Below are 113,082 nucleotides of genomic sequence, written 5' to 3' on the forward strand. Positions count from 1 at the left end.
CAATAACATCAACCGTGGCGCCCACCTGGGTCTGCACATCTTTTGCGAGATATCGTACTAGCGCCCGAACCGTGACGTTTCGGCGTGCTAGAGCGGGCATTACCAGCCGTGCGAATTTTCCGGTGGCTCCTATCACCAGCACTTTGGGATTGCTTTCGGGCATTCGACTACTCCTCCGGTTTTTGCGTTTGTGCGAAGGTAGCGAATTACCAAAACTGTGATAATAGTCTGAATCAGAGATAGACTATCATAATAAATGAGATAATAAATGAAACAACTCCATGATCTCGAGGCGTACGTCGCGATCGTCGAATACCATAGCCTGACTGCAGCAGCCCGCGAGCTTGGAAAACCTCTTCAATCTATCAGCCGTTCATTGGCTGCATTGGAGCAGGAGGTGGGGGTGGTGCTAATTCATCGGTCCACGAGGCGTTTGGTACCGAGCGAAGCGGGCGATGCGTTCTATCGCAGGATCAAGCCAGCCGTTGAGGCAATAAGGGAGGGCGTGCTCGAAGCAACCGACCGCCGGCTTGAGCCGAAGGGACTGTTGCGGATAGGTGCGCCCGTCCTGTTCGGGCCGGACTTTATTGTTCCAATGATTGCGGACTATATGCGGCGGTTTCGGGATGTGGATGTAGATCTTCAGCTCTCCGACCGTTTCGTCGATCTTAGTGATGAACGCCTCGATCTCGTTGTCCGAATTGGCGATCTGCCAGATTCAAGTCTTCAGGCCAAACGACTGGGTGCTTTGCGACGTGTCGTATTCGCATCACCTGGCTATCTCTTGGCACGGGGCCGGCCAGCTTCGCCGAAAGATCTCGCGGCCCACGATTGCCTTGTGCGTACTGTTGATCGGAGTCCCGGTGAATGGGTCTTTCAGGATGACGGCAAGCGAAGGACGATAAAGGTAGGCGGATCATTCAAATCAAACTCCATGACCGCGCTTTATGCAGCCGCAGTCGCGGGTCTCGGTGTGGGTTACTCGCCCTTATGGCAGGTCAAACATCTTGTTGATGAGGGCAAACTCGAGGTCCTTCTGAAGGAATACGAGCCTGCACCGGTCCCGATTCATGCTCTTTGGCAGGAGAACAGATTGCCTCCGGCCAAGATCCGGAGCTTTTTGGACGTACTGAGCCAGAATCTACAGCTTGATAGTCTCTAGGTGTTTAGTCCCGGCATTTGATGGATCGGATCGATGATGAATCGATCCGGCTCCAAAGTCCATTGTTTGCAGATGAACTCGTAAGGCGTGAGGCCGTTAAGCGTCTTGAGTCTGCGCCCGAAATTGTAGGCGTCGATAAAATCGGCCAGATGATTTTTCAATTGCGCATGATCGTCGTAGTGGAAGCGCTTGACGTTCAGCGGGAAATCGATCCACTGGATCGATTCCTGTTCCGCTTCACCTTCCTTGATCGTTCGGTTCATCCGCTCGACCTGTCCGTTGGTCCAGGGGTGTTTCACCTTGGTCAGGCGATGCTCGATGCTGTGATCGTCGCAGACCCAGTCGAAGATGTGCTCTAAGGCATTTCGATCACAAGCTCGGTTGGTGAACTGAATGCCATTGTCGGTCAAAACGATGTGAATGGTGTAAGGCACTGCCGCGATCAGATTGCGCAAGAACTGGGCAGCATTCATCTTGCCGGCTTTGGTATAGAGTTCTGCGAACGCGAACTTGGATGTTCGGGCAATTGCTACAAAGAGATAGAGCTTGCCCTCGGCCGTCTGCACCTCGGCAATATCGATGTGGAAATAGCCGATCGGATAACTTTTGAACTTCTTCTTCGGCTCCTTGTCGCCTCCAACCTCCGGCAGACGTGAAATGCCGTGGCGCTGCAAACACCTGTGCAACGACGAACGCGTCAGATGTGAGATGGTCGGCTGAAGAGCGTAGAGGCAATCATCGAGCGGCAGCAACGTATGCCGGCGGAAGGCGACGATGACGGCCTCTTCTTCGTGCTTCCCTCCATGCCAAGGAAAATAATGCACCATCAAATGCCGGGACTAAACACCTAGTGGTCGTGGGTACTGAGAGCTGACGCGGCCGGTAGCGCGATCGCGGTCGCGGAATATTCGCACCCTAGCAGCACGGGCCAATCGATCATCCCCCAACTGCAACAGGTTTGGCGGATTTCAATCCTCCGATGTGATTCGGTCGATCGCATCCTTGCATGCAGCCTTGATCAGGAGGACAACCGCCTCTTGGGATCGTCCCACCCCCAGCATTCGAACTATTGCGAAGCTCGTAAAAGCAAAGATTAGATGCGACAGCATCGCGTTGGCTGATTGAAAACGCCTTGCCCTTTGTTATTCGCCCAACCAGCACTTCGATGGTTTGCCGCCGGCGCTCGTTTCGCTCGATCAATGCCTGCGCGAATTCGGCGTCGAGCACCATTGCATCATGCAACCGACCGACGGCCGTTCCAGAAATTGCAGAAGATTTCGATCAAATGATCGAGTCCCGCTTGGGCATTCGGCATCGCCATCGCCTGGGCGATCCGCGTAAGGCCACCCTGAAGCGCAATCTCATCGAAAACGGTTTCAAGCAGTCCTCGCCGTGATCCGAACTGATTGTAGACGGCTGACGGGGCTTCTGACCATTCCGCCCATGCTACTCCAACCTGAAGCCCGTGGTCGTCTCAACGGGGTATATGGGGATTCATGTTTCTCGGCGGATCTCTTGCGGAATGGTACTAATGCCGCCCGCGCGGCGGCCTCGTTCCGGGCTTCTTGCGGACCTGGCCCCTGTCGCGGCGGCCCGCTTTGTGGAAGGAGCGCACCGCCGTCGGCATTTCGCGCCCTTCGCTGACCATTTCGAAACGCAGCGCGCCGGCGAGCGGAATCGCTTCGGCAAGCTTCACCGTGACGCTGTCGCCAAGGCGATAGCCAAGCCCTGTCCGTTCACCGGAGAGCGCCTGATGCGCCTCATCATAGATGAAATAATCGGTTCCAAGCGTCGATATGGGGACGAAACCGTCGGCGCCATAGTCCGGCAGAACGACAAAAAGCCCCGATTTCGTCACACCCGAGACGCGGCCGGCAAACTCCTCGCCGACGCGGCCGCTGAGATGGTGGGCGATCAGCCGGTCGACCGTCTCACGCTCGGCCGCCATGGCGCGGCGCTCGAAGGTCGAGATTTCGGCGGCGATATCGTCGAGAGCCGCCTCTTCCTCGGGCGTGATGCCCCCTTCACCGAAGCCCAGCGAGCCGACGAGGGCGCGATGCACGATGAGATCGGCGTAACGGCGGATCGGTGAGGTGAAATGCGCGTATTTCATCAGGTTGAGGCCGAAGTGGCCGATATTCTCCGGGCCGTAGATCGCCTGGCTCTGCGAACGCAGCACCATCTCGCTGACCATGGTCTGGTGCGGCGTGCCGTCCGCTTTCGCCAGGATGCCGTTGAAGTTGTTGGCGCGCATGTTGCCGCCCTTGGCAAGCGGGATGCCGAGCGTCGCCAGGAACTCGCGCAGGATTTCCTGCTTGGCAAGCGTCGGGCCGTCATGGATGCGGTAGATCAGCGGCTGACGTGCCTTTTCCAGCGTCTCGGCGGCGCAGACGTTCGCCTGGATCATCATCTCTTCGATCAGCTTGTGCGCCTCAAGGCGCGGCGGCACGACGACCCGGTCGACGGTGCCGTCGGGCTTCAGCTGGATCTTGCGCTCCGGCATGTCGAGTTCCAGCGGCTGGCGCCGGTCGCGTCCGCGCTTCATAACCTCATAGGCGTGCCAGAGGGGCTTCAGGATCGGCTCGAGCATCGGTCCGGTCTGATCGTCCGGCTTGCCGTCGATCGCCGCCTGCGCCTGCTGGTAGGACAGCTTGGCCGCGCTCTTCATCATGATGCGATAGAAGGTGTGGCCGATCTTGCGGCCTTCTCCGGAAAAGCTCATGCGCACGGCAAGCGCCGGGCGGTCGACACCTTCCTTCAGCGAACACAGATCGTTGGAGATGCGCTCCGGCAGCATCGGCACCACCCGATCCGGGAAATAGACAGAGTTGCCGCGTTTCAGCGCCTCGCGGTCGAGCGCCGACTTGGAGCGGACATACCAGGAGACATCGGCAATCGCCACGGTGACGACGACGCCGCCGGGATTGTCGGGCGAGGGGTCGAGTTCGGCATAGACGGCGTCGTCATGGTCCTTGGCGTCGGCCGGGTCGATGGTGATCAGCGGCACGTCGCGCCAATCCTCGCGATGCGACATCGTGGCGGGTTTTGCTGCGTCCGCCTCGTCAACGACGGCTGGCGGGAACACATGCGGGATGCCATGCGCATGAATGGCGATCATCGAGATCGCCTTTTCCGAGCCGACGGAGCCGACGACGGAAAGCACCTTGGCGCGCGGCAGGCCGAGACGGCCGAGGCGGGCGATTTCGACTTCGACCAGGTCGCCGTCCGTGGCGCCGCCGGTGAAGTCTGGATCGATGACCATCTCCTCGCCACGCCGCTCGATCGGCAGCAGCCGGCCGCCGCCGCCAGGCGCCGTGCGGAAAACGCCCATCGAGGCGCCGCGGCGCTTGTCGATCACTTTGATGATCCGCGCCGTATAGGCCGGCCCGCCGCGATCGACGGCCGGGAAGATCTTCGCCAGGATGCGGTCGCCGAGACCGGCGACGGGCGCCTTGCCCTTGCCCTGGCGGCCAGCAGGCGATTGTTGGCGGATGGCGACGGCAGGTGCGACACCCTGGTCTTCCGGCCATTCCGCCGGCCGGCCGATCAGATCGCCATCCTTGTCGCGCGTGGTGATATCGAGGACAGTGACCGGCGGCAGCGCGCCGGGACGGATCAGCGACTTGCGGTTCTTCTGCAGCATGCCTTCCTGCTCAAGCTCCTGCAGAAGGTGCTTGAGCTCGACGCGGTTGTCGCCCTTCAGGCCGAAGGCCCTGGCGAGTTCCCGTTTGGAGGCCTTCTGCGGATGATCGGCGATGAAGCGCAGGATCACCTCGCGCGAGGGCAGCGCGCCGTGGACGATGTTCAGCGGCTCGACCGCGGAAGCATCCTTGCCGGCACGACCGATCTTGCCAGGGCGCGTTCCCGCAGGGTTCGTTCTGTCGCGCGGTATTCTGCTCACGTCAGCTCTTTTTCGATTTCGCGGGCGCCTTCGCCTTTGTTGTCTTCGGCTTGGCCGCCGTCTTGGTGGTCTTGGCTTCGGCGGCCGCCGCCTTCGGCTTGGCTTTCGCCTTGATGGTTTTGCCAGCAGGCGCCTTGCCGGCCTTCTCGGCGATCAGCACGAGCGCCTCCTCGACGGTGATCGCCTGCGGATCCTTGCCCTTCGGTAGGGTGGCATTGACCTTGCCCCAGTTGACGTAAGGGCCGTACTTGCCGTCGCGAACGGTGATCGCGCCGCCGTCGGGATGGTCGCCGAGTGTCTTCAACGCCGCCGGCGTACCGCGCGAACCCCGGCCTGGCGGCTGGTTCGCCTTTTCGGCAATGACAGTCACGGCGCGGTTGAGGCCGACTGAGAACACGTCCTCGATGGTTTCCAGGTTGGCATAGGAGCCGTCATGCAGCAGGAACGGCCCATAGCGGCCGATGCCCGACGAGATCATCTTGCCGGATTCCGGATGTTTGCCGATATCGCGCGGCAGCGAAATCAGAGCCATCGCCTTTTCATAGTCGATGTCTTCGGGCTTCCAACCCTTCGGCAGCGAAGCGCGCTTTGCTTCCTTGCCGTCGCCGCGCTGAATATAGGGGCCGAAGCGGCCGGAACGCAGCGTCAGCTCCTCGCCGGTCGTCGGATCGGTGCCGAGGTTCTTCGGCTCGTTCAATCCGGCACCATCCGCTTCCCCGCCGTTTTCAGAAGAGAGCTGGCGGGTGTAGTTGCATTCCGGATAGTTCGAGCAGCCGACGAAGGCGCCATATTTGCCGAGCTTCAGCGACAGGTTGCCGGTGCCGCAGACCTGACAGATCCTGGGATCGCTGCCGTCCTCCCTTTTCGGGAAGACCAGGGGTGCCAGCGACTCGTTCAGCGAATCCAGCACATTGGTGACGCGCAATTCCTTGGTGTCTTCGATCTGCGCGAAGAAATCCTTCCAGAAATCGCGCAGCACCTGCTTCCAGTTCAGCTCGCCGGCGGAAATCCGGTCGAGCTTTTCCTCGAGATCGGCGGTGAAGTCGTATTCGACATATTTGGTAAAGAAGCTTTCGAGGAAAGCCGTCACCAGCCGGCCCTTGGCCTGCGGGATCAGCTTGCGCTTGTCGATCGTCACATAGTCGCGATCGCGCAATGTCGCCAGCGTCGCCGCATAGGTGGACGGGCGGCCGATGCCGAGCTCTTCCATCTTCTTGATCAGCGAAGCTTCCGAGTAGCGCGGCGGCGGCTCGGTGAAATGCTGGGTCGAATTGATCTTCTGCTTGGCGAGCGTCTCGCGCGCATTGATCTCCGGCAGGCGGCCATCCTCATCGCCGTCGTCGCTCTGTTCGCCGTCTTCCTTCTGGTCGGTATAGGCGGCGATGAAACCATCGAAGCGGATGACCGAACCGACGGCGCGCAGGCCGGCCTTCTCGCCCCTGTTGTCGGCGGTGATTTCAGCCGTCGTGCGTTCGATCTCGGCCGAGGCCATCTGGCTGGCGATGCCGCGCTTCCAGATCAGGTCGTAGAGCCGGATCTGGTCGGCATCGAGGAATTGGCGCACGCGGTCGGGTGACCGGTAGAAATCGGTCGGACGGATCGCCTCATGCGCTTCCTGGGCGTTCTTGGCCTTGGTGGAATAGAAGCGCGGCTTCTCAGGCATGTAGCGCTCGCCGAACTGGTCGACGATGGCGCTGCGCGCCGCATCGATCGCTTCCGGTGCCATCTGCACGCCGTCGGTTCGCATATAGGTGATCAGACCGACCGTCTCGCCGCCGATATCGACGCCCTCATAAAGCTTCTGAGCGATCTGCATGGTGCGCGAGGCGGAGAAGCCGAGATTGGAGGAAGCGGCCTGCTGCAGCGTCGAGGTCGTAAACGGCGGTCCCGGGTTGCGCTTGACCGGCTTGGCCTCGACCGTGTCGACGACATAGCTCGCAGCGTCGAGCAACGCCTTCAGCCGGCCTGCATCCTCGCCGTTGCCGATCGCGCGCGGCTGCAGCCGTTTGCCGTTCGCCGAAACCAGCCTTGCCTCGAACTCGTCGCCGCGCGGTGTCTTCAGAAGCGCCGAGATGTTCCAGTATTCTTCCGAAATGAAGCGCTCGATCTCGGATTCGCGGTCGCAGACCAAGCGAAGTGACACAGACTGGACACGGCCGGCCGAACGTGCGCCGGGCAGCTTGCGCCACAGGACCGGCGAAAGATTGAAGCCGACGAGATAGTCGAGTGCGCGGCGCGCGAGATAGGCGTCGACCAGCGGCACGTCGATGTCGCGCGGATCGGCCATCGCGTCGAGCACCGCCTTCTTGGTGATGGCGTTGAAGACGACGCGCTTGACCGGCTTGCCGTTCAGCACGCGCTTCTTGTTCAGCATGTCGAGAACGTGCCAGGAAATCGCTTCGCCTTCGCGATCCGGGTCGGTCGCGAGAAAAAGGCCGTCGGAGGATTTCACCGCGTCGGCAATGTCCTTCATCCGCTTGGCCGAGGCGCTATCGACCTCCCAAAGCATTTCGAAATCCTGATCGGGGAGGACCGAGCCATCCTTGGCAGGCAGATCGCGCACATGGCCGAAGGAGGCGAGCACTTTGTATCCCGGACCCAGATACTTGTTGATCGTCTTGGCCTTGGCAGGCGATTCCACCACTACAACATTCATGATGATTCTCTAAAAAGGAAACGACGCCAGCATTGAAGCCAGCGCAACACACACCGCAACATGGATGCCCGGCCCTCCGACATGGACAGGGAAATCGCCGCGGTCAAGGGGTTTGGTACAATTTTACGTCTTGCGTCTGTTGCAGCCGAAAGAGGATCGTCGGAAAAATACACCTTGAGATAGGTTGCCGATCATTTTCGGCATGGTTCGCCATTCTCAGCGCCGCGCCGAGATATCGCGCGAAATTCAATCGGCAAGCGAGACGAGACCGCCCTGATGCCGATGCAGCCTGCTTGAGATGTCGAGCTCCAGAAGGATGAGATAGACCGCGGATGCTGACAGACCGGTATGGCGGATGACGTCGTCGATCTCGACCGGGGTTGGTCCGAGCGCATCGATGATGCGAGCCCGGTCTGAATCGCCGGGCGGCATCGTCATCGCCTTGCCGTCACGTGCCGGTTGCTCGGCCATCGATGACGGGAACAGCTCGAATTGCGTAAGCGGCGCCAAAGCCTCGACGACATCGGCAGGTGTGGTGACGATCGAAGCGCCGTCCTTCAGCAGGCCGTTGCTGCCGTGGCAGCGCGGATCGAGCGGTGAGCCGGGCACGGCAAACACCAGGCGGCCGAACTCGCCGGCAAGCCGTGCGGTGATCAGCGAGCCTGAGCGCGTTGCCGCTTCGACGACCACAAGGCCGAGCGCGATGCCGGCGATCAGCCGGTTTCGGCGCGGGAAATCGCGGGCGCGCGGTTCCCAGCCGAAGGGCATCTCGCTCACCGCCAGGCCGTTGCCACCGGTTATTTCCTCGAGCAGGCCGATATTCTCCGGTGGGTAAGGCTGGTCGAGACCGCCGGCAAGCGCTGCGATCGTGCCCGTGTCGAGGCTTGCCCGATGCGCTGCCGTGTCGATGCCGCGGGCCAGGCCGGAGACCACGGTATAACCGGCCCGGCCGCAGTCGCGCGCCACCATCGCCGCGAATTTCGCGCCGGCGATCGAGGCGTTGCGCGAGCCGACAATGCCGACGGCCGGTCGTTTGGCGGCGGTAAGAGCGCCCTTGACGGCAAGCAGCGGTGGCGCGCCGTCGATCTGCTTCAGGGCCTGCGGATAGTCCGGCTCGCCGATGCCGACGAAGCGGGCGCCGAAACGGCGAGCCGCCTCCAGTTCCCGATGTGCCTCAGCCTCGCTGGCGATGCGGATTGCCCGCGTCGCGCCGCCGCGCGCCGAAAGCTCCGGCAGTGCTGCGAGCGCTGCCTCGGCCGATCCGAAATGATTGATCAGGTCGCGAAAGGTGGCCGGGCCGATATTGTCGGAACGGATGAGGCGCAGCCAGGCGATGCGTTGCCGTTCGCTCAGCGCGACGCCTTTTGATCCCGCGCCCGGCGCATCCATTATCCCTTTGCTCCGATCTTGCTTTCCGTGCCGTCCATCAGGCGGGAAATATTGGCCCTGTGCTTCCAGTAGGAGATCAGCGTCATGATCGCCATGACAGCAGCAACCTTTTCGTTACCCAGTATCCATAGCGCAACCGGAATGACAAGCATGGCAACCAGCGCCGATAGCGACGAGTAGCGGCTGGTGAAGGCGACCGCCAGCCAGACGGCGGCGAAGAGCACGACCATGATCGGCGCGACGCCGAGCAGGGTGCCGATATAGGTGGCGACACCCTTGCCGCCCTTGAAGGCGATCCAGACCGGGAAGAGATGGCCGATGAAGGCGAAAAAGCCGGCGATGATCGCCGCCTCCTCGCCGAGGAAATAACCGACAACCCAGGCCGCTGCCGCCGCCTTCAGCGCATCGAGCAGCAGTGTCGCAGCCGCGAGCTTGCGGTTTCCTGTTCTCAGCACGTTGGTCGCGCCGATATTGCCGGAGCCAATGCTGCGCACGTCGCCGAGGCCGGCGGCACGCGTGAGGATCAGGCCGAAGGGAATCGAGCCGAAGAGGTAGCCGATGATGGCGGCGGCAAGCGCGATCGGCAGCGTAATCTGCCATGACATGAGATTGGATAACATATGCCGCCTCAGCCCCTCCGTGGCCTATCCCCAGTATGCCGTTTCTTAAGTCCAGCCGGTTCTTAAAGTGCGTGGACAAGCTTTCCCGAGACATAAGTCGCGACGGCCCGCCCGCTGAAGCGCGCATCTTCGAACGGCGTATTCTTCGAGCGGGAGAGAAGCATGTCTTTGGCGACAAGCCAAGGCTCATCGAGATCGATCAGCGCGATATCGGCCGCAGCACCCGGTTTCAGCGTGCCGGCGGCGAGGCCGAAGATTTGTGCGGGGCGGGTGGACATGGCGTCGATCAGGCGCATCAGGCTCACCTGACCGCCATGGTGGAGCCTGAGAGCCGCCGCCAGCATGGTTTCAAGGCCGATCGCGCCGTCCGCCGCCTCGCCGAAGGGCAGGCGCTTCGTATCGACGTCCTGCGGGTCGTGCGAGGAGACGATGATGTCGATCGCGCCGTTCGCAAGCGCCTCGACCATGGCGACCCGGTCGTCTTCCGGGCGCAGCGGCGGATAGAGCTTGAAGAAGCTGCGGTATTCGCCGATGTCGTTTTCGTTGAGCGCCAGATTGTTGATCGATATGCCTGAGGTCACCTTGGCGCCGCGGCTGCGGGCGCGTTCGATAGCCTCGACCGAGGCCGGCACCGAGATCATCGCGGCGTGATAGTGGCCGCGCGTCAGTTCTGCGATCCTGAGATCGCGTTCGAGCGGGATCAGTTCGGCTTCCCTTGGAATGCCGGAGAGCCCGAGCCAGCTGGCGAAAAGCCCTTCATGCATGACGCCGTTCGCGCCAAGATATTTGTCGCGGGTTTCGCAGGAGATGACGGCGCCGAATTCACGCGCATAGGTCATGATCCGGCGCAGCACCTGCGTGTCGTGCACGCTCGAATGGGCATCGGTGAAGGCGACGGCGCCCGCCTGCATCAACAGGCCGATCTCCGTCATCTCCGCGCCGGCAAGGCCCTTGGTGATAGCGGCTGCCGGATAGACGTTGACGGCGGCGGTATCGCGGGCCGTCTTCTTGACGAATTCGACGAGCGCAATGTCGTCGATGACAGGATCGGTGTCCGGCATCATGATGATCGAGGTGACGCCGCCGGCTGCTGCCGCCCGACTTGCCGAGGCGATGGTCTCGCGATGTTCGCCGCCGGGTTCGCCGATATGGACGCGCGCATCGACGAGACCGGGGGCCGCGACAAGGCCGGCGCAGTCGCGGATGGTCGCACCTTCCGGCGCGCCCTGGTTCTGTGCCGCGGAACCGGCAGCAATGATCACACCGTTTTCGACGATGATCGTGCCAACGTCGTCAAGATTGCGCGACGGATCGATGATGCGGACGTTTTTGAGGACGATCGGGTTGCTCATGCCATCATTCCATCGCTTCGGGGACCCTGGTTCTGCGAGACGAGCAGCGTCTCCATCACCGCCATGCGCACCGCGACCCCCATTTCCACCTGTTCGGCGATCACGCTCTGCGGCCCGTCCGCCACCTCGGAGGCGATCTCGACGCCGCGGTTCATCGGACCGGGATGCATGACCAGCGCATCCTCCTTCGCCGACTTCAGCGTTTCGGCGTCGAGCCCGTAGAAATGATAGTATTCGCGCACCGAAGGCACAAAGGCGCCGGACATGCGTTCGCGCTGCAGCCGCAGCATCATCACCACGTCGGCGTCCTTCAGCCCTTCCTTCATCGAATGGAAGACCTCGACGCCCATCTCGGCGATGCCGGCGGGCAGCAGGGTCGCGGGCGCGACGACGCGCACGCGGGCGCCCATCGCATTGAGCAGCAGGATATTGGAGCGCGCCACCCGCGAATGCAGCACGTCGCCGCAGATCGCCACGATGATGCGCGAGAGCTTGCCCTTGGCGCGGCGGATCGTCAGCGCGTCGAGCAACGCCTGGGTCGGATGTTCGTGCTGCCCGTCGCCGGCATTGACGACGGAGCAGGAGACCTTCTGGGCGAGAAGGGCGGCAGCACCGGCGCTCGAATGGCGGATAACAAGCACATCGGGGCGCATCGCATTCAGCGTCATCGCCGTGTCGATCAGCGTTTCGCCCTTCTTCACCGAGGAGTTGCCGACCGACATGTTCATGACGTCGGCGCCGAGCCGCTTGCCGGCCAGCTCGAAGGAGGCCTGCGTGCGGGTCGATGCCTCGAAGAACAGGTTGATCTGCGTCAGCCCGCGCAACGTCGACGTCTTCTTCTCTCGCTGGCGGCTGATCTTGACGGCCTCGTCGGCCTTGTCGAGCAGATAGGTGATATCCTGCTCGGTGAGGCCCTTGATGCCGATGAGGTGGCGGTGGGGAAAAAAGACCATGACCCTGCCTCTTGCTGTCTCTGGCGGGTCTATAAAGAGTGATGCCCGCCGGGGCAAGCATGCGCTGTGGGCAAAGGCTTATGTCCCCATGCATTTTCGCCAAAATTCCGATAGAGCAGAATGAACCGAATCATAACTTCCGGTTTCCCTTTGCCGGGCTCTTACACTAGAAGCGAATTATGACCTCCGCCAACCGGACTGAAGAAAAACTCGCAGAACTCAATCAGCCGAGCCTGTGGTCCGGCATCAACGCCTATCGATCCGATCCGCTGATCGTCGATCTGACGGCAGCCCTGCCGCGCGGCATCCGCGAAGACCTGGAAAACATGGGCCGCTACGTCACCTCGCCGGAGGCGCAGGAGCTGGCGCGCATGGCGAACCAGGGTCCGCCGCAGCTGCGTACCCACGGTCCGCGCGGCGAGCGCCTCGACGTCGTCGAGTTCCATCCTGCTTGGCACGCGTTGATGCGCCGCTCCATGTCGGTCGGCCTGCATTCCTCGGTCTGGGATCCGCAGGCCGATAGCGAAGCCAAGGATGAGGCCCACAAGGTTCGCGCCGCCCGCTTCTATCTGTCGTCGCAGCTGGAATCCGGCCATCTCTGCCCGCTGACGATGACCAGCGCCTCGGTCGCCGCGCTCTCGGCCTCGCCGGCAATACAGAAGGATTGGGCCCCCAAAATCCTCTCGCGCAAATATGATTCGTCGAACAAGCCCGCCATGCAGAAGTCTGCCGTGACCATCGGCATGGGCATGACGGAAAAGCAGGGCGGCACGGATGTGCGCGCCAACCGCAGCGCTGCCGAAAAGGTCAGCGAGGGCATCTACCGGCTGTCCGGCCATAAATGGTTCATGTCGGCTCCGATGAGCGATGCCTTCATCATGCTGGCGCAGACGAAGGAGGGCATGGGCTGCTTCCTCGTGCCGCGCCTGCTGGAGGACGGTTCCGCCAACGGCCTGCAGTTCCAGCGGCTGAAGGACAAGGTCGGCAACCGCTCAAACGCCTCTGCCGAAGTGGAGTTCACCGACACGTTCGGTTTCCTGCTCGGCGGCCCGGATGCCGGCATCCGCACCATTCTCGACATGGTGACACTGACGCGGCTCGACTGCGCGCTGGCCTCATCCGGCATGATGCGCGCCTCACTGGCCGAAGCCGTACACCACACCCGCGGCCGCAGCGTCTTCGGCAAGATGCTCGTCAACCAGCCGATCATGACGCGCGTACTGGCCGACATGGCGCTCGATGTCGCCGCCGCGACGGCACTGTCCTTCCGTCTTGCCGATGCCTTCGACAAGGCGCGCGGCAATGCCGAGCAAGCGGCCTATGCCCGCGTCATGACGCCGGTCGCCAAATACTGGTGCTGCAAGATCGCGCCGGCGCTGATCTACGAGGCGATGGAATGCATCGGTGGCAACGGCTATATCGAAGAACGCCCGATCGCCCGCCACTACCGCGAGGCTCCGGTCAACGCCATCTGGGAAGGCTCCGGCAACGTCATGGCGCTCGACGTGCTGCGCGTGCTCAACCGTGGCAAGGATCTGTTCGAAACGGTGTTCGCCGGCCTTGCCCGCGATCTCGGCCCGGCCGGCAAGAAGACGATCGACGTGCTACGCGCCGCTGTCGCGCTCTGTGAACAGGATGAGGGCGCCGCGCGCTTGCTCGTCGAGCAGCTGGCGCTCGCCGCCGGTGCCGCCGAACTCTATCGGCTCGGGGCAGGGCGCATTGCCGATGCCTTCATCGAGACGCGCCTTGCCGGCGGCTGGCGCTCCACCTACGGCATGCTCGATTCTCGCTTCGACGCCAGCTACATCGTCGATCTGCTCTATCCGCCGGCGGCCTGACCGTAGCGGACGATGATCGCTCTTCGCCGGCATCGAGCAGCGATATCGAAGCGATTCGCGCCGACGGCTGCCCCTCACCATAACCCTCTCCCCGTAAACGGGGCGAGGGCACGTGCCTTGCAAGAGCGAGGTGGGAACGGAGAGGGCGCGGCATGTCCCTTCGCCCCGTTTACGAGGGGCCGCAGGACGGGTCGAGACCCGTGGCTCGACCCCGGTCGGTGCCGGCAGGCGGATGAGGGGCCGGCATCGGCGATCTCCCGGACCGGGTTGGCCGCACTTATCCCGCGCAGACGCACGATCCAAGACCGAACTGTGGACGACAATCACCGTCTTCCGTTCGGCTGGTCGCAACGTATCTCTTCCATGTCGCCTTCCCAGCCTATCCCTGCGAGGTCTGTGTTCGCATTTTTCCGGCGGCGCCTCTCGATCAGGCTTCGTAAAGCCTGTTCGACGGCGGCCTCTTTTGTCGCCAATCCCGTGACGATCATTGCTGCGTCGAGCAAGCCATCATCGATATCGATCGTCGTCCGCATGACCACCTCGAGTGTGCCAATGGGTGAAGGTACACGCCCAGCCCTCAGGGTTCGACTTGCTGAAGAAGCATCGCCACAAACAAAAATCCGGCCGCGTCGCCGCGGCCGGATTGATCATTTACGTCCGAAAATCAGCGTTCAAAAGAAGCCACGGCGCTGCCACCAGCCGGCCTTCTTCGGCTTGCCGTCGTCAGCTTCGCCATTCTCGACGCGGGTGGATTTCACAGTCGGTTCGGAGGAGGTGATATTGGATTCGCGGTTGGCGCGAACCGGCTTTGCCTCTTCCTTGACCTCTTCCTGAACGGGTGTTCCGAGATCGGCGGTGGCTTCAACCAACTCCGGTTCGGCCTCGGCCGCAGGTGCCGTCTCTGCCACCGGTTCCTCGACCGGCACTGCGGCCGGTTTGCGGCGGCCGCGGCTGCGGGCGGGCTTTACATCCTCGGCTATCACAGGTGCGCTTTCGACGGCTGCCATCGCGGCCTGGCCTTCGCCGGCATCGGCAACTGCTTCGATAGTTTCGGCGACGACTTCGCTCGGAGCGCTGTCGTTCGAAACGTCGTCGCCTTCGTCCTCGCCATTGTCCTCACCAGCTTCGCTGGCCGTCAGTTCGGAGCCATCCTCGGCCCGATTGCGGCGACCGCCACGCTTGCCGCGACGGCGCCGCTTGCGGCGCTGCGATTCCTCGCTTTCAGCCAGCGTCTCGGACGTGGATTCGGCGGTTTCAACGCCTTCACCGCCCTCGTCGTCACCGTCCTCATCTTCGTCGCCGGCTTCGCCAGCGGCAGACGTCGGATGCTCGGCATTGCCGTTGCGGCCACGCCGACGCCGGCGGCGCTTGCGCTTGCGATTGCCGTCAGCTTCGCCTTCCGAGCGTGCTGCGACGGGTCGCTCGGCAGCGGCCGGCTTTTCCTCGAGCTCTTCGTCTTCGTCCTCATCCACTTCGATGACGATGTCGTCGTCGTCATCTTCAGGAATGGCTGCGAAGTTGAAGAGCGTTTCGATTTTGACCGGGTTTTCCACCGGATCGCCGCGATCGATCGCGAAATGCTGGGCGCCGACCGAACCGTCCGCATCGATGACGATAGCGACGCCGAAACGGTTTTCGTAATCGATGATCGTCTGGCGCTTGTGGTTGAGCAGGTAGAGCGCAATGTCAGGCGTGGTGCGCACGCTGATATTGTGCGTGGTATTCTTCAGCAGATATTCCTCGATACCGCGCAGGACATGCAGGGCGACGGAGGACTGCGAACGCACATGGCCGCTGCCGCCGCAATGCGAGCAGACCTGCGTGGTCGATTCGAGAACCGACGCGCGGATGCGCTGGCGCGACATTTCGAGCAGGCCGAAATGCGAGATCCGTCCGACCTGAATGCGGGCGCGGTCGTTCTTCAGGCATTCCTTCAGCTTCTTCTCGACAGCGCGGTTGTTGCGCTTCTCTTCCATGTCGATGAAGTCGATGACGATCAGGCCGGCAAGGTCGCGCAGGCGAAGCTGGCGAGCGACTTCGTCGGCAGCCTCGAGGTTCGTCTGCAGCGCGGTATCTTCGATCGAGTGTTCGCGGGTCGAGCGGCCGGAGTTGACGTCGATCGAGACCAGCGCTTCGGTCTGGTTCATGATCAGGTAGCCGCCGGACTTCAGGGTCACCTGCGGCTGCAGCATGCGGTCGAGCTGCGCTTCGATACCGGAACGCGAGAAGATCGGATGGATGTCGCGGTAGGGCTGAACCACCTTGGCATGGCTCGGCATCAGCATCTTCATGAAGTCTTTCGCTTCACGATAGCCTTCTTCGCCGGAGACGATGACTTCACTGATATCCTTGTTGTAAAGGTCGCGGATCGAGCGCTTGATCAGCGAACCTTCCTCGTAGACGAGGCAGGGAGCCGTGGACGCCAGCGTCAGTGTGCGGACGTTCTCCCAGAGGCGCATCAGATATTCGAAGTCGCGCTTGACCTCGACCTTGGTGCGGTTGGCGCCGGCGGTGCGAAGGATGACGCCCATACCCTGCGGCACTTCGAGCATGCGCGCGATTTCCTTCAGGCGCTTGCGGTCGGCAGGGTTGGTGATCTTGCGGGAAATGCCGCCGCCGCGCGCCGTGTTCGGCATCAGCACGGAATAGCGGCCGGCGAGCGAGAGATAGGTAGTAAGGGCTGCACCCTTGTTGCCGCGCTCTTCCTTGGCGACCTGCACGAGCAGGATCTGGCGGCGCTTGATGACTTCCTGGATGCGGTACTGCTTGCGCGGCTTGCGCTGCACCCGTTCCGGCACTTCTTCCATCGCGTCTTCGGCGCCGACGGATTCGATGATTTCCTCTTCGCCATGATCGTCATCGTCGTCGTCATCATCGTGGCGACGCTTGCCGCTATCGACGTCCTCGGAGATCGAGTCGGTTTCCACCATGGCCGCCATCGCGCCGCCGGTCGAACCGTCATCCTCGTTATCGACGCTCGAAGCGCCTTCGGCTTCGACGTCCGTGGGAACGGCGTCCTCGGTGGCGGTTGTCTCAGCAGCCGGTTCGGTCACCTTCTTGCGGCTGCGGCGCGGCCTGGCCTTCTTGGCCGGAGCTTCCTCGGCGGCCTCGGGCGATGCCGCGGCCTCCACCGCTGCCGGCTCGTCGGTTACGGCAGCCGTTTCCGGCGCCTCCGGCACGATGCCGACATCCGGCTGGTCCTGGGTCGAAAGATCGACCATCGGCGCGGTTTCGACATGCTCGACATCTTCGTCGCGGCGATGCTCCTCGGCTTCGGCCCGAAGCAGCGCCTGACGGTCGGCGAGCGGTATCTGATAATAGTCGGGATGGATTTCGGCGAAGGCCAGGAAGCCGTGCCGGTTGCCGCCGTAATCGACGAAGGCTGCTTGCAGCGAGGGCTCGACCCTCGTTACCTTTGCAAGATAGATGTTGCCGCGGATCTGCTTCTTGTGCTGAGACTCGAAGTCAAATTCTTCTATGCGGTTCCCGCGAACGACAACGACGCGCGTCTCTTCCTCGTGAGACGCATCGATAAGCATTTTGTCTGCCATGTAAGCTGTGCTCCTCGGCGTGGCCGCGAGAGCGCATTCCCGACTGCTGTTGAAACAGAAAGAATGCGGTCCGCAGTGGCCGCGCCGGATAATGAAAGTCGCGCCTGATGCGAGGGGGAGGGCAGCAGCCAGACCGCAGCCGGAACCATTTCGGTCCGGGGCCTGTACACTTCAGATAAAACCTGCTGCGAAACCATCAACAACCAAGCGTGATCGACAAATACGAAGACCCATTCGGGTCCGATGAGTTTGCTCCCTGAGAGCGTGGTGGCTGATCCACCAATGAATTCCGACAATGAGCCGGAAAATCAGGATCCAGTTCTAAGGATGAAGCGCATGAGACGGCGGACGATGACCGGTGTGGCGCCAGGTCCTGATCTGGCTGGCAGCCTCTGCGGCGACTCTATCCCGTCAACACTTTACCCTAAAATTCGTTGTAGGTTTTCCGTGTCACAATAGCAAGGGAAAAGCCAAATGTGCCATAATATTGATGGATTTCGTAACGCATAGAAGTTGGGGATAAAGTGATCGCGATTCGGTGGGCCGCAACGGGTGTTTCGTCTAGCGACGTTCGACGCGGCCGCGTCGGCTCCATCGCAGTACAGATAGGGTGTGGCGGTTCATTGTTTAAGAGGGCTCGGATCGCGGCGAAATCCCCAGTGCGGCGATCGATATTCGCAAGGTTGGTTCTGACGGCGCTTCTGGCGGTTGGTTTCCTGCCGGCCGTTGTTGGTTCCGTCGAGGCCAGGGATCCGCTGCTTGCCTATGGCGCGCGTATCGTCGGCGACGACGCAAGAACCCGCATCGTCATCGATTTCGATCGCGAACCGCGCTTCTCCGTCCACTATATCGCCAATCCGGAGCGCATCGTCATCGACCTGCCGGCGACCGCCTTCGGTTTTCCGGCCAAGGATCTCGCTGCCCGCGGCCTGTTCAAGGATATCCGTTACGGCAAGATGGACGAGGAGAGCGCCCGCATCGTTCTGACGACGGCAGGGCCGGTGAAGCTGGCGCTCGCCAAGGTGCAGGCCGACGAGGCCGGCAAGGGTCATCGTCTCGTGCTCGATGCCGAGATGATCGATAAGCAGGCCTTCGCCGAACTGGTGAAGACGCAATCGTGGAGCGATCGGGCCTGGAGCGATCAGGCCTCGAACGATGGGAGCGAAGCGGCGCAGACGACCAGCGCCATTCCGGCGCCTGAGAAAGCCGCGCCCGGCGATTTCGTCATCGCCGTCGACGCCGGCCATGGCGGCATCGACACCGGCGCGATCGGCGTCGACACCAAGACCGAGGAAAAGCAGGTGACGCTTGCCTTCGCCAAGGCCTTGACCGACCTCCTGAACAAGGAGCCGGGCATCAAGGCTTTCCTGACGCGCGAGGACGACGAGTTCCTGTCGCTGTCGCAGCGTGTACTGATCGCCCGCCAGAACCATGCCGGGCTGTTCATTTCGCTGCATGCCGACACGCTGAAGCAGAAGGATATCCGTGGCGCCACCGTCTACACGATCTCCGACAAGGCATCCGACAAACTCGCCGCCGACCTTGCCGAACGTGAAAACCTCTCCGACCAGATCGCCGGCAAGGAAACGGTCGCCGAGCCGCCCGAGGTCGCCGATATCCTGCTCGATCTGACACGGCGCGAAACCCAGGCCTTCTCGATCTCGCTGGCCGAAAGCGTGCTGAATTCTTTCAAGGATCAGGTCGGCACCATCAACAATCCCCACCGTCATGCCGGTTTCCGCGTGCTACAGGCCCCTGACGTGCCGTCGATCCTTCTCGAACTCGGCTTTCTCTCGAATGCCGAGGACGAGAAACTGCTGCTCGACGACACCTGGCGCGGCAAGATCGTCGGGCTTTTGACCGAGGCGGTGAAGCGATACCGCGCCGGCGTGATGGCGAATGGCGGCTAACGCTTTTTGCCCGAAATTCAGTTGCGGTTGCGGGACGGCCGTATCCATGAAAACAAAGACTTAAACTGCGTTGCATGAATCGAATTCTGAGCAGGATGGCTCAGCTTGGCGGCGGGAACGGGCGTTGCTTGGATGTGACAGTCCTAGTGAAACGCGCCCGCAGCGGCGAATGCGGCGGCGAGAGCCCTATTTTCCTCACAATCGCGCCGTTACTCCGGCTTATGTTTCGCAGCCTGAGGCGCGGAATCGGCTTGTGGCGGTAGCGCTCATGGAGTAAGCCGCGCAACGTGCAAATTGCCTTGATCCATACAATCGTTGTGTCTGCGCCGATTGACGATCGAAGAGACCGGTAGCTGAAAATATGGTTAGACTTTTTGGATATTTCTTCGGAATGGCCTGCGTCCTGTTTCTGGTCGCGGCGGCGGGTGTTGCTATCTATCTCGCCAACGTCGCGAAGGATCTCCCGGACTATGCCGTCCTGAACAGCTATGCGCCGCCGGTGACTACCCGCGTCCACGCCGGCAACGGCGCTCTGATGGCTGAATACGCCAAGGAAAAGCGTCTCTTCCTGCCGATCCAGGCCGTCCCCGACCGCGTGAAGGCCGCTTTCCTGTCGGCCGAAGACAAGAATTTCTACAATCATCCGGGCGTCGATCTCACCGGTCTCGGCCGCGCAATCCTCGTCAACCTGCAGAATTTCGGTTCCGGCCGCCGGCCGGTCGGTGCTTCCACCATCACCCAGCAGGTGGCCAAGAACTTTCTTTTGAGCTCTGACCAGACGATCGACCGCAAGATCAAGGAAGCAATCCTGTCCTTCCGTATCGAGCAGGCCTACAGCAAGGACAAGATCCTCGAGCTCTACCTGAACGAGATCTTCTTCGGTCTGAATTCCTACGGCATCGCCGGCGCCGCGCTCACCTATTTCAACAAATCCGTCACTGAACTGACCGTCGCCGAAGCCGCCTATCTGGCATCGTTGCCGAAGGGTCCGGCCAATTATCATCCTTTCCGCCATCCCGAGGCAGCGCTCGAACGCCGCAACTGGGTGATCGACCGCATGGTCGAGAACGGCTATGTCAGCCAGAGCGATGGCGAGGAAGCCAAGAAGCAGCCGCTCGGCGTCACCGCCCGCACGACCGGCCCCTCGCTCTTTGCTTCGGACTATTTTGCCGAAGCCGTGCGCCGCCAGCTGATCGACCAATATGGCGAGAAGGTTCTCTATGAGGGCGGCCTTTCGGTGCGCACCTCGCTCGATCCGCAGCTGCAGCTTGCGGCCCGCAAGGCGCTGCAGGATGGTCTGGTGACCTATGACGAGCGTCGTGGTTTCCACGGCCCGATCAAGCAGATCGATGCAAGCGGTGATTGGGGCAAGGCGCTTGCCGATATTCCCTCCCTCTCCGACGTGCCGGAATGGCGGCTCGCCGTCGTGCTCGCCGTCTCGGACAGCAACGTCGATATCGGCCTGCAGCCGGCCAAGGATGGAAGCGGCAAGGTTTCAGCCGACCGTCAACGCGGCACCATTGAAGCCAAGAACATGCAGTGGGCCTTCCGTTCGGCCGACGGCGCCCGCAAGACCGCGAAATCGCCGGTCGGCGCCGTAGCCCCCGGTGACGTCGTCTATGTTGCAAAACTCGGCGACGACGCGTCGAGCTCCTATCGCCTGCAACAGCCGCCGAAGGTGCAGGGTGGCCTGGTCGCCATGGATCCGAAGACCGGCCGCGTGCTCGCCATGGTCGGCGGCTTCTCCTACGGCCAGTCCGAATTCAACCGCGCCACTCAGGCGATGCGCCAGCCGGGTTCCTCGTTCAAGCCCTTCGTCTACGCGGCGGCGATGGACAACGGCTATACGCCGGCTTCCGTCATCATGGATGCGCCGATCGAAATCGTCTCCGGCGGCCAGGTCTGGAAGCCGGAAAACTACGGCGGCGAAGTCAGTGGCCCGTCGACGCTGCGCTCGGGCATCGAGCATTCGCGCAACCTGATGACGGTGCGCCTCGCCAACGATCTCGGCATGAACATCGTCGCCGAATATGCCGAGCGCTTCGGCATCTACGATCACATGCTGCCGGTTCTCTCCATGTCGCTCGGCGCCGGCGACACGACGGTGCTACGCATGGTCTCTGCCTATTCGGTCATCGCCAATGGTGGCAAGCAGATCAAGCCGACCTTGATCGACCGCATCCAGGACCGCTACGGCAAGACGATCTTCAAGCATGAGGAGCGTTTGTGCGAGGGCTGCAATGCCGGCGCCTGGCAGAACCAGGAAGAGCCGAATGTCGTCGACAATCGCGAAACAGTTCTCGACCCGATGACCGCCTACCAGATCACCTCGATGATGCAGGGCGTCATCCAGCGCGGCACGGCCGCCGGCAAGGTCGATCTCGGCGGTCGCGACGTCGCAGGCAAGACCGGCACCACCAATGACGAGAAGGATGCCTGGTTCGTTGGCTTCACGCCGGATCTGGTCGCCGGTCTCTATATGGGCTTCGATACACCGGCCCCGCTCGGCCGCGGCGGCACCGGCGGCGTTCTCTCCGCCCCGATCTTCAACGAATTCATGCAGGCTGCCGTCAAGGATGCGCCGGAATCGAAATTCGTCATCCCGCCGGGCATGAATCTGATTTCGATCGACCGCAAGACCGGCATGGCCGCCGTCGACGGCGATCCGAACACCATCATCGAGGCCTTCAAGCCCGGCACCGGCCCGGCCGACAGCTTCTCCGTCATCGGCATGGACAGCACCATGGCGCCGGAAGAGATCCTGAAGACCTCGCCGCAGGCAAACCAGGCCGTCCAGACCGGCACGCCCGGCCTGTTCTGACCTCCGTCCCGATTTTTGAACGCCCGCGCGGCCTTTACATCCGCGGCGGGCGTCTCTATGTCCACCAGCACCGGAAGAACCCAGACAGAGAAGCAGGAAAATGCGAGCCGAAATCGAAAACGTGGTCGATGAAACCAAGCAGGCTATCACCCTGCTGAGGAGGCATCTTTGACTGGGACCAGGCGACAAGACGGCTGGACTGGTTGAACAACAAGGCAGAGGATCCCAACCTCTGGAACGACGCTTCCGAAGCGCAGAAGCTGATGCGCGAGCGCCAGCAGCTGGATGACGGCATCAATGGCGTCAAGCAGCTGGAACAGCAGCTGAACGACAATATCGAGCTGATCGAGCTTGGCGAGGAAGAGGGCGACCAAAGTGTCGTCAAGGAAGCCGAAGACACGCTGAAAGCCCTGAAGGCCGAGGCTGCCCGCCGCCAGGTGGAGGCCATGCTCTCCGGCGAAGCCGATAGCAACGACACCTATCTCGAAGTCCATTCCGGCGCCGGCGGCACCGAAAGCCAGGACTGGGCGAACATGCTGCTGCGCATGTACACCCGTTGGGCCGAACGCCAGCGTTTCAAGGTCGAGCTTCTCGAAGTCCACGACGGCGAAGAGGCGGGCATCAAATCCGCGACCCTGCTGGTCAAGGGACACAATGCCTATGGCTGGCTGAAGACGGAATCGGGCGTGCACCGGCTGGTGCGCATCTCGCCCTACGACAGCAATGCGCGTCGCCACACTTCCTTTTCGTCGATCTGGGTCTATCCGGTTGTCGACGACTCGATCCAGATCGAGATCAACGAAGGCGACTGCCGCATCGATACCTATCGTTCGTCGGGCGCCGGCGGCCAGCACGTCAACACCACCGACTCGGCCGTGCGCATCACGCATATCCCGACCGGCATCGTCGTGCAGTGCCAGCAGGAGCGTTCGCAGCACAAGAACCGCGCCAAGGCCTGGGACATGCTGCGCGCCCGCATGTACGAAGCGGAACTGAAGAAGCGCGAGGACGCCGCCAGCGCCGAAGCCGCCTCCAAGACGGATATCGGCTGGGGCCACCAGATCCGCTCCTACGTGCTGCAGCCTTACCAGCTGGTCAAGGATATGCGCACCGGCGTTGCCAGCAGCGCGCCGGACGACGTGCTCGACGGCGATCTGAACGAGTTCATGGAAGCGGCCCTTGCCCACCGCATCAGCGGCGCGGCCGACGCGGTCGTCGACGATGTGGATTGATAGAGCCGCGCTCCGCTTTGAGCCGGCATATGCACGTGGAAAGCCCCGCTCCGGGGCTTTTTTCGTACTCAGCCCCTGGCGTCGATGGCGGTATCTCGAAACAGTGCTGCCGATAGATCGGCAATCTCGTCATGAATGGCCGCGCGCTCGATGCCCGGCGGATCGGTAAAGAGCTCTGCCGCAAAGGCAAGGCCGAGTGCGGTGCCCTCCGGCACGAAGACGTAATGCCCAAGGCCGCCAACGAAGATCTTAAGAGCGCTGCGTGAGAGCCGCGCATGCAGCCATGCCGAACATTCCTCGGCCGGCGCAGCCCTGTCGGCGTCGCCGACCAGGATAAGGGCGGGCGCATCGACAGCTTTCAGGGTTTCCGCGCTGAAACCGAGAACGGACCGGCCCGGCGCGCACAGCAGTGCGGCCTTGATTCTCTCATCCCGGTAGGACTTTGTCATGCGGGACCAGGATTGGCGAAACACCTCGCTGGTGGAAAGCAATGTCGGGATATGATCGGCAAGGTCGGGAAATTCCCTCGGTCCGCGCGCGCCACCCGGCTTCATCCTGGACGGTTCGAACTGCGAGAACTGGGTGACGGCGCCAAGAAGCAGCATCACGCTATATGCTCCGGCCGAAAATCCGGCCGCGAAGACGTGGGTCGTATCGATATGACCGGAGAGATCGCTGAGCCAGTCATCGCGGTGATCGAGCATGTAGCTGAGATCCGGCGCCCGCTCCCAAAGACAGGCAAAGCCTTCAGTGCGATAGGGCTCGTTGCCGGTATTGCCGTGATGGTTGACGCCAAGCGCTGCAAATCCGCGATCGACCAGCCGTCGCGCCAGCCATTCCAGTCCGGCCGCGGATCCGCCGGTGCCATGCGACAACAGGACGAGGGGATAAGGTTGGGCACCCGGCCGGACGGGTGCGTCGCGGGCGACTTTCGCCTTTTGGAACCAGCCTCTTTCCGTTGTGTCGCTTTCCCGCGTTTCATCGGCAGCGGGATACCACAGCGACCAGCTGATGGGTCTGGGGCCGTCTGCGTCCCAGTTCGACCTGTTCTCGTCGTAAAGGACGCCGTCGCGGAAGCCCAATTTCATCTCTCGGATGCCCCTCTGAACAGTTCCCGGCTGTTCAATTCGTCGCCTTCTCCACGGTGATGTCGCCGAATTCATCGATCAGTACGGTCCAGCCATCCGGCTCCGCAGAGGGATCGGTCTTCAGATAGATCGTGGCGAACAGCCCCGGCTCCTTGATGATGCCGTTTGAATTCTCGGGGCGTATATCGGTAATATAAGGCTTCAGGTCGCTGATCTCCTGCAACTCGACGGTAGAAGTGATCGCCGGGCCGGTCTCGGTCTGGGCAATCTGCTGCAGATAGACCTTCGAGGTCCTGTCTGCCTGGCGAACGGCAAATAGCTTGTAGTAGCCGTGGCGCTGCGTGGTCTTTCCCTCGGGGTTGGCAACGCGCTCGGCGCCTGTCGGCGCCCGCTCGACATCCGGTGCGTTGCCGTCATCCTGCCAGTAGCCGGTGCTGGTCGCGAAAATCACCGATGCCGGCAGGATGGCATCCTGCCCCGGCAAGGCTGCGGCCGACCACCCGATGAGGAACACGGTGGTCATCAATAGGCGTCGCATTGCCATCGTCTCAATCCTTGAACTGCTCGGCGAGAATACGGTCGGACCAGGAGCGGTCGGGATCGGAAAGGATGCGTGCCGTCATATGTTCCGACTGGGCGATGCGGACATGCAGCACCGATTTGACCTCGGTATTGTCGGCCACGGCGTTCACCGGCCGCTTGACCGGCTCGAGGACGTCGATATCGACGGTCACCCTGTTGGGAAGCAGTGCGCCCCTCCAACGCCGTGGCCTGAAAGCGCTGACCGGCGTCATGGCGAGCAGTGGGGCCTCGAGCGGCAGGATCGGGCCATGGGCGGAAAGATTATAGGCTGTCGACCCGGCGGGGGTCGCCACCATCAGCCCGTCGCAGATCAGCTCCTCCAGGCGGACGCGCCCATCCACCGCGACCCGTAGATTGGCGGCCTGATAGGACTGGCGGAATAGATAGACCTCGTTGATGGCGAGTGCCGTCGAATTGGTGCCGTCGGCGTTGGCCGTCGTCATCTGCAATGGCCGGAAGACGTTTTCGACGGCGACGCAGATGCGCTCCTGAAGTTGTTCGCTGCGATAGTCGTTCATCAGGAAGCCGACCGAGCCGCGATTCATGCCGTAGACCAGCTTGCCGGAGTTCATCGTGCTGTGCAGCGTCTGCAGCATGAAACCGTCGCCGCCGAGCGCGACGATAACGTCGGCATCGTCGGCCGGCACGTCACCATAAATGCGAATCAACTCCTCGCGCGCTTCAAGCGCCTCTGTCGTCGGTGAGGCGAGAAAGGAAAGAGTCTGAAATGAACGGCCCATGCAATGCCCTTTATGATGCTGTCCTAGCTAAAGGATAAAGGGCTGGCGCGACAAGGACGTTTTCTATCGCGAAGCGTTTTGAGCGGCAGTCGAGCTGTCCGCACTGACACGATTTTTCCTTTACAGAATCATAGAATCTGCTAGTTGGGCACCTATTGCCCTTGTAGCTCAGTTGGTAGAGCACCTGATTTGTAATCAGGGGGTCCCGGGTTCGAACCCTGGCGGGGGCACCAAAACTTCTTTATTTTACAGTAAGGTATCCTTCACTTCGTCGAGTTGGTTTTACCTGCGTTTCATATAATATCGAGCCTTTTTCTCCAGTCACCGGCCTTACATGTCACACGATTGGCGCACGATGCCGGGACTACTATTCCAAAAATCAACCTTCTCTTTACTGCGCCACTGAGCAGTTATCAGCTCGCCATCTCGCTCGATTTTTCAGAACCAATGCTGAAGACTTCATAGAGCACTCGGCGACCGTCGCAGCCAACGCCCGAGCGATCTTCGAGTCTCTCAGACCAAGTGCTGACAGAATTTCGATGCACTGTCGAACAGGCTACTCGCTATGGCGATCCTGCCGGTGGATATGGCGGGCTCATTCCCTCACACTATTTCTTCGGTCCGCTGCGGAGCTATTTCCTTGGTCAGGAACAGGGGGAAATTTGTGTCTTGTCGTGTGAATGTGGTGGAGGGAGGTGGGTGTTGGCCAAAGCGGACCATGGCATCAATGAACGCAAGACGAGCGTTTTCCAGTTCCGGTCGGAGGTAGTGACTTTCGACGATCTCTGTGAACGCGCTCGTTTGATCGTCGATGTTGGCGATCAATCGTCGCACGGAAACGTAGGCTAATTCCGATTTAGACCCATCTCGCGGCTCAAGAGCTTTGCCTTCCACCGCGTCTCCAGGGCTAACAGGTCGTTCAACGTTGCATCGGTTCCAACTGTTTCAAGGATCGAAACGCGATAATCACTTGGATCACGGCTCTTCAAGCCGACGTTCCCCCCATGCCCTGTCGCAAAATACTCTCGCCATCTTCCCATGAAACCCTCAGAGCCGGATGCCATACCAACATACTGTTCTCGGGTGCGAGGGCATGAAAGCAGGTAGATGCCCCTCGTCGACGATAGCGCGGGCGACCAGCTCGCCGGGATTGTCTCTATCTCCCACAGATTGAGTATCAACGCGGAAAAGCCAGGGAATGGGTCCTCCCCGAAGGTGCGTCGAAGCTCAACGATAGGTTTTGGCACGCGGTCGCCTCGCTGTATCCAAGCTCGGTACCCTTTGCCCCAGTCGATCCAAAGGCGACCGGCATATTCGGACAGCTCCGGCTTCGGATCGAGGCGATAGAGATTGCTTCTGCCCGCTGGCTCGATTTCTCCGGTTATTGGATGCTGGCGATCCTCGTGAAGGGGACCGATCAGTTCGGCAGAGTAAAGACCGACGAAAAGCGTTTCCCTTCCTGGGACCCCAACAAATGATGCCCAAATCGGTGTCTTCAGGTCTGCAGCGTCTCCGAAGTTGAATAGCTTGATAAGCTTCGAAGCGAGAACGATTATCTCGCCAAAGGACGTATGGCGACGGCTTGCCAGGATAGCGGTTGTCCTGATGGCGGAGCAAGCGGACTTTTGAGCGGTCGATCCCGACGAGATCGAGGAGCGTTGCGAAGGTTAGCATTTACTCGTCCACCCGATAGACCGCCGCGTTATCTTGGACTTCTCGCAAGCCTTTAAACGCGGGGTGGCGGAGTTTTCCATCCGAAGTCCACGCTCTGTACTCGATCTCGGCTATCAAGGTAGGTAGCACCCACACCACCTTCCGGGCTCCGTTGTACTCGACGGGCGGCCGCTTACGCGTCCATGCCAGCTTGTCCATCATTGCTCGCAGATCGGATGTCTTCGTCTGCTTGAAACCAGTGCCGACGCTGCCAACGTACTTGAGGGCGTCACCGTAATATGCGGCCAGGAGCAAGGAAGCGAAGCCACCTGAGGTACCTGTCGAAGGCTCGTATCCGACAACGAGGAATGCCTCGCTTTGCACGCACTTGCATTTGATCCAGTCGCCGGTCCTACCCGACCGGTAGACGCTATCGACCTGCTTGCCAACGATACCTTCCAATCCTAGCTCGCATGCATGATCGAGAATCGTGACTGGATCAGCGTCGATTATCTCCGAAAGCCGGATTGCGCCCTCCTTGCCTTCGAGCAGGTCTTCGAGAAGGTGACGGCGAGACGAATACTCGACGCCCCGAAGGTCGTGGCCATCGAAATAGATCAAGTCGAAGGCCATCATGACGGCAGGTGACACAAGTTTGCCTGGGGCCTTGCCACTTGCGCCAAGAGACGCCTGCAAAAGACCGAAGTCGCTGCGTCCCGCTTCGTCAAACATCACGGCTTCGCCGTCGAGGATGATGGTGGCTGGTCCCAGGTCTGTTGCAGCCTTTACGATGGCCGGGAATCTATGCGACCAGTCGTGGCCGCCCCTTGTGAGGACCCGCACCCGGCCAGGCTCAATATGAACATGAACTCGATAGCCGTCCCACTTGATCTCCCAACAAAACCCCCGTGCCGGTGGGCGCTGTTTGAGAACCGCTAGCGCCGGTTCTGTGCGATCAGGCATTGGATCGAAGGGCAGAGCAGGTTGGGAAGGATTGCGCTTCTTGCGGGGCCGCGACCTTATCGGGGCTTCGGCATCTCGGAGCAGGGGTTTCGATTTTGGCGGCTTGGTCATTCTGCTATATCTGCAGTATTTGATTAAACTAATCCTATCCTGGCGGGCCGAAGCCTCGTCGCTCGATTGTCCATTAACCTCCATCAGATTTCTACTTTGACTTTCTTAAGCAGAAATCGCTTACTCGCCGAAGGGTGGTAAGGGTTATCGTCGTGCGTATCCGCGTTTTACTGTCTGCTATCGTCGTTTTGAGCTGTGCGTTCCAAACAAGGGCGGCAGAAGTCCGAATGGATAAGCTCAAGGATGATCTCTTCGTCATTTCAGTGACCGGCGAGTTCCAAGAAGGCGATGACCTTCGCTTTAAGAACCTTGCTATCGCGACCGACAAGGCGGTTGTCTTCCTTGACAGTCCGGGTGGTCTAGCGGGCGTTGGGATGGAGATAGGCCGCACGATTTCGATCAAGGGCTTCTCGACCGCCGTGGTTGAAAACACGATATGCGCCTCATCGTGCGGGCTGGTTTGGCTCGCGGGGAAGCACCGGTTCATTGCGCCGACGTCAAAGGTCGGTTTCCACGCCGTCTTCAGTGACACATCAGGGCAGCAAACCGTCAGCAGCGCAGGGAATGCCCTCGTTGGCTCATATCTTCAGCAACTCGGCCTTAGCGCAAACGTCATCGTCTATGTTACCGACGCTGCGCCAGCTTCCATGCAATGGCTGACGGCTGCTGACGCAAAACAGATCGGATTGGACATCGATCTTTTGGCGGGTGATACGCCTGCACAAGCTTCAGCACCTGTTCCGTTTGGCGGGGATGCGACCGCGAGTTACGCGCCAACAACGGTCACCATAACGCCTCCACCTCAGCCACATGGGCCGATGTGGAGGATTTTTGAGCACACCGATTTACCCGGCTATGACCTGCCAGATATGCCGTTGAAGTTGTTTACGGTTGAAGACTGTAAGATGGAGTGTGACGGCAATGATCGGTGCCGCGCTTTCACGTTCAATGAAGCGCACAATGTATGTTTCTTGAAAGGTATGGCAAGCGAAGCTCTGCAGTTCAGCGGGGCAGTGTCTGGGTATAAAGGCAACGATAGCGACATTCGACGCGTCGGCCAGGACTTTGGTTCTGCGCTCGATTTCCGAACCAGCAAGAACGTGGAGATTATGGCCAAGCCATTCGCCAAGTTCGGCGGCTCGTCGCTCGCTGCCTGTCAGGATCAATGCATCCTTACCCCGACGTGCCAGGGATTCAACTACTATCGAAATGGCATGTGCTTCATGCTTAGTGTCCGAAAGCCAACGCGCAACAATCTGTTGTCGGTTGCCGGAGCGCGGTCGAATTGATGCGGCGAAATCCTCTAATTGGGTTGCTGGTCGCCGTTCTGGTTGCTCAGCCCGCACTGGCCGTACGCCGTGCAGCGGTCGGAAAGGCGGCATCGACCACTGCCAAGGTTCGACGTTCATGCGCGGGATCATCGGCCTTGGTCTGCTGGTCTATCGCTCGCCTTTACGGCAATTCTCTGGTTTGCTGGGTATCCTTGATCGCAGTCCTGCGACAGCGTCCTTCTCGCCACCCGGGACGTTCATCTGCGGGACGCTGATTGCGGATTTTTTCCACTAATTTGCCTTCCCCAAGTTGGGCCTCGCCTCTTCAGCCCGGCTTAGGCCGGGCTCCTTTTTTCGCAGTATCACGGCCAAACTTAGAAGGTAGCCTCTCTAGCCGCCAAAGGCTTCGCAAAGCCCGCTGGGGTATTTACTGCGAGGTCAAGCCAATGGATCACGTTGTAATAGCGGTATTGGTCGCCCCCGGTGTAGGTTTCAAGTAATCTCCGACAACGTGTCTTTGTCAGGCTAAGCACGGATTTCAACGAGGCTGCTTTTCGAACCGCATCGTCTTCATGCGCCATGAAGGCCAACATCGTCAGATCGCTAAGCTCTGCGAACTGCTTATTTGTAAGACCGGCAATCAGTCGGGCGAGCAGCGCTGCTGAGAACGATTGAGTAAAGAGGTCAGCAATACGTGATTTTGCGAGCCGGAGGATCGCGTTTGCGGCGGCATTATAGTCGTTGGACGCATCATGGAAAAACCCTGTACGCGCGTAATTTCGGCGCTCAACAAGGGCTGCAATGCGGGTGACGTCGTCCCAGGTGCCATGTTGCTCCAAAAAAGAAACCGCCTCTACTGCAAACTTTGGCTCGTCTCGATCAAGCACTCGACGCACTAGGTCAAGGGCGGAAGTGCCGCCCCGTCGGCAGACGATCTCGAAGACCTCCTTGCAAGCTTGTTCTCGAAGGTAAGCCGACAACCCCTCAATTTGAGAAACAAGTTCCTTTGAAGGTCCAACTCGGTCCGTCAGATTCTGTAATCGACGTCCGAATTCGGCAACGAACACGTCCTCTAAATTACGCTCTATTTCACCAAACTGCTCTGTGAAGTGTTTGTCGTAGAGCGCGTATGCAGCTTCATACTCGTATACTTCTGATCGCCCCACTAAGTCGCTCAGGGATTCCTTTGGAAAAGCGGAATAAGATTGCCGCAGAAATTTGCTGAAGAATTCCTCCCCCTCAGTCGTTGAGCCCATAAGGAGCCCGAATCCTTTATTTTTTTCGCGAACGAGAATTTTTCGCGCCTCGTCTGACGTAAATTTCCGCTGTTTCTTTTGAAGTGTCTGAAGGGCGAGAAACCTCACTTCAGGGTTCTGATCGTCGAGCAAGACGGAAGCCGTCACCTCAGCGAGACCATCTCTGGCGACGAGCGTTTTGATCGCCATCGCTCTCAATTCGGACGAACGATGTCCAGTTAAGGTCGATAATCTGTCGGTCCGTAAACGGGACGGGTGGGCGAAGAGAATCTTCAGCAGGCGCGGCGGGATATTGGAATTCTGATGTCGCTCAAGAAGGTCCAGAGCACGCTCGGTATCGGTCTCAGCGAGTAGCATGACTGCAACTACGACGGCGTGTTCACTGATCGTTGTGTCAGTCGAGGCCATGGTCTCGTCAAGAAGTGAAAGATCGGCCGGAGTCCCGCACTCTTCGAGATAAGCCAGTGTCGCCTTCTTAACGTCGTCGGATTCGCTTTCCAGCCATGCCTTCAGCAGGCTGTCTCGCCCGAGCGGAATGCCTTCCGAGTCGAGGCGATTGTGAGCCTTCGCGAGGCATTGTATCAGCGACACCTTCAGTGGTGGTTCGCGAATGAGCGCTTGCCAGACCAATTCGTCACCAGGGCTATCTTCAGCTTGATAGACCCAACCCCACAGTGGCGCGTTCTGGTGAGCAATGTTTGCCGCTCCAGCGACGAGCAGAGCTGAAATCTCAGCGAGCGTTAGCTTGAAAGTCTCTCGGTTTTTAAAGATTAGATTGGCGTCGTGGACGCCCAAAGTTTCGGAGTCGTTTCCGCTACGGCTCACCGCCATGCCAAGAAGACGGAAGCGAGCCAAGTCTGCGGCGGAGACGTTCTCGACAGGATCAGCTCTTGAGACTAGGTCTCTGACAAAGTCGATTGCTTCTTCACCGAACAAACGAATCTCAGGATTGCTCGGCGTTGTCTCGCGTTCGCCTTCAGCGCCTCCTTTGCCACCAGCTTCTGTCTGTTCCTCAGTTTTGCGCTCGGCGATGATACCCTTCTGAACATAATCCGTGACAAGGGCCCGAAACTTTACCTCGAAATCAGGAATTTCTTTGAATTCCTGGAACAACACCTTCTGGTCAGCGATGACTGTCTTCTTGAACTCAAGAACCTTCGTCAGCTCTTTACCAGGGTCCTGCATCCGGCTCTCTTCCGGCGCTTTGAACAGCAGCGATATTTCTGGCGTGCCGGTCTTCAGTCTCCGTTTCAGTGAGCGCTTAAACTCCTCCTCGAAGCCGGAAGTGTAAGGATGGTTCTCGTCCCCCGGGGGTGATCCCCACCGCTGCCACATGACGCCAACAAAATATTCGCATTGATCTAGGTCTTGGTTGATGACGGCTTGTGCGCGACCAAAGCGGGAGACCGTGTCCTCCCAGCCGACCAACTCTACTTGGACATTGTAGAAGTCCGCGTGATTTCGATTAATCTCCTGGGCTATGCGGGATGCAGCCTGTCGTTCAGGCCCAAGGTCGCCGGGCGAGCCAAGAAATATCTTTACGATCTTACGGTACACGCTAGAGGTCCGGTTGCTTTCGGTGCAATACCAACACAGTAGCTGAAATATTCAACTCACAGCTGATCTTGTCCACTGAAAACGTTCGGATCATCAGGCCGCGAACAGGCTTTGCTTGGGAATGCGCAAGCGTGTCGCCAGGTAGCTCACCGCCATCATCCGTCATCACCGTGATCCGTCCCGCGTAAACGACGTCAATGTAGGCTTGGACCGTCTGCAGTTCGCTTTTCGCGAGTACGATTTTGGTCCCTATCGAGGTGATGCGAAGTTCGTCAACAGTGACGCCGAAGGGGATACTCTTCAATCTCTGCAGACTCTCGTCAAATGAGACCACATTCTCCGTCATTGGCTTTTCTCCTGGACTTACACCGGCGTTGCATGAGTTGAGGAGCGGGGAGCGCAGATCGTTCCCCATAGGTATTTTTTCTTATCGATGGCATTTTTGTGCCTGTGGATTGTCTGTCGATAGGGGATTGAATCCATTCGTTCTTCGGTTCCAGCAGTATTCTGCCAGGTTGCAGTTGGGGAGGTGCTCGCCGATGCACGCACATTGACTCACATTCAAATCGGGAACAAATAGGGAACCTACTCGCTTTCGAGTGAGATGAAAACTTGATTTTGAAGAAGGCTCCGAATGGCGCAGACCGGCGCAAACCCCATCATTTCCGACCTTCGAGATCGCATACAGCACCTTGAAGGGGCCGTGGCTCGTCCTAAAACGGTCCTCCCATTCGGAGTGGCCGACATCGACGCGCACCTTCCGGGTGGTGGGCTAGCCTATGGGGCATTGCACGAATTCGCCGGGGGAGGAGCAGGCGCGATTGATGGTGCGGCCGCAGCGTTGTTCGCCGCTGGGATTGCTGCCCGAACCAAAGGCAAGGTCGTTTGGTGCCTCGCTAGACCCGACCTCTTCGCACCGGCCTTGGCCCAAGTCGGCCTCCATCCTGACCGTGTGATCTATGTCGAAGCGGTCAAAGAGGAGTTCGTCTTGGAAAGCTTCGAAGAAGCGTTGAGGTTCGGAGGGCTTGGGGCTGTGGTCGGCGAGGTGGTCCGGCTTCCCATGACGATATCACGGCGGCTCCAGCTTGCTGCCGAGGGCTCCGGCACCATCGGGTTGGTTATCCGACGATGGCGGCGGCAGGCCGAGGCTGGGGATTTTGGCCATCCGACGGCTGCGGCAACAAGATGGCGAATATCCGTCCTGCCGTCCGAGCCGCTTCCGGTGCCAGGCATCGGCCGGGCGCGGTGGCTGGCTGAACTGATCAGGGTGAAAGCAGGAGAGAGCGCAGATTTCGTCATAGGTGCATGTGATGACCAGGGTCGTATCAGTATTTCTTCCGACGCTGCCGACGGATCGGGTCAGACGCGCCGATCCCTCCATTCCGGCTGAAGCGCCGCTTGTCATTGTCGCCCGGAGTGGGTCGAAGCGGTGGCTGTCCGCCGTCGATACGAATGCCGCCAAGCTCGGTTTGCACGTTGGCATGGCCGCTGCAAAAGCGCAGGCGCTTGTTCAGGGCTTGCACAAGGTTGACGCCGATCCCGCCGCCGATCTTGCCGCACTCGAACGCCTGACGCTCTGGGCGCTGTCTCAATACTCGCCGGTTGTGGCAGCCGATCCTCCTGATGGCATCGTGATGGACACAGAAGGAGCCGATCATCTGCAAGGTGGCGAGGAACTGATGCTGTCCGGTCTCGTGAACCGGTTTCGTGCACGCGGTCTGCCAGCTTGTGCTGTCATTGCCGATACCTGGGGAGCTGCATTCGGGCTGGCGCGGTCCATGAGGGCGGAGACGAAGGTTATTCGAATAGGGAAAACGGCAGATGCCGTTGCACGGCTTCCTCTTTCGTCGCTGCGGCTGAGCGCCGAGGCGATAGTCAGCCTACGCACGCTCGGCTTCAAAACCGTCGGCGAGCTGGCTGCGACACCTCTTGCGCCGCTTGCCCTGCGCTTCGGCCCAGAGATCGGCCGTCGTCTCGACCAGATGTTCGGCCGCGTCGCTGAACCCATTGATCCGATCCGCTGTCCTGAGATCATCGAAGTCCATCGTGCCTTCGCCGAACCAATCGGCGCTGCGGAAACCATTGCGAAGTATGTTTCGCGGCTTGTGGCAGCACTCTGTCTCGAACTGCAGGCCAAGGGGCTAGGTGTCCGGCGCACCGACCTGATTGTCCATCGGGTCGACAACACGATTCAGGCACTGCGAGCAGGGACGGCGAAGCCCGTGCGAGATGTCGCCTGGCTGACGAAAATCCTCCATGATCGCATCGAGAAAATCGATCCCGGCTTTGGCATTGAGAGACTTAGTCTTGCGGCAACTATGGTGGAGCCGCTGAACGAAAGACAGATCGTTTCCAGTCTCGTGGAGGCCACTGACATCGATGTCACCTCCCTGATCGACGTGTTGGGTAACCGTGGAACACAACGCATCTATCGGCTGGCACCTGTTGCGAGCGATGTGCCGGAACGCTCGGTGCAGCGCATCTCGCCAGTTGCCGACGAAGAGGGGCACACATGGCCACTGATCTGGCCGCGTCCCGTGCGCCTGATGGATCAACCCGAACTCATCGAGGTCATGGCTCTGCTACCCGACCATCCGCCTGTCTGGTTTACCTGGCGTGGCAAGCGCAGGCGCGTCAAACGGGCGGATGGTCCGGAGCGCATTTACGGCGAGTGGTGGCGGCGAACCTCCGAATGGGTTGCCGTCCGCGACTACTTCGTCGTCGAGGATGAGGCGGGTGAGCGCTACTGGATTTACCGATCAGGTGATGGCGTCGATCTGGATACGGGCTCACATCGGTGGTTCCTGCATGGGGTATTTGCCTGATGCGCTACGCCGAACTCCAGGTCACAACGCATTTCAGCTTCCTGCGCGGAGCATCGTCTGCAGACGAATTGTTCGCTACGGCCAAGGACCTTGGCATCGAGGCAATCGGCATCGTGGATCGCAATTCGCTGGCAGGTATCGTTCGGGCACTGGAGGCATCGCGAGCAACTGGCGTCCGTTTGGTTGTTGGTTGCCGCCTTGACCTGCAGGACGGTATGTCGATCCTGGTCTATCCGACGGATCGGGCGGCCTACTCTCGGCTGACCAGGCTGCTGACGCTCGGGAAGAGCAGGGGTGGCAAAGCCAAATGCATCCTGACTCTTGAGGACGTCGCGCTCTATTCCGAGGGGTTGATTGGAGTTCTCGTGCCTGATCTTCCTGACGAGACCTTCGCATTCCAGCTTCGGAAAATGGCCGAAGTGTTCGAAGATCGGGCATATGTTTCGCTCTGTTTGCGTCGTCGACCAAACGACCAGATGCGGCTGCATGAAATCTCGAACAAGGCTGCTCGGTACCGGGTGAAAACCGTGGTCACCAATGATGTCCTGTTTCATGAGCCGAGTCGCCGTCAGCTCCAGGACGTCGTCACCTGCATCAGGACGAGAACGACTATTGATGACGTTGGCTTCGAGCGGGAGCGCCATGCGGACAGGTATCTAAAGCCGCCTGAAGAGATGGAGCGTCTATTCAAGCGTTATCCGGAAGCGCTCGCCAGGACCATGGAGATTGTCAATCGCTGTCGCTTCAGCCTGGAAGAGTTGACCTACCAGTATCCTGAAGAAGCCCTTTTACCGGGAATGGATGCCCAGCAATCGCTGGAGCACTATGTCCGCGAATGCATCCCCAATCGCTATCCGGACGGCTTGCCACCTCATGTCGAAAAAACGATCCGCCACGAACTCGCGCTCATCGAGACGATGCGATACGCCCCCTATTTTTTGACGGTTTTTTCCATCGTCCGGTTTGCTCGATCCCAGGGCATCCTCTGTCAGGGACGTGGTTCCGCTGCGAACTCTGCTGTCTGCTTCGTGTTGGGGATCACATCCATTGATCCGGAAACCAATGACCTCCTGTTCGAGCGCTTTATCAGCCAGGAACGCGATGAGCCGCCGGACATCGATGTCGATTTTGAACACGAGCGGCGAGAGGAGGTCATCCAGTGGATTTACCGCACCTACGGCAAAGAGAAGGCGGCACTTTGCGCCACGGTCACCCGCTATCGGAGCAAGCGTGCGATCCGGGATGTCGGCAAGGCATTGGGTCTGCCTGAGGACCTGATCAAGGCACTCTCGTCAGGTGTCTGGGCCTGGTCGGAGGCCGTCGGCGAAAAGCAGGTCAGAGACCTCAATCTCAACCCTGACGACCGGCGGCTCGCTCTGACGCTCCAACTGGCGCAGCAGCTCATGGGAGCACCCTGTCATCTCGGTCAACACCCTGGTGGCTTCGTGTTGACCCATGACCGGCTCGACGACCTGGTGCCTATCGAACCAGCGTCCATGGTGGATCGCCAGGTCATCGAGTGGGACAAGGATGACGTTGAGGCGCTGAAGATGATGAAGGTCGACGTGCTGGCGCTCGGCATGTTGACTTGCATGGCCAAGAGCTTTGCGTTGCTCGCCGAGAAGAAGGACATTGATCTCGATCTCGCGACGATCCCACAGGAGGACGCGGCGACCTACGCGATGATCCGACGGGCCGATACGCTCGGAACCTTCCAGATCGAGAGCCGGGCGCAGATGTCGATGCTGCCAAGGTTGAAACCTCGGACGTTTTACGATCTCGTCATCCAGGTGGCTATCGTGCGGCCAGGCCCGATCCAAGGTGATATGGTGCATCCCTATCTTCGCCGCCGAGAGGGCAAGGAGAAGGTCGAATACCCGACGCCCGAACTGGAAGCCGTCCTTCACAAAACTCTCGGCGTGCCGCTGTTTCAGGAAAGCGCAATGCGTGTCGCTATGGTCTGCGCCGGGTTCACGGGCGGAGAGGCCGACCAACTCCGGAAATCTATGGCCACCTTCAAGTTCAGTGGCGGCGTCTCGCGTTTTGAGGACAAGCTTGTTTCCGGCATGATCCGTAACGGGTATTCACCGGAGTTTGCGAAGCGCACCTTCGGCCAGCTGGAAGGTTTCGGGTCCTATGGCTTTCCGGAGAGTCATGCGGCGAGTTTCGCTCTGATCGCCTATGCGTCCAGCTACATAAAGCGCCATTTCCCCGATGTCTTCTGCGCGGCGTTGCTGAATTCGCAGCCGATGGGATTCTACGCGCCAGCCCAAATCGTCCGAGATGGCCGTGAGCACGGCGTTGAGGTTCGGCCAATTTGCGTCAACCGATCACGATGGGATTGCACACTCGAACCCATCGAAGGCTCGGATCGTCATGCGGTCCGGCTCGGCATGCGCATGGTCAGGGGCCTCGCAACGGCGGACGTTGCCCGGATTGTTGCCGCCCGCGCAGACCAGCCCTTCGACAGTGTCGACGACATGTGGCGACGGTCGGGCGTCCCGGCTGCATCGCTGGTGGAGCTGGCGGAAGCGGACGCTTTTCGACCTTCCCTGGGATTGGAGCGTCGCGATGCGCTCTGGGCGATAAAGGCACTGCGGGACGAGCCGTTACCGCTCTTTGCGGCGGCTGCGGAGAGGGAGGCCAGAACCATTGCGGAGCAACAGGAACCGACAGTCGAACTCATGCAGATGACCGAGGGCCATAACGTCGTTCTCGATTACGGACATACCGGGCTGACGTTGCGGGAGCATCCGGTCAGCTTCATGCGCCAAGAACTTGCGGAACGTCGGATCGTCACCTGCACGGAAGCGATGTCGGCCCGTGACGGCCGCTGGCTGATGGCGGCCGGGCTGGTTCTCGTGCGTCAACGGCCGGGCTCCGCGAAGGGGGTCATCTTCATGACCATAGAAGACGAGACAGGTGTTGCGAACGTCGTCATTTGGCCCAAGCTGTTCGAGCGGTCGCGGCGAGTTGCATTGGGAGCGTCGATGCTGGCGATCAACGGTCGCATTCAGAGGGAAGGCGATGTCGTCCACTTGGTGGCCCAGCAGCTGTTCGATCTTTCAGGAAGTCTTAAGGGCTTGGCGGACCGCGATCTGGAATTTCGGCTGCCGACGGGCAGGGGAGACGAATTGGCTCATGGTACGTCCGGCAGGCCGGATTCACGCGATCCGTCAGGTCAAGGAATGAAGTCGCGGGATATATTTATTCCCGATCTGCATATCGATCAGCTCAAGGTGAAGAGCCGAAACTTCCATTAAAAGGAATATTGACACTGCGGTCTACCGCACTTTCGAGCACCGCTTTTGAATGGCACTTCGCGCCAGAAGCAGACAAAGTTCGCCGCTTACGGCCATCCCCAAGATTTAGCTAATCCTGCAAACAAAACGAAAACGACCGCAAGAGCCATGAGTGGAAGTATGATTTTGGCCTGCCTTGTGTGGAACGACGGAGGCGCTTTCATGAAATCGGTTCTCTTCCCGGTCTCGGGCAGCATAACCCACAAAACCGCGCCAAACGTAAAGGTTGCTGCAATCAAAGACAAAATGCTGACCATAGTTGCAATTTAAATGGTTGCGGCGATAATGCAAAAAAATTGGAAGCACCCATGGATTTTAAGTCGAACAAAGATTTCCTTGAGTTCCATTCATTGCCGCTGGACACCATCACCGCGATTATTGAGCGGGCTGGCCAGCTTGCAAAGCATTGGACCGACCGCACCATGCCGCAAGCGCTGCGAGGGCAGCGGGTTGGTATTATCGTCGATGACACAGGATGGCGGAATACTGCCGCTTTCGATCTCGGCGTGAAGGCTATGGGAGGTATCTCCGCGCAACCGCCCATCAGCTTCAATGTTCGCGAGACCACTGCCGACCTTGCGGGTTATCTCGACAATTGGTTTGACCTTCTCGTCGTCAGGACAAAGGAACTTGCCACCTTGCAAGAGCTTGCATCCCTCCTGGATGCGTCTGTCATCAATGCACGAACAAGGACCAATCATCCATGTGAAACCCTTGGCGATCTTGCGTACGTCAAGAGCGTCAGGGGATCATTGGCAGGACTTAAAGTTGTCGGCATAGCCCCGGATGCAAACATTTTTCGATCATGGGTCGAGGCATCGAAGATCGTGCCAATCCATGTCGTTCAAGTGTATCCGGAGCGCTGGCATGTCACGGACCCCAACCTGCTAAACCCGAATTTCGAAACCAGCCGGGATATTAGGCATGTCCTCGAAGCGGATGTCATTATCACGGACTCCTGGCCGAAAGACGCCGACGAAAGCGAGTTAGTTGAATATCAAGTGACGGCAACGCTCCTCAGTAAAGTAGAGCGCGACATGATCTTTTTGCCATGCCCACCAGTTGCGAGGGGGCAAGAAGTGACGGTCGATGCAATGTTGCACCCAGCCTGTCAAAGCCGTGCTGCGAAGGGGTTTTTGCTTCACGCCCAGAATGCGCTAATGGAGTGGATTACCTCCTGATCATCGGCACGGTAGCAAAGGGCCGATAGCTGCCATGGCGGGCTGGAACGATTGACAATCTATCCCGACCTTCCTGACTACGCTGCCTTCAATCATTGGAGGCGGGGGATATATGTCTGCTCGCGAACTTCCGTCGCCTCCGCCTCAGACGTCGCTTGCGTGCAATTTAACCGAAGTTTTTCATAATACGTCTTCAGGTTGATGCGATAGGGTGATCGTATCAGCGCGGAGCACGATTACCTTATGCAGTATCTTGGGCTTTTTCTGAGTTTTGCGGGCCTACCCTACGCCATTGGCTTCATCGCCCTGTGTTTCTGGTGGCGCTGGTGGTTGCTCCTGCCCGCCGGGGTCGTGGCGGCCGTTTTGGCCAAAATCGAATACGCGAGCGTCAATGCTTCCGACGGGGCTGGCGCAGCATTTGGGATCATCCTCGTCGTCTTCATGATGATTGGTGCCGCCAGCGGTTTCGTTGCGAGTGGGCTTGTGCTGATCGGCCGCGCCACCCGGTCGCGGGCGCTGCGGGCCATATACGTGCTTCCCGTCGTCTTCATCTTAGGCTTCGGCAGCTATTTCGTGGTCAACTGGACACAGCAGAAAATCAGAGAGGCTCGCTATGCGCCGCCCGCTGCTGCATGCTTCGACAACCTGCACCCGGCCCGGGTCGCCGATGTCGACATCGAGATTCCAGTAGCGCCCGGTATTTTCCTTTGGGGCGAAGGAATGAACGACGCCCATTACATTCTTTGGAATAATCCGGATGCACGCGCCTTCTGCAGGGAGGCCGACCAAGGCAACGCGACTTTGAAGTCAGTGGTCTTCATGCTGGATGGAAGCCCGTCGCGGAGAGAGATGGAGACTAACCGACCGTTCTGCTCGCGCCCGCACCCTGAATATCCGTGGGCCGAGATGGCCTGCCACCTAATCCCCATGGAAGTCATTCCCGATAAACCTGTAGAAATCACGGTTTCGGTGAAGGCCTCGGGCTTTGATCCTTCGGCCCGCGACCGTGAGGCTATGTTGAAGAACCAAGCCGTTGTGGCGTCCGACGGTCTCAGAACCTATCGCTCTAAGAATGACCTCTACCTGCAGCGGCCGGATGGATATTTCGCCCAGTGCGATGACTATCACTCCAAAATCCAACCTTGGCTCTTCTGCACCGCCAAGGAGCAATTATCAGATCGGCTCGCCATCTCGTACAATTTCAGGAGCACAGGGGCGATTTTCATAACGCAGTCGGTTACCGTCGCAGCCAACGCCCGAGCGATCTTCAGTTCTCTAAAACCATGAAAGTACGTTCCCTCTGCGCGGCAGGCGCAGTGCTTTGAGCCCAGCAGAAAAAGTGTTCAACCATTCGCTGCTGCAATGACAAAAGGTCGGAGAAACGATTATGGTGGGGTTAAATCTATTTGGCACCATGTTCGAAACCGTCCTGCTTGAACTTATTGCTCCTGATGGGAGTGTAGTCCGAAAAAATCATCCTGAGGATCATGGAGTCGATCAAGGATGCTGATGATCACATTCTGATCTCAGCAGAGGATGCAGAAGACCCTTACTGAATATCTTCAGGGCCTTTCGTGTCTTCGGGAGCCCGTACAAGGAGCTGAGCCAAAGCGTCACTCATCTTAAGCTTAATTCTCAATTTAGTTGAAGGCGATCTGGACCGCCCGAGGTTGTTGAGATAGCAAATTAAAGTTGTTTAAGCTTCGTTAACGATCAACGCGAATGAGTGAAAATGGCTGGACGATTTGAGGCGCTAAATCGCCTGTGGGAAACGGTTCGACAGTCGAACCATGATTTTCGCGCTACGACTGACATCTTTCCAATTCTTGATCCAGAAAGTGTCAGTCGCACCCTGGAGCTGGTAGAGCGGGGCACCAGGAACGGCGCAGAAAATCTGCCAGCGACGACTGCAAAAGCACTCGATGACGTCGAGCAGCGAATCATTGCCACCGTCGAGGAGGAAAAGAAGAAGTCGCATCAAATTCTCGAAGACGAGATGGGGCGTTATTCCGAGCGCCTCCAAGGTCTCGACTTCGCCGGGCAGTTTCTGCTCATCCGCAAGTCCAACGCTGTAACGCTGTCTGACTTCACCGCCGAGGTATCGACCGGAGAAGACGAGTTGCACGGTCTGCGGCGCGATCTGATTGCGCTCGAAAATGAGGCCGCGCAGTTCAAGAAGAAACATAAGCTGGATCGCACCGCAAAAGTAACCACCGGAGCGTCGTGGTTCTTTAGAATCGCATTCCTGGTCTTCCTGGTTACAGTCGAAATGCTCTTGAATGGGAACTTTCTGGCGGAAGGAAGCGAGCAGGGATGGGTCGGAGGAACTCTCGAAGCGCTGATCTTCGCCTCGTTAAATATCGGATGGGCAGTCTTGATGGCGTTTATTACCGTGCGCTTCCTGGTGCATCGATTTTTCGTCTCAAGGGTATTCGGCGTTTGTCTGCTTGGCGCGTATGGGGCCATCGCCGGGGCCATAAACCTTGGTCTCGCCCATTTCCGTGAAACGGCGGCCGTTAATTGGGACGCTGCGCAGACGGAGGTCGTCCAGCGGATGATAAACCATACGTTCGGCCTTACCGAGATGAAATCCTGGGTTCTTCTCGGCCTTGGACTGATGTTCTCATTTGTCGCGTTTCTGGACGCTGCCTCCATGAGCGACCCCTACCACGGTTTCGCCAACTTACAGCAGCGGCTCAACGCTGCTCGGGAACGCTACATCGCGCGAAAACAGGAATTGATTGGTCTCCTGAGACACACGCGCGATGATCACAACCTGAAAATCGAGGGCATTGTCCGCGACTTGAGTGATCGGCGGCAGGAAGCGCAAGCGATCATAGCCGGTCGTACGAGACTGGCTGCCTTGTTTGCCGAACACCAGAACCTGCTTGAACGCACCGCGACTTCGTTGCTCACAACTTATCGGGAAGCAAACAGGAAGGCGCGAACGACCCCCGAACCCAAGTATTTTCTGACGCCCTATAAAATGGAGCGCCTGAACGCGGTTCACCAGTTCACCGTAGAGTTCAACGACAACGAGGTGGCGCAAAGCATCAAGGAAGCCCAGTCAAGTCTCAGTGATCAGATGGACAGGATCGGTGCTGCGTTTGGCGAGGCGGTAGCTCGCTACCACAACCTTGACAACATTATTTCGGAGGTAGGCCATGTCCCGGCACAGGCGGCGTAAGTCAGATAGCAACCTGGGGACCATTATCGGGGGCGTGGCTCTTCTTCTGGCAACGGCGTTGATTGGCGTTGGTGTGTGGGTCCTGCATAAGCAGGCGCAGGCAAAGCCAGTTTTGGACAAGGTAACACTTTGCCCGCTCGATGGGCCAAAGGAGATCACCGCTGTCCTTCTCGATGTTACCGATCCTATATCGGACCTGACCGCAACCGATCTGCGCAACCAGTTTCAGGAGATCGTGACTTTGGTTCCAGCGGGTGGATTGATCCAGGTTTACACGCTCACCGAAAATCCAAGTCAGCTCGGACTGAGCTTCAGCGCATGCAACCCGGGCGATGCTTCGACAGTTGACGACTGGACGGGCAACCCTCGACTTGTGAAGGAACGCTGGGAAGAGGGATTTCAGAAGCCGCTGAATGAGATCGCGAGCCGGATAAGTGAAGGCGTTGCTGGCAAGCAGTCGCCTATCCTGGCAGGCATCCAGAGGATCAATGTGGAGGCGTTCGGGGCCATCAAGTACAAGGATATCCCGAAGCATCTTGTTGTTGCCTCCGATTTTATCGAACACACGTCCACCTACTCGATGTACTCGGACGGCGTGGACTACTCGAAATTCCAGAAAAGCAGTGCGCCTGATCAGTTCAGGACTGCGCTGAATGGCGCGACGGTACGCCTTCTGCAATTCCAGCGGCCCGGCATGAAGTTCGACAGCCTCCAGCTCGCCGAGTTCTGGACGAAGTGGATCGTGTCGAATGACGGGAAGCTCGACAGGTTCACACGGTTGGAAGGAATCCGCTAATGGTTGAATGGCGCACGAAGTGGCGGGAAAGGCTGCCGTTATGGCTATACAGCACGCTTACCATTGGCGGAATGATCTTCATCATGACGGCCAAGACGCTGGAATGGAACACTTGGATCGTCACTCTGGTGCCAATCACATTGATGATGTCCTACTTCGCGGCTTGCGCAGGGATACTGAAGGGATTACGGCTCCACAACGAGCAGGCTGGCGACAATCTCTACTACATGGGGTTCCTGTATACCCTGACGAGCCTTGGAGCGTCTCTCTTCCGCTTTTCGGCCGGTGCTTCTGTCGATGATATCGTTCAGAATTTCGGTGTCGCCGTCAGTTCGACAATTGTCGGCGTCACCTTGCGTATCTTTTTCAACCAGATGCGTCACGACCCTTTGGACGTCGACCGGACGGTCCGGCATGAATTGACGGAAATGACTCGGCGGGTCAAAAGCGAACTGAACTCCTCGGCTCGCGAGTTTTCGAGCTACCGGCGCATCAGCGCTCAGATGTTGTCTGAGGGATTCGAGGAAATCGCCCGGCAGGCCGAGCGCAACGGCGAGGCGATCCTCAAATCCATTGAGGCTATGACGAAGGACGCGATACGCCCGATCCAGGAAGCGGCCGAGCGTCTGTCTGCCATCGTCGAAACCAGCAACCGGATCGTCGAAGAGCGGGCCAAGGCAAATGTCGACATGGCTGACGCAGCGCTTGCGAGACTTGATGCGACCGCAAGCCGCTTGGCAGAGATCGTCACAGCGTTTGGAGGCCAGGTCGAGACAACAGGCCAACGTCTTTCCGGAATGCGTCTGCCGGAAGAGGTCATCAAGTTGGAATTGCAGCCCGTATTGGCCGCTGTCTCCGAGCTTGGCCAACTGCAGACGAGACGATTGGACGAGGCAGCCAGTCAAAACGCTGTCCATACAGAGCGCCTGAAGGAGGCGCTCACGCCACTGCTTGCATTGCCGGATCGCATTGAAGGTTCGTTTCGCCCGCTGAACGATTTGGCCGCAAACCTTGAGAGGGCGTTCCGACCGTTAAACGATTTGCCGGGCCGTTTCGATACCAGCCTGAAGGCGGTGGACAGCCTCGGCAATACAATCGAGAAGGCCCTCAAGCCGCTGGCGAAGACCGCTGAAAAGATCGACCAGGGCGTGGATATTCTCCAAACGGCCATCAGACAAGTTGACGACAGTGCGAAGTCGGCCGGAAAGGTCGGTCAATACGCTGAGAAGCTTGAAGAAGTCGTCAGGCGTGTCGACGAAGGCGCGAGGGCACTGCCGATTTACGGCGGGGTGATGGCGAAGCCCCTTGCAGGGGAGCAGCAGTTTTCCACTCACAGGAGCGTAGTACCGGACACGATCCCGCAAAGGGACGAAGAGAGAATCGAAGTCGGTGGCGTCGTTACGGATCGGACAATTCCAGATATATCGTTCTCGCATCCAATTCTCAGCGAAACGGTCGCAAGGACCGTCGAGGAAGAGCATGGCAAGAACGCTGAGCAAAAATGGTGGCGGAGATGGCCGTAACCACTGAGCCATCAAATCATCTTGAACACAAGGGTTACAACCGGGGTCTCATTCTCGGCCTGACAATGGCCGAGTCCATGCTATTGCTTGTATTTTGTCTGCTTCTCGTTGCGGCCGCCATCATCAACAATGAGCGGACGAAGACTCTAAATGACCAAAAATCCCTGCAACAGCAGGTCATCGCTGCTCAGCAAGAGCTTGCAACCGCCAAGCTGGAGCGTGAGGACCTTCGCCAGAAATTGCAGACTGCCGAAGACAGGCTGAAGCAGGCTCAAGAGCAGTTGCAGACCCTGACGCTTGCCTCGGTCGACCGTGAGAAGTTCGAGAAAGAATGGCGTGACCTCCAACTTGCCAAGCAGGAGCTGCAGGAATTGAAAGACTCTGGGGTCACCCTCGAAAAGGTTGAGGAGTTCCAGAAAACTTTGGTGGTTTTGAAGGAGAACCAACTTCCTGAGAATGCGGACGCTCTTTCGGCGCGGCTGAAGGAACTGAGAGCGGCCGAAACGTCCCTCGCGGCCTCTAAACCCCATGAATGGCCACCGATCATCAATCTGAGCGAGGCTGATGGCAACTACTTCCGTTCGGGGAGCGCAGAACTTGAGGCAGCGTTCGAAGCAAAACTTCGTGGAGTGGTCTCTGACCAGATCGCTGACGCACTGCAGAAGTATCAGGTGGACGTGATTGAGGTAGTCGGTCATACCGATGAACAACCGATCTCCCGGAGGGGTTCTAACCTCGACCAAACGGTCATGGACGTGCTCAACGGAAAGAAGTCTGTTGCGGGCGTTGTAGCCGCCGACAATGCCGGGCTGGGACTTGCCCGAGCGGTTTCCGTCGCCAATGCCCTCAAATCGGAGGGTAAGCTGAAGGGGGCGACCATCCTGCCCTTGTCCGCAGCCCAGCTTATTCTGCCTGGGGACGTGATCACCACAGGGCTGGCAGGAGCAGCGGAGGAGACACGTCGCCGAATTGAGATCAGAATCCGGCGACGAAACCTGGAGAAGCAAGTTGCGGAGTGATCAGTGCCCCCAATAGGGGGCACGCCAGCCCGCGTCCACGGCTTCTCTTTCACTGCAGAACCAGCGCTCGCCGTTTTTGATGCTCACCTTGGTCTTCGCGTACCAGGGCGACCACGGCGCGTGATAAATATGACCGCTCTTGGAAATGTTGCCTTTGATGGGACAGCCTTCCGGCGCTTCCTGCTTCGCGACCTCCCATTTGTGCGAACGGTAATCCCAAGGCGCTTCAGTGTCCGCCTGCCAGACGCCAAGATGCGCTTTGTGAGCGACATCTTCGAGTCCGCCATAGTCTTCCGAGTAACGTCGGAAAGCCCAAGCATGGCCGGTCTCGATCATGATGGCGTTGAGGTCTTTGTCGCCGACCTTGCAGACGCCAATCGTGCGGCCGTAAAGGTCGAGCCCTCCTCGGCTGTCGCAAATTACATCATGTCCAAGCGCCAAGCCTTCGAGAGTGGCAATCGCTTCCTTTCCGCATTGCCATTGACCGCCATCAACACCATTGCAAGTCTGGCCAGCTTCCGGGGCGTCGATCCCGTGGAGGCGATAGACGACCCCGGCGACTTCGAGCGTGTCGCCATCGACGACACGAACTTGAGTTGATGCCAGAAGATTTGTAGCACTAAGCGCCGAAATAACCGCGCCGAATATAATCGCTCTCACTTTGCCTCCCAATTAAAACTGTCAGCAACCTTTCCGAAACAGCTAAACTGCTGATTGAATTTGCTTGCAGCAACCTGGAACGGAAATCAAGTGGGCTCGATACGGTGCCGCGCCGTCGCAGCTAGCGACCATCCGCAAATTCAACGGAAGATATTTCGACCGACCAATCTAGTTGGCTCGGGGTCAATTTTTCCGGCAAAGTCTGCAAGCCCCTGTATTGGTTCAGAGACCAGCAGTTGTCATAGGTGCCGCCAGGTTCGATAATTTTATAGCTAGTGAGGTAATCCGAATAATATTCAACGCTAAATCCGGGACGTTTTGCGACGAGCCGGAAGCGGATAACATCCACCTGCTGGCCGGAGCCGTTGAAAAGCCGGACGAAAACGGGGCTAGTGGACTCCGCGCATCCCTCTGTCCCTCTACTCGTGCCCTTGATCGAGGTAATCGAACCATCATGGCTTGCTTGTTGGAAGTAGAGGAAAATCGCAACACCGATGCCCGCGACTAGGACAGCGGCGAGGGCAAACAATGTCGGCTTTGGGAAAAAAAAGAAAAAGGCGACAACAAACACCATCCCGATTATCAGCAAAATCATGTGGCGCTACTCATTTCTTCACTGGTGTCGTGTCACCAAGCTGATGCAGCTTGAAAACGTCGCTAGGGGCCGCTTGCTGTCAGAACATGTAGGGTCTTGATGCCGGATACGCCACTCAATTGAGGGCGATCAATATCTTGCGCAAGGTGAAGGTCAGCACCGACCGTGGGTTCGTTAGGCTTCGAGAGAGGCCAAAGGCTTTAGCCGTGCTGCCAGGATAATCGGAGCAACACATGGGTCATTTAAAGAAGCGCCTCGTCACACCGCCGACGCCTCGGCCATGGTGCAAGGCATAAGGGCACAACAGGGCATCAGATGTTGAAGCAATCAGGATTTGCATAGTATTCTGCCGGTGCAACCCTGACTCATTGAGCCGACGGATGACCGAATATGCCTGTACCTATTTTGATCGGAGCGTCAGGCTCCGGTAAGACGACCATCGCCCGGGCTATAGCCGAGCAGTCCCTCGACACTGTCGAGGTCCTCTTCTTTGACGCGATAGGGGTGCCGAGCGCTGAGGAGATGATAAGAGAATACGGGTCTGGCGAAGGCTGGCAGTTTGCCAAGACGGTCGAATGGATGAAGAAGATGGCCGAAATTGCCACGGCCGGACGACGGGTCGTCTTTGAAGGTCAAACTCGGCTTTCGTTCTTGGTTGAGGGATCGGCCGCCGCAGCATGGTATGACTATATTCCGATCCTTGTCGACTGCGATGATGCCACAAGAGCAGCTCGGCTGACTTTCGACCGACGACAGCCCGAACTTGCTAACCCCGAAATGATGAACTGGGCGAATTATCTCAGGCTGGAGGCGCGAGCGCGGGGATGTGAGATTTTAGACACTTCTGTTTTATCGGTTGAGGAAGCAGCCTCGTATGTCCTGAGCCTCACAGACTCAACCGCTTTTGCGAAAACCACTCCCGAGGAGACGTAATGAGTGCCGGAAATGACGTTGCAGGAGCCGCCGCTTCCACATCCGGCGAATTCGAGAGCCTGCATGAGATCGTTGAGAATGCTCATCAAGTCCTGCCGAAGCAAGCGTGGGATTGCCTCATAGGAGGTGCTGAAACGGAAACAACGCTCAAACGCAATCGCCTGGCCATCGACACGATTGCTTTCAAACCACGCGTGTTGCGCAACGTTAGCACCATAGACCTTTCCGTTGAATATTTCGGCCGAAAGGTGCGACTGCCGGTATTTCTTGCTCCTACCGGCCCATTGGGACTGTTTGGACCTGGAGGAGGCGCAACCGTTGTAACCGCAGCTCAAGCTATCGGCATCGGTCACATGCTCAGCTCGGGCTGCACGCCACTTGAGGTCGTCGCTGAGGCCGCTCCGTCCGCGCTACGGATGGCCCAGCTCTATGTCAGAGGCGACGACAGCTTCGTGCATGAATACGTGGGGCGTGCGGTTGCATGCGGCTGCGCAGCAATCTGCCTAACCGTCGATAGTCCAGTCCTTGCTCGACGTGACCGCGACATCGCTAATCGCTATCGGACAGCTGGATTGGGAAAGTGGCCTGAACCCTATCAGGCTGGCCTCGATTGGCGAACCATCAGACTGATCAAAGACACATATGAAATACCCCTCGTGCTCAAGGGTATTGCCACCGCCGAGGATGCCCTTATTGCGGTGGATCATGGTGTAGACTGGATTTACGTTTCCAACCATGGTGGCCGTCAGCTCGATCATGGCCGGGGTACGCTAGATGTGTTGCCCGAAATCATCGACGCCGTAGAGGGGCGGGCACAGGTGATGATCGATGGAGGCTTCTGTCGCGGATCGGACATCATCAAGGCCCTCGCAATCGGGGCGGACCTGGTAGGTCTAGGCCGCATGCAATGCTACGCCCTCGCTGCAGGAGGAGAGGTCGCGATCATTCGGATGCTTGAGCTTCTGGAAGACGAAATGCTGCGTTCCATGGCGCTGCTTGGTGTCTCGGCAATCGAGGAGTTGGATCGATCATATCTTCATCCGGCACCCCCGGTGGCGACACCTAGCGTATTCAGCGCCTTCCCCCTCCTAAATTTGTCCCCACGGAGCAAACGGGTCCGGTCGCCGATTTGACCTCCGGCCGGAAACGCATAGGCTGGCCTTCACGCGGAGGGGGAGGTCGTGAATGTGCAATCTCTACCGCATGGAGGACAAGGACTGGGTCAGCAAATGGGCCCAGGACGCCGAGAGCCTGATCAACTTGATGCCCGCCTATCAGATGAACCCCGACCAGGCGGGGCCAATCGTTCGCAACACTGCCGATGGCCGAAAGCAGCTTGTTCATGCGAGATGGGGTCTCCCTTCGCCATTTTTTGCAATCAAACAGGCGGCCGACTCCCGGGCAGAGAAGTTGCGCCAGAAGGGCAAGCCCGTCGAAATGGACGTGCTCATCCGGGTGGAGCCGGACAAGGGTGTCACAAACATTCGAAATCTCAATCTTCCGCATTGGAAGAAATGGTTCGGTGTCCAAAGCCGTTGCATCGTGCCGGTGACCAGCTTTGCCGAACCCGATCCTGCCAGCAAACAGGACGGTGGAAGCACGCCAAATGCTTGGTTTGCTCGCGACGAAAGCAAGCCACTGATGTTCTTCGCGGGGGTGCATGTCCCGCAGTGGCAAAGCGTTCGGAAGGTCAAGGACGGCCTGACCACAGACGACCTTTACGCCATCCTGACGACCGATCCCAACGACGTCGTCAAACCGATCCACGGAAAGGCGATGCCAGTCTTGCTGTTGACAGAAGAAGAAACGGACATCTGGATGAGGGCACCATGGGAGGAGGCGAAGGCATTAGCTCGGCCGCTCCCGAACGACCAGATCATGGTGTCGTCACGAGAGCCCTACGGTTCGACCATCGTGACCACGACCGGGGAGCCGGTGTCGCAGCCGACCTTTCTCTGAGGCGACGGGGGCCCATTCGCCGTAAGATCGAGATCAGCACAGGTCGCGGCTCATCTGCTACCATCTCCGAAGAAATCATTCTTAGTTAGCACAAAGCCAATCGGCCTTTCACCGACAGGGCGTAGATGTCCAGGTGGGTCACTCTGGAAAACGGGCTTAGATGAATTGAGCCAAGGCAACCGCATTCTCAGCTTCGCCGTTAAGGGCTCGTCTGTGATTTCAATGTCAAGGCGCTTGAAAACGACACCAGGAAACCGCGTTCCCAGCTTTGCGGGATCGATCTCGTAAACCGTTTTGGCATCTCGTTCATCGGCAAAGGCGACAAAGGTGGGTAGCTGGCTGTTGTCAACGTTGTATGGTTGACGACCTTTAGTGGCCCGCAGCTGATCGAAATCAGAGGATGTCAAACTTCCTATGCTGTTCTTAACACCGAACGTACGCAGCACGTTAAATTCATAGATATTATAAATAATGCTGCCGGTCGGCGGCCTGCGGATCGGCAAGATATACACTGTGCCTTTGCCCCCAAGATCGAAGATCAAAGCCTCGCCGTAAATTTGTGTGGTGCCCCCATTGCCGATCAGACTCCGTGTCACCTTCGAATAAGAAACTTGCATGACCGACGAACTTTCGACCGGCCGCCCGTCGACAATGGCCGAAGCGATGACCTTAAAACGGACCGTTGCGCTCTCCCCCTGGCATCCCATGAGCGGAAGCGAAACCAATGAGGTAATGAGTGTCCTTCGGGTATACGGCATTGATCTGACAAGGCGCTGCGAGATGGAAGCACACTATTAAGCGATCCCAGTAAGAGATCACTTAACGACGTCACAAAACCAGCCGGTAAACGTCTGACGCAGTCTGATACCCAACTTGCATGCGCATAGGCGGCGACATCAAGCCAAGGACCATATGCGTTAGATTTTTGAATGACCGCTGCGGGCCGATTGCCGACGAACCCGGCTCCGCGCGTGGTGCAGTTTCGGAGTGTTAACTCAGTTGCACAACTGCCATAATCGCTCTCTCCCACGTATATATACCCATGAGAGATAAAACTTCATTTTCCGCACCTCGGCTTGGCATCATCTGGTTCGTTCCGACGACAGGAAAAGGCTATCGCTTTACCAGTCTTGCGAATGATTGTGAGCGGGTGTCAGTCATTGGCGGCTTCAAAACCGTCGACGAAGGTCACGTCGACACCTGGTCCAAGGTGGTCGCTGCCGACCGCCGCCTTTCCCGATATGACTACGAGTATTTTCCGAGAGGCCGGGTCAACTGGCGTCAGGAAGACAACGCGTTCCTTCTCCTAGCGGACCCCCGAATTTTCGACCTCAAGCTCCATAACGTCGTTGCCCAACGCTGGCACCTAGAACGGAATCGTGCATTTGCTCACAGACACACACTCCGGAACAAACATGCTTCCATCACTTTTCGGCAGAGGGGAACATGCATGAGCGATGGGTTGCATATCTGCATTCACCGAGGCACCAATCAAATCGGAGGGAGCTGCGTCGAGATGCAGTACGCGGGGAAGCGTATTGTCGTCGTTCTCGGCTTGCCTCTGGATGCGGAACTCGAAGCGACAGAGCTTCCAGACATTCCGTCCGTTCATAATAACGATGGATCACTGATGGGTTTGCTGCTGAGCCACGGACATCGCGATCACTGGGGGCTGCTTCCCAAGCTGCCATCAACCATCAACGTTTGCTTGGGTCGCAAGACCTTGTCGATCATGGCAGCAGCGGCTCCATTCATTCCAGGTGGCTATGCTCCAGTCAACTCGGTCACCTACGAGGACGGCAAGCCTTTCGAACTCGGTCCTTTTACGATCACGCCCAGGCTGATGGATCATTCCGGCTTTGATGCCTATGGATTTCTGATCGAGGCGGGCGGGAAGCGGGTCTATTACTCCGGCGACATTCGCGGCCACGGTCGCAAGGCTGCGCTGTTCGAACGGTTTGTCAAATCACCACCAGCGAGATCGATGTTCTGTTGATGGAGGGATCGAGTCTCGGCCGCCTGACGACCGGAGAACGTTTCGAAACCGAGCGTGATATCGAGAACCGCCTGCTGGACGTCATGAAGACCACCAGCGGCCTCGTGCTGGTCGCCTGCTCGGCTCAGAACATCGACCGCGTCGTCCCGTCTATCGGGCGGCGAAACGGTCAGGCCGCCAAATGCTGGTGGATGCCTATGCAGCCGAGGTCCTGAAGGCAACGGATACCAAGTCGATCCCCAAGCCGACGGCAAAGTGGGCGGACGTCAAGGTCTACATCCCGCAGGCGCAGCGCCGGTTCCTGAAGGAGAAGAACATTGCCTTTCTGGTGGATGCCTACAAGGGGCGTCGGGTCTTTCCGGAGGCACTCCCATCAGAGGCCGCGCGGAGTGTGATGATCATCAGGCCGTGGATGCTCCATGACCTTGCCCGGGCGGGGGCTCTGGAAGGTGCAACCGCGATCTGGTCGCAGTGGGTAGGCTACCTGAAGGAGGAGTCTGGGATCGAGTTCGTGGAAGCCTGCGCGGCTGCCGCCATTAGGTTCGAGACCATCCATACGTCAGGTCATGCCGATCCGCACGATCTGAAACGGTTTTCGGAAGCGATCAGCCCGAAGAAGCTCGTACCGATCCACACGTTCCATCCGGATCAGTTCGAAGGTCTTTTTGCCAACGTCGTCCGCTCCAGCGATGGCGAGTGGTTCGAGGCATAAGTTCGGCAAGCGAGAGGCAGATATTATGGAAGCTTCATTCAGACCGTTCGTCCGCGTCATCAGCGAGAAACAGATGCAGCTCCTCAGGGATGCTGCCGCCTCGCCCCAAGGGGCATGGCTCCGCGACGCGCTCGGCGATACGGAACTGTTTTTTGCGCTGAGGGACGAGCGCATTGACGTCTACTATCGCGGCCGCGCTATCTACTCAATCGAGTTTAGCGGCGGCAAGGTTACACCACGGACCCACGTGAAGTACCTGGTCCTCGACGACAGCGACCCATACATCAGAATGCTGAATGGGTCATTCGACTACAAACGCCTGCATTTACAGGGCGTCTATCAAGAAAACGTTTCTCTCCGACAGATGAAGGCGGCGGCGCGATCATTCTCCGGCGTTGAGAGCATGGGCGTCTACGCCGCGATCAATCGAGACCCGTTTGTCATCGACGTCGAAGTTGCCTTCAATCGCAGTTCTGAGGTGACCGAACATGACGACCTCGAAGCGGGGCGGAAACAGGATCGGATCGACGTCGTAAGACTCCGAAAGAATGGTGAAGCCTTCGATCTCGTATTCTGGGAGGCTAAACACTTCAGCAATTCGGAACTCTTCAACGACAAGATTTTGAGCCAACTGGCCGCCTATGAGAGGCAATTGCAGTCCAGGGAAGGTCAGTTGCTCACTGGGTTCCGAAATGTCTGCCGCTTCCATTTCGATCTTGGCGGTTTGAGGAAGAGCTTGGGCTGCGCGGGCGCATCGGATGCCCACCTGGAAACGCTGCAGGACCTCGCCAGCGGCAAAATTCCGTTAAATGTCATCAGGCAACCGTCACTCTTTGTGTTCGGTTTTGACAACGACCAGAAGGAGGGACGCTGGAAGGCGAGGAAGGAACACTTCGAGACGGTGATCGGCAAGAAGCGCTTGCGGGCCATCGGCAACGCATCGGAAGGCTTTGAGCCCGGCGGAAAGAGGAAGGGAACTCGCTGATGGCTATTCCAATGCATCCCAGAAAGGAACCTACGTCTGCCAGTTTCCAGCTGGCAACGGACCGAAGGACGGCCTCGTCGGCTTTACCGGTTCCTCCGTGAGCATCAGGCGTGGGAACAACGTCTATACCTATGACGAACACGGCAGAAACATGTTCGAGAAACACCTACACTGAGGAGGGACGCTCATGGCCCGTTCACGCAAGAAATTGCCTTACGTTGGGGCCTGCGCTCATAGCGATAAACCGAGCAAAAGGCTGGGTCGCCACCAGGAACGTCATGCTGTGAAGAATGCACTGAAGCGAGAAGATGACATTCCCGCTTCCAAGGCGTTCGGTGATCCCTGGAATGGTGACAAGGACGGCAAGATATGGCTCGGGTGGGAATCACGCGAAGCCCTTCGGAAATAACTGGTCCGACCATCAGCAGCTTGCGAACGACTCTCCGCTGAGACCGCGCTAGGCGACGATCCGCTTACGTTCGGGCTCGCATCGCGATATTCACTGTCGATGGTTCCGATTACAAGGTGAAAGGCAAGTCGGCACGGACTATCGTAAGCGCTGTTTTCTTCGCACATTGACCAAGCGCTGTAGGCCGTTCAGAAAGCTACCGCTGCGACATCGATGGCAAGAATGCGCCAAGAGCAGTCGCACAGCGAGAGTCCGATCAGCGGCCACGATGCCCCGTTGCGGACAACTCCTAACGCGATTATCCAGATGATCTCCTTTGAGGTGACGAGGGTTGTTTGAATGGATAGTCAGGATTCGGCGGTCGCAAAACTGGATGCCTGCCGCCACATATTCCTTGCCAAACTCGGGACCGGGCCTTCGCTCGACCTTCGTATTTTTGTTGCGGAAGCGCGCGCCCAAAATGAACTTGTTTCGGTTGGGGCCGGTGACAGAGACTTGGACGCGATTTTTGCGGAGGCGCATCCTATCATGACAAAGGAGGGATACGATGCCTTTACAATCATATTTGAGAGTTACGTTTGCTTTTCGGTTAGGAACGAGACTTACGCAGTTCCCGAAGATGGTGAGGATTATTCGCGCCGCTTACGTACGCACGAACAATCCGCTTTTTTGGACTTTGTGTCGAAGGGCACTTGGGCGTTGTCGGACCATCCAGGACCATTCGTGCATTATGCAGTGATTTGCGAGGATCATGTAATTGATGTTGCGTGCAATTCCGAGCCGTTAATCGAGCATCGAATTGTGACAGCCGATGATTTATAAGCTCGTATTGAGAAAGGTGAACGATGGCCTCCCACCCAAGGCGAACCTCACCATTCTAGAGGTCCGCAACGGGCTGGAAGCAGACTTCAGTCGCTTGTTCGTCTTGCGAAGTTCCACGGCATAAGCTCATTCACCCGGTTCTGTTTGTGGCCATTGACAATGGAGGTGAGCGTGGCGGTCAGATACGCAAATGGATCGACGCCATTGACCTTACAAGTTTCGATGAGCGAGGCGATGGTCGCCCAGTTCTCCGCCCCCGCGTCGTGTCCGGCGAAGAGCGCATTCTTGCGATTGAGGGCAATCGGCCTGATGGTTCGCTCTACGGTGTTGTTGTCGATCTCGATGCGTCCGTCGGTCAGGAAGGTACAAAGGCCGTCCCAGTATTTGGCGATATAGGCAAGCGCTTCGCCGAGCGGCGACTTGCCAGCGACGCGGGCGCGATGATGCGTCAGCCAGGTCCGCATGTCGGCGATCAATGGCGCTGAACGTCCCTGCCTCCAAGCGAGACGAGCGTCGGCGTCGAGACCGCGCAGCTCCGCCTCGATACGATAGAGTTCGCCGATCCGCCTCACACCTTCCTCGGCAATCGGCGCTGATCCGTTGCGGGTGATCTCGACCAGCTTGCGCCGAGCATGGGCCCAACAATAGGCGAGCCGGATGTCAGGCCCGGCACGATCCGGTGCGATCAGCCGGTTGTATCCGGCGTATCCATCGACCTGAAGGATGCCCGTGAACCCCTGCAATATCTGCTCGGCATGGTGACCGCCGCGACCCGGAGCATAGGTGAAGGCCACACCAGGCGGAGCGCCTCCACTCCAAGGTCGGTCATCACGGGCCAGCGCCCAGAAGTAGCCGGTTTTAGTCTTGCGAGAGCCAGGATCGAGGACTGGCGCACGGGTCTCGTCCATGAACAGCTTGGTCGACCGCTTCAGGTCTCCAATCAGAGCGTCGAAGACCGGACGCAGTTCGAATGCCGCCCGGCCGACCCAGTCGGCGAGCGTGGAGCGGTCAAGATCAACGCCCTGGCGGCTCATGATCTGGGCCTGCCGGTAGAGGGGTAAGTGATCGGCGTATTTGGATACCAGCACATGCGCGATGGTCGCCTCTATCGGCAACCCGGCGTGGATCAATCGAGCCGGTGCTGGAGCCTGGGCAACGCCGTCAGTGCAGGCACGGCAAGCATATTTGGGACGATGAGTGACGATGACGCGGAATTGTGCGGGGATGACATCGAGCCGCTCGGAGACGTCCTCGCCTATGCAATGCAGGCCGCCGCCGCAGGCGCAGATCAGGCTTTCCGGTTCGATGATCTCCTCAACGCGAGGAAGGTGGGCGGGAAGAGAGCCGCGATTGGTGGCGCGGGGTTTAGGCTGCGGCTTCCCAGAGGGGCTATCGGCTTCATCTTCGGCGTGGATGGCCGCAATAGCCGTTTCCAGGTCCTCCAATGCGAGATCGAACTGTTCAGGATCGGCCTTCTCGGATTTGCGGCCGAAGGCTGACTGCTTGAAAGCCGCGACCAGCTTCTCCAGACGCTCGATCCGGTCATCCTTGCGAACTTCACGCGCTTGCGCCGCGATCAGCATCACCTTCAAGGCAGCAATATCGTCCGGCAAATCAGCGGCGTCCAACATGCAGGAAGTTTATCAAACTCTGCCTCGTCTCGCCGTCCGGATTTGACGCCCGAGTCATCGTGTCGCACCTATTCGATTGGGGTGGGCGCTCTTGCCTCAACGGAACGGACCCTACGCCAGTCGAGCCCCGCAAACAGCGCCTCGAACTGGGCTCCCCAGGGTCATCAAGCCGTCCCGGATATCTGGCCAAGTGAACGTGTGCTCCTCCAGCCGCTTGTAGGCCATCACCAGACCGCTGCCATCCCAATAGATCAGCTTCAACCGGTCAGCCTTACGTGATCGGAATATGAAGACTGTTCCTGTGAACGGGTCCTTATGCAGCTCGTTTTTTACCAGCGCCGCCAACCCATCATGGCCTTTGCGGAAGTCGACGGGCTTGGTTGCCACCATGATCCGAACCCGGTTCGAGGGAAAGGTCATGCCGGAACCACGCAAGCCCGCGCGACAGCGGCGATCCGGGCGGCAGACGCGTCTTCTTCCAGACGTATCGTGATAGTGCCGACGATGATCTCGGGACGGCTGGTGGTTCGGCTTCAGGCCGTGTCGCTTGGCGACCTCATTGACCATCGCGCCTGGCCGAAGGCTCTCCGAAACGATCTGCGCCTTCACCTCATCCGGCCAGTGCCGGTGAACCTCACGACCAGATTTCCTGGTCGTGAGAACCTCCAATGTATTCTCCATGGAGAAACTCCCGTTGCTCGTCCATGGATAGGCGATCACAGATCAGGGCGGCGAGGACAACGTGGGAGCGGAACACCGGTTACTGTTATCAGCGCTTCTCCACAATTGGGATAAGATAGCGCTTCCAGGCTCCTGGCTTGTTGCAGGTGCAATCGCTCAAACAGTCTGGAACCAATCGTTCGGTCTGGCGCACGGCATCAATGACATTGATTTCGTTTATTTTGACGCCAACGATCTTTCAGAGAGCGCGGAAGCCGAACACGCGGCTCGCATTCGAAGGGCCTTCGCCGGGCTGCCTGTTTGGATCGACGTGAAACGAAGCCAGGGTTCATCTTTGGTATGAAGCGAAACACGGATATCCGATCAAGCCGTATACATCGACCACTGATGCCATTGTTACATTCCCGACAACGGCCACGGCCATCGGCCTTTGTCCTCGCAATGGCAGCCTGGAACTGTGCGCTCCCTTCGGCCTTTCCGATCTCCTTGACGGCGTTGTCCGTCCGAACAAGTGGCAGATCGGGCGGGAGATTTACGAGAAGAAGGTCAGTCGATGGCTCAAAGTCTGGCCGAACCTCCGTGTGGTGGATTGGGATTAGGCCGCATCCGGAGGAACTGTAGAGGGATCGAAATGGCTACTGATTCAAGCGGCACTTGGCGCTCCGAGTGAAAACCCATGGGATCATACTTGGGACTGAGCGTTTCGACGAATGCGTCCGCTTTTATCGAGACATTCTCGGGCTGCCTGTTTGGTTCGAAAAAGACCGCCTTGTATCTCTGCGCTTCGGTGACGCTATCTCATGCTCGAAACGTCCGTTTTGGGCGCAAGCGCTGACGCAGCGGCAAGGCTGGCGCGAATATTTGCCACTTCCGCCGGACAATCAGCTTTTTAGTGGTCGATGGCTGAAAGTCTAAACGCGCCCCTTTGGTGCTACGAATGGAGTCCGGGTGGGTGCCATGAATGATGAGATTTGCCTGACAGGTGGCGGACGAACGACTGTCACGCGGCGCGGCGGAGTCGTGTATCGCGAAGGCGGCCCCTGGTCGTCAACTGTCATTGCCCTTCTGCGGCATCTGAAGACCGCTGGGTTCACTGAAGCGCCTTCCGTTGTTGGAACGGGATTCGATGAGCGAGGACGCGAAACATTGTCCTTCATCGAGGGCGAATTTGTTGTAAGAGCGGTGTTTTCCTCGCACGTTGAGCAAGCACGATAGGCAGTTCGGAAGGCTACCGCTGCGAAACTGATGGCAAGAATGCGCCAACAGCGGACTTCCTCGAACCATTCATTTAAGGCCATTTCCTGACCTCATTTCGGTCTTTCGGTCCATCCATGGGATATCCCAAAAGCTGCCGCTCGATAGATTTGAAATCATGACTTGCAGAGAGCGCGATGATATTGTGGCAGCGGGATAAGCCTGTTTGCCATGAGGGAAAGCATGATTGAGACAGACCGATTAAATCTCAGGGATTGGCGAGAGGCGGATAAACCCCTGCTGAGCGTGATCCATGCTGATCCTGAAGTGATGCAGTTCCTCGGCGGCACGAAGACTGCGTCTGAGACCAGCGATTTCGTTGACCGACTGACGCAGCTCTCAGAAGGTGGCGAGCCAACTTTCTGGGCTGCCGAGCGTATCGCTGACGGCTCGTTGATCGGCGCAATTGGCCTGCACTGGCTAGGTGATGATTTTCCATTTGGTCCGGCTTTAGAGGTGGGTTGGCGGCTTGGTCGCGAGTATTGGGGCAAGGGTTATGCGACCGAAGCAGCTCGCGCGGTTCTCGATTATGCATTTGGCACCTTGGATGTGCCCCGCGTTTACGCTTTTGCGGCACTAGCGAACAAGCGTTCTGAAATCGTGATGCAGCGGCTTGGGATGACGAGAGTTGAGGGCGGCGAATTTCCTCATCCCGATTATCTGCCGACCGACGCGAGTGCGATGCACACGCTGTATGTTGCCGAAAAGACAATATGGATGTCGGAACATTTGACGTCGTTCAACAATTGATCGCGCAAAAGCATCCGATGGCCAAAGGGCATCGTCCGCTCGATCCGCCGAGCACGAGAACGCCCCAGTTGCTTGGTTGGTGGGGATCGAGGAGTGTTCCTTGAACCTTTCCGATCAAGCTCGTTTGCGAATGACCCATCGCTGAACTCCTGCGCAAAGCGCCCGATGCCCCGTCGGCTTCCGCCCACGGTTCGAGAGTAACGCATCCGCACAAGCCACCAGCCTCAGAGGGTCACGGTACCCTCGATGCATGTCGTCACAGCGCAATCAGCTTCCCGAGATAGGAAGGGTCCAAAACCCTGCGGTGTTTTATGACGGGCGAGACGCTTTGGTGTGGTATGAGCCCTCGGAACGCTCGAAAGGCGGCAATGTCGTTCTCAAATTCGGAGGGGTATCGATTTCCGAATAACCCCCGTCAGTATTGATGGCCTACGAGACTGTAGGTACCCAGTCAATCCGGGGGCCTTTAATGAGGTGATCGATGGACCCGAGACCGCCAGATGGCCCCGCCTCAAAACCCGCCTATGGATCATCACTTTCAACCACGTCACGATTCAAGCTCTATTCCGGACGGTTGAGATCATTGGCCGCGATCTGGACGAGGGGCCGGAAAATCGAGCGCTGCTAAACACTCTCAACTGGCTTCAAGGACGCGGATCGCGCTCTAGGGTCAAGTCAGTGCCCGCCAGCAATAATTTCTCTCAACATTGAGCGATATTCCTGTGGCATTTGGCCGGGAACATGATCCATGACGAGTTGGACCACGCTAGCGGAGGATGACATAGGCGCGGTTTCATCGGTGACGAGGGTGTGGAGCTTTCGAGCAAGCTGCCCAGGCATCGTCAATAGAAAGCCCTGATTGCCGACCACGCCCAACCATTGTTCGCGCATCCAAGCAGGCAATTTGAAACGAATTGGGCTTGGCACGGTTCCTGGAGGAGCCTGCAACATCAGAAGGTGCAAATGTAAAAGCTGATGGGGTTGGAGCCGGGCTGGTTCAACAAGCTCCGATGCCTCGGCCAAGCGACCCGAGAGTATCGTCTCGAAGCTCTTGGATTGATCTCGTGTTCGATCCAGCGACAAAGCGAACGCGGGTTCGATGATATGAAGGTGATTTAGTCGGACAAGCCGGAACAATTCGGCCACGAAAGGTCGGCGGCCTTCCACAAGGCCAAGAATGGATGACCCCAGAACCAGCGTCTGAAATAGGCTGACAGCCGACGTCTGTTCATCGGTTGTGAGGTCCCGGGCAATGTACTCTTCTGGGTTTTCCAGGTCGGGCCTGTTCCCCACGTTTTGTGACATCCGGCTGATTGTAGCCATTTGCACTAAATTAAATGAAGTGGCTGCCACCCCGGCAGCATCCCCAATGCTCTGGTAGTATTCGAGTGCGTGATTGTCGAACCACGCTTCGCCAACGGACAGGCGTTTCCCCTCCATCTTCTGGACTAGCTCGGACCGGACCCTAGCTGGTAGTCCGCACTGAAGCTCGATGGACGCCAACATGTAACGAGCGATGCCTAAGGCCGCGATCTTGTTGTCCGTTAATGATGGGCTGGGCTCAGGATTGCTTATCGCACCTGGAAGAATCGCTGGTTTTGCTCCATTCCCAATGGTGACGTTTCCGGTCAGCTGATCTTGCGCCCACAGCAGAGCATGACGATACAGTGCGTGGCAATGCCTAGCATTTAAGCTTTCGTCGACTTCAAATTTGGCCACCTCGGATAGGCCGTCGTCAAAAGCATCAGTGAAGCCTTTCCGGTCCCCGAAATGCCAACGTGCCACCCCGATGTCCCCGAGAAGCCCAGTTCCCATAATATCCATGGATCGAAGGTCTGAGGATTTAGCAGCCGCCCTGGCTGTACAGAAGAACTCGTCCGCTAGCTTCCAGTCGCCTGTGTTGGCAGCCGCGATACCAGCCTCGCGAAAAGCGAAGGCTTTTTCGATAGGGGAAATTTCGCTATCCTGGATTACGGCAAGGCGGGTGAATAGGGTGAGCGCTTCCGAGTACCTTTTTGCGCGAAATTCGATCTTGGCCTGAGCGCGGACCAAAACCCAATTATTGTGGCCCGCCCATTTTTCAGCTTGATCAAGGGCTTGCATGGCTTTGTCGGAAGCGTTGCCATATTCGTCGAGAATTACGGCCTGATATTTTGTGGCCGTTACCGCGAGGTCTTTTAAACCCCAGTCGTGGGCCAGGTTGGCCATCTGTAGATACATCGGGGCGTGAATGGCCGCGTCCATCGTATCTGCCGAATGTTCCTTCAACCATGGTCCGTTGAAGTACATCTCACTGTCCATTTCGCGAAGTGTAAGCGCCGCGAACAGGTCTTGCCGGAAGCTCTGATCACACCGATCAATCGCTGTAAAAGCTTCCAGCGTATCGGAGATTTTCTTGAATGCTTGGGTGTGGATAAGGAACATGAGGCCAAAGCTAGATGTCTGTTGGTCTTCGTGCCGGACGTTGTAAGCGCTCCTTAGCTCGTCGTGCTCTGTCGTCCGGGCGATCTCGTACATCCGGTATAAATAGTTTATTAGCTCGGAGGGTGCCCAGCGACCAACCATCTCTGTAGCCGATTTTGAGAGGACCATTAGTTCGAGAACTTCTGCTCCACCGTGACCTTCTACGAGCTTAAGTTCGCGGTGCAACGCGTCCCATATCTCACGAGTACGGGGTTCGTCCCTGGCAGGCTCATTTGCTGCCAGCAGGAATTGCGTGAGCCGCATTACGACGCTGAGGTAAGGGTCCGCTTGGTAGAGTGGGCGATCTGTCCGCATCGTTTGGAGTGCGAAGAATGCAACGCTAAGCTTTGCCAACTCCTCATTGTCGAGCTGGATTGTTGCTATCGAAATTCTCATGAGCACCGATTTTTCATCGGAAGCCAACGCCATCATAAAAGCAGCGTTCATTTTACCAGCGTCCAGCGACCGACCCGATGTCATTTTTTGGGCGATGACCCGCTGCAAGCCGAGCCGTCGGGTTTTGGAAACGGTCTTAGCGGCCAGGTCCGAGACCAATGGGGAGGCTTGGTAGACACCATCATATGGTTCGTTGATCCAAGGGCCGACGAGCGCATCGAATGCGTGTCCTGCATTCGGAATAGGTGGATCGCTCTCGGCAATCTCTAGAACAGTTTCTCTATCGAATTTTCCGGGGATGAGGGTAATTCTCGCAAGTAGGTCGAGCTGTTCTGAGCTGAGCGAGTCAAGCAGTCGCTTTCTCGTTTCGTCCCGAACCTTCGAAATCTCTGAATTGCCGCCTAGTAGCGCGTTTAGATTTCGAAGCTCGTCGAATGGCCACTGGCGGGCAGCCAGATTCCTTCCCAATGCCTGTACGAGCTGAGGATGGCCGGACCCAGACGCGTAGAATACGTATCTTGACCAGATGTCAGCCTTGCCGCCGAGATCGGTTACAATTCCCTGAATGTCGTTTTCATTGAGTTCGGGGATCGTCAAGACGGAAGCCGAAGTAATTCCAAGCGAGACGAGGGAAGGTTCAGATGGCTTTGAGTACGCGGTCACAACCAAGAGACCGGACAATTTTTCAATCGAATCAAGAAATGCGGCGAAAGACTCTCTAACCTTTGTGTCGTCGAAATGCTCAAAGTCGTCGAGCAAGATGCCAGTGAATTGAGCCCCGTCTAAGGCATCAGCGGCCAAGTACAGGACGTCGGACAATTCCCGAGGTGCTAGCCCTCTTACGTTCAGCGCTTTCCACGTTCCGCCGACGTCGGCCGCCACCAACCGCGCCAGGGTTGTTTTTCCAAAACCAGCGCCCGCATAAAGCCATGCGTTTCTGTTGTTTGTGAGCCGGTTTTGGATGGCCTGTCGTAGTCCAGTTCGCGGAGCGATAGAAGGGATGGTTACTCGGTGCGATACAGGCTTATAGATTTCGGACCGCAAAGGAGGTCGAATGACCGTATCCGTTCCAATTCCTTGAGCCTCGATCAGCTTCTGCAGCAATTGCTGCTGCTGTAGATATTGGTCAACGGGCACACTTATCGAGGTATGCTCGTTTATCAAGGAAATTAGCTCGACCTGCGAAAGTGTCCGGTTCGTCGGCTGCGTGCAGGCTTCGAGGACTCGGGCAATGATGGGACCGAGAGATTTCACCATTACGCTCGGCGAAATGCCGCGTTTTGAACCGACCTGAAGCAAGCGGTCTCGCAGCCGGTCTAGCAACGCTTCGAGTTGTGGGGCGGCCGTGTCCCAGATTATTCTTTTTAAGAAGGTCTCCCGATAGTCTTGATCGGAGAGTGACGCCATTGCGGTATGGGTGGCGGCATTGAGGGGTAGGCAATCTAATAGTTTCCGGATCGGAGCAATTTCTGCGAGCGCAGACGCTTTCCGCCAATAGAGAAGGGCGGCCTCGTCGTTGATCCGGTCTCCCGCATCACGTTCCACGCCGATTCCGGAGGTGGTCAAAAACCGGATTGTTAGTAACTTGCCCGGGTTTGCACTACGCAGAAAAAAATAGGAGTCTATTGCAGCAAGCACGCCCCGGTCGCGAACCGTTATGCTCTTCGCCGTCGCTTTCGACTGAGTTGCGGTTAGCTCGTTTTCCGAAGACACGGCAAAATCTTCAGCGACTTCTAAATGGAGCAGCTCATTGTCGGCAATTTGCAGCCAGGCTAATGCCGAAGCATAGACTTGATAGGTGTAGCCTCGGATGGCATCGACTGCCTGGCGCGTCTCGTCTCCGGCGATGTCGTCTGCTGCGCCCACTCATCCGTCCCAATTTGGCAATGCGCTTTGAAGTTGAATTTTTAGATGTACAGTAATGCGAGTACCCGGCAAAGGGTCAGTTTTCATCGCCGTTGTGTAGATCACAGATTACTGGTCACCGTGACGAGCTGTTCGAGTTGCGACTTGTCCTGAATCTCCAACGCTCCCGAGCTATAGATCAATCACGAATGCTGGCCGAAACCCGGACGTCCCCCGCTCACCACCATAGCCGTGCGGATTACATATCACTCGCGTTTTGGAGGCCATGTAATCCATGAATCGATGAATATGGCCGTGTATCCAAACTGATGGCCGTCTCCGGGCGATGAGGTCAGACAGATCACTCCCGAACGCCGCGTTGGTGACATCACCGTAGAATCGGGCGTCAAAGCTCTGGATGAGCGGTGCGTGATGCGTCACGACGAACGTGCGGCCTGCAAATGGCTTTTCCAGTTCGCGGTCAAGAAATGATCGGCTCGCGATGTGGCGCTTAAGGATTTCGTGCACGGTTACCATGCCGTTTTCGCCTGGGCTTCGCGCATCGGATCGATAAATGCAGGAGAAATCCGCCATCAGGGACGGCACCAGGCCAAAGGCAATCGCCCGCCGCTCCTCCGGCGGAATATGTTCGTCTTCTCCGACCGAAACCGCAAAGTCCGTCCACAGGGTCGCGCCGATGAAGCGGCAACCGGCCATCTCGATGCTTTGGTTTTCCAGAAGATGGATACCGGTACCCTCGATTTCGCGACGTGCTCTTTCCAGCGCAAAATCGATGCTGCCATTATAATAGTCGTGATTTCCCAGGACCAAGATGACGGGCATGTGCGGCTCAATATCGCGTCGCAGGTGAGCGATACTCATCGAAATGTTTTCCGAGATGTCACCCGCGCAGATGCAGATGTCAGCATCCGGGACCCGGAAGGGAAGGCCCATGAGAGCGTCCGTTGGGGAGTAGTGAAGGTCACTGATGATCCAAGCTCTCACTCGGCTGTTCCTTTCATGAAGGCAACGGGGGATGACGCGCCGGAATGCCGCCGCTGTCCTTCTGGTTCAGGATGTCTGGGAGCTGGCTGAGTCAGCCAGATTTCATGGACGCATCGCCGGGTACGGTTCGCTCAGGACGTCACGGTCCGCACCTGCGCGAGAGCAAACTTTTCACGGACCAAGGAAACATAGGCGAGAGGCCGCTCAACATTTCCTTACCCGCGTCTCGTCCGGGGTTGTTACTCCTGGCCAAAGCTTTTCCAGCTGATCTCCTTGCAGGCGCTTGTGCTTGGCCAGTTCGGCGGCGAACATCACCAGCGTGTGCTGTAGGCCGCTGAGCAAGTCTCTCGCCCGGGCGTATTCTGTCTGAAGGATTTCACTGACTTCAGCTCTCAATCGGTGATCGCGCCACAACTCCGATGGGTTGCGGACATCAACGGAGCCTGGGAGAAAGTAGGGTGATTTCCCGAACCCCCATTTGGTGACCATTTCGACAGCGATTTCCGTCGCTGTTGCGAAATCGCTTTGCCCCGAACCAGAGGCCATCGTCGAACGATCTTTGTAAAAGACGTCTTCCGCAGCCGCGCCAGCTAACAGAAATGCTATCCGGTTCATCATTTCCCATTTGGTTTTGAAGGGTAACGTCGGATACTCGATTACGGTGACGCCGTGGCCGTCTATGTCCGTCGCGAAGTTCTGGACATTATCAAAGATTTCCACACGTTCGACTTTGCCAACCTGCAGGGCATGGGCGAGGAGTGCGTGACCGGCTTCATGGATGGCGATCTGAAGCTGATAGCCCTCGTTCATAACCGGCAGCGGCTCGATCTTCCCTCGAAGGTCATCAATCGTGACCGCTCGGCGCTCGCGTCGCGCAACTCGACGGGCGTCCCGCGACAGCCGTTCCAGATCGGCACCGCTTTTGCCGGGAAGTCTGGCCGCGATTTCCTTCAGAGCAGCATGTTCGGCCAGCGACGGCGTGTGGAAAGCCAAGATTTCAGCCCGCGCTTCCGCATTCGGCAAGGGGAAGTAAACCTGCTTCTCTAACCGGCCGCTCCTAATGAGGGCAGGGTCAATGCGTTGGGGGTGATTGCACGCGCCGATAACGACCACGCCCTCACGTCCTTCGATGCCATCGAGGCACTCAAGCAGCCCGTTTACGACCTGCGTGCTGTAGTCTGCGTGTCGCGACGGGAATTTGGCCCGGTCACCAATCGAGTCAAACTCGTCAAGGAATAATAAGCATGGCGCATTTTCCTTGGCCGATGCGAATGTCCTGTACATTGCCTTGAGCATATCGCCCAGTGCGCCGTCCCCCTTGCTCTGCCATTTCGAAATCGTGGTGGCTTCCAGATGCATCTCGCATTCGGCGGCGAGGGCCGCTGCAAACCTCGTCTTTCCAGTACCTGGCGGGCCGTAGAGCAAGCACCCCTTGTCGACATCGGACCAGGCTAGTTTGCCGTCACGCCAATCCTGGAGGTCTTTTTTCAGCTCCAGTGCCCAGATGGAAGCTTCACCGAAGCCTTTTGAGATATCCAACCGTTTGGTTTCGCTGGCTCGCGGATTTTGCCTGCTTTCCTTCAGAAGTCTTTGCGCTGCCCGGTTGGCTGACTGGCCAATCCGAAAGATTGCTTCCATTCTCTCGGAAGGCTGTTCGGCGATTGCCGCAACTTGATCGTCGGAGAGGACTCCGCAACCCCGGAACCTTCCGAGCGCTCGAAGATGGCGGGGGTCACACACGCGCAGGCGGTCGCGCACCGTGGCCGCGAGTTCGAAATCCTCATGGATTGTCGATCCCTCGGTCACAAGGACGATCACCCGGCCTGACGTGAGATGCTCAGCGGGGTCGATCTCCCAGCCACGCCTGGTCTTTGACGACGGATGCAGACAAAAGCGAAGGTTCTCATGTTTGAAGATGATTTTCGCCGCTTCCTGGACATCTGACAGCCGCCATTCAGCCGGTACGATGACCAGCGCAACGCAAAATGGCTCCGAGATCAGCTCGATGTTTCGTCGAACCAGGCTCACCATGGCACAATGGGCCAGGAATAGGCGAGCTGACTTCATTGCGAGTGCCGCACCTTCACGACGAGCCCTGAAGGGGCGGGCGGATCGTAATCCGTTCAGCTGGATCGCGATCCGCTGAAGTTTGCTAATGTATTGGTCGAGGTTGTCGCGCAGGGCCGTATCCATCGCTGTCTCCACCCGTGTCAGATCAGGCCGTCGTCGAACCGATACCAACGGCTCAACGTCCTTCCGAGCCGCTGCTTTCTGTCGAGATAAAACAGCTCGCTTGTGATGCCGGGACCATTTTTGATGGTGGGATGCGCGGTCATCTCGCCCATCAGGCAGGGAACGGCGCGACTCGCGAGAACACAGTTCCGGATGTTGACCGCCTCGTTCGGAGTTGGATGGCTGCCGGGCACGGCAAGTTGTTCGAGATCGGCGAGAAGCGACCTAAGTCGCGGGAGGATCACGAAGGGAGGACTTCCTAACCATTTGTCGTTCATCGAGGGCTCCTTTTGATTCGAGTGCCGGTTCCTGGCGAGCAAGGAAATACTCCGATTCGTGAGACATACGCAAAGAAAAAGAGATAAAAGCGCGAAATAAGAGACAGGAGCCCAATATGTTGACATTTTGCAAGTGAGCGCTGCTCTTCCGCCAAATGGAGATTTTGGCCAGCCAATTTCGGGCAGCACGAGCACTTCTTGGTAAAGATCAAGAGGATGTTGCCGCGTGGGTGAAGCTGGATCGCCGCGAGATCAGCCGATGGGAGGCTGCCAAATACAAGCTGTTTTCCTCAGATGCCGGGGACCTGCAAAAAGCGTTTGAAAAAAACGGTATCGAATTTCTGCCAGCGAGGGGAGCCCAAGGGGCAGGGGTACGCTGGCGCATGCCGGGCCAAAGAGATCGATTTCGGGGAGCCCAGTTCAGGGCAGCGCGAGCGATGGCTAACCTGTCGATGCGTGATCTCCAAACAAAGTCCGATGTGAACAGGAACTTCATCACCCGGTTGGAAACAGGCCTAATCGGCGGATTGAACCTGGAGACGTTGAAGAAGCTGGAGCAGGCCTTTGCCCGCTTGAATATCGAACTCACGCCGGAGGGCGAAAATTGGGGCGCGGGAGTTCGATGGACTTTCCCGGACCCTTTTGGTCAGCCTGCGGCGAGCGATGAACAGTAGATTTTCAGGAGTGTACGCGACACAGCTGCCCCTACGAGGGCGGTGACCTTTTCAATGCGATCCTTCCAGAAGGTTCAACAGCGAAGGCTACAGTCGAGAGAGGCGTTTACGATCCGATCCCTGAAGCGTAGGCCCTCGTGGGGGCCAAGTTTATCATTTTCAAAAGAATATGCTCCTGCCTCCAATCCCGCCGTTGTGAACAGCACTCGGAAGACCAGCACTCCAGAGCTTGCTATGGGAGCTGACCTTCTAGGAGCAAGCGTACCTCGACCGCTCGCTGTCCGGCGGCAGCAAGAAGCGCTGGCAAACGTCGCCGACAAGGCTCTTTCATAGCTCTGGCCTATGTTTTCCGAACGCTATCATAGGGAAGTATCTTGTCTTTGCTAATAAAGCGCGGGCCAGCTCCGCGCACGAAAACGAAAGAGCCGAAAAGCTCTGCGTGTCGATCATTAGAATTTCGGATTAAAAGAATTGAAACGGCAGCATCGGAAGGCTTTTCGGCCCCTTGTAGGAAGGATGCTGCGTGGACCGCTGCCATCCGGAGTTAAGGTCCGTTGAACAGCGCTACCGCAACTGCAGCCGCTGACCGACAAACTTCAGCACAATTGCGAATGCGATTATACGGTTGAGCCACCACCGCGTTATAGACGCAGTTGGCCGAGCATGTAAAAATTCGCTGCGGTGCGACTTGCCGCAACAGAATATACAATCTTTCGAGCTAATCATCTCGTCCATGACAGCATCGCCCGCAGCAAACAGAATAGCAGCACTTAGAGCGGCCAACGGCTTGACGCAATCCCAACTCGCGGCACGACTTGGAGTGCACTGGGTTACCGTGTCAAGGCTGGAGCGCGGTAAAATGAAATTAACTGCGGATTGGATGGAAAGAATTGCAATCGCCTTGAATGCCCGAGTAACTGATATCATCAAACTCCCCGCGACGGAGGAATTGGTGACAATAACCGCCACAATAATCCGCGCATTTGAACTGGAGCAGCTCGAAGAGAAAACGTCATATGATCAGATAGTTGGCACTTTTGATTTAGAAGGGGTTGCAAGCCTTTGGTTCAAAGTCGGTGATGACACCATGGCTCCCTTTTTCTTCAAGGGCGACGCGCTCAGATTTAGCTACATCGCGAAGGACGGACTTCACTTAGCCTTCGGCCGCCTCTGCCATATCGTCGGAGATGACGGACGTTCGTTCATAGGGATAATTGATCGACAGGTTAGCAAACGATATTGGCATTGCCGCACATGCACGGGCTTTACGCTCGGAAACGTGCGCGTAAACCGGGCTGGAGTCCTGTCAATGGTGAAGGTCAATTATAGCCAATTGGATTGACCCAAATATAGCCGATCCGGCTATATAGTTAGTTGACCCAGATTTGCCGATATGGCTATATTCCGTCGTCTTAACCGACGGAGGTTAGCATGTATTTTCGAGGTCAGGAGTGCCCGCAATCTCTGCCAAACAATGGAATTCGGAGACCTTTTACTTTACAACACGACGTCGAGACACGCCGTTGAATGGTCTCCAATCCCACGAGAAGGACCTCCTTTTAGGAGCCCTCGCGATTGCTTCTTTTTTGGGCATCTCAAGACGTCAGGTATATTGGCTTACCTCCCACCACATCATTCCGTCATTTAAGCTTGGAGCGACAGTTGCGGCAAAGCGATCTTCTCTCTCGCGCTGGTTGACGGAGTTGGAAGTAGGGGACGGAGGCTCAAATGGCTACGATCACAAAGAGAGTCTGGCGCAACAAGGGCGGCAAACACCAAGCATGGGTGGTAAGCTACACAGACAGTGAGGGTAATCGCCATCGAGAACAATTCGGGACAAAGCGTCTAGCAGAGGCACGTCGTATTGACGTTGAGGGGCAGATTAAAAACGGCCTATACCGCGCAAGCGCTCAAACTACGACAGTTGAGGACGCGTGCAGAGGCTATTTGACGGTTCTCACGAAGCAGATCGAACGACGGGAGCGCGTTCCCGCCTATCTCGATCACGAAGCGTCGTGCATTTGGAACTATATTTGTCCTAAACCCGGACGAAAAACCCACTTTTCCGGTGGTATTAGTGGCATCAAATTGGCTGATCTCACAGCACGCTCGGTCGGTTCATTTAGGGACCGGATGCGGGCAGGTGGACGAAGTGTCAAAGGAGCCCGCCGCGTTATCGGAACACTGACACGGGTACTAGGTTATGCTGTCTCGGAAGACCTCGTAGCCGTCAACGTTTCGAGAAGTGTTAGAGTCACCGGGAAACGGGGCGAGGGGAGCGAAAAGATTTCCCCACCTAGCAAAGAAGAGTTTGCCGCCCTCCTATCCGCATGCCGTAACGGTTTTAAAGTGGCGGTCATATTCTCGGCAGCAACTGCGGTTCGAATATCCGAACTGTTTGCACTTACCTGGAGCAAACTTGATCTGGATAATGCCGAAGTCCATATCGACAGCCGCGTTGATCGAAAGATGAATCGAGATACCACGAAATCAAAAGCTGGCCTCCGCACAATTCCCCTCGCAAGAGCCCTCGTTTCAACCCTTCGCGACTGGAGGTGCGAAACACAGTTTGGGGAGGACTTTGACCTTGTTTTTCCAAATTCACTCGGAAAATTTCAGTCGCAAACCAATTTCCGACGAAGGCTTTTTCTGCCCGCGCAAGAAGAGGCAAAAAAGGCAATGGCCGCAGAAGGGAAACTGTATCGGCGGTTTGGCTGGCACTACGTGAGGCATTTTGCGATTTCGCTTTGGATTGAATCAGGACTTTCAGAGAAAACCGTACAAACTTTTGCGGGGCACGCGACCCTGGCGATGACCATGGACTTGTACGGCCATCTCTTTCCAAGCAAAGCGCATCACAAAACGATGGACACGATTTCCGCCGGTTTATATCCTGGATATGCCGATTTGAATCCTGACAGCGCATGATTGGCACATGATCTCACGGAGACCCAGCAAAACTTGACTTTGATCCCTGATTTGTAATCAGGGGGTCCCGGGTTCGAACCCTGGTGGGGGCACCATTTTTCCACGCGATACCGCCCGTCCAGACCATAGTCTCGGTTCGACGTTGCTTCGCTCGATCGCGCCGGCGGATTTGCCAGGTATCACGTACTCCTTGATGAACCTTGCCTGAAGGGCTGCTTCAGCGCCAATTCAGCCGCGCCAGCTTATCTTCGCCTCATCATCAATGAGGAAGAAGCAGCCATGAAGCTCGCACATCTCTTTTTCGCCGCAACCATGTCCGTTGGTGCGGCTTTGGCGTCCGTCGCCCCGGCCGCCGCCATGCCCGTCGATCGGCCGGCCGTGTCGGTCCAGGGCGATATCGTTCAAATTCGTGATGGCTGGCGACATGATCGCAACCGTGACGAAAGTGACGACCGCGGTTGGCGCGATGAGCGTGACGACCGTGGCTGGCGCGATCAGCGTGATTGGCGTCGGTCCGACTGGCGCGATGATGACTGGCGCTGGCGCCGGTGGCGTGCCGAGCGTTGGCAGGAACGCCGCGAGTGGCGCCATCGCGATCGTGATATGCCTTTCTGGCTCTACCGCGGCTGACGCGTCCGTTGCGCGCCTGAGATGCGCGGTTACAGAACGGCCCGGATCATCCGGGCCGTTTTCAATGCGTGGCGGGTTCGTTGACGCTTGCCTCAATCCTGTTGCCGTTGCCGGTCTGGCCGGCGCCGGAAGGTGACAGCATCGCGATGCTGAGCACTGAGACGACCATGAAGGCGACGACGGCGATCATTATGCGCATGAGCGTTCAATCCTCGTTCAATTACGGGATTAACGCCTGATCGCCGTCCGCGTTCCTGCTGGGCTAAAGCGCGCCGCATCGAATTTGATTCATGCGACGCGCTTTAGCCTTTTGTTTTTATGCATGTCGTTACCCCGGAACTGCTGCACACTTCCGGGCGATATGCATTATTGCACCTGTCCGGGCGTCGCAGGGCCGGGCGCCGTTGGCGATAACGGATCGGGCTGGTGGATCGGGTGCGACGTGTCCACCCACATGATGCTGAGGATAATCACGACGAAGACCGCGATGAAGAGGATACCGAAAATCAGCGGTCGAATGGCCATGATGGGGATCGTTCCTTCTTGCTTCTGACCGGTCGTTACGATCGGTCATCGGCCGATCATAGTGCCCCAGGAGGTCTTTCCAAGGCAAAATTGAATTTCTCCGGCTTCGGTCGAGCCTTGCGCGGTATCGCCGGCATCGGTTTTTCCAGCTGTCGCACCGGGTTAAACTGTGCCACGGATGCCTGAAACAGTTGGGGACGGGCATCATGAAGCGGATGGTTACAGCATCGGTCATTGTCGCGGCATTCGTCTCATGGGCCGGAGCGTCCGAAAATGCGGGCCTTTTCGACAAGCCGATAAAGCTGGATGTTGTCGTGTTGCCGAAGGATGAGCTCAATCCTGATGCGAAACCGAAGATCACCTGCAGCCGCTATCCCGCATTCATGGTCAAGGAGGTCGGTCTCGGTGAGGTCGGAGCCGAAAAGCTGGCGCTGCTTGCCTCCGATGCCCCCTGTGAACGCACCGGCGAGCGCGAGCGGGTGATCGAGGATGATACCGCCGGCTATCTCATCGGCGTCAGCGGCGGTTTCGTGTTTTTCCGTGCGGCGGACGGATGGAACGGCGGGTTGCCCTTTGTCGTCTACGATGCGGCGGCGGGCGAGCGGCTGCTCGACGATTCCCTCGAGGGCGACGATTTTTCTGCGATAAGGAGCGGGAAGGGGGAGCTGGCCCTCGATTTCCGTCGCGTCTACACGGCCTCCTGTTCGCTCTATCTGGAGGGCACTGCCTGCGCCAAGACGATCGCCGCCGACACGGGTCTGTCGCCGCAGCAACTGCCGGATTGCACAGCTGCCTACAAGGCGGAAATCAAACGCACCCCCGAGCATGCGAGGGAAATCGAGAAACTGCCGAGCGTGATCGTCTATCCCGTCGAACTGACTTACGCGGCGGGCGAAGCGGTCCGCAGCCCTATGGACGGACCGACTGCCTGCCGGATACCGAGCTGACCCAGCCGAGTGGGTTGACGGGATACACCGTCAACTTTCAAATCAATGACGGACGAGCGATAGCGGCTTGCCGCCTTCGTCCTTCGATTTGTCGAAATTGCCGTCGGCGCGCATGTCGAAGCCAAGCGATGAGCCGTCATCGCCCATCAGCGTCAGCCCGAAACCCTCGATATGCCAGACTGTCAGTTTCAGCCTGGCGACATTGGCGGCGCAGTCTCCGGATAGTGACAGCGGCGCGTTGCCGTCAGCATTGACGTGGCCGTCGAGTGTCACGCCGCAGAGCTTTTCGCCGTCCGGCCTTTGCATCGTCCAAATCCCGGCAAGGCTGTTGAAGGTCGGTAATCGATCGACGCCGTCGGGTGCGGCGATCAGCAAAAGCGGCACCCGATCTTCCGTCTTCATCGGCGACCCTTCGTTCTCGACGAAACGGGCCAGCACCTTACGCAGCGGATCGATCAGGATGATGCCGCCATTGCCGTCGAAATTCCAGGCATAGGACTCGGCAAGCGAAGGCAGCGGCTTGGCGCAGGAATCCTGTCCAGACAGCCCATAACCGCCGATGGCTGTGCCGGTTTCGAGCGTCATCCGGCATCCGGCTCCACCGTCTTCCGGGGCAACGAGATAGGTTCCGGCCTGCGCTTTGAGAATATCGGGATCGATCTCCTGCCCATATGCGAGACCGCAGACAAGCAGCGCCGCTGCTGCAGCCGCAAGGCGGGGGATGATACGGATCATGGTAATTTCTCTTCGCCTCGGCCCGCTTGCGGACCAGCCTATGCCTTCAGGTAAAGCCGCGCCGCATAAAGCGCGATTGCCGCGGCATTCGAGACGTTCAGCGATTTGATCGCGCCGGGCATGTCGAGGCGGGCAAGCGCGTTGACGGTTTCGCGCGTCTTCTGTCGCAGCCCCTTGCCCTCGGAGCCGAGCACCAGCGCAACCTTCCCGCCCGAGAACGTGCCTTCGAGCGGCGCCGGCCCTTCCGAATCGAGGCCGATGGTGGAGAAACCGAGCTTGTGCAATTCACCGAGTGCATCGGCGAGATTGGTAACCTGTATATAAGGTATCAGTTCCAGCGCGCCGGAGGCGGACTTGGCGAGCACGCCGGATTCGGTCGGGCTATGTCTCTGTGTGGTGATAACGGCGCCGGCATTGAAGGCGACGGCTGAGCGCATGACGGCGCCGACATTGTGCGGATCGGTCACCTGGTCGAGAACGAGCAGGAGAGGGCTGTCTTTCAGCGCTTCGAGCCGGCGGACCGGCAGCGGCCGTGTTTCCAGCATGACGCCCTGATGAATCGCCTCTGGGCCGAGCACCTTGTCGATGTCCTGCGGCGAGACCATTTCGAATGGAATGCCGAGTGTTTCGACGTCGACTTCGAGCCGCGCCAGCGCGTTCTGCGTCACGAAAAGCTTGATCTTCTTGCGCTCGGGATTGTCGAGGGCGGCGCGCACCGTATGCAGGCCGTAGAGATGCACCTGGTCGGGCGCTAGCGCCGGCGGCTTCCAGTCTTCGCCGCCGCGCTTGCGCTTCTGTGGCTGAGGCGTGGGAATCTCTCCGCGTTCGCGCTTGGCGTCACGGTGCGCGCGCCGCAGCGTGGCGTAATGCGTATCCTTGGCCGATGGGTCTGTCGCGGCCGTGCCGCCGGATTTTTTATCTTTGCTCATGCGGCTTTATAGCCATGGCGCTGGCTGCCGCATAGGCTTTCTTTCATCGGCCGGCTTTCGGCAAGGAATGAAATTTTTCGTGTTTTTTCCGTTGTCATCGTGTTGACAGACGGAAATGCTCCGGTCATATACGCGGCGCAGACGACGGGCCGCAACGCTTCGAAGTCTGACAAACTTGGTCTTCAAGATCCGGACGAATAACTGGAGAGATGCCCGAGTGGTTAAAGGGGACGGACTGTAAATCCGTTGGCTCAGCCTACGTTGGTTCAAATCCAACTCTCTCCACCATTCGTCATCGGATCGGACCACCCCGCGGGTATAGCTCAATGGTAGAGCAGCAGCCTTCCAAGCTGAATACGCGGGTTCGATTCCCGCTACCCGCTCCAGTTTTTCCAAGCCCAATTCACGTGACCGACGCCGCCGCGATAATTCGGCACGCAGATGTTTCAGAAGACGCCGGCGCGGTTGCTCATCTCCGGCAGTCGACGCGATTTTCTCCAAGGATTTCAGTAATTTTCGACGGTGCTCCAGCGAATCGCCTTGCAGGCGGCGAATTGTCCCCCATATGCGCTGTCACACCAAGAATGGCGCCTGCAATTAAGTCTTGCGCAATTTCGCCGAAAGCCTTAAACGGCGGCACTAAACCGGTTCGCCGGGGCCCACCATCTCGTTCACAGGAAGCATTCAAATGGGAAAGAGTAAGTTTGAGCGCAACAAGCCGCACGTCAACATTGGCACGATTGGCCACGTTGACCACGGCAAGACGTCTCTGACGGCAGCGATCACGAAGTACTTCGGCGAGTACAAGGCGTACGACCAGATCGACGCTGCTCCGGAAGAAAAGGCCCGCGGCATCACCATTTCGACGGCACACGTCGAGTATGAGACGCCGGCCCGCCACTATGCACACGTCGACTGCCCCGGCCACGCCGACTACGTCAAGAACATGATCACCGGTGCTGCCCAGATGGACGGCGCGATCCTGGTGTGCTCGGCCGCTGACGGCCCGATGCCGCAGACGCGCGAACACATCCTGCTGGCCCGTCAGGTCGGCGTTCCGGCCATCGTGGTGTTCCTGAACAAGGTCGACCAGGTTGACGACGCCGAGCTTCTCGAACTGGTCGAGCTCGAAGTTCGCGAACTGCTGTCGTCCTACGACTTCCCGGGCGATGACATCCCGATCGTCAAGGGTTCGGCGCTGGCCGCCCTTGAAGATTCGGACAAGAAGATCGGCGAGGATTCGATCCGCGAACTGATGGCCGCTGTCGACGCCTACATCCCGACGCCTGAGCGTCCGATCAACCTGCCGTTCCTGCTGCCGATCGAAGACGTGTTCTCGATCTCGGGCCGCGGTACGGTTGTGACCGGCCGCGTCGAGCGTGGCATCGTCAAGGTTGGCGAAGAAGTCGAGATCGTCGGCATCCGCCCGACGACGAAGACGACGGTGACCGGCGTTGAAATGTTCCGCAAGCTGCTCGACCAGGGCCAGGCTGGCGACAACATCGGCGCGCTGATCCGCGGCGTCACCCGTGACGGCGTTGAGCGTGGCCAGATTCTGTGCAAGCCGGGCTCTGTCAAGCCGCACAAGAAGTTCATGGCTGAAGCCTACATCCTGACGAAGGAAGAGGGTGGCCGTCATACGCCGTTCTTCACCAACTATCGTCCGCAGTTCTACTTCCGCACGACCGACGTGACGGGCATCGTATCGCTGCCGGAAGGCACGGAGATGGTCATGCCGGGCGACAACGTCACGGTATCGGTCGAGCTGATCGTTCCGATCGCGATGGAAGAAAAGCTGCGCTTCGCGATCCGCGAAGGTGGCCGCACCGTCGGCGCCGGTATCGTTGCAAGCATCGTCGAGTAATCCTGGGATTACCCGAAATTCAGGAAAAACCCCGCTGGAAACGGCGGGGTTTTTCGTTTTGATGCTATTAGGGGGATTAACACGTGTTGTAAAAATATCGTTAAGTTCGTCCGTCACAGTATTTTGTTCATCTCACATTCAGAAACCAGTTGTGATTGGTTCATTTTAGTCCAGACTCCTTCATGCAAAGAGGAGAGCCCGGATGATTCCAAAGGCCACGTTCGTTGCGACGATATTCGCGATGTATGTTTTCACGATGTTTTTCATCGCTGCAATTCCGCAAGAGGTTGTTCAGGCAGCCGGAGTGCAGCTCGGCGAGGTAAGTGTCGTCAAGTGACGATTTAGCAGTTCACCGCAGGCTGCTGCGGTGATTGGAAATGATCGGCCAGGTGCCCCTAAGAGGGCGCTCCTGGCGACGCGGGGGTGAACCCTTGCAGGACGCTCGCTTGCTCTTCGCGCGGAAGCGTCTATCTATGCCTCCGATTTCATGATGCGGAGGATATTCCATGAAGAAGCGGATTCTGTTCACGGGCGGTTCGGGCAAGGCAGGTCGCCATACCGTGCCGTGGCTCATCAATGCCGGTTACGAGGTTCACAACCTCGATCTCGTGCCGCTGGACAGTCCCGGCGTCACCAACCTCATTGCCGACATCACCGATAGCGGTCAGGTCTTCAACGCTCTGTCGATGCACCGCGATTTTCCTGATATGGACGCGGGCAGGGGCGTGCAGCCTTTCGATGCCGTCGTGCACTTCGCCGCCATCCCGCGCATCCTGATCAAGCCCGACAATGAGACTTTCCGCATCAACACGATGGGCACTTACAATGTCATCGAGGCGGCGGTGAAGCTCGGCATCAGGAAGGTTATCGTCGCATCGAGCGAGACGACCTACGGCGTCTGCTTCGCCGAAGGCCATCGTGATTTCCACCAGTTCCCGCTGGAGGAAGACTACGACGTCAATCCGATGGATTCCTACGGGCTCTCCAAGGTGGTCAACGAGAAGACGGCCCGCGCCTTTGCCGAACGTTCAGGCTTCGACATCTATGCGCTGCGTATAGGCAACGTCATCGAGCCGCACGAATATGAGCGGTTCCCCACCTATTTCGCCAATCCCGAAATGCGCAAGCGCATTGCCTGGAGCTATATCGACGCCCGCGATCTCGGGCAGATCTGCCATCTCTGCATCGAAAAGGACGGTCTCGGCTATCAGGTCTTCAACGCGGCCAACGACACCGTCTCGGCCAACACGCCGTCGAAGGAGCTTGCGAAGCGATTCTACCCGAACGTGCCCTTCACCCGCGAAATCGGCGAATATGAAGGCCTGCTCTCCAATCGCAAGATCCGCGAGGTGCTGGGTTTTAACGAAGAGCACGATTGGCGGAAATATGTGACGGTCTAAACGGATATTGGTGGTGCGATGAAAGAGCCGATCGCTCGCATATGCGCAGAATGGCTTTGAAAATCGAAAATCGTGCTTGCCAATCTGCTGTCGTCGTCCTAAAGGGAGCGCCATGCTTTTCAGCAGCGATTTGCGGACTTTGGTCCAGACGCTGAATGATCGGCATGAAGGGGTATAGCTCAGTTGGTAGAGCGGCGGTCTCCAAAACCGCAGGTCGTAAGTTCGAGCCTTACTGCCCCTGCCATTTTCCTCGAAGCGGGACAGCGCGGACATGCTCGCGGCATTCCGGCCGGGGATTGATTGGCGGTAACTAATTTCGTTAAACTTCGGTTTCCCTCTTGTGTATTCGGAAATCGGTGTTTATTTAGGGTTCAACAGACACGCGGTGCGTGGGGCTGATGGTTTCAGCTTTACGCGCCGTAATTGCGTGGGCAGTCGATGGCATCCAAATCCAATCCGTTTGCGTTTCTGCAGCAGGTTCGCTCCGAGACGTCCAAAGTTACATGGCCGTCGCGCCGCGAGACGATGATCTCGACGGTTATGGTGCTTGTGATGGTAGTTTTCGCCGCGCTTTTTTTCTTTGCCGCTGACCAGCTGATCGGCTGGGTTCTGAGCTTCGTGCTGAATACCGGCAACTGATACGGGTGGAGATGAAAATGGCGGCACGTTGGTACATCGTCCATGCATATTCCAATTTTGAAAAGAAGGTCGCTGAGGACATCGAGAACAAGGCTCGCCAGAAGGGGCTTGAGCACCTGTTCGAGAAGATCCTCGTGCCGACCGAGAAGGTGGTGGAAGTACGTCGCGGCCGCAAGGTCGACAGCGAGCGCAAGTTTTTCCCAGGCTACGTCATGGTTCGTGCCAATCTGACCGATGAAGCCTATCACCTGATCAAGAATACGCCGAAGGTTACAGGTTTCCTCGGCTCCGACAATAAGCCAGTTCCGATTCCGGATTATGAAGCCGAGCGCATTCTCGGTCAGGTCCAGGAAGGTGTCGAGCGGCCGAAGGCCTCGATTACCTTCGAGATCGGCGAGCAGGTTCGCGTTTCCGACGGCCCGTTCGCTTCGTTCAACGGCACGGTTCAGGACGTCGACGAAGAGCGTTCGCGCCTGAAGGTTGAGGTGTCGATCTTCGGCCGCGCAACGCCGGTGGAACTCGAATACGCTCAGGTCGAGAAGGTCTGATTGCAAGAGATTGGAAGCTGGCCTTGCGGCCTGTTTCCTGCGGACTATGTCCGCATCCGCGTGGAAGGTGAGGGGGTCTTAGCCGGACCCTGATGATCCGCACCACGCAACCGCAGCCGCCGGAGAGATCCGGCATCACGGGCCGGGCGACCGGCCGTTCATGAAAGGCAGAGAGATATGGCTAAGAAAGTTGCAGGCCAGCTCAAGCTTCAGGTCAAGGCAGGATCGGCAAACCCGTCCCCGCCGATTGGTCCGGCGCTTGGTCAGCGTGGCATTAACATTATGGAATTCTGCAAGGCGTTCAATGCCGCCACGCAGGAAATGGAAAAGGGTATGCCGATCCCGGTCGTCATCACCTATTACCAGGATAAGTCCTTCACCTTCGCGATGAAGCAGCCTCCGGTCAGCTACTGGCTGAAGAAGGAAGCGAAGATCACCTCCGGTTCCAAGACGCCCGGCAAGGGCGCCAAGGCCGGCTCCCTCACCAAGGCTCAGATCAAGTCGATCGCAGAAGCCAAGATGAAGGATCTGAACGCAGCGGATATCGAAGGTGCAATGGCGATGATCGAGGGCTCTGCCCGCGCCATGGGCCTGGAAGTGGTGGGTTAAGATCATGGCTGGTAAGCGCACGCAGAAGATCAACGAAGGTGTTGATCCCACCAAGCTCTACGCTCTGACCCTGGCCATCGGCATGGTCAAGGAACGGGCTGTCGCCAAGTTCGACGAAACCATCGAAGTCTCGATGAATCTCGGCGTCGACCCGCGCCATGCGGACCAGATGGTTCGCGGGGTCGTCAACCTGCCGAACGGCACCGGCCGTACGGTTCGCGTTGCCGTCTTCGCTCGTGGCGTCAAGGCTGATGAAGCCAAGGCTGCCGGTGCCGATATCGTCGGCGCTGAAGAGCTCGTCGAAATCGTCCAGGGCGGCAAGATCGAATTCGATCGCTGCATCGCCACCCCCGACATGATGCCGCTCGTCGGTCGTCTCGGTAAGGTTCTCGGCCCGCGGGGCATGATGCCGAACCCGAAGGTCGGCACCGTCACCATGGATGTCGCCGGAGCCGTCAAGGCTTCCAAGGGCGGCGCTGTCGAGTTCCGCGTCGAGAAGGCTGGCATCGTCCATGCCGGCATCGGCAAGGCCTCTTTCGACGCCAAGGCTCTGGAAGAAAACATCCGCGCTTTTGCCGACGCCGTCATCAAGGCGAAGCCGGCTGGCGCCAAGGGCAACTACGTCAAGCGCGTGGCGATTTCTTCGACCATGGGCCCCGGCGTCAAGATCGAAGTCGGCTCGGTCACCGCAAGCCCGACTGCGTAAATTATTGCCGGGCTTTATGTCCGGCGACTGAATTTCCGGCCTCGAAAGGGGCCGGAATATTCCGGAGAAATCCGGAATCCTGTCCGAGATTGCAGGTGGTTTTCCCTTAATCACTTTGCCTGCATGAGACGGGTAAGACCCGAATTGCATGAAGTTCGCTTCTAGGAAATCGGTTCGAGCCTTGGATGCCTTGTGCCTCTTTAGCCTTGATTGGCGCGAGAGCGCGGGGGGACAGGATCCTCAAGCGTCGCTTGGGATCTCGCATGATCCCAGGAGGCAAAGGCAACCCGGCGGGCCCATTCTCGGTCCCGCCAACTGGAGATAGGCAGTGGAAAGAGCGGAAAAACGCGAATTCGTCACGGAACTGAGTGAAGTCTTCAAGGCTTCGGGCTCAGTTGTCGTGGCCCACTATGCTGGTGCCACAGTCGCGCAGATGAACGATTTTCGTTCGAAGATGCGTGCAGCTGGCGGTACCGTCAAAGTCGCGAAGAACCGCCTGGCCAAAATTGCCCTTCAGGGTACGGAAGCGGAAGGGATTACCAATCTCTTCAAGGGTCAGACGCTGATTGCATACAGCACCGATCCGATCACCGCTCCGAAGGTCGTCATGGATTTCGCCAAGACCAATGACAAAATCATTGTTCTGGGTGGTTCCATGGGAACAACCACGCTCAACGCCGATGCAGTCAAGTCGCTTGCGACCCTGCCTTCGCTCGATGAGCTGCGTGCGAAGCTGCTGGGCATGATCCAGACACCGGCTACCCGCATCGCTGGAGTTGTTGCAGCACCGGCAAGCCAGCTTGCCCGCGTGTTCGCGGCCTACGCCAAGAAGGACGAAGCCGCTTAAGGCGGTTTTTCGCTGTTTATAATCAACCGGTTCGAACCGAACAAAAGGAACTAGTAAAATGACTGATCTCGCAAAGATCGTTGACGACCTCTCCGCGCTGACCGTTCTGGAAGCCGCAGAACTGTCGAAGCTTCTTGAAGAAAAGTGGGGCGTTTCCGCTGCTGCTCCGGTAGCTGTAGCTGCTGCTGGCGGCGGTGCTGCTGCTGCTGTCGTTGAAGAAGAAAAGACCGAGTTCGACGTCATCCTCACGGATGTCGGCGCCAACAAGATCAACGTCATCAAGGAAGTCCGCGCCATCACCGGTCTCGGCCTCAAGGAAGCCAAGGACCTCGTCGAAGGCGCTCCGAAGGCTGTCAAGGAAGGCGTCAACAAGGCTGAAGCCGCTGACATCAAGAAGAAGCTTGAAGATGCTGGCGCCAAGGCCGACGTCAAGTAATCTTGAATTGCTTTTGGGAGGCAGTCTCTGCTGCCTCCCATTTGCCGTTTTTCTGAACGAATTACCCAAAAGCCGCGTCAAACCGGCTTTTGGGTAATGGGTTCTTCAAAAGGATAGTCTCGCACAGAGGGCAGCACAGCAATCCGAGCTGAGCGTTTTCGGGTGTCGGACGAGATTGGATTACTCATTGATTGACGGGATCGACTGGCCATCGGTTCCCGTCCGTTGCAGGCCCGGGTGCAAGATTTTGAAGGAGCGACGATGGCTCAGACCCTTTCGTTCAACGGTCGTAGGCGCGTACGCAAGTTTTTTGGTAAGATCCCCGAAGTCGCAGAAATGCCGAACCTCATCGAGGTTCAGAAGGCGTCCTACGACCAGTTTTTGATGGTTGAAGAGCCGAAAGGCGGCCGGCCCGACGAGGGTCTTCAGGCCGTTTTCAAGTCGGTTTTCCCGATCACCGATTTCTCCGGCGCCTCCATGCTGGAATTCGTGTCCTACGAATTCGAACCGCCGAAGTTCGACGTTGACGAATGCCGTCAGCGCGATCTGACCTATGCTGCGCCGCTGAAGGTGACGCTGCGCCTCATCGTGTTCGATATCGACGAGGATACGGGCGCGAAGTCGATCAAGGACATCAAGGAACAGTCCGTTTACATGGGCGACATGCCGCTCATGACCAATAACGGCACGTTCATCGTCAACGGCACCGAGCGCGTGATCGTTTCCCAGATGCACCGTTCGCCGGGCGTCTTCTTCGACCACGACAAGGGCAAGAGCCATTCTTCTGGCAAGCTGCTCTTTGCTGCCCGCGTTATCCCCTATCGCGGTTCCTGGCTCGATATCGAATTCGACGCCAAGGATATCGTTTACGCCCGTATCGACCGTCGCCGCAAGATTCCGGTCACGTCGCTGCTGATGGCGCTTGGCATGGACGGCGAGGAAATCCTCGACACCTTCTACACGAAGTCGCTCTACAAACGCGACGGCAAAGGCTGGCGCATTCCCTTCAAGCCGGAAACGCTGAAGGGTGCCAAGGCGATCACCGAGATGGTCGACGCCGACACCGGCGAAGTCGTCGTGGAAGCCGGCAAGAAGCTGACCCCGCGCCTGCTGCGCCAGCTTTCCGATAAGGGTCTGAAGGCGCTGAAGGCCGGCGACGACGATCTTTACGGCAACTACCTTGCCGGCGACATCGTCAACTACTCCACCGGTGAAATCTACCTCGAAGCCGGCGATGAAATCGACGAGAAGACGCTCGGCATCATCCTGGCGAACGGCTTCGACGAGATCCCGGTTCTCGGCATCGACCACATCAATGTCGGCGCCTATATCCGCAACACGCTGACCGCCGACAAGAACGAGAACCGTCAGGACGCTCTGTTCGACATCTACCGCGTCATGCGTCCGGGTGAGCCGCCGACCATGGAATCGGCCGAAGCCATGTTCAACTCGCTGTTCTTCGATGCGGAGCGTTACGACCTCTCCGCCGTCGGCCGCGTCAAGATGAACATGCGTCTCGACCTGACCGTCGAAGACACCGTCCGCATCCTGCGCAAGGACGACATCTTGGCCGTGGTCAGGATGCTGGTCGAATTGCGCGACGGCAGGGGCGAGATCGACGACATCGACAACCTTGGCAACCGCCGCGTCCGCTCGGTCGGCGAGCTGATGGAAAACCAGTACCGTCTCGGCCTGCTGCGCATGGAGCGCGCGATCAAGGAACGCATGTCCTCGATCGAGATCGACACGGTGATGCCGCAGGATCTGATCAACGCCAAGCCGGCTGCTGCCGCCGTCCGCGAATTCTTCGGTTCCTCGCAGCTCTCGCAGTTCATGGACCAGGTCAATCCGCTCTCGGAAATCACCCACAAGCGCCGTCTTTCGGCCCTTGGTCCGGGCGGTCTGACCCGCGAGCGCGCCGGCTTCGAAGTCCGCGACGTGCATCCGACCCACTACGGCCGCATTTGCCCGATCGAAACGCCGGAAGGCCCGAACATCGGTCTGATCAACTCGCTTGCGACCTTTGCCCGCGTCAACAAATACGGCTTCATCGAAAGCCCGTACCGCCGCATCGTCGAAGGCAGGGTGACGAGCGACGTGCTCTACCTCTCCGCCATGGAAGAGGCGAAGTACTACGTCGCCCAGGCCAACGCTGAAATGAACCCTGATGGTTCCTTCGTCGACGAGTTCGTCGTCTGCCGTCATGCCGGCGAAGTCATGCTCGCGCCCCGCGACAGCATGAACCTGATGGACGTTTCGCCGAAGCAGGTGGTTTCGGTCGCAGCCGCGCTCATCCCGTTCCTGGAAAACGACGACGCCAACCGCGCGCTCATGGGCTCGAACATGCAGCGTCAGGCAGTGCCGCTGCTGCGTGCCGAAGCTCCGTTCGTCGGTACCGGCATGGAGCCGGTCGTTGCCCGTGACTCAGGCGCTGCTATCGGCGCCCGCCGCGGCGGCGTGGTCGACCAGGTCGACGCGACGCGTATCGTTATCCGCGCCACGGAAGACCTCGAAGCCGGCAAGTCCGGCGTCGATATCTACCGGCTGCAGAAGTTCCAGCGTTCGAACCAGAACACCTGCGTCAACCAGCGTCCGCTGGTCACCGTTGGTGACGAGGTCAACCGCGGCGACATTCTTGCCGACGGTCCGTCGACCGATCTCGGCGACCTGGCGCTCGGCCGCAACGCGCTCGTCGCGTTCATGCCCTGGAACGGATACAACTACGAAGACTCGATCCTGCTCTCCGAGCGCATTGTTGCCGACGACGTGTTCACCTCCATTCACATCGAGGAATTCGAGGTGATGGCGCGCGACACCAAGCTTGGTCCTGAGGAAATCACCCGCGATATTCCGAACGTTTCGGAAGAAGCTCTGAAGAACCTCGACGAAGCCGGCATCGTCTATATCGGCGCTGAAGTTCAGCCGGGCGATATCCTGGTCGGCAAGATCACGCCGAAGGGCGAAAGCCCGATGACGCCGGAAGAAAAGCTTCTGCGCGCCATCTTCGGCGAAAAGGCCTCCGACGTGCGCGATACCTCCATGCGCATGCCGCCTGGCACCTACGGCACGATCGTCGAAGTGCGCGTCTTCAACCGCCATGGCGTCGAGAAGGACGAGCGCGCGATGGCGATCGAGCGCGAAGAGATCGAGCGTCTTGCAAAGGACCGCGACGACGAGCAGGCGATCCTCGACCGTAACGTCTACGGCCGTCTGATCGAAATGCTGCGCGGCCAGGCTTCCATCGCCGGCCCGAAGGGTTTCAAGAAGGGCGCCGAGCTTTCCAACGCCGTCGTTTCCGAATATCCCCGCTCGCAGTGGTGGATGTTCGCGGTCGAGGACGAAAAGGTCCAGAGCGAGCTCGAAGCACTCCGCGGCCAGTACGACGAATCCAAGTCGCGCCTTGAACAGCGCTTCATGGATAAGGTCGAAAAGGTCCAGCGCGGCGATGAAATGCCTCCTGGCGTCATGAAGATGGTCAAGGTCTTTGTCGCCGTGAAGCGCAAGATCCAGCCGGGCGACAAGATGGCTGGCCGTCACGGCAACAAGGGCGTCGTCTCGCGCATCGTGCCTGTCGAAGACATGCCGTTCCTCGAGGACGGCACGCATGTCGACGTCGTTCTGAACCCGCTCGGCGTGCCCTCGCGCATGAACGTCGGCCAGATCCTCGAAACCCACCTGGGTTGGGCTTGCGCCGGCATGGGTCGCCAGATCGGCGAACTGATCGACGCATACAAGGCCAATGGCAACATCGAGCCGCTGCGCAAGACCATCGGCGATGTCGTCGGTGACGGTCCGAAGGCCGAACAGGTCCAGGATTTCGACGACGACTCGGTTCTGCGTCTTGCCGATCAGTGGAAGCGCGGCGTTTCGATTGCGACGCCTGTTTTCGACGGTGCGAACGAAGCCGACGTCAACGACATGCTGCGTCTGGCAGGTCTCAAGGACAGCGGCCAGTCGACGCTTTATGACGGCCGTACCGGTGAGCAGTTCGACCGCCAGGTGACCGTGGGCTACATCTACATGCTGAAGCTCAACCACTTGGTCGACGACAAGATCCATGCCCGCTCGATCGGTCCATACTCGCTCGTTACCCAGCAGCCGCTGGGCGGCAAGGCGCAGTTCGGCGGTCAGCGCTTCGGCGAAATGGAAGTCTGGGCACTCGAAGCCTATGGCGCGGCCTACACGCTGCAGGAAATGCTGACGGTGAAGTCGGACGACGTCGCCGGCCGCACCAAGGTCTACGAAGCCATCGTCCGCGGAGACGACACGTTCGAAGCCGGTATTCCGGAAAGCTTCAACGTTCTCGTCAAGGAAATGCGTTCGCTGGGCCTTAGTGTCGAGCTCGAAAACACCAAGCTTGATGAGGCGCAGGCAGCCCAGCTGCCCGATGCGGCCGAGTAAGCACCTGATAGGGCGTGCGCTGCCAACGCGGCGCACGCCGGTCCCACCGGGCGCCGTATCCGTGTCGGCCCGGAAGGGAAGTTTCGCCGCATCTTGCGGTTATTCTCGTTTAAGCGAGGGAGGCGGCTCCCGGGAAATTGCCGCCGACCATCGCATTTTGAGGGCTCTCAGCCCATGAAGGAGACAGGCATGAACCAAGAGGTCATGAATCTTTTCAATCCGCAGGTGCCTGCACAGAATTTCGATTCGATTCGGATTTCGATCGCATCTCCGGAGAAGATCCTCTCCTGGTCTTACGGTGAGATCAAGAAGCCGGAAACCATCAACTACCGTACGTTCAAGCCGGAACGCGACGGTCTCTTCTGCGCGCGCATCTTCGGGCCGATCAAGGACTACGAATGCCTGTGCGGCAAGTACAAGCGCATGAAGTACAAGGGCATCATCTGCGAAAAGTGCGGCGTCGAAGTTACGCTGTCGCGCGTTCGCCGTGAGCGCATGGGCCATATCGAGCTCGCCGCTCCCGTTGCCCACATCTGGTTCCTGAAGTCGCTGCCATCACGCATTTCGACGCTGCTCGACATGACGCTGAAGGATGTCGAGCGTGTCCTCTATTTCGAAAACTACATCGTCACCGAGCCGGGCCTGACTGCCCTCAAGGAGCACCAGCTCCTCTCGGAAGAAGAGTACATGCTTGCCGTTGACGAATACGGCGAAGACCAGTTCACCGCGATGATCGGCGCTGAGGCGATCTACGAGATGCTGGCCTCGATGAACCTCGAAAAGATCGCTGGCGATCTGCGCGCTGAGCTTGCCGAGACCACGTCGGATCTCAAGCAGAAGAAGCTGATGAAGCGCCTGAAGATCGTCGAGAACTTCATGGAATCGGGCAACCGTCCGGAATGGATGATCATGAAGGTCGTTCCGGTCATTCCGCCGGATCTGCGTCCGCTGGTTCCGCTCGACGGTGGCCGTTTCGCCACCTCGGATCTGAACGACCTCTACCGCCGCGTCATCAACCGCAACAACCGTCTGAAGCGCCTGATCGAGCTTCGTGCGCCTGGCATCATCATCCGCAACGAAAAGCGTATGCTGCAGGAATCGGTTGACGCGCTGTTCGACAACGGCCGTCGCGGCCGCGTCATCACCGGCGCCAACAAGCGTCCGCTGAAGTCGCTCTCCGACATGCTGAAGGGCAAGCAGGGCCGCTTCCGCCAGAACCTGCTCGGCAAGCGCGTCGACTATTCCGGCCGTTCGGTCATCGTCACCGGTCCGGAACTGAAGCTGCACCAGTGCGGCCTGCCGAAGAAGATGGCGCTCGAACTCTTCAAGCCGTTCATCTATGCCCGCCTCGATGCCAAGGGTTACTCCTCGACCGTCAAGCAGGCCAAGAAGCTGGTCGAAAAGGAAAAGCCGGAAGTCTGGGATATCCTCGACGAGGTCATCCGCGAGCATCCGGTTTTGCTGAACCGCGCACCGACGCTGCACCGCTTGGGCATCCAGGCTTTCGAACCTACCCTGGTCGAAGGCAAGGCGATCCAGCTGCATCCGCTCGTCTGCACGGCCTTCAACGCCGACTTCGACGGTGACCAGATGGCCGTTCACGTGCCGCTGTCGCTCGAAGCCCAGCTCGAAGCCCGCGTGCTGATGATGTCGACCAACAACATCCTGCATCCGGCCAACGGCGCGCCGATCATCGTTCCCTCGCAGGACATGGTTCTCGGCCTCTACTACCTGTCGATCCTGAACCAGAACGAGCCTGGCGAAGGCATGGCCTTCTCCGATCTCGGCGAACTGCATCACGCCCTCGAAACCAAGGTCGTGACGCTGCACACCAAGATCCGCGGCCGGTTCAAGTCGATCGACGAGGATGGCAAGCCCTACTCGAAGATCTATGAGACGACGCCTGGCCGACTGCTCATCGGCGAACTTCTGCCGAAGAACGGCAAGGTGCTCTTCGACATCTGCAACCAGGAAATGACCAAGAAGAACATCTCCAAGATGATCGACACGGTCTACCGCCACTGCGGCCAGAAGGACACGGTCATCTTCTGCGACCGCATCATGCAGCTCGGCTTTTCCCATGCCTGCCGCGCCGGCATTTCGTTCGGCAAGGACGACATGGTCATTCCGGATGCCAAGGCCAAGATCGTTGCCGACACCGAAAGCCTGGTGAAGGAATACGAGCAGCAGTACAATGACGGCCTGATCACGCAGGGCGAAAAGTACAACAAGGTTGTCGACGCCTGGGGCAAGGCCACCGAAAAGGTCGCCGAAGAGATGATGGCCCGCATTAAGGCGGTCGAATTCGATGAGAGCACCGGTCGCCAGAAGCCGATGAATTCGATCTACATGATGAGCCATTCCGGTGCCCGCGGTTCTCCGAACCAGATGCGCCAGCTGGGCGGCATGCGCGGCCTCATGGCCAAGCCGTCGGGTGAAATCATCGAGACGCCGATCATCTCGAACTTCAAGGAAGGCCTGACCGTCAACGAGTACTTCAACTCGACCCACGGCGCCCGCAAGGGTCTTGCAGACACCGCCCTGAAGACCGCCAACTCCGGCTACCTGACCCGTCGTCTCGTCGACGTCGCGCAGGATTGCATCGTCACGCACGTCGATTGCGGAACGCAGACGGGCCTCACCATGACCGCCATCGTCGATGCCGGCCAGGTGGTTGCTTCGATCGGCGTCCGCATCCTCGGCCGCACGGCGCTTGATGACATCGATCATCCGATCACGGGTGAGCGCATCGTCGATGCCGGCAGGATGATCCTCGAGCCCGATGTCGTCGAAATCGAGAAGGCCGGTATCCAGTCGATCCGCATCCGCTCGGCGCTGACCTGCGAGATCCAGACCGGCGTCTGCGCAGTCTGCTACGGCCGCGACCTCGCGCGTGGTACGCCTGTCAACATGGGCGAAGCCGTCGGCGTCATCGCTGCTCAGTCGATCGGTGAACCGGGCACCCAGCTCACCATGCGTACCTTCCACCTTGGTGGTACGGCAACCGTGGTCGACCAGTCGTTCCTCGAAGCTTCGTACGAAGGTACGGTGCAGATCAAGAACCGCAACATCCTGCGCAACTCCGATGGCAACCTCGTTGCCATGGGCCGCAACATGACCGTCCAGATCCTGGACGAGCGTGGCGTCGAGCGGTCTTCGCAGCGTGTGGCTTACGGTTCGAAACTGCATGTCGACGAAGGTGACAAGGTCAAGCGCGGCCAGCGTCTGGCAGAGTGGGACCCTTACACCCGTCCGATGATGACCGAAGTGGCTGGTACCGTTCAGTTCGAAGACCTGGTCGACGGTCTCTCCGTTCTGGAAGCCACCGACGAGTCGACCGGCATCACCAAGCGTCAGGTCATCGACTGGCGTTCGACCCCGCGCGGTTCGGACCTCAAGCCGGCGATCGTCATCAAGGACGCCAGCGGCAACATCATGAAGCTGTCGCGTGGTGGTGACGCCCGCTTCTTCCTCTCGGTCGACGCCATCTTGTCGGTCGATTCGGGCACCAAGGTCTCTCAGGGTGACGTCCTCGCGCGTTCGCCGCTTGAAAGCGCCAAGACCAAGGACATCACCGGCGGTCTGCCACGTGTTGCCGAGCTCTTCGAAGCCCGCCGTCCGAAGGACCACGCCATCATCGCAGAGATCGATGGTACGATCCGCCTCGGCCGCGACTACAAGAACAAGCGTCGCGTTATCATCGAACCGGCGGAAGACGGTGTCGAGCCTGTCGAATACCTGATCCCGAAGGGCAAACCCTTCCACCTTCAGGAAGGCGACTATATCGAAAAGGGTGACTACATCCTCGACGGTAACCCGGCTCCGCACGACATCCTGGCGATCAAGGGCGTGGAGGCTCTGGCCTCCTACCTCGTCAACGAGATCCAGGAAGTCTACCGCCTGCAGGGCGTTGTCATCAACGACAAGCACATCGAGGTGATTGTCCGTCAGATGCTGCAGAAGGTGGAAATCACCGATGCAGGCGACTCGACCTATATCGTCGGCGACAATGTCGACCGGATCGAGCTCGAAGACGTCAACGATCATCTGATCGAGCAGGGCAAGAAGCCTGCCTACGGCGATCCGGTTCTTCTCGGCATCACCAAGGCGTCGCTGCAGACCCCGTCCTTCATCTCGGCCGCGTCTTTCCAGGAAACGACCAAGGTGCTGACGGAAGCGGCAATCGCCGGCAAGACCGACGGCCTGCAGGGTCTGAAGGAAAACGTCATTGTCGGCCGCCTTATCCCGGCCGGCACCGGCGGCACCATGACCCAGATCCGTCGCATCGCCACGTCGCGCGACGAGATGATCCTCGAAGAGCGCCGCAAGGGCAGCGGCGCAGCCGTTGCCACGCCGATGCTGCAGGACATGGCCGAAAAGGCTCCGGCTGCGGAATAATCCGCAGCGGAAGCCGCCACGTGGTGGCACGCGAATTGAAAAACCGCCCGGAGCGATCCGGGCGGTTTTCGTTTTTAGTCGGCTTTGGTTGGTCGGGGTGAGGGAAGGCGCTGCTTCCGCTTATGCTGCCTTTGGCGACCCGCAGCGCAAGCGGCGGCTCCCTTCAGTTGAAGCGGATGATCGCGACCTCGCCATCGACGGCACCCTGATAGGCGGAGGCGTGCGGCTCTTCGGCCGGCACCTCGGTCAGCATGCCGATCTGGTCGAGATCGGCCTCGATGAAGCCTTCCTCGGCAAGGGCGTTCAAGGCCTCGCGTACGGCAGTGTCGTCGTCGGGCGCCTTCAACATGATATGCAGGTCGATGCCTTCGCTGCCGTCGGACTCGTAGCCTTTGCCGATGATGATGAAGATCATCGGCCCGTCGAAATTATTGTCGTTGTCAGGTGTCGTAATCATCGCCTGTCCTTCGGCTCTTTGACGATTCGGTCGCTCGAACCCTGCTGTGAGGGCCGCACGCCGCAATTGCTGATTCCTTAACTGCTTTTGCTGCAATGCCCAAGTTTTTATCTTGGTGCTCGGGCCTGATTTCGTCTAGAAGCCTGGAAACAGGGCCTTAGGCCCGCAGATCAAGGCGATACGGCGAGTTTATTTCTTAACCGGCCTTGACGAGATCGGTGGAAACCAGTAGTACCCCGGCCATCAGATCCCATGTGAGGCTTGGCTGTTCGGGGCGACGCGCCCTGAAGTTCACCTCAAACAAGGTTCTAAACGCACGTTGAAGTCATGATGCTGCACGCACGACGCAAATTATATGCGTCCTCTGCTCCTTGTGGTCCATCTGCGGAAGCGGATCGGGCCATATTTTGCGCATTGACGGAAAGCGTGCGTCACTGCCGGAGACGGCGCGAGTTCAAGCCCGCAAGGGTACTGAGATAAAACGTAAGGGATGGTTGAATGCCTACCGTAAACCAGCTGATCCGCAAGCCTCGCCAGGCGAACGTAAAGCGTAACAAGGTTCCCGCACTCCAGGAGAACCCGCAGAAGCGCGGCGTTTGCACGCGCGTCTATACGACGACGCCGAAGAAGCCGAACTCGGCTCTGCGTAAGGTCGCAAAGATCCGCCTGACCAACGGCTTCGAAGTCATTGGTTACATCCCCGGCGAAGGTCACAACCTTCAGGAACACTCCGTCGTCATGATCCGTGGCGGCCGCGTCAAGGACCTTCCGGGTGTCCGTTATCACATCATTCGCGGCGTTCTCGATACCCAGGGTGTCAAGAACCGCAAGCAGCGCCGCTCCAAGTACGGCGCGAAGCGTCCGAAGTAATTCGGTTTTGAGTAATTCGGCGCTGCGCGAGGTCCTCCGCGTGATGAAGCGCCTTAACGGTTGAAGAGACGAAAATTATGTCCAGACGTCATAAAGCAGAAAAGCGCGAGATCAATCCGGACCCGAAGTTCGGTGATCTCGTCGTCACCAAGTTCATGAATGCCATCATGCTCGACGGCAAGAAGTCCGTTGCTGAAAACATTGTCTACGGCGCGTTCGACGTCGTCCAGGGCAAGTCCAAGCAGGAGCCGCTCACGGTTTTCCATTCTGCACTCGACAACATTGCCCCGCACGTTGAAGTCCGCTCGCGCCGCGTCGGCGGTGCGACCTATCAGGTCCCGGTCGATGTTCGTCCGGAGCGCCGCCAGGCTCTCGCCATTCGCTGGCTGATCGCTGCTGCCCGCAAGCGCAATGAAACGACTATGGTTGACCGCCTTTCCGGCGAACTGCTCGATGCGTCCAACAACCGCGGCTCCGCCGTCAAGAAGCGCGAAGACACGCACAAGATGGCTGACGCCAACCGCGCGTTCTCGCACTATCGCTGGTAATTCCGAACGGTATCGAAAGGCAGTCCATAATGGCTCGCGAATATAAAATCGAAGACTACCGCAATTTCGGTATCATGGCGCATATCGACGCCGGCAAGACCACGACCACCGAGCGTATCCTTTATTACACCGGCAAGTCGCACAAGATCGGCGAAGTCCACGACGGCGCAGCCACCATGGACTGGATGGAGCAGGAGCAGGAGCGTGGCATCACGATCACCTCCGCTGCCACCACGACCTACTGGAAGGGCCGTGACGGCAAGACGCGTCGCTTCAACATCATCGACACCCCCGGCCACGTCGACTTCACCATCGAAGTCGAGCGTTCGCTGCGCGTTCTCGACGGCGCCATCGCGCTGCTCGACGCCAATGCCGGTGTTGAGCCGCAGACGGAAACCGTCTGGCGCCAGGCCGAGAAGTACAACGTCCCGCGGATGATCTTCTGCAACAAGATGGACAAGACCGGCGCGGACTTCTATCGCTCCGTCGAGATGATCAAGACCCGTCTCGGCGCAACGGCTGTCGTCATGCAGTTGCCGATCGGTGCGGAAACCGAATTCAAGGGCGTCATCGATCTGATCGAGATGAACGCTCTCATCTGGCGCGACGAGTCGCTCGGCGCCCAGTGGGATGTCGTCGAGATCCCCGACGACATGAAGGCCAAGGCTGAAGAGTATCGCGAAAAGCTGATCGAGACGGTCGTCGATATCGACGAAGCCGCGACGGAAGCCTATCTCGAGGGCATTCTGCCCGACAACGAGAAGATCCGCGAACTCGTTCGCCGCGGCACGATCGACGTCAAGTTCCACCCGATGTTCTGCGGCACCGCCTTCAAGAACAAGGGTGTGCAGCCGCTGCTCGACGCCGTCGTCGACTACCTGCCGTCGCCGATGGACATCCCGGCGATCAAGGGCATCGACTTCAAGACTGAAGCTGAAATCGAACGTCACGCCGATGACAGCGAGCCGCTTTCCATGCTCGCCTTCAAGATCATGAACGACCCCTTCGTCGGTTCGCTGACTTTCGCCCGCATCTACTCCGGCAAGCTCGAAAAGGGCACGTCGGTCATCAACACGGTCAAGGACAAGCGCGAGCGCGTCGGCCGTATGTTGCAGATGCACTCCAACTCGCGTGAAGACATCGAAGAAGCCTTCGCAGGTGACATCGTTGCTCTCGCCGGCCTCAAGGAAACCACGACGGGCGACACGCTCTGTGATCCGCTGAAGCCGGTTATCCTTGAGCGCATGGAATTCCCCGAGCCGGTCATCCAGATCGCCATCGAGCCGAAGACCAAGGGCGACCAGGAAAAGATGGGCCTCGCGCTCAACCGCCTGGCTGCTGAGGATCCGTCCTTCCGCGTCAAGACCGACCAGGAATCCGGCCAGACCATCATCGCCGGCATGGGCGAACTGCATCTCGACATCATCGTCGACCGCATGCGTCGTGAATTCAAGGTCGAAGCAACCGTCGGCGCGCCGCAGGTTGCCTACCGCGAAACCATCACCAGGACGCACGAAGAAGACTACACGCACAAGAAGCAGTCCGGTGGTACCGGCCAGTTCGCCCGCGTCAAAATCGTCTTCGAACCGAACCCGGACGGTGAGGAATTCAAGTTCGAATCGAAGATCGTCGGCGGCTCCGTTCCGAAGGAATACATCCCGGGCGTCCAGAAGGGCATCGAAAGTGTTCTGTCTTCGGGTCCGCTCGCTGGCTTCCCGATGCTCGGCGTCAAGGCAACCCTCATCGATGGCGCCTTCCACGACGTCGACTCTTCGGTTCTCGCCTTCGAAATCGCATCGCGTGCCTGCTTCCGTGAAGCAGCCAAGAAGGCCGGCGCTCAGCTGCTCGAGCCGATGATGAAGGTCGAAGTCGTGACCCCGGAAGATTATGTCGGCGACGTTATCGGCGACCTGAACTCCCGTCGCGGTCAGATCCAGGGCCAGGAAAGCCGTGGTATCGCCGTCGTCATCAACGCGAACGTTCCGCTCGCGAACATGTTCAAGTACGTCGACAACCTGCGCTCCATGTCCCAGGGCCGCGCTCAGTACACGATGACCTTCGATCACTACTCGCCGGTCCCGTCGAACGTCGCAACAGAAATCCAGGCAAAGTATTCCGGTCAGAAGTGACCGGAATACCAATTGACCGATAACAAGAATTAGATCCCTTCGGGGACTAGCAAAATGGAGACCCGAAAATGGGAAAGAGTAAGTTTGAGCGCAACAAGCCGCACGTCAACATTGGCACGATTGGCCACGTTGACCACGGCAAGACGTCTCTGACGGCAGCGATCACGAAGTACTTCGGCGAGTACAAGGCGTACGACCAGATCGACGCTGCTCCGGAAGAAAAGGCCCGCGGCATCACCATTTCGACGGCACACGTCGAGTATGAGACGCCGGCCCGCCACTATGCACACGTCGACTGCCCCGGCCACGCCGACTACGTCAAGAACATGATCACCGGTGCTGCCCAGATGGACGGCGCGATCCTGGTGTGCTCGGCCGCTGACGGCCCGATGCCGCAGACGCGCGAACACATCCTGCTGGCCCGTCAGGTCGGCGTTCCGGCCATCGTGGTGTTCCTGAACAAGGTCGACCAGGTTGACGACGCCGAGCTTCTCGAACTGGTCGAGCTCGAAGTTCGCGAACTGCTGTCGTCCTACGACTTCCCGGGCGATGACATCCCGATCGTCAAGGGTTCGGCGCTGGCCGCCCTTGAAGATTCGGACAAGAAGATCGGCGAGGATTCGATCCGCGAACTGATGGCCGCTGTCGACGCCTACATCCCGACGCCTGAGCGTCCGATCAACCTGCCGTTCCTGCTGCCGATCGAAGACGTGTTCTCGATCTCGGGCCGCGGTACGGTTGTGACCGGCCGCGTCGAGCGTGGCATCGTCAAGGTTGGCGAAGAAGTCGAGATCGTCGGCATCCGCCCGACGACGAAGACGACGGTGACCGGCGTTGAAATGTTCCGCAAGCTGCTCGACCAGGGCCAGGCTGGCGACAACATCGGCGCGCTGATCCGCGGCGTCACCCGTGACGGCGTTGAGCGTGGCCAGATTCTGTGCAAGCCGGGCTCTGTCAAGCCGCACAAGAAGTTCATGGCTGAAGCCTACATCCTGACGAAGGAAGAGGGTGGCCGTCATACGCCGTTCTTCACCAACTATCGTCCGCAGTTCTACTTCCGCACGACCGACGTGACGGGCATCGTATCGCTGCCGGAAGGCACGGAGATGGTCATGCCGGGCGACAACGTCACGGTATCGGTCGAGCTGATCGTTCCGATCGCGATGGAAGAAAAGCTGCGCTTCGCGATCCGCGAAGGTGGCCGCACCGTCGGCGCCGGTATCGTTGCAAGCATCGTCGAGTAACTAGCGGCTGGGCCACCAGGCCCAAGGAAAGGATAGGGACGCCGACCTCGGTGTCCCTCTCGATCTTTGAAACCGGTGACCCGCTAACGTAACTGAAGNCCGGGCGACAACGTCACGGTATCGGTCGAGCTGATCGTTCCGATCGCGATGGAAGAAAAGCTGCGCTTCGCGATCCGCGAAGGTGGCCGCACCGTCGGCGCCGGTATCGTTGCAAGCATCGTCGAGTAACTAGCGGCTGGGCCACCAGGCCCAAGGAAAGGATAGGGACGCCGACCTCGGTGTCCCTCTCGATCTTTGAAACCGGTGACCCGCTAACGTAACTGAAGGTAAGTCGTGTCCCTCAATGGTGACACGCGGATAACAGACACAAGGATAAAGTCGAATGAACGGCCAGAATATCCGCATCCGCCTGAAGGCGTTCGATCACCGGATTCTCGATGCCTCCACGCGCGAGATCGTATCGACGGCTAAGCGCACCGGTGCAAGCGTCCGGGGCCCCGTTCCGCTTCCGACCCGCATCGAGAAGTTCACGGTCAACCGGTCCCCGCACATCGACAAGAAGAGCCGCGAACAGTTCGAGATGCGCACGCACAAGCGCCTTCTCGATATCGTTGATCCGACCCCGCAGACGGTAGACGCGCTGATGAAGCTCGATCTCGCCGCCGGTGTCGATGTTGAGATCAAGCTCTGAGACCTCGGGTCTTCGGGCTGAGTGAGAAGGATTGAACCGATGCGTTCAGGTGTGATTGCACAGAAGGTGGGAATGACCCGCGTCTATAACGACGCCGGCGAGCATGTCCCGGTAACGGTACTGCGCATGGAGGCCGTCCAGGTCGTCGCTACGCGTACTGTCGAAAAGAATGGCTATACCGCAGTTCAGCTCGGTGCCGGCCAGGCGAAGGTGAAGAACACGTCGAAGGCGATGCGCGGCAATTTTGCCATTGCCAACGTCGAGCCGAAGGCCAAGGTCACAGAATTCCGTGTGTCGGAAGACCAACTGCTTGAGATCGGCACTGAGATCAAGGCGGGTCACTTTGCAGCCGGTCAGCTCGTCGACGTGACGGGCACGACGATCGGTAAGGGTTTTGCCGGCGCCATGAAGCGCCATGGTTTCGGTGGTCTCCGCGCCACGCACGGTGTCTCGGTTTCGCACCGTTCGCACGGTTCGACCGGCTCGCGCCAGGATCCGGGCAAGGTTTTCAAGAACAAGAAGATGGCTGGTCACATGGGCCAGACGCGCGTCACGACGCAGAACCTGGAAGTGGTTTCGACCGACGAAGATCGTGGTCTGATCCTGATCAAGGGTGCTGTTCCTGGTTCCAAGGGTGCTTGGATCATCGTGCGCGACGCCGTCAAGTCGGCCGCGAAGTAAGGGAGCCAGATCAATGGAATTTAACGTCAAAACCCTCGAGGGAAAAGACGCCGGGAAGGTTTCCCTTTCGGACGCGATTTTCGGCCTCGAGCCCCGCGAAGACATTATCGCCCGCGTCATCCGCTGGCAGCTTGCCAAGAAGCAGCAGGGCACGCACAAGGCAAAGGGCCGCGCTGAAATTTCGCGCACCGGCGCCAAGATGTACAAGCAGAAGGGTACGGGCCGCGCCCGCCACCATTCGGCTCGCGCTCCGCAGTTCCGCGGCGGCGGCAAGGCTCACGGCCCAGTCGTCCGCAGCCATGAGCATGACCTTCCGAAGAAGGTTCGTGCACTCGGCCTGCGTCTCGCTCTTTCGGCCAAGATCAAGGCCGATGACGTCATCGTCATCGACAACCTGGTTGCCACCGAAGCCAAGACCAAGGCTCTCGCGTCTGTATTCGAGACGCTCGGCCTGACCAACGCCCTCTTCATCGGTGGCGCAGAACTTGATGGCAACTTCAAGCTCGCAGCTCAGAACATCCCGAACATCGATGTTCTTCCGATCCAGGGCATCAACGTTTATGACATCCTGCGCCGCGGCAAGCTCGTGCTTTCCAAGGCTGCGGTTGAAGCGCTAGAGGAGCGATTCAAGTGACCGATCTTCGCCACTACGATGTGATCGTCTCTCCGGCGATCACCGAAAAGTCCACGCTGGTATCCGAAAACAACCAGGTTGTTTTCAATGTCGCCAAGCAGGCGACGAAGCCGGAAATCAAGGCTGCTGTCGAGGCGCTGTTTGGCGTCAAGGTTACGGCCGTCAACACTCTGCTGCGCAAGGGCAAGACCAAGCGGTTCCGCGGTTTCGTCGGCAAGCAGAAGGACGTGAAGAAGGCTGTTGTGACCCTGGCTGAAGGCCAGACGATCGATGTCTCCACCGGTCTCTGAGGTATAAGAAAATGGCATTGAAAACATTCAATCCGATCACCCCGAGCCAGCGCCAGCTGGTCATCGTCGACCGTTCGGCCCTCTACAAGGGCAAGCCGGTCAAGGCGCTGACGGAAGGCCTGACCAAGAGCGGCGGTCGTAACAACCTCGGTCGCATCACCGCCCGCTTCATCGGCGGCGGTCACAAGCGCACGTATCGTCTGATCGACTTCAAGCGTCGCAAGTTTGAGGTCGAAGGCACGGTCGAGCGTATCGAATACGATCCGAACCGCACCGCATTCATCGCGCTGGTGAACTATGCTGATGGCGAGAAGGCTTATATCCTCGCTCCTCAGCGCCTCGCTCCCGGCGACAAGGTCATCGCTTCCGAGAAGGCTGTCGACGTCAAGCCCGGTAACACCATGCCGCTGCAGTTCATCCCGGTCGGCTCCATCATCCACAATGTGGAAATGAAGCCGGGCAAGGGTGGTCAGATCGCTCGCTCCGCCGGTGGTTACGCACAGCTCGTCGGCCGTGACCAGGGCATGGCGATCCTTCGCCTGAACTCCGGTGAACAGCGTCTCGTTCATGGCTCCTGCCTTGCTTCGATCGGCGCCGTCTCCAACCCTGACCACGCCAACATCAACGACGGCAAGGCCGGTCGTACCGTTTGGCGCGGCAAGCGTCCGCACAACCGCGGTGTTGTCATGAACCCGGTCGACCACCCGCACGGCGGTGGTGAAGGTCGCACCTCTGGTGGCCGTCACCCGGTTACTCCGTGGGGCAAGCCGACCAAGGGCAAGCGCACCCGGTCGAACAAGTCGACCGACAAGATGATCATGCGCTCGCGTCATCAGCGTAAGAAGTAAGAGAGGAAGTCTCCAATGGCTCGTTCAGTATGGAAAGGTCCGTTCGTTGACGGCTATCTTCTCAAGAAGGCTGAGAAGGTTCGTGAAGGCGGACGTGCAGAAGTGATCAAGATCTGGAGCCGTCGCTCCACGATCCTGCCGCAGTTCGTCGGTCTTACCTTCGGCGTCTACAACGGCAGCAAGCATATCCCGGTCAGTGTCAATGAAGACATGGTCGGCCACAAGTTCGGTGAATTCTCTCCGACCCGCACCTATTACGGTCACGGCGCGGACAAGAAGGCGAAGAGGAAGTAACAATGGGCAAGGCAAAAGCCGAACGCCGGCTGAAGGACAACGAGGCGCAAGCAGTCGCCCGCACGCTCCGCGTCAGCCCCCAGAAGCTCAACCTGGTTGCTGCGGCTATCCGCGGCAAGAAGGTCGAGCGCGCACTCGCTGAGCTGGAGTTCTCCCGCAAGCGCATCGCAGGTGCCGTCAAGAAGACGCTCGAATCTGCGATCGCCAATGCCGAGAACAACCACGATCTCGACGTCGACTCGCTTGTCGTCGCCGAGGCCTATGTCGGCAAGTCGATCGTCATGAAGCGTTTCCACGCTCGTGGCCGCGGTCGCGCGTCGCGCATCGAAAAGCCTTTCGCGCACCTGACGATCGTCGTTCGTGAAGTGCAGGCAGTAGAGGAGGCCGCATAATGGGTCAGAAAATCAATCCAATCGGTTTCCGTCTTGGCATCAACCGTACCTGGGATAGCCGCTGGTTTGCGGACAATGCCGAGTACGGCCAGTTGCTGCACGAAGACCTGAAGATGCGCAAGTTCGTCATGAGCGAACTGAAGCAGGCCGGGATTTCCAAGGTGGTCATCGAGCGTCCACACAAGAAGTGCCGCGTCACGATCCACTCGGCACGTCCGGGCCTGATCATCGGCCGCAAGGGCGCAGACATCGACAAGCTCCGCAAGAAGCTGTCGGAGATGACGAATTCGGAAACGCACCTCAACATCGTCGAAGTGCGCAAGCCCGAAGTCGATGCGACGCTGGTCGCTCAGTCGATCGCCCAGCAGCTCGAGCGCCGCGTGGCTTTCCGTCGCGCCATGAAGCGCGCCGTTCAGTCCGCGATGCGTCTTGGGGCCGAAGGCATCAAGATCACCTGCGCCGGTCGTCTCGGCGGCGCTGAAATCGCCCGTACGGAATGGTACCGCGAAGGTCGTGTGCCGCTGCACACGCTACGCGCCGACATCGACTACGGCACGGCTGAAGCAGAAACCGCATTCGGCATCTGCGGCATCAAGGTCTGGATCTTCAAGGGCGAAATCCTTGAGCACGATCCGATGGCTTCCGAGCGCCGTGCGATGGAAGGTGACGCCCAGGGTCCGGCAAGCCGTGATCGTGACCGCGACAGAGACCGTCGCCGCGACAACGCTTGATAGCGCGCGTGGCAGAGAAGTTCGGAGAATAAGAAAATGTTGCAGCCAAAGCGTACCAAGTACCGCAAGCAGTTCAAGGGCCGCATCAAGGGCGTCGCTAAGGGCGGTTCTGACCTGGCATTCGGCGAATTCGGCCTGAAGGCTCAGGAACCCAACCGCGTCAACGCGCGCGAGATCGAGGCGGCCCGCCGCGCGATCACGCGTTATATGAAGCGCGCCGGCCGTGTATGGATCCGCGTGTTCCCGGACGTTCCGGTGACCAAAAAGCCGACCGAAGTCCGCATGGGTAAGGGTAAGGGCTCCGTTGAATACTGGGCATGCAAGGTCAAGCCCGGCCGTATGATGTTCGAGATCGACGGTGTCAGCGAAGAAATCGCCCGTGAGGCTCTTCGCCTCGGCTCCGCCAAGCTCTCGGTCAAGACGCGCTTCGTTCAGCGCATTGCAGAGTAAGGGATTGAGCTCATGAAAGCCTCAGATGTTCGCGGGTTTACCGCCGACCAACTCAAGGACGAGCTTGCCAAGCTGAAGAAGGAGCAGTTCAACCTGCGCTTCCAGAAGGCGACCGGCCAGCTCGAAAAGTCCTCGCGCATCAACGAAGTCCGCAAGGACATCGCCCGCGTGAAAACCATTGCCCGCCAGAAGGCGGCAGAAGTTAAGGCCTAAAGGAAGAAAAATATGCCGAAGCGCATCCTGCAGGGCGTCGTCGTTGGCGACAAGAACGAGAAGACGGTAGTGGTTCGCGTCGAGCGTCGTTTCGCTCACCCGCTGCTCCAGAAGACCGTTCGTCGTTCCAAGAAGTACAAGGCCCACGACGAGAACAATCAGTACAAGATTGGCGATACCGTATCCATCGAGGAATGCGCGCCGATCTCCAAGGACAAGCGTTGGACGGTGATTTCCGCCCAGGGCCAGTAACAGAATTTTGTGCGAGGCCTTGCGTCTCGCCGAAATATCTGTATGAAGCAGCGTCAGAACGCTCGAAAGCCGGGCGTTCTTTTGCTTTGAGCGCACGGAAGGTCCTTCGGGAAACCACCCTGGCACGATCGATCCCGCGCTATTCAGCTATTGCCGCGTCTGTGCTGCCGTCAAGGCATCTCGGCCGGCGAAAATTTTCATAAGCCGGAGTAGGGGGCTAGCCCAACCATTCCGGTAAACCAAGAAGGCGACCTGATATGATTCAGATGCAAACAAACCTCGACGTCGCGGATAATTCCGGCGCACGTCGTGTCATGTGCATCAAGGTGCTGGGCGGCTCGAAGCGCAAGTATGCCTCGATCGGCGACGTCATCGTCGTTTCGATCAAGGAAGCGATCCCGCGCGGCCGTGTGAAGAAGGGTGACGTGATGAAGGCGGTTGTCGTTCGTACCGCCAAGGACATCCGTCGTCCGGATGGCTCCGTCATCCGCTTCGACACCAACGCAGCAGTCCTCATCGACAACAAAAAAGAGCCGATCGGCACCCGTATCTTCGGACCGGTTCCGCGCGAACTTCGCGCCAAGAACCACATGAAGATCATCTCGCTGGCTCCCGAAGTACTGTAAGGAGCGAAGCGATGCAGAAGATTCGTAAGGGCGACAAGGTCGTCATGCTCGCTGGCAAGGACAAGGGCCGCACCGGCGAAGTTGTCCAGGTCATGCCGAAGGAAGATCGTGCCGTTGTTCGTGGCGTCAACGTCGTCAAGCGCCATCAGCGCCAGACGCAGACCCAGGAAGCCGGCATCATCAACAAGGAAGCCCCGGTCCACCTGTCTAACGTTGCAATCATCGACAAGGACGGCAAGCCGACCCGCGTCGGTTTCAAGGTTGTTGACGGCAAGAAGGTCCGTGTGGCCAAGCGTTCTGGAGAAGTGATCGATGGCTGAGGCAAAATACGAGCCACGGCTCAAGAAGGAATATGTCGAGCGCATCCGCAAGGCGTTGCAGGAGCAGTTCTCCTACGCCAACGAGATGATGATCCCGAAGCTCGACAAGATCGTGATCAACATGGGTGTTGGCGAAGCGACCGCCGACTCGAAGAAGCCGACGGTAGCTGCCGCCGACCTCGCAGCGATCGCCGGCCAGAAGCCGGTCATCACCCGCGCACGCAACTCTATCGCTGGCTTCAAGGTCCGCGAACAGATGCCGATCGGCGCCAAGGTCACCCTGCGCGGCGCCCGCATGTACGAGTTCATGGACCGTCTCGTGAACATCGCGCTCCCGCGCGTTCGCGACTTCCGCGGCCTGAACCCGAAAAGCTTTGACGGCCGTGGCAACTTCGCCATGGGCATCAAGGAGCACATTGTGTTCCCTGAGATCAACTACGACAAGGTTGATCAGATGTGGGGCATGGACATCATCGTTTGCACGACGGCGACGACCGACGACGAAGCACGGGCTCTTCTGAAAGAGTTCAGCTTCCCGTTCCGTCAATAACCGTAACGACGAGCGTAGAAAAGGAACCTGACATGGCGAAGACAAGCGCAGTTGAAAAGAACAAGCGCCGCCGTACTACGGTCGCCAACCAGTCCGCTAAGCGGGCTGCGTTGAAGGCGATCATCATGAACCAGGCTCTTCCGATCGAAGAGCGGTTCAAGGCCTCGATCAAGCTGGCATCCCTGCCGCGTGATGGATCGAAGACCCGTGTTCGCAACCGTTGCGAAGTTTCGGGGCGTCCGCGCGCATATTACCGCAAACTGCGCATGTCGCGTATTGCGCTGCGTGAACTGGGCAATTTCGGCAAGGTGCCGGGTATCGTCAAGTCGAGCTGGTAAGGAGCAGGTTACATGACAATGACTGATCCGTTGGGCGATATGCTCACCCGTATCCGTAACGGCGCTTCCCGCCGCAAGTCGTCGGTTTCGACGCCTGCGTCCAGGCTCCGTGCACGTGTTCTCGATGTCTTGCAGTCCGAAGGCTACATCCGTGGCTATTCCGTTGTCGATTTCGGCAATGGCAAGTCGGAACTCAGCATCGAGCTGAAATATTATGAAGGCGCGTCGGTGATCCGTGAGATCGGCCGTGTGTCCAAGCCGGGCCGCCGGGTTTATGTCTCGGTCAAGTCCATTCCGCAGGTCGCGAACGGCCTCGGCATCACCATCCTTTCGACTCCGAAGGGTGTGATGGCCGATCACCAGGCTCGCGAACAGAACGTTGGCGGCGAGGTTCTTTGCTCGGTCTTCTAAGATCGGGCAGGGATCTCCATAGCGAACAGACAGGATTGAAACATGTCTCGTATCGGTAAGAAGCCCGTTCAGGTACCTGCTGGGATCACGGCTACGGTCGATGGCCAGAAGGTCACTGCAAAGGGCCCGAAGGGCGAGCTGTTTTTCGTTGCTAATGACGAAATCAGCCTCAAGCTCGAAAACAACGCGGTCGTCGTGACGCCGGTGAACCAGAGCAAGGATGCACGTTCAAAGTGGGGCATGTCCCGCACGATGATCGAAGGCATCTTCAAGGGTGTCACGGACGGCTTTGAGCGCAAGCTCGAAATCAACGGCGTCGGTTACCGCGCCTCCCTGCAGGGCAAGAACCTGCAGCTGGCTCTCGGTTTCAGCCATGACGTGATCTATGAGCCGCCGGTCGGCATCACGATCGTCGTTCCGAAGCCGACTGAAATTGTTGTCTCTGGCATCAATAAGCAGCAGGTCGGTCAGGTCGCCGCTGAAATCCGCGAATATCGCGGTCCTGAGCCCTACAAGGGCAAGGGCGTCAAGTACGCTGACGAGCGGATCGTCCGCAAAGAAGGCAAGAAGAAGTAAGGATCACGCGAAATGGCTAGCAGGAAAGAAGCACTTGCACGTCGTGCCAACCGCGTGCGCCGTCATATCAAGTCGGTGGCCAATGGCCGTCCGCGCCTGTCGGTTCATCGCTCCTCGAAGAACATCTACGCCCAGGTCATCGATGATGTGGCCGGCAAGACGCTTGCGTCTGCCTCCACCCTCGAAAAGGATCTGCGCGGTTCTCTGAAGACCGGTGCCGATACCGCCGCCGCTGCCGTTGTCGGCAAGCTCGTTGCCGAGCGCGCCTCCAAGGCCGGTGTTACGGAAGTCGTGTTCGACCGTGGCGCCTTCATCTTCCACGGCCGCATCAAGGCTCTCGCCGATGCAGCCCGCGAAGGCGGTCTCACCTTCTGATCAGTTTCCGGCCGGACGCTTATAGCGCCGGCCGGATTTTCGCCGGACCGCAAGCACTCTCCGATAGGGGAGGCTGACGCGGTCCACATTTATTTGCCGATTGCACCCGGAAAAGAAAAAGGAAGAGGACAATGGCACAGGAAAGAAGGCCGCAGCGGGAAGACCGCCAGAGCCGTGACGAGCGCGACAGCGAATTCGTCGACAAGCTGGTCGCGATCAACCGCGTTGCCAAGGTCGTCAAGGGCGGCCGTCGTTTTGGTTTTGCAGCACTCGTCGTCGTCGGCGACCAGAAGGGCCGCGTCGGCTTCGGCCATGGCAAGGCACGTGAAGTGCCGGAAGCCATCCGCAAGGCAACCGAAGCCGCCAAGCGCGAACTGATCTTCGTACCGCTGCGTGACGGCCGTACGCTGCATCACGACGTTCATGGCCGCCACGGCGCCGGCAAGGTTCTGCTGCGCTCGGCCAAGGTCGGTACCGGCATCATCGCCGGCGGTCCGATGCGCGCCGTATTCGAAACGCTCGGCATGCATGACGTCGTCGCCAAGTCGACCGGTTCGTCGAACCCCTACAACATGGTTCGCGCCACCTTCGACGCTCTGAAGCACCAGGTTCACCCGAAGGACATCGCAGCTCAGCGCGGCATCAAGTATGCAACGCTGCAGGCTCGTCGTAGCGCCTCCGGCAACGCCTCTGAAGAATAAGAGGAGTTTGACAGATGGCCAAGGCTACTAAGAAGGCTGAAGCGAAGACTGTCACGATCGAACAGATCGGCAGCCCGATTCGCCGTCCGGATGTCCAGCAGCGCACGCTGATCGGTCTCGGACTGAACAAGATGCACCGTCGCCGCACGCTGGAGGATACTCCTTCCGTTCGTGGCATGATCCGTGCTGTCCAGCATCTCGTTCGCGTCGTCGACGAGAAGTGAGACGGAGGAAACGCTCATGAAACTCAATGAAATTAAAGACAACGAAGGCTCGACCCACAGCCGCAAGCGCCTCGGCCGCGGTATCGGTTCGGGTTCCGGCAAGACGGCTGGTCGCGGCGTGAAGGGTCAGAAGTCCCGTTCGGGCGTCGCCATCAACGGCTTCGAAGGCGGCCAGATGCCGATCTATCGTCGCCTGCCGAAGCGCGGCTTCAACAACATTTTCGCTTCCGATTTTGTTGTTGTGTCGCTCGGCCGGATCCAGGCGGCGATCGACGCCGGCAAGCTGGATGCCAAGGCGACCGTTGACGCAGCTGCCCTCAAGGCGGCCGGCGTCATCCGCCGCCCTAAGGACGGCGTTCGCGTTCTCGCCGACGGCGAGCTGAAGGCCAAAATCACCATCGTCGTTGCAGGCGCCTCCAAGCCTGCCGTCGAGAAGATCGAAAAGGCCGGCGGCACCGTGACGCAGCTTTCGGCTCCGGCTGCAGCCGAATAATAATCTGATGATATCTCGCCCGGGGTGCTTCACACCGGGCGATTTTGCTCCCATATGTGGGCCTCACAAAAACTTGGCTGGCGCGCCCGCGTCATGCCGGTAAGACTAAAACAAGGGTGAGGCATGGGGTTGCGCTGCAATCCGTTCTGAACCCGGTTTTGAATAATTTTCATACTGATTCCGGGGCCGGCCTATCCCCTAGAGACGCCGGAATTGGTAGCGCGGAGAATCGCATGGCTTCTGCAGCGGAACAATTGGCATCCAACCTCAATTTTTCGACCTTTGCCAAAGCCGAGGATTTGAAGAAGCGCTTGTGGTTCACACTGGCAGCTCTCCTCGTCTACAGGCTCGGCACCCATATTCCGCTTCCGGGTCTCAATCCCGAAGCCTATGCCCAGGCTTTCCGCGGTCAGTCAGGCGGCATTCTCGGCCTCTTCAACATGTTTTCGGGCGGCGCTGTTCAGCGCATGGCGATCTTCGCGCTCGGCATCATGCCCTATATCTCTGCTTCGATCATCGTGCAGCTCATGACATCGGTCGTGCCGGCGCTGGAAAACCTCAAGAAGGAGGGCGAGCAGGGCCGTAAGATCATCAACCAGTATACCCGTTATGGCACGGTCATCCTCGGTGCGCTCCAGGCCTACGGCATCGCCGCCGGCCTTGAGAGCGGCCAGGGCCTCGTTGTCGATCCGGGCTGGTTCTTCCGTGTTTCCACCGTTCTGACGCTGCTCGGCGGCACGATGTTCCTGATGTGGCTCGGCGAGCAGATCACCTCGCGTGGCATCGGCAACGGCATCTCGCTGATCATCTTCGCCGGCATCGCCGCCGGTCTTCCGACGGCTCTTGCCAGCACGCTCGAACTTGGCCGCACCGGCGCATTGTCGACCTTCCTCATCCTGCTGGTCATCATCGTCGCGATCGGCGTCATCGGCGTCATCGTCTTCGTCGAGCGTGCCCAGCGCCGGCTCTTGATTCAGTATCCGAAGCGCCAGGTCGGCAACCGGATGTTCCAGGGCGATACCTCGCACCTGCCGCTGAAGCTCAACACGTCGGGCGTCATTCCGGCGATCTTCGCCTCGTCGCTGCTGCTGCTGCCGGCAACGGTTGCGGGCTTTGCCAGCACGTCGGGGATGCCTGGCTGGGCGACATCGATCGTCGCGGCCCTCGGCCATGGCCGACCGCTTTACATGGTGCTCTATGCGGCGCTGATCGCCTTCTTCGCCTTCTTCTATACGGCCATCGTCTTCAATCCGAAGGACACGGCCGACAATCTGAAGAAGCATGGCGGCTTCATTCCCGGCATCCGCCCGGGCGAGCGTACGGCCGAATATATCGACTATGTGCTGACCCGAATCACGATGATCGGCGCAATCTATCTCGTCTTCGTCTGCATCCTTCCGGAGATCTTGGTGTCGCAAACCGGCATCCCGTTATCCCTTGGTGGGACTTCGCTTTTGATCGTGGTTAGCGTAACTCTTGATACGGTTGCACAGATCCAGGGTCACCTGATCGCGCAGCAATACGAAGGCCTGATCAAGAAATCGAAGTTGCGTGGAGGAAAGAGGGGGCGATGAGACTTATCCTTTTGGGGCCGCCGGGCGCGGGTAAGGGAACCCAGGCCCAGCGGATCGTGGAAAAGCACGGCATTCCGCAGCTTTCCACGGGGGACATGCTGCGTGCAGCGGTTAACGCCGGCACGGATGTCGGCAAGCGCGCCAAGGCAGTCATGGACGCCGGCAAACTTGTCTCGGATGAGATCGTTATCGCCATCGTCTCCGAGCGTATCGATCAACCCGATTGCGCCAACGGCTTCATTCTCGACGGTTTCCCCAGGACGCTCGTCCAGGCAGACGCCACGGAAGCGATGCTGAAGGCAAAGGGTCTCGGCCTGTCCGTCGTTATCGAATTCCGTGTCGACGATGACGAGCTGGTCCGTCGCGTCGCCGGTCGCTACTCCTGCGCACAGTGCGGCAGCGTCTATCACGATACCGATAAGGTTCCGGCTGCCGAAGGCGTGTGCGACAAGTGCGGTTCCACGCACTTCAAGCGCCGTCCTGATGACAACCCGGAGACCATGACGGCTCGGCTGCAGGTCTACTACAAGGAAACCTCGCCGCTGATCGGCTATTACCATGCCAAAGGCAAACTCAAGACCGTGGACGGCATGGCAGAGATCGATCAGGTGACGGCCGAGGTCGAAAACATTCTTTCGAAGCTTTAAGGCTTTGAAAATAAACTTGGCGGAACGGTTGCTTTTCAGCAGTGATTCCGCTAAACACCGCGCCAACTCGCGACATTCCATGCGATCGGCGCGGATTTCCCAGGGAAGTCCGGGTGCGGTCGTTTTGACATGTTGCGGACGTAAATCTGAACGAGCGGTTCTAAAGACCGCATAACGAAGCCCACTTGCCGGATGGCAACTGGAATGCAAGGAGAACAGGCGTGGCACGTATCGCTGGCGTCAACATCCCGACTGCGAAGCGCGTTGTTATTGCGCTGACCTACATTCACGGGATCGGTACGAAATTCGCACAGGAAATCGTCGAGAAGGTCGGTATCCCGGCTGAACGTCGTGTGCATCAGCTGACGGACGCCGAAGTCCTTCAGATCCGCGAAGCCATCGACCGCGACTATCAGGTCGAAGGCGATCTTCGTCGCGAAACCTCGATGAACATCAAGCGCCTGATGGACCTCGGCTGCTACCGCGGCCTGCGTCATCGCCGCGGCCTTCCGGTCCGCGGTCAGCGCACGCACACCAATGCCCGTACCCGCAAGGGCCCGGCAAAGGCAATCGCTGGTAAGAAGAAGTAATTTCCGGGAAACCGGAGTAGGGAGGCTGGCGGTCTGCGCCGGCCTCTTTTGAGTTTGGAGCGGGACCGTATAGGCGCCGTTCCGGTGTAGCCGCTGGCATTACGGCGGCGAAGAGATCAACGAAAGGAATACCATGGCTAAGGAAGCCGTCCGCGTTCGCCGTCGTGAACGCAAGAATATCTCGTCGGGTGTCGCTCACGTCAACTCGACCTTCAACAACACGATGATCACCATCACCGATGCCCAGGGCAACGCGATTGCTTGGTCTTCGGCTGGCGCCAAGGGCTTCAAGGGCTCGCGCAAGTCGACCCCGTTCGCTGCCCAGATGGCTGCCGAAGACTGCGCCAAGAAGGCTCAGGAGCACGGCATGAAGTCGCTGGAAGTCGAAGTTTGTGGTCCGGGTTCGGGTCGCGAATCGGCTCTGCGCGCGCTCCAGGCTGCTGGTTTCATGATCACGTCCATCCGCGACGTGACCCCGATCCCGCACAATGGCTGCCGTCCGCGCAAGAAGCGCCGCGTCTGATCATCGCTCTCGTCACTGGTGAGCGCCTTGGCGCTCCCGGTGGTTTTCAAGCTCGGTTGCCACGATTGGATGGTGGCAACGAACGGAAGGCAAACTCATGATTCAGAAGAACTGGCAGGAACTGATCAAGCCGAACAAGGTGGAGTTCTCCTCGAGCTCGCGCACTAGGGCGACGCTTGTTGCCGAACCGCTGGAGCGCGGCTTCGGCCTCACCCTCGGCAATGCGCTTCGCCGCGTTCTGCTCTCCTCGCTGCGCGGCGCTGCCGTCACGGCGGTGCAGATCGATGGCGTGCTGCATGAATTCTCTTCGATTCCGGGCGTCCGCGAAGACGTGACGGACATCGTGCTCAACATCAAGGAAATCGCCATCAAGATGGATGGCGACGACGCAAAGCGCATGGTCGTGCGCAAGCAGGGTCCGGGTGTTGTCACGGCTGGCGACATTCAGACGGTCGGCGATATCGAAATCCTCAACCCCGAGCATGTCATCTGCACGCTCGACGAGGGTGCCGAAATCCGCATGGAGTTCACCGTCAACAACGGCAAGGGCTACGTTCCGGCCGAACGCAATCGTGCGGAAGATGCTCCGATCGGTCTCATCCCGGTCGACAGCCTCTATTCGCCGGTCAAGAAGGTGTCCTACAAGGTTGAAAATACCCGCGAAGGACAGGTTCTCGACTACGACAAGCTGAACATGACCATCGAAACCGATGGCTCGATCACCGGCGAAGACGCCGTCGCTTTTGCGGCGCGCATCCTCCAGGATCAGCTTGGCGTCTTTGTCAACTTCGACGAGCCGCAGAAGGAAACCGAAGAGGAAGCAGTCACCGAACTCGCTTTCAACCCGGCTCTCCTCAAGAAGGTGGACGAACTCGAATTGTCGGTCCGTTCGGCAAACTGCCTGAAGAACGACAACATCGTCTATATCGGCGACCTCATTCAGAAGACCGAAGCAGAAATGCTCCGCACGCCGAATTTTGGTCGCAAGTCGCTGAACGAAATCAAGGAAGTTCTCGCTTCCATGGGCCTGCACCTCGGCATGGAAGTGCCGGCATGGCCGCCCGAGAACATCGAAGATCTCGCCAAGCGTTACGAAGACCAATACTGAGCGGCGTGAGGAAAAGTGTGAAGCGGTTTTCCGCCCGCACGCCGATCGCAAGAACATAACAGAAGGCAGGCTCTTTCGGCTGCCTTTCCCCGTCAAACAGCAGGCCGATCGCCTGCATGTGCCAGGAAACGGCAGGCCCACTTAGCGTAAGGGCACCTGCATTAAAGGAGAATAGCAATGCGCCATGGTAAAGCCGGCCGCAAGCTGAATAGAACTGCAAGCCACCGCAAGGCGATGTTCGCCAACATGGCCGCTTCGCTGATTACCCACGAGCAGATCGTCACGACCCTGCCGAAGGCCAAGGAAATCCGCCCGATCGTCGAGAAGCTCGTCACGCTCGGCAAGCGCGGCGACCTGCACGCTCGCCGTCAGGCGATTTCGCAGATCCGCGATGCCGCCGTCGTTTCGAAGCTGTTCGATACGATTGCAACGCGTTACGCCACCCGCAACGGCGGCTACCTGCGCATCATGAAGGCCGGCTTCCGCCAGGGCGACAATGCCGCCATGGCCGTGATCGAATTCGTTGATCGCGACACCTTCGCCAAGGGCGCAGCCGACAAGGCCCGCGTCGCTGCCGAAGAGCAGGCCGTCGCCGCTTAAATCTTCCGCTCCGGCGGAAACAAAACAGCCGGGCTCGCAAAGCCCGGCTGTTTTTGTTTGTGCATCGGTCGCAGACGAAAGTGGGGCGCCGATCTGCGAAGACAAACCGCAGCTCGTCGATCATTCGCAATCTCCACCTCAACCGTCCAACGGGCTGACTGATATAGGATAGGTCTCATTGCGCGACATCGTTCAGACTCGCTCTCAAGTGCGGTTCCTCCGCCTCGCCGCCCTGCTTGTGGTGATAGCACTTGGGCTGGCGCTGAGACGGTTCGGCTATGCGGTCGATCTGCCCTTCGTCGTCGTCAAATATGGGGGCTCGGCGTTCTGGGGAGCGATGGTCTATCTGCTCGTAGCCCTCTTTGTCGCAAGGTCACGGCCGGCCATCCTTGCTGTCATAGCGCTGGTCATAGCGATCTCAGTGGAGTTGTTCCGGCTCTATCACACGCCCTGGCTCGACGCGTTTCGGCTGACGACCGCAGGGGCACTGCTGCTCGGCCGGATATTTTCGCTCTGGAACATGCTGGCCTATGCAATCGGGATCGCCGCGGCCTGCGCCTTCGATCCCGCCCGGCGGGTTGCGATGAGGTCCGGCCTTTAAGTTTGCCGTCTCACGAAGCCGACGCCATCGCGCGATTGCGCGTTCGCCCCTGGCCTTTCTTCCGGCTGCGCGCGATCGGGCGATAGGAGCGGTAGAGGATGAGGGCGATGATCAGCCCGACATAGATATATTGCTGGAGATCGAGGATCTTGGTCGAGAGCGCGAAGTGCAGCGCTCCGCAGGCGGCGATGATAATGACCAGGCGGTGCAGCCAGATCCAATTCTTGCCGAGGCGGCGGATCGAGAAATTATTGGATGTCACCGCCAGCGGAATGAGCATCGCAAGGCCGGCCATGCCGAACATGATGAAGGGACGCTTCAGCACGTCGTTGATGACGGCATGGATATCCATCGCCTGGTCGAGCACCATGTAGACGGTGAAATGCATCAGCGCATAGTAGAAGGTCAGCAGGCCCAGCGCGCGGCGATAACGCAGATAGTTCCAGCCGAAGAGCTCGCGGGCAGGGGAGACGGCAAGCGTTGCGATCAGGAAACGGATCGTCCAGATGCCGAGGAAAAGCTCGAAGGTCTTGACCGGATCGGCGCCGAGCTGATCGGTCGCTCCGAGATAGAAGGTCCAGGCCGCCGGCAAAAGCCCGATGGCGTAAAGCAGCCAGACGGAGGCGGGCTGCCAGCGCTTGGGAATGGCAAGCGATAGTTCCGCCATCAGAAATTCGCTTTCAGATCCATGCCGGCATAAAGGCTCGCCACGTCGTCGGCATAACCGTTGAAGGGCAGGGTGGGGTGGCGGCTCGCGCCGAAGAAGCCGCTTTCGCCGATGCGCCGCTCGCTCGCCTGGCTCCAGCGCGGGTGGTCGACTGCGGGGTTGACGTTGGCGTA

The 113,082-nt window shown here is 58.6% G+C and carries 108 protein-coding genes, 4 tRNA genes and 5 pseudogenes (2 of these 117 cut by a window edge); 82 read left to right on the plus strand and 35 right to left on the minus strand.

Annotation, left to right across the window (positions count from 1 at the left end):
• Positions 1-163, minus strand: partial view of an NmrA family NAD(P)-binding protein gene (locus tag HJB82_RS10135; protein WP_207583814.1) — the 5' end (the start) only. Its footprint begins 713 nt before the window's first position; only the first 163 of its 876 coding nucleotides appear in the window; it begins with the start codon at positions 161-163; the stop codon falls past the left edge of the window.
• Positions 164-268: 105 nt separating this feature from the next.
• On the opposite strand from HJB82_RS10135, the gene HJB82_RS10140 reads away from it, so the two are divergent.
• Positions 269-1,162 carry a LysR family transcriptional regulator gene (locus tag HJB82_RS10140; RefSeq protein ID WP_207583815.1) on the plus strand — a complete coding sequence of 298 codons (894 nt, stop codon included), beginning with the start codon at positions 269-271 and terminating at the stop codon, positions 1,160-1,162.
• Here the strand turns inward: HJB82_RS10140 and HJB82_RS10145 are convergent.
• A pseudogene (locus HJB82_RS10145) lies at positions 1,159-1,953 on the minus strand (IS481 family transposase); the annotation flags it as partial. The gene HJB82_RS10140 and the pseudogene HJB82_RS10145 sit on opposite strands and share 4 nt — an antisense overlap.
• A gap of 341 nt (positions 1,954-2,294) precedes the next feature.
• Here HJB82_RS10145 and HJB82_RS10150 point away from each other — a divergent pair.
• Positions 2,295-2,558, plus strand: coding sequence for a hypothetical protein (locus HJB82_RS10150; protein WP_207583816.1), 264 nt, complete (start codon positions 2,295-2,297; stop codon positions 2,556-2,558).
• Between the two features lie 132 nt (positions 2,559-2,690).
• On the opposite strand, the gene rnr is transcribed toward HJB82_RS10150, so the two are convergent.
• The 6 genes from rnr to HJB82_RS10180 all read right to left on the minus strand — a co-directional run bounded on the left by rnr (position 2,691) and on the right by HJB82_RS10180 (position 12,033).
• Positions 2,691-5,063 (minus strand): ribonuclease R, encoded by a 2,373-nt coding sequence (gene rnr / locus HJB82_RS10155; RefSeq protein ID WP_221131553.1) that lies wholly within the window; start codon positions 5,061-5,063, stop codon positions 2,691-2,693.
• A gap of 1 nt (position 5,064) precedes the next feature.
• Positions 5,065-7,719 carry a type I DNA topoisomerase gene (gene topA / locus HJB82_RS10160; protein ID WP_221139897.1) on the minus strand — a complete coding sequence of 885 codons (2,655 nt, stop codon included), beginning with the start codon at positions 7,717-7,719 and terminating at the stop codon, positions 5,065-5,067.
• A gap of 246 nt (positions 7,720-7,965) precedes the next feature.
• Entirely contained in the window at positions 7,966-9,108 is a 1,143-nt protein-coding gene (gene dprA, locus HJB82_RS10165) for a DNA-processing protein DprA (protein ID WP_221139898.1), read from the minus strand.
• On the minus strand, positions 9,108-9,728 hold the full coding sequence (plsY, locus tag HJB82_RS10170) for a glycerol-3-phosphate 1-O-acyltransferase PlsY (RefSeq protein WP_207583820.1): 621 nt from the start codon (positions 9,726-9,728) through the stop codon (positions 9,108-9,110). The genes dprA and plsY overlap by 1 nt, the downstream gene beginning before the upstream one ends.
• Before the next feature lie 62 nt (positions 9,729-9,790).
• Entirely contained in the window at positions 9,791-11,080 is a 1,290-nt protein-coding gene (locus HJB82_RS10175) for a dihydroorotase (RefSeq protein WP_221116268.1), read from the minus strand.
• A complete protein-coding gene (locus HJB82_RS10180) occupies positions 11,077-12,033 on the minus strand; it encodes an aspartate carbamoyltransferase catalytic subunit (RefSeq protein ID WP_207583822.1) in 957 nt (318 codons plus the stop codon). Before HJB82_RS10180 ends, HJB82_RS10175 begins: the two co-directional genes overlap by 4 nt.
• 179 nt (positions 12,034-12,212) lie before the next feature.
• Here HJB82_RS10180 and HJB82_RS10185 point away from each other — a divergent pair, with 179 nt between their 5' ends.
• Positions 12,213-13,871 carry an acyl-CoA dehydrogenase family protein gene (locus tag HJB82_RS10185; RefSeq protein ID WP_207583823.1) on the plus strand — a complete coding sequence of 553 codons (1,659 nt, stop codon included), beginning with the start codon at positions 12,213-12,215 and terminating at the stop codon, positions 13,869-13,871.
• Positions 13,872-14,194: 323 nt separating this feature from the next.
• On the opposite strand, the gene HJB82_RS10190 is transcribed toward HJB82_RS10185, so the two are convergent.
• Positions 14,195-14,404, minus strand: a complete 210-nt coding sequence (locus HJB82_RS10190; RefSeq protein ID WP_207583824.1) for a type II toxin-antitoxin system VapB family antitoxin — start codon at positions 14,402-14,404, stop codon at positions 14,195-14,197.
• A gap of 138 nt (positions 14,405-14,542) precedes the next feature.
• Positions 14,543-17,422, minus strand: a complete 2,880-nt coding sequence (locus tag HJB82_RS10195) for a ribonuclease E/G (protein WP_207583825.1) — start codon at positions 17,420-17,422, stop codon at positions 14,543-14,545.
• 623 nt (positions 17,423-18,045) lie between these two features.
• Here HJB82_RS10195 and HJB82_RS10200 point away from each other — a divergent pair.
• The 3 genes from HJB82_RS10200 (at position 18,046) to prfB (ending at position 23,385) form a co-directional block, all read left to right on the plus strand.
• Positions 18,046-19,332 (plus strand): N-acetylmuramoyl-L-alanine amidase, encoded by a 1,287-nt coding sequence (locus HJB82_RS10200; protein ID WP_221139899.1) that lies wholly within the window; start codon positions 18,046-18,048, stop codon positions 19,330-19,332.
• A 361-nt stretch (positions 19,333-19,693) separates the two neighbouring features.
• Entirely contained in the window at positions 19,694-22,153 is a 2,460-nt protein-coding gene (locus HJB82_RS10205; protein ID WP_221131559.1) for a penicillin-binding protein 1A, read from the plus strand.
• Between the two features lie 100 nt (positions 22,154-22,253).
• A protein-coding gene (gene prfB / locus HJB82_RS10210) for a peptide chain release factor 2 (RefSeq protein ID WP_221131560.1) occupies positions 22,254-23,385 on the plus strand; the annotation gives its coding sequence in 2 pieces (ribosomal slippage) (positions 22,254-22,322 and positions 22,324-23,385; 1,131 coding nt in all).
• Positions 23,386-23,453: 68 nt separating this feature from the next.
• On the opposite strand, the gene HJB82_RS10215 is transcribed toward prfB, so the two are convergent.
• From HJB82_RS10215 to HJB82_RS10225, 3 genes are read right to left on the minus strand one after another with little or no spacing between them, the layout of a single operon-like run.
• Positions 23,454-24,473, minus strand: a complete 1,020-nt coding sequence (locus tag HJB82_RS10215) for a dienelactone hydrolase (protein ID WP_221116271.1) — start codon at positions 24,471-24,473, stop codon at positions 23,454-23,456.
• A gap of 34 nt (positions 24,474-24,507) precedes the next feature.
• On the minus strand, positions 24,508-25,017 hold the full coding sequence (locus HJB82_RS10220; RefSeq protein WP_207583830.1) for a hypothetical protein: 510 nt from the start codon (positions 25,015-25,017) through the stop codon (positions 24,508-24,510).
• Between the two features lie 4 nt (positions 25,018-25,021).
• Complete coding sequence (locus HJB82_RS10225; RefSeq protein WP_207583831.1) at positions 25,022-25,795, minus strand: NAD kinase; 774 nt, start codon at positions 25,793-25,795, stop codon at positions 25,022-25,024.
• Positions 25,796-25,952: 157 nt separating this feature from the next.
• On the opposite strand from HJB82_RS10225, the gene HJB82_RS10230 reads away from it, so the two are divergent.
• Positions 25,953-26,028, plus strand: a tRNA-Thr gene (locus HJB82_RS10230).
• Positions 26,029-26,398: 370 nt separating this feature from the next.
• Here the strand turns inward: HJB82_RS10230 and HJB82_RS10235 are convergent.
• Together HJB82_RS10235 and ligD are read right to left on the minus strand one after the other, a co-directional pair.
• A complete protein-coding gene (locus HJB82_RS10235; protein WP_221139900.1) occupies positions 26,399-26,689 on the minus strand; it encodes a hypothetical protein in 291 nt (96 codons plus the stop codon).
• Between the two features lie 780 nt (positions 26,690-27,469).
• Entirely contained in the window at positions 27,470-28,522 is a 1,053-nt protein-coding gene (gene ligD / locus HJB82_RS10240) for a non-homologous end-joining DNA ligase (RefSeq protein WP_221139901.1), read from the minus strand.
• A gap of 227 nt (positions 28,523-28,749) precedes the next feature.
• Here ligD and HJB82_RS10245 point away from each other — a divergent pair, with 227 nt between their 5' ends.
• The gene (locus tag HJB82_RS10245; RefSeq protein ID WP_221139902.1) at positions 28,750-29,811 is read left to right on the plus strand and encodes a PAN domain-containing protein; all 1,062 of its coding nucleotides are present in this window, start codon (positions 28,750-28,752) and stop codon (positions 29,809-29,811) included.
• 356 nt (positions 29,812-30,167) lie between these two features.
• Here HJB82_RS10245 and HJB82_RS10250 read toward each other — a convergent pair whose 3' ends face one another.
• Positions 30,168-32,606 (minus strand): DUF4062 domain-containing protein, encoded by a 2,439-nt coding sequence (locus HJB82_RS10250; protein ID WP_221139903.1) that lies wholly within the window; start codon positions 32,604-32,606, stop codon positions 30,168-30,170.
• Position 32,607: 1 nt separating this feature from the next.
• Positions 32,608-32,952: a hypothetical protein gene (locus tag HJB82_RS10255; RefSeq protein ID WP_221139904.1), complete on the minus strand. Its 345-nt coding sequence runs from the start codon at positions 32,950-32,952 to the stop codon at positions 32,608-32,610.
• A gap of 288 nt (positions 32,953-33,240) precedes the next feature.
• On the opposite strand from HJB82_RS10255, the gene HJB82_RS10260 reads away from it, so the two are divergent.
• The 9 genes from HJB82_RS10260 to HJB82_RS10300 all read left to right on the plus strand — a co-directional run bounded on the left by HJB82_RS10260 (position 33,241) and on the right by HJB82_RS10300 (position 46,439).
• Positions 33,241-33,996 carry an ImuA family protein gene (locus HJB82_RS10260; RefSeq protein WP_221139905.1) on the plus strand — a complete coding sequence of 252 codons (756 nt, stop codon included), beginning with the start codon at positions 33,241-33,243 and terminating at the stop codon, positions 33,994-33,996.
• Positions 33,917-35,431 (plus strand): DNA polymerase Y family protein, encoded by a 1,515-nt coding sequence (locus HJB82_RS10265; RefSeq protein ID WP_221139906.1) that lies wholly within the window; start codon positions 33,917-33,919, stop codon positions 35,429-35,431. The genes HJB82_RS10260 and HJB82_RS10265 overlap by 80 nt, the downstream gene beginning before the upstream one ends.
• On the plus strand, positions 35,431-38,694 hold the full coding sequence (locus tag HJB82_RS10270) for an error-prone DNA polymerase (RefSeq protein WP_221139907.1): 3,264 nt from the start codon (positions 35,431-35,433) through the stop codon (positions 38,692-38,694). The genes HJB82_RS10265 and HJB82_RS10270 overlap by 1 nt, the downstream gene beginning before the upstream one ends.
• Positions 38,695-39,041: 347 nt before the next feature.
• A complete protein-coding gene (locus tag HJB82_RS10275) occupies positions 39,042-39,914 on the plus strand; it encodes an ornithine carbamoyltransferase (RefSeq protein ID WP_221139908.1) in 873 nt (290 codons plus the stop codon).
• Positions 39,915-40,157: 243 nt separating this feature from the next.
• A complete protein-coding gene (locus HJB82_RS10280) occupies positions 40,158-41,201 on the plus strand; it encodes a hypothetical protein (RefSeq protein ID WP_221139909.1) in 1,044 nt (347 codons plus the stop codon).
• A 445-nt stretch (positions 41,202-41,646) separates the two neighbouring features.
• Positions 41,647-43,101 carry a hypothetical protein gene (locus tag HJB82_RS10285; protein WP_221139910.1) on the plus strand — a complete coding sequence of 485 codons (1,455 nt, stop codon included), beginning with the start codon at positions 41,647-41,649 and terminating at the stop codon, positions 43,099-43,101.
• Positions 43,079-43,897: a hypothetical protein gene (locus HJB82_RS10290; RefSeq protein ID WP_221139911.1), complete on the plus strand. Its 819-nt coding sequence runs from the start codon at positions 43,079-43,081 to the stop codon at positions 43,895-43,897. Before HJB82_RS10285 ends, HJB82_RS10290 begins: the two co-directional genes overlap by 23 nt.
• Positions 43,897-45,420: a hypothetical protein gene (locus HJB82_RS10295; protein WP_221139912.1), complete on the plus strand. Its 1,524-nt coding sequence runs from the start codon at positions 43,897-43,899 to the stop codon at positions 45,418-45,420. Before HJB82_RS10290 ends, HJB82_RS10295 begins: the two co-directional genes overlap by 1 nt.
• Complete coding sequence (locus HJB82_RS10300; RefSeq protein ID WP_221139913.1) at positions 45,411-46,439, plus strand: OmpA family protein; 1,029 nt, start codon at positions 45,411-45,413, stop codon at positions 46,437-46,439. Before HJB82_RS10295 ends, HJB82_RS10300 begins: the two co-directional genes overlap by 10 nt.
• Here the strand turns inward: HJB82_RS10300 and HJB82_RS10305 are convergent, their stop codons facing one another.
• Positions 46,440-47,090, minus strand: coding sequence for a thermonuclease family protein (locus HJB82_RS10305; RefSeq protein ID WP_409201846.1), 651 nt, complete (start codon positions 47,088-47,090; stop codon positions 46,440-46,442).
• Positions 47,091-47,220: 130 nt separating this feature from the next.
• Positions 47,221-47,694 (minus strand): hypothetical protein, encoded by a 474-nt coding sequence (locus HJB82_RS10310; RefSeq protein ID WP_221139915.1) that lies wholly within the window; start codon positions 47,692-47,694, stop codon positions 47,221-47,223.
• A 390-nt stretch (positions 47,695-48,084) separates the two neighbouring features.
• Between HJB82_RS10310 and HJB82_RS10315 the strand changes: the two genes are divergently transcribed.
• Genes HJB82_RS10315 through HJB82_RS10325 form a run of 3 tightly spaced genes read left to right on the plus strand, consistent with a single transcriptional unit; the run spans position 48,085 to position 50,586 of the window.
• Complete coding sequence (locus HJB82_RS10315) at positions 48,085-48,627, plus strand: AAA family ATPase (protein WP_259673932.1); 543 nt, start codon at positions 48,085-48,087, stop codon at positions 48,625-48,627.
• Complete coding sequence (locus tag HJB82_RS10320) at positions 48,627-49,760, plus strand: alpha-hydroxy acid oxidase (protein WP_221139916.1); 1,134 nt, start codon at positions 48,627-48,629, stop codon at positions 49,758-49,760. Before HJB82_RS10315 ends, HJB82_RS10320 begins: the two co-directional genes overlap by 1 nt.
• A gap of 52 nt (positions 49,761-49,812) precedes the next feature.
• Positions 49,813-50,586 carry an SOS response-associated peptidase gene (locus HJB82_RS10325; RefSeq protein ID WP_221139917.1) on the plus strand — a complete coding sequence of 258 codons (774 nt, stop codon included), beginning with the start codon at positions 49,813-49,815 and terminating at the stop codon, positions 50,584-50,586.
• 50 nt (positions 50,587-50,636) lie between these two features.
• On the opposite strand, the gene HJB82_RS31550 is transcribed toward HJB82_RS10325, so the two are convergent.
• Positions 50,637-51,203, minus strand: coding sequence for a hypothetical protein (locus HJB82_RS31550; protein ID WP_259673933.1), 567 nt, complete (start codon positions 51,201-51,203; stop codon positions 50,637-50,639).
• Between HJB82_RS31550 and HJB82_RS10335 the strand changes: the two genes are divergently transcribed.
• The 7 genes from HJB82_RS10335 to HJB82_RS10355 all read left to right on the plus strand — a co-directional run bounded on the left by HJB82_RS10335 (position 51,202) and on the right by HJB82_RS10355 (position 55,510).
• Complete coding sequence (locus HJB82_RS10335) at positions 51,202-51,384, plus strand: hypothetical protein (RefSeq protein ID WP_221139918.1); 183 nt, start codon at positions 51,202-51,204, stop codon at positions 51,382-51,384. The genes HJB82_RS31550 and HJB82_RS10335 overlap by 2 nt on opposite strands.
• Before the next feature lie 244 nt (positions 51,385-51,628).
• Positions 51,629-52,582 carry an MBL fold metallo-hydrolase gene (locus HJB82_RS31555; protein ID WP_259673934.1) on the plus strand — a complete coding sequence of 318 codons (954 nt, stop codon included), beginning with the start codon at positions 51,629-51,631 and terminating at the stop codon, positions 52,580-52,582.
• Positions 52,582-52,797: a hypothetical protein gene (locus HJB82_RS31560; RefSeq protein WP_259673935.1), complete on the plus strand. Its 216-nt coding sequence runs from the start codon at positions 52,582-52,584 to the stop codon at positions 52,795-52,797. Before HJB82_RS31555 ends, HJB82_RS31560 begins: the two co-directional genes overlap by 1 nt.
• Positions 52,764-53,294, plus strand: a complete 531-nt coding sequence (locus HJB82_RS31565) for an MBL fold metallo-hydrolase RNA specificity domain-containing protein (RefSeq protein ID WP_259673936.1) — start codon at positions 52,764-52,766, stop codon at positions 53,292-53,294. Before HJB82_RS31560 ends, HJB82_RS31565 begins: the two co-directional genes overlap by 34 nt.
• A 25-nt stretch (positions 53,295-53,319) precedes the next feature.
• On the plus strand, positions 53,320-54,279 hold the full coding sequence (locus tag HJB82_RS10345; RefSeq protein WP_221139919.1) for a hypothetical protein: 960 nt from the start codon (positions 53,320-53,322) through the stop codon (positions 54,277-54,279).
• A gap of 187 nt (positions 54,280-54,466) precedes the next feature.
• Positions 54,467-54,688 carry a hypothetical protein gene (locus HJB82_RS10350; RefSeq protein WP_221139920.1) on the plus strand — a complete coding sequence of 74 codons (222 nt, stop codon included), beginning with the start codon at positions 54,467-54,469 and terminating at the stop codon, positions 54,686-54,688.
• Positions 54,689-55,027: 339 nt separating this feature from the next.
• On the plus strand, positions 55,028-55,510 hold the full coding sequence (locus HJB82_RS10355) for a hypothetical protein (RefSeq protein WP_221139921.1): 483 nt from the start codon (positions 55,028-55,030) through the stop codon (positions 55,508-55,510).
• Positions 55,511-55,596: 86 nt separating this feature from the next.
• On the opposite strand, the gene tnpC is transcribed toward HJB82_RS10355, so the two are convergent.
• The 3 genes and pseudogenes from tnpC to HJB82_RS10370 all read right to left on the minus strand — a co-directional run.
• Positions 55,597-57,141, minus strand: a complete 1,545-nt coding sequence (tnpC, locus tag HJB82_RS10360; protein ID WP_221139922.1) for an IS66 family transposase — start codon at positions 57,139-57,141, stop codon at positions 55,597-55,599.
• Positions 57,142-57,209: 68 nt separating this feature from the next.
• Positions 57,210-57,561 (minus strand): annotated as a pseudogene (gene tnpB, locus HJB82_RS10365) (IS66 family insertion sequence element accessory protein TnpB).
• A 114-nt stretch (positions 57,562-57,675) separates the two neighbouring features.
• Positions 57,676-57,822 (minus strand): annotated as a pseudogene (locus tag HJB82_RS10370) (transposase); the annotation flags it as partial.
• Positions 57,823-57,883: 61 nt separating this feature from the next.
• Here HJB82_RS10370 and HJB82_RS10375 point away from each other — a divergent pair.
• The 3 genes and pseudogenes from HJB82_RS10375 to HJB82_RS10385 all read left to right on the plus strand — a co-directional run bounded on the left by HJB82_RS10375 (position 57,884) and on the right by HJB82_RS10385 (position 59,826).
• Positions 57,884-58,421 (plus strand): annotated as a pseudogene (locus tag HJB82_RS10375) (nucleotidyltransferase family protein).
• Positions 58,422-58,779: 358 nt separating this feature from the next.
• Positions 58,780-59,037, plus strand: coding sequence for a hypothetical protein (locus HJB82_RS10380; RefSeq protein WP_259673937.1), 258 nt, complete (start codon positions 58,780-58,782; stop codon positions 59,035-59,037).
• Between the two features lie 222 nt (positions 59,038-59,259).
• Positions 59,260-59,826: a GNAT family N-acetyltransferase gene (locus HJB82_RS10385; RefSeq protein WP_221139923.1), complete on the plus strand. Its 567-nt coding sequence runs from the start codon at positions 59,260-59,262 to the stop codon at positions 59,824-59,826.
• 675 nt (positions 59,827-60,501) lie between these two features.
• Here HJB82_RS10385 and HJB82_RS10390 read toward each other — a convergent pair.
• The 4 genes from HJB82_RS10390 to HJB82_RS10405 form a co-directional block, all read right to left on the minus strand.
• Entirely contained in the window at positions 60,502-64,551 is a 4,050-nt protein-coding gene (locus tag HJB82_RS10390) for a hypothetical protein (protein ID WP_221139924.1), read from the minus strand.
• Positions 64,552-64,722: 171 nt separating this feature from the next.
• Positions 64,723-65,535, minus strand: a complete 813-nt coding sequence (locus tag HJB82_RS10395; RefSeq protein WP_221139925.1) for a metallophosphoesterase — start codon at positions 65,533-65,535, stop codon at positions 64,723-64,725.
• A gap of 204 nt (positions 65,536-65,739) precedes the next feature.
• Positions 65,740-67,728, minus strand: coding sequence for an AAA family ATPase (locus tag HJB82_RS10400; protein ID WP_221139926.1), 1,989 nt, complete (start codon positions 67,726-67,728; stop codon positions 65,740-65,742).
• Between the two features lie 17 nt (positions 67,729-67,745).
• Complete coding sequence (locus HJB82_RS10405) at positions 67,746-68,045, minus strand: hypothetical protein (protein ID WP_221139927.1); 300 nt, start codon at positions 68,043-68,045, stop codon at positions 67,746-67,748.
• A 155-nt stretch (positions 68,046-68,200) separates the two neighbouring features.
• Here HJB82_RS10405 and HJB82_RS10410 point away from each other — a divergent pair, with 155 nt between their 5' ends.
• The 4 genes from HJB82_RS10410 to HJB82_RS10425 all read left to right on the plus strand — a co-directional run bounded on the left by HJB82_RS10410 (position 68,201) and on the right by HJB82_RS10425 (position 72,277).
• Positions 68,201-68,719, plus strand: coding sequence for a helix-turn-helix transcriptional regulator (locus tag HJB82_RS10410; RefSeq protein WP_221139928.1), 519 nt, complete (start codon positions 68,201-68,203; stop codon positions 68,717-68,719).
• 733 nt (positions 68,720-69,452) lie between these two features.
• Positions 69,453-70,061: a helix-turn-helix domain-containing protein gene (locus HJB82_RS10415; RefSeq protein WP_221139929.1), complete on the plus strand. Its 609-nt coding sequence runs from the start codon at positions 69,453-69,455 to the stop codon at positions 70,059-70,061.
• A gap of 386 nt (positions 70,062-70,447) precedes the next feature.
• Positions 70,448-71,647: a site-specific integrase gene (locus HJB82_RS10420; protein ID WP_221139930.1), complete on the plus strand. Its 1,200-nt coding sequence runs from the start codon at positions 70,448-70,450 to the stop codon at positions 71,645-71,647.
• A gap of 204 nt (positions 71,648-71,851) precedes the next feature.
• Entirely contained in the window at positions 71,852-72,277 is a 426-nt protein-coding gene (locus HJB82_RS10425) for a hypothetical protein (protein ID WP_221139939.1), read from the plus strand.
• Positions 72,278-72,338: 61 nt separating this feature from the next.
• On the opposite strand, the gene HJB82_RS10430 is transcribed toward HJB82_RS10425, so the two are convergent.
• Both HJB82_RS10430 and HJB82_RS10435 read right to left on the minus strand, forming a co-directional pair.
• Positions 72,339-72,476 (minus strand): hypothetical protein, encoded by a 138-nt coding sequence (locus HJB82_RS10430; RefSeq protein ID WP_221139931.1) that lies wholly within the window; start codon positions 72,474-72,476, stop codon positions 72,339-72,341.
• A 167-nt stretch (positions 72,477-72,643) separates the two neighbouring features.
• On the minus strand, positions 72,644-72,802 hold the full coding sequence (locus HJB82_RS10435; RefSeq protein WP_207583834.1) for a hypothetical protein: 159 nt from the start codon (positions 72,800-72,802) through the stop codon (positions 72,644-72,646).
• A gap of 206 nt (positions 72,803-73,008) precedes the next feature.
• On the opposite strand from HJB82_RS10435, the gene HJB82_RS10440 reads away from it, so the two are divergent.
• The gene (locus tag HJB82_RS10440; protein WP_221139932.1) at positions 73,009-73,749 is read left to right on the plus strand and encodes a hypothetical protein; all 741 of its coding nucleotides are present in this window, start codon (positions 73,009-73,011) and stop codon (positions 73,747-73,749) included.
• A 42-nt stretch (positions 73,750-73,791) separates the two neighbouring features.
• Here the strand turns inward: HJB82_RS10440 and HJB82_RS10445 are convergent, their stop codons facing one another.
• The 3 genes from HJB82_RS10445 to HJB82_RS10455 are packed head-to-tail and all read right to left on the minus strand — an operon-like array spanning position 73,792 to position 75,586.
• Positions 73,792-74,484, minus strand: a complete 693-nt coding sequence (locus tag HJB82_RS10445; protein WP_221139933.1) for an AprI/Inh family metalloprotease inhibitor — start codon at positions 74,482-74,484, stop codon at positions 73,792-73,794.
• A 38-nt stretch (positions 74,485-74,522) separates the two neighbouring features.
• On the minus strand, positions 74,523-75,413 hold the full coding sequence (rlmB, locus tag HJB82_RS10450) for a 23S rRNA (guanosine(2251)-2'-O)-methyltransferase RlmB (protein WP_221139934.1): 891 nt from the start codon (positions 75,411-75,413) through the stop codon (positions 74,523-74,525).
• Positions 75,410-75,586 (minus strand): hypothetical protein, encoded by a 177-nt coding sequence (locus HJB82_RS10455; RefSeq protein ID WP_207583838.1) that lies wholly within the window; start codon positions 75,584-75,586, stop codon positions 75,410-75,412. The genes rlmB and HJB82_RS10455 overlap by 4 nt, the downstream gene beginning before the upstream one ends.
• A gap of 30 nt (positions 75,587-75,616) precedes the next feature.
• Here HJB82_RS10455 and HJB82_RS10460 point away from each other — a divergent pair.
• From HJB82_RS10460 to rpoC, 14 genes are all read left to right on the plus strand, one after another.
• Positions 75,617-75,701: transfer RNA gene (locus HJB82_RS10460), tRNA-Tyr, on the plus strand.
• 24 nt (positions 75,702-75,725) lie between these two features.
• A tRNA-Gly gene (locus HJB82_RS10465) sits at positions 75,726-75,799 on the plus strand.
• Positions 75,800-76,101: 302 nt separating this feature from the next.
• Positions 76,102-77,277: an elongation factor Tu gene (tuf, locus tag HJB82_RS10470; protein ID WP_207583839.1), complete on the plus strand. Its 1,176-nt coding sequence runs from the start codon at positions 76,102-76,104 to the stop codon at positions 77,275-77,277.
• Between the two features lie 202 nt (positions 77,278-77,479).
• The gene (locus tag HJB82_RS31570) at positions 77,480-77,614 is read left to right on the plus strand and encodes a hypothetical protein (protein ID WP_259669787.1); all 135 of its coding nucleotides are present in this window, start codon (positions 77,480-77,482) and stop codon (positions 77,612-77,614) included.
• A 169-nt stretch (positions 77,615-77,783) separates the two neighbouring features.
• Positions 77,784-78,677: an NAD(P)-dependent oxidoreductase gene (locus HJB82_RS10475; RefSeq protein WP_221139935.1), complete on the plus strand. Its 894-nt coding sequence runs from the start codon at positions 77,784-77,786 to the stop codon at positions 78,675-78,677.
• Between the two features lie 168 nt (positions 78,678-78,845).
• Positions 78,846-78,921, plus strand: a tRNA-Trp gene (locus HJB82_RS10480).
• Between the two features lie 194 nt (positions 78,922-79,115).
• Positions 79,116-79,316: a preprotein translocase subunit SecE gene (gene secE / locus HJB82_RS10485; RefSeq protein WP_003573826.1), complete on the plus strand. Its 201-nt coding sequence runs from the start codon at positions 79,116-79,118 to the stop codon at positions 79,314-79,316.
• A 17-nt stretch (positions 79,317-79,333) separates the two neighbouring features.
• Positions 79,334-79,864 (plus strand): transcription termination/antitermination protein NusG, encoded by a 531-nt coding sequence (gene nusG / locus HJB82_RS10490; protein ID WP_003547516.1) that lies wholly within the window; start codon positions 79,334-79,336, stop codon positions 79,862-79,864.
• Between the two features lie 177 nt (positions 79,865-80,041).
• Positions 80,042-80,473: a 50S ribosomal protein L11 gene (rplK, locus tag HJB82_RS10495; protein ID WP_003547518.1), complete on the plus strand. Its 432-nt coding sequence runs from the start codon at positions 80,042-80,044 to the stop codon at positions 80,471-80,473.
• 4 nt (positions 80,474-80,477) lie between these two features.
• Entirely contained in the window at positions 80,478-81,179 is a 702-nt protein-coding gene (rplA, locus tag HJB82_RS10500; protein WP_207583841.1) for a 50S ribosomal protein L1, read from the plus strand.
• 328 nt (positions 81,180-81,507) lie between these two features.
• On the plus strand, positions 81,508-82,026 hold the full coding sequence (rplJ, locus tag HJB82_RS10505) for a 50S ribosomal protein L10 (RefSeq protein WP_164009047.1): 519 nt from the start codon (positions 81,508-81,510) through the stop codon (positions 82,024-82,026).
• A 58-nt stretch (positions 82,027-82,084) separates the two neighbouring features.
• Entirely contained in the window at positions 82,085-82,462 is a 378-nt protein-coding gene (gene rplL / locus HJB82_RS10510) for a 50S ribosomal protein L7/L12 (RefSeq protein WP_164009049.1), read from the plus strand.
• 261 nt (positions 82,463-82,723) lie between these two features.
• Positions 82,724-86,863: a DNA-directed RNA polymerase subunit beta gene (gene rpoB, locus HJB82_RS10515; protein WP_207583842.1), complete on the plus strand. Its 4,140-nt coding sequence runs from the start codon at positions 82,724-82,726 to the stop codon at positions 86,861-86,863.
• 189 nt (positions 86,864-87,052) lie between these two features.
• Positions 87,053-91,261, plus strand: a complete 4,209-nt coding sequence (gene rpoC, locus HJB82_RS10520; RefSeq protein WP_207583843.1) for a DNA-directed RNA polymerase subunit beta' — start codon at positions 87,053-87,055, stop codon at positions 91,259-91,261.
• A gap of 163 nt (positions 91,262-91,424) precedes the next feature.
• Here the strand turns inward: rpoC and HJB82_RS10525 are convergent, their stop codons facing one another.
• Complete coding sequence (locus HJB82_RS10525) at positions 91,425-91,718, minus strand: hypothetical protein (protein WP_007626097.1); 294 nt, start codon at positions 91,716-91,718, stop codon at positions 91,425-91,427.
• Positions 91,719-92,216: 498 nt separating this feature from the next.
• Here HJB82_RS10525 and rpsL point away from each other — a divergent pair, with 498 nt between their 5' ends.
• The 33 genes and pseudogenes from rpsL (at position 92,217) to HJB82_RS10690 (ending at position 112,242) form a co-directional block, all read left to right on the plus strand.
• Positions 92,217-92,588, plus strand: a complete 372-nt coding sequence (gene rpsL, locus HJB82_RS10530) for a 30S ribosomal protein S12 (RefSeq protein WP_003547537.1) — start codon at positions 92,217-92,219, stop codon at positions 92,586-92,588.
• A 77-nt stretch (positions 92,589-92,665) separates the two neighbouring features.
• Positions 92,666-93,136: a 30S ribosomal protein S7 gene (gene rpsG / locus HJB82_RS10535; protein WP_003578662.1), complete on the plus strand. Its 471-nt coding sequence runs from the start codon at positions 92,666-92,668 to the stop codon at positions 93,134-93,136.
• Between the two features lie 29 nt (positions 93,137-93,165).
• Positions 93,166-95,265, plus strand: a complete 2,100-nt coding sequence (fusA, locus tag HJB82_RS10540) for an elongation factor G (protein ID WP_207583844.1) — start codon at positions 93,166-93,168, stop codon at positions 95,263-95,265.
• A 68-nt stretch (positions 95,266-95,333) separates the two neighbouring features.
• Entirely contained in the window at positions 95,334-96,509 is a 1,176-nt protein-coding gene (gene tuf / locus HJB82_RS10545; RefSeq protein WP_207583839.1) for an elongation factor Tu, read from the plus strand.
• A gap of 99 nt (positions 96,510-96,608) precedes the next feature.
• Positions 96,609-96,737: pseudogene (gene tuf / locus HJB82_RS10550) on the plus strand (elongation factor Tu); the annotation flags it as partial.
• A 154-nt stretch (positions 96,738-96,891) separates the two neighbouring features.
• Positions 96,892-97,200, plus strand: coding sequence for a 30S ribosomal protein S10 (rpsJ, locus tag HJB82_RS10555; protein WP_003547547.1), 309 nt, complete (start codon positions 96,892-96,894; stop codon positions 97,198-97,200).
• Between the two features lie 39 nt (positions 97,201-97,239).
• Entirely contained in the window at positions 97,240-97,881 is a 642-nt protein-coding gene (gene rplC, locus HJB82_RS10560; RefSeq protein WP_007626085.1) for a 50S ribosomal protein L3, read from the plus strand.
• 13 nt (positions 97,882-97,894) lie between these two features.
• Complete coding sequence (gene rplD, locus HJB82_RS10565; RefSeq protein ID WP_207583845.1) at positions 97,895-98,515, plus strand: 50S ribosomal protein L4; 621 nt, start codon at positions 97,895-97,897, stop codon at positions 98,513-98,515.
• Positions 98,512-98,805, plus strand: coding sequence for a 50S ribosomal protein L23 (locus HJB82_RS10570; RefSeq protein ID WP_003547550.1), 294 nt, complete (start codon positions 98,512-98,514; stop codon positions 98,803-98,805). The genes rplD and HJB82_RS10570 overlap by 4 nt, the downstream gene beginning before the upstream one ends.
• Before the next feature lie 11 nt (positions 98,806-98,816).
• The gene (gene rplB, locus HJB82_RS10575; RefSeq protein ID WP_007626082.1) at positions 98,817-99,653 is read left to right on the plus strand and encodes a 50S ribosomal protein L2; all 837 of its coding nucleotides are present in this window, start codon (positions 98,817-98,819) and stop codon (positions 99,651-99,653) included.
• Positions 99,654-99,668: 15 nt separating this feature from the next.
• On the plus strand, positions 99,669-99,947 hold the full coding sequence (gene rpsS / locus HJB82_RS10580) for a 30S ribosomal protein S19 (RefSeq protein ID WP_003573797.1): 279 nt from the start codon (positions 99,669-99,671) through the stop codon (positions 99,945-99,947).
• A gap of 2 nt (positions 99,948-99,949) precedes the next feature.
• The gene (gene rplV, locus HJB82_RS10585; RefSeq protein WP_007626081.1) at positions 99,950-100,339 is read left to right on the plus strand and encodes a 50S ribosomal protein L22; all 390 of its coding nucleotides are present in this window, start codon (positions 99,950-99,952) and stop codon (positions 100,337-100,339) included.
• Positions 100,339-101,070: a 30S ribosomal protein S3 gene (gene rpsC / locus HJB82_RS10590; RefSeq protein ID WP_003547554.1), complete on the plus strand. Its 732-nt coding sequence runs from the start codon at positions 100,339-100,341 to the stop codon at positions 101,068-101,070. The genes rplV and rpsC overlap by 1 nt, the downstream gene beginning before the upstream one ends.
• Before the next feature lie 36 nt (positions 101,071-101,106).
• Entirely contained in the window at positions 101,107-101,520 is a 414-nt protein-coding gene (gene rplP, locus HJB82_RS10595; protein ID WP_003547555.1) for a 50S ribosomal protein L16, read from the plus strand.
• A 12-nt stretch (positions 101,521-101,532) separates the two neighbouring features.
• Complete coding sequence (gene rpmC, locus HJB82_RS10600; RefSeq protein ID WP_003547556.1) at positions 101,533-101,733, plus strand: 50S ribosomal protein L29; 201 nt, start codon at positions 101,533-101,535, stop codon at positions 101,731-101,733.
• Between the two features lie 12 nt (positions 101,734-101,745).
• On the plus strand, positions 101,746-101,985 hold the full coding sequence (gene rpsQ / locus HJB82_RS10605; RefSeq protein WP_003573791.1) for a 30S ribosomal protein S17: 240 nt from the start codon (positions 101,746-101,748) through the stop codon (positions 101,983-101,985).
• Positions 101,986-102,242: 257 nt separating this feature from the next.
• Complete coding sequence (rplN, locus tag HJB82_RS10610) at positions 102,243-102,611, plus strand: 50S ribosomal protein L14 (RefSeq protein ID WP_003573790.1); 369 nt, start codon at positions 102,243-102,245, stop codon at positions 102,609-102,611.
• Between the two features lie 11 nt (positions 102,612-102,622).
• Positions 102,623-102,931, plus strand: coding sequence for a 50S ribosomal protein L24 (gene rplX / locus HJB82_RS10615; protein WP_003547559.1), 309 nt, complete (start codon positions 102,623-102,625; stop codon positions 102,929-102,931).
• The gene (gene rplE / locus HJB82_RS10620; RefSeq protein ID WP_003547560.1) at positions 102,924-103,481 is read left to right on the plus strand and encodes a 50S ribosomal protein L5; all 558 of its coding nucleotides are present in this window, start codon (positions 102,924-102,926) and stop codon (positions 103,479-103,481) included. Before rplX ends, rplE begins: the two co-directional genes overlap by 8 nt.
• 32 nt (positions 103,482-103,513) lie before the next feature.
• On the plus strand, positions 103,514-103,819 hold the full coding sequence (gene rpsN, locus HJB82_RS10625) for a 30S ribosomal protein S14 (RefSeq protein ID WP_007626078.1): 306 nt from the start codon (positions 103,514-103,516) through the stop codon (positions 103,817-103,819).
• 12 nt (positions 103,820-103,831) lie between these two features.
• A complete protein-coding gene (gene rpsH / locus HJB82_RS10630; protein ID WP_007626077.1) occupies positions 103,832-104,230 on the plus strand; it encodes a 30S ribosomal protein S8 in 399 nt (132 codons plus the stop codon).
• 42 nt (positions 104,231-104,272) lie between these two features.
• Positions 104,273-104,806, plus strand: a complete 534-nt coding sequence (gene rplF / locus HJB82_RS10635; protein ID WP_007626076.1) for a 50S ribosomal protein L6 — start codon at positions 104,273-104,275, stop codon at positions 104,804-104,806.
• Positions 104,807-104,818: 12 nt separating this feature from the next.
• The gene (rplR, locus tag HJB82_RS10640) at positions 104,819-105,181 is read left to right on the plus strand and encodes a 50S ribosomal protein L18 (RefSeq protein ID WP_007626075.1); all 363 of its coding nucleotides are present in this window, start codon (positions 104,819-104,821) and stop codon (positions 105,179-105,181) included.
• A gap of 131 nt (positions 105,182-105,312) precedes the next feature.
• A complete protein-coding gene (gene rpsE / locus HJB82_RS10645) occupies positions 105,313-105,882 on the plus strand; it encodes a 30S ribosomal protein S5 (protein ID WP_007626073.1) in 570 nt (189 codons plus the stop codon).
• A gap of 14 nt (positions 105,883-105,896) precedes the next feature.
• Positions 105,897-106,106 (plus strand): 50S ribosomal protein L30, encoded by a 210-nt coding sequence (rpmD, locus tag HJB82_RS10650; protein WP_003547566.1) that lies wholly within the window; start codon positions 105,897-105,899, stop codon positions 106,104-106,106.
• Positions 106,107-106,122: 16 nt separating this feature from the next.
• Positions 106,123-106,599, plus strand: coding sequence for a 50S ribosomal protein L15 (rplO, locus tag HJB82_RS10655; RefSeq protein WP_007626070.1), 477 nt, complete (start codon positions 106,123-106,125; stop codon positions 106,597-106,599).
• A gap of 233 nt (positions 106,600-106,832) precedes the next feature.
• Positions 106,833-108,173 carry a preprotein translocase subunit SecY gene (gene secY, locus HJB82_RS10660; RefSeq protein ID WP_207583846.1) on the plus strand — a complete coding sequence of 447 codons (1,341 nt, stop codon included), beginning with the start codon at positions 106,833-106,835 and terminating at the stop codon, positions 108,171-108,173.
• Complete coding sequence (locus HJB82_RS10665; protein ID WP_207583847.1) at positions 108,170-108,820, plus strand: adenylate kinase; 651 nt, start codon at positions 108,170-108,172, stop codon at positions 108,818-108,820. The genes secY and HJB82_RS10665 overlap by 4 nt, the downstream gene beginning before the upstream one ends.
• Before the next feature lie 221 nt (positions 108,821-109,041).
• Positions 109,042-109,410: a 30S ribosomal protein S13 gene (rpsM, locus tag HJB82_RS10670; RefSeq protein WP_007626066.1), complete on the plus strand. Its 369-nt coding sequence runs from the start codon at positions 109,042-109,044 to the stop codon at positions 109,408-109,410.
• A gap of 133 nt (positions 109,411-109,543) precedes the next feature.
• On the plus strand, positions 109,544-109,933 hold the full coding sequence (gene rpsK / locus HJB82_RS10675; protein WP_007626065.1) for a 30S ribosomal protein S11: 390 nt from the start codon (positions 109,544-109,546) through the stop codon (positions 109,931-109,933).
• A gap of 97 nt (positions 109,934-110,030) precedes the next feature.
• A complete protein-coding gene (locus HJB82_RS10680) occupies positions 110,031-111,041 on the plus strand; it encodes a DNA-directed RNA polymerase subunit alpha (RefSeq protein WP_003547579.1) in 1,011 nt (336 codons plus the stop codon).
• Between the two features lie 177 nt (positions 111,042-111,218).
• Positions 111,219-111,641, plus strand: coding sequence for a 50S ribosomal protein L17 (gene rplQ / locus HJB82_RS10685; protein ID WP_007626063.1), 423 nt, complete (start codon positions 111,219-111,221; stop codon positions 111,639-111,641).
• A gap of 178 nt (positions 111,642-111,819) precedes the next feature.
• The gene (locus tag HJB82_RS10690; RefSeq protein ID WP_207583848.1) at positions 111,820-112,242 is read left to right on the plus strand and encodes a DUF2809 domain-containing protein; all 423 of its coding nucleotides are present in this window, start codon (positions 111,820-111,822) and stop codon (positions 112,240-112,242) included.
• Between the two features lie 10 nt (positions 112,243-112,252).
• Here the strand turns inward: HJB82_RS10690 and msrQ are convergent, their stop codons facing one another.
• Together msrQ and msrP are read right to left on the minus strand one after the other, a co-directional pair.
• Positions 112,253-112,909, minus strand: coding sequence for a protein-methionine-sulfoxide reductase heme-binding subunit MsrQ (msrQ, locus tag HJB82_RS10695; protein ID WP_207583849.1), 657 nt, complete (start codon positions 112,907-112,909; stop codon positions 112,253-112,255).
• Positions 112,909-113,082 carry the final stretch of a protein-methionine-sulfoxide reductase catalytic subunit MsrP gene (msrP, locus tag HJB82_RS10700; RefSeq protein WP_207583850.1) on the minus strand. It continues 774 nt past the right edge of the window, so the window shows 174 of its 948 coding nt (coding positions 775-948); its start codon lies off the right edge, out of view; the stop codon is at positions 112,909-112,911. The genes msrQ and msrP overlap by 1 nt, the downstream gene beginning before the upstream one ends.

The organism is Rhizobium sp. NZLR10 (genome assembly GCF_019685125.1).
Classification (GTDB): domain Bacteria; phylum Pseudomonadota; class Alphaproteobacteria; order Rhizobiales; family Rhizobiaceae; genus Rhizobium.

Bases quoted from the DNA above. Each gene is read 5' to 3' on its own strand.
- HJB82_RS10245 (WP_221139902.1), top strand. From the start codon at position 28,750: ATGGATAAGCTCAAGGATGATCTCTTCGTCATTTCAGTGACCGGCGAG.
- rplQ (WP_007626063.1), top strand. From the start codon at position 111,219: ATGCGCCATGGTAAAGCCGGCCGCAAGCTGAATAGAACTGCAAGCCAC.
- dprA (WP_221139898.1), bottom strand. From the start codon at position 9,108: ATGGATGCGCCGGGCGCGGGATCAAAAGGCGTCGCGCTGAGCGAACGG.
- rplR (WP_007626075.1), top strand. From the start codon at position 104,819: ATGGCTAGCAGGAAAGAAGCACTTGCACGTCGTGCCAACCGCGTGCGC.
- HJB82_RS31555 (WP_259673934.1), top strand. From the start codon at position 51,629: ATGAGAGATAAAACTTCATTTTCCGCACCTCGGCTTGGCATCATCTGG.
- fusA (WP_207583844.1), top strand. From the start codon at position 93,166: ATGGCTCGCGAATATAAAATCGAAGACTACCGCAATTTCGGTATCATG.
- rpmD (WP_003547566.1), top strand. From the start codon at position 105,897: ATGGCCAAGGCTACTAAGAAGGCTGAAGCGAAGACTGTCACGATCGAA.
- rpoB (WP_207583842.1), top strand. From the start codon at position 82,724: ATGGCTCAGACCCTTTCGTTCAACGGTCGTAGGCGCGTACGCAAGTTT.
- HJB82_RS10405 (WP_221139927.1), bottom strand. From the start codon at position 68,045: ATGAACGACAAATGGTTAGGAAGTCCTCCCTTCGTGATCCTCCCGCGA.
- secE (WP_003573826.1), top strand. From the start codon at position 79,116: ATGGCATCCAAATCCAATCCGTTTGCGTTTCTGCAGCAGGTTCGCTCC.
- rplO (WP_007626070.1), top strand. From the start codon at position 106,123: ATGAAACTCAATGAAATTAAAGACAACGAAGGCTCGACCCACAGCCGC.
- tuf (WP_207583839.1), top strand. From the start codon at position 76,102: ATGGGAAAGAGTAAGTTTGAGCGCAACAAGCCGCACGTCAACATTGGC.
- HJB82_RS10185 (WP_207583823.1), top strand. From the start codon at position 12,213: ATGACCTCCGCCAACCGGACTGAAGAAAAACTCGCAGAACTCAATCAG.
- HJB82_RS10225 (WP_207583831.1), bottom strand. From the start codon at position 25,795: ATGGGCCGTTCATTTCAGACTCTTTCCTTTCTCGCCTCACCGACGACA.
- HJB82_RS10295 (WP_221139912.1), top strand. From the start codon at position 43,897: ATGGTTGAATGGCGCACGAAGTGGCGGGAAAGGCTGCCGTTATGGCTA.
- rpsE (WP_007626073.1), top strand. From the start codon at position 105,313: ATGGCACAGGAAAGAAGGCCGCAGCGGGAAGACCGCCAGAGCCGTGAC.
- HJB82_RS10255 (WP_221139904.1), bottom strand. From the start codon at position 32,952: ATGACGGAGAATGTGGTCTCATTTGACGAGAGTCTGCAGAGATTGAAG.
- HJB82_RS31560 (WP_259673935.1), top strand. From the start codon at position 52,582: ATGGAGGGATCGAGTCTCGGCCGCCTGACGACCGGAGAACGTTTCGAA.
- rpoC (WP_207583843.1), top strand. From the start codon at position 87,053: ATGAACCAAGAGGTCATGAATCTTTTCAATCCGCAGGTGCCTGCACAG.
- HJB82_RS10430 (WP_221139931.1), bottom strand. From the start codon at position 72,476: ATGCGCATAATGATCGCCGTCGTCGCCTTCATGGTCGTCTCAGTGCTC.
- HJB82_RS10260 (WP_221139905.1), top strand. From the start codon at position 33,241: ATGGCGCAGACCGGCGCAAACCCCATCATTTCCGACCTTCGAGATCGC.
- HJB82_RS10355 (WP_221139921.1), top strand. From the start codon at position 55,028: ATGGATAGTCAGGATTCGGCGGTCGCAAAACTGGATGCCTGCCGCCAC.
- tnpC (WP_221139922.1), bottom strand. From the start codon at position 57,141: ATGTTGGACGCCGCTGATTTGCCGGACGATATTGCTGCCTTGAAGGTG.
- HJB82_RS31570 (WP_259669787.1), top strand. From the start codon at position 77,480: ATGATTCCAAAGGCCACGTTCGTTGCGACGATATTCGCGATGTATGTT.
- plsY (WP_207583820.1), bottom strand. From the start codon at position 9,728: ATGTTATCCAATCTCATGTCATGGCAGATTACGCTGCCGATCGCGCTT.
- HJB82_RS10435 (WP_207583834.1), bottom strand. From the start codon at position 72,802: ATGGCCATTCGACCGCTGATTTTCGGTATCCTCTTCATCGCGGTCTTC.
- HJB82_RS10140 (WP_207583815.1), top strand. From the start codon at position 269: ATGAAACAACTCCATGATCTCGAGGCGTACGTCGCGATCGTCGAATAC.
- topA (WP_221139897.1), bottom strand. From the start codon at position 7,719: ATGAATGTTGTAGTGGTGGAATCGCCTGCCAAGGCCAAGACGATCAAC.
- rpsL (WP_003547537.1), top strand. From the start codon at position 92,217: ATGCCTACCGTAAACCAGCTGATCCGCAAGCCTCGCCAGGCGAACGTA.
- HJB82_RS10325 (WP_221139917.1), top strand. From the start codon at position 49,813: ATGTGCAATCTCTACCGCATGGAGGACAAGGACTGGGTCAGCAAATGG.
- ligD (WP_221139901.1), bottom strand. From the start codon at position 28,522: ATGACCAAGCCGCCAAAATCGAAACCCCTGCTCCGAGATGCCGAAGCC.
- rpsG (WP_003578662.1), top strand. From the start codon at position 92,666: ATGTCCAGACGTCATAAAGCAGAAAAGCGCGAGATCAATCCGGACCCG.
- HJB82_RS10215 (WP_221116271.1), bottom strand. From the start codon at position 24,473: ATGAAATTGGGCTTCCGCGACGGCGTCCTTTACGACGAGAACAGGTCG.
- rplN (WP_003573790.1), top strand. From the start codon at position 102,243: ATGATTCAGATGCAAACAAACCTCGACGTCGCGGATAATTCCGGCGCA.
- HJB82_RS10315 (WP_259673932.1), top strand. From the start codon at position 48,085: ATGCCTGTACCTATTTTGATCGGAGCGTCAGGCTCCGGTAAGACGACC.
- HJB82_RS10180 (WP_207583822.1), bottom strand. From the start codon at position 12,033: ATGGTCTTTTTTCCCCACCGCCACCTCATCGGCATCAAGGGCCTCACC.
- HJB82_RS10475 (WP_221139935.1), top strand. From the start codon at position 77,784: ATGAAGAAGCGGATTCTGTTCACGGGCGGTTCGGGCAAGGCAGGTCGC.
- rpsC (WP_003547554.1), top strand. From the start codon at position 100,339: ATGGGTCAGAAAATCAATCCAATCGGTTTCCGTCTTGGCATCAACCGT.
- HJB82_RS10195 (WP_207583825.1), bottom strand. From the start codon at position 17,422: ATGGCAGACAAAATGCTTATCGATGCGTCTCACGAGGAAGAGACGCGC.
- HJB82_RS10385 (WP_221139923.1), top strand. From the start codon at position 59,260: ATGATTGAGACAGACCGATTAAATCTCAGGGATTGGCGAGAGGCGGAT.
- HJB82_RS10400 (WP_221139926.1), bottom strand. From the start codon at position 67,728: ATGGATACGGCCCTGCGCGACAACCTCGACCAATACATTAGCAAACTT.
- HJB82_RS10290 (WP_221139911.1), top strand. From the start codon at position 43,079: ATGTCCCGGCACAGGCGGCGTAAGTCAGATAGCAACCTGGGGACCATT.
- HJB82_RS10680 (WP_003547579.1), top strand. From the start codon at position 110,031: ATGATTCAGAAGAACTGGCAGGAACTGATCAAGCCGAACAAGGTGGAG.
- HJB82_RS10345 (WP_221139919.1), top strand. From the start codon at position 53,320: ATGGAAGCTTCATTCAGACCGTTCGTCCGCGTCATCAGCGAGAAACAG.
- HJB82_RS10205 (WP_221131559.1), top strand. From the start codon at position 19,694: ATGGTTAGACTTTTTGGATATTTCTTCGGAATGGCCTGCGTCCTGTTT.
- HJB82_RS10270 (WP_221139907.1), top strand. From the start codon at position 35,431: ATGCGCTACGCCGAACTCCAGGTCACAACGCATTTCAGCTTCCTGCGC.
- HJB82_RS10175 (WP_221116268.1), bottom strand. From the start codon at position 11,080: ATGAGCAACCCGATCGTCCTCAAAAACGTCCGCATCATCGATCCGTCG.
- HJB82_RS10320 (WP_221139916.1), top strand. From the start codon at position 48,627: ATGAGTGCCGGAAATGACGTTGCAGGAGCCGCCGCTTCCACATCCGGC.
- HJB82_RS10665 (WP_207583847.1), top strand. From the start codon at position 108,170: ATGAGACTTATCCTTTTGGGGCCGCCGGGCGCGGGTAAGGGAACCCAG.
- HJB82_RS10275 (WP_221139908.1), top strand. From the start codon at position 39,042: ATGGATTTTAAGTCGAACAAAGATTTCCTTGAGTTCCATTCATTGCCG.
- HJB82_RS10350 (WP_221139920.1), top strand. From the start codon at position 54,467: ATGGCCCGTTCACGCAAGAAATTGCCTTACGTTGGGGCCTGCGCTCAT.
- HJB82_RS10445 (WP_221139933.1), bottom strand. From the start codon at position 74,484: ATGATCCGTATCATCCCCCGCCTTGCGGCTGCAGCAGCGGCGCTGCTT.
- rplC (WP_007626085.1), top strand. From the start codon at position 97,240: ATGCGTTCAGGTGTGATTGCACAGAAGGTGGGAATGACCCGCGTCTAT.
- HJB82_RS10525 (WP_007626097.1), bottom strand. From the start codon at position 91,718: ATGATTACGACACCTGACAACGACAATAATTTCGACGGGCCGATGATC.
- nusG (WP_003547516.1), top strand. From the start codon at position 79,334: ATGGCGGCACGTTGGTACATCGTCCATGCATATTCCAATTTTGAAAAG.
- HJB82_RS10220 (WP_207583830.1), bottom strand. From the start codon at position 25,017: ATGGCAATGCGACGCCTATTGATGACCACCGTGTTCCTCATCGGGTGG.
- HJB82_RS10410 (WP_221139928.1), top strand. From the start codon at position 68,201: ATGGAGATTTTGGCCAGCCAATTTCGGGCAGCACGAGCACTTCTTGGT.
- rpsH (WP_007626077.1), top strand. From the start codon at position 103,832: ATGACAATGACTGATCCGTTGGGCGATATGCTCACCCGTATCCGTAAC.
- rplF (WP_007626076.1), top strand. From the start codon at position 104,273: ATGTCTCGTATCGGTAAGAAGCCCGTTCAGGTACCTGCTGGGATCACG.
- rplP (WP_003547555.1), top strand. From the start codon at position 101,107: ATGTTGCAGCCAAAGCGTACCAAGTACCGCAAGCAGTTCAAGGGCCGC.
- rpsJ (WP_003547547.1), top strand. From the start codon at position 96,892: ATGAACGGCCAGAATATCCGCATCCGCCTGAAGGCGTTCGATCACCGG.
- rplV (WP_007626081.1), top strand. From the start codon at position 99,950: ATGGGCAAGGCAAAAGCCGAACGCCGGCTGAAGGACAACGAGGCGCAA.
- HJB82_RS10190 (WP_207583824.1), bottom strand. From the start codon at position 14,404: ATGCGGACGACGATCGATATCGATGATGGCTTGCTCGACGCAGCAATG.
- rplK (WP_003547518.1), top strand. From the start codon at position 80,042: ATGGCTAAGAAAGTTGCAGGCCAGCTCAAGCTTCAGGTCAAGGCAGGA.
- HJB82_RS10335 (WP_221139918.1), top strand. From the start codon at position 51,202: ATGACCGACGAACTTTCGACCGGCCGCCCGTCGACAATGGCCGAAGCG.
- rplX (WP_003547559.1), top strand. From the start codon at position 102,623: ATGCAGAAGATTCGTAAGGGCGACAAGGTCGTCATGCTCGCTGGCAAG.
- HJB82_RS10280 (WP_221139909.1), top strand. From the start codon at position 40,158: ATGCAGTATCTTGGGCTTTTTCTGAGTTTTGCGGGCCTACCCTACGCC.
- HJB82_RS10300 (WP_221139913.1), top strand. From the start codon at position 45,411: ATGGCCGTAACCACTGAGCCATCAAATCATCTTGAACACAAGGGTTAC.
- HJB82_RS10440 (WP_221139932.1), top strand. From the start codon at position 73,009: ATGAAGCGGATGGTTACAGCATCGGTCATTGTCGCGGCATTCGTCTCA.
- rplE (WP_003547560.1), top strand. From the start codon at position 102,924: ATGGCTGAGGCAAAATACGAGCCACGGCTCAAGAAGGAATATGTCGAG.
- rplL (WP_164009049.1), top strand. From the start codon at position 82,085: ATGACTGATCTCGCAAAGATCGTTGACGACCTCTCCGCGCTGACCGTT.
- rplB (WP_007626082.1), top strand. From the start codon at position 98,817: ATGGCATTGAAAACATTCAATCCGATCACCCCGAGCCAGCGCCAGCTG.
- HJB82_RS10265 (WP_221139906.1), top strand. From the start codon at position 33,917: ATGACCAGGGTCGTATCAGTATTTCTTCCGACGCTGCCGACGGATCGG.
- tuf (WP_207583839.1), top strand. From the start codon at position 95,334: ATGGGAAAGAGTAAGTTTGAGCGCAACAAGCCGCACGTCAACATTGGC.
- HJB82_RS10285 (WP_221139910.1), top strand. From the start codon at position 41,647: ATGGCTGGACGATTTGAGGCGCTAAATCGCCTGTGGGAAACGGTTCGA.
- secY (WP_207583846.1), top strand. From the start codon at position 106,833: ATGGCTTCTGCAGCGGAACAATTGGCATCCAACCTCAATTTTTCGACC.
- rpsQ (WP_003573791.1), top strand. From the start codon at position 101,746: ATGCCGAAGCGCATCCTGCAGGGCGTCGTCGTTGGCGACAAGAACGAG.
- HJB82_RS31550 (WP_259673933.1), bottom strand. From the start codon at position 51,203: ATGCAAGTTTCTTATTCGAAGGTGACACGGAGTCTGATCGGCAATGGG.
- HJB82_RS31565 (WP_259673936.1), top strand. From the start codon at position 52,764: ATGCTGGTGGATGCCTATGCAGCCGAGGTCCTGAAGGCAACGGATACC.
- HJB82_RS10310 (WP_221139915.1), bottom strand. From the start codon at position 47,694: ATGATTTTGCTGATAATCGGGATGGTGTTTGTTGTCGCCTTTTTCTTT.
- rplA (WP_207583841.1), top strand. From the start codon at position 80,478: ATGGCTGGTAAGCGCACGCAGAAGATCAACGAAGGTGTTGATCCCACC.
- rpsN (WP_007626078.1), top strand. From the start codon at position 103,514: ATGGCGAAGACAAGCGCAGTTGAAAAGAACAAGCGCCGCCGTACTACG.
- rpsK (WP_007626065.1), top strand. From the start codon at position 109,544: ATGGCTAAGGAAGCCGTCCGCGTTCGCCGTCGTGAACGCAAGAATATC.
- rpsS (WP_003573797.1), top strand. From the start codon at position 99,669: ATGGCTCGTTCAGTATGGAAAGGTCCGTTCGTTGACGGCTATCTTCTC.
- rlmB (WP_221139934.1), bottom strand. From the start codon at position 75,413: ATGAGCAAAGATAAAAAATCCGGCGGCACGGCCGCGACAGACCCATCG.
- HJB82_RS10380 (WP_259673937.1), top strand. From the start codon at position 58,780: ATGAATGATGAGATTTGCCTGACAGGTGGCGGACGAACGACTGTCACG.
- rplD (WP_207583845.1), top strand. From the start codon at position 97,895: ATGGAATTTAACGTCAAAACCCTCGAGGGAAAAGACGCCGGGAAGGTT.
- HJB82_RS10420 (WP_221139930.1), top strand. From the start codon at position 70,448: ATGGCTACGATCACAAAGAGAGTCTGGCGCAACAAGGGCGGCAAACAC.
- msrQ (WP_207583849.1), bottom strand. From the start codon at position 112,909: ATGGCGGAACTATCGCTTGCCATTCCCAAGCGCTGGCAGCCCGCCTCC.
- rpmC (WP_003547556.1), top strand. From the start codon at position 101,533: ATGAAAGCCTCAGATGTTCGCGGGTTTACCGCCGACCAACTCAAGGAC.
- HJB82_RS10415 (WP_221139929.1), top strand. From the start codon at position 69,453: ATGACAGCATCGCCCGCAGCAAACAGAATAGCAGCACTTAGAGCGGCC.